Annotated in this window: 95 protein-coding genes and 1 pseudogene; 49 read left to right on the forward strand and 47 right to left on the reverse strand. The window is 62.1% G+C overall.

The features are described 5' to 3' along the window. Positions 1–379 precede the first annotated feature (379 nt). The 6 genes from IVA95_RS30665 to IVA95_RS30690 all read right to left on the reverse strand — a co-directional run bounded on the left by IVA95_RS30665 (position 380) and on the right by IVA95_RS30690 (position 4,015). Positions 380–952, reverse strand: a complete 573-nt coding sequence (locus IVA95_RS30665) for a hypothetical protein (RefSeq protein WP_247513894.1) — start codon at positions 950–952, stop codon at positions 380–382. Between the two features lie 128 nt (positions 953–1,080). Then, complete coding sequence (locus tag IVA95_RS30670; RefSeq protein WP_247513895.1) at positions 1,081–1,341, reverse strand: DUF1127 domain-containing protein; 261 nt, start codon at positions 1,339–1,341, stop codon at positions 1,081–1,083. Positions 1,342–1,464: 123 nt separating this feature from the next. Further along, positions 1,465–1,929 (reverse strand): chromate resistance protein ChrB domain-containing protein, encoded by a 465-nt coding sequence (locus IVA95_RS30675; RefSeq protein ID WP_247513896.1) that lies wholly within the window; start codon positions 1,927–1,929, stop codon positions 1,465–1,467. Positions 1,930–1,967: 38 nt separating this feature from the next. Continuing rightward, entirely contained in the window at positions 1,968–2,864 is an 897-nt protein-coding gene (locus IVA95_RS30680; protein WP_247513897.1) for a hypothetical protein, read from the reverse strand. A gap of 194 nt (positions 2,865–3,058) precedes the next feature. Further along, on the reverse strand, positions 3,059–3,748 hold the full coding sequence (locus IVA95_RS30685; protein WP_247513898.1) for a glutathione S-transferase family protein: 690 nt from the start codon (positions 3,746–3,748) through the stop codon (positions 3,059–3,061). Positions 3,749–3,772: 24 nt separating this feature from the next. Beyond that, positions 3,773–4,015 carry a hypothetical protein gene (locus IVA95_RS30690; protein WP_247513899.1) on the reverse strand — a complete coding sequence of 81 codons (243 nt, stop codon included), beginning with the start codon at positions 4,013–4,015 and terminating at the stop codon, positions 3,773–3,775. Positions 4,016–4,135: 120 nt separating this feature from the next. Here IVA95_RS30690 and IVA95_RS30695 point away from each other — a divergent pair, with 120 nt between their 5' ends. The 8 genes from IVA95_RS30695 (at position 4,136) to IVA95_RS30725 (ending at position 8,599) form a co-directional block, all read left to right on the forward strand. Beyond that, positions 4,136–5,065, forward strand: a complete 930-nt coding sequence (locus IVA95_RS30695; protein ID WP_249810519.1) for a transcriptional regulator GcvA — start codon at positions 4,136–4,138, stop codon at positions 5,063–5,065. Between the two features lie 181 nt (positions 5,066–5,246). Continuing rightward, complete coding sequence (locus tag IVA95_RS30700; protein ID WP_247513901.1) at positions 5,247–5,501, forward strand: hypothetical protein; 255 nt, start codon at positions 5,247–5,249, stop codon at positions 5,499–5,501. Beyond that, positions 5,502–6,389 (forward strand): DUF1259 domain-containing protein, encoded by an 888-nt coding sequence (locus IVA95_RS30705; protein WP_247513902.1) that lies wholly within the window; start codon positions 5,502–5,504, stop codon positions 6,387–6,389. It abuts the gene before it with no gap. 139 nt (positions 6,390–6,528) lie between these two features. Continuing rightward, complete coding sequence (locus IVA95_RS30710; protein WP_247513971.1) at positions 6,529–6,723, forward strand: PepSY domain-containing protein; 195 nt, start codon at positions 6,529–6,531, stop codon at positions 6,721–6,723. A 57-nt stretch (positions 6,724–6,780) separates the two neighbouring features. Next, positions 6,781–7,125, forward strand: coding sequence for an ATP-binding cassette domain-containing protein (locus IVA95_RS38690; protein WP_253075377.1), 345 nt, complete (start codon positions 6,781–6,783; stop codon positions 7,123–7,125). After that, positions 7,116–7,475 (forward strand): hypothetical protein, encoded by a 360-nt coding sequence (locus IVA95_RS38695; protein ID WP_346658080.1) that lies wholly within the window; start codon positions 7,116–7,118, stop codon positions 7,473–7,475. The genes IVA95_RS38690 and IVA95_RS38695 overlap by 10 nt, the downstream gene beginning before the upstream one ends. Continuing rightward, positions 7,456–7,917 (forward strand): hypothetical protein, encoded by a 462-nt coding sequence (locus tag IVA95_RS30720; protein ID WP_247513903.1) that lies wholly within the window; start codon positions 7,456–7,458, stop codon positions 7,915–7,917. The genes IVA95_RS38695 and IVA95_RS30720 overlap by 20 nt, the downstream gene beginning before the upstream one ends. Before the next feature lie 250 nt (positions 7,918–8,167). Then, positions 8,168–8,599, forward strand: a complete 432-nt coding sequence (locus IVA95_RS30725) for a cupin domain-containing protein (RefSeq protein ID WP_247513904.1) — start codon at positions 8,168–8,170, stop codon at positions 8,597–8,599. Positions 8,600–8,848: 249 nt separating this feature from the next. On the opposite strand, the gene IVA95_RS30730 is transcribed toward IVA95_RS30725, so the two are convergent. From IVA95_RS30730 to IVA95_RS30740, 3 genes are all read right to left on the reverse strand, one after another. Beyond that, on the reverse strand, positions 8,849–9,463 hold the full coding sequence (locus IVA95_RS30730; protein WP_247513905.1) for a DUF1254 domain-containing protein: 615 nt from the start codon (positions 9,461–9,463) through the stop codon (positions 8,849–8,851). After that, entirely contained in the window at positions 9,460–10,038 is a 579-nt protein-coding gene (locus tag IVA95_RS30735; protein ID WP_247513906.1) for a DUF1214 domain-containing protein, read from the reverse strand. The genes IVA95_RS30730 and IVA95_RS30735 overlap by 4 nt, the downstream gene beginning before the upstream one ends. Positions 10,039–10,190: 152 nt before the next feature. Further along, positions 10,191–12,476, reverse strand: coding sequence for a PBP1A family penicillin-binding protein (locus IVA95_RS30740; RefSeq protein WP_247513907.1), 2,286 nt, complete (start codon positions 12,474–12,476; stop codon positions 10,191–10,193). A gap of 275 nt (positions 12,477–12,751) precedes the next feature. Between IVA95_RS30740 and IVA95_RS30745 the strand changes: the two genes are divergently transcribed. Together IVA95_RS30745 and IVA95_RS30750 are read left to right on the forward strand one after the other, a co-directional pair. Then, positions 12,752–13,267 (forward strand): YcgN family cysteine cluster protein, encoded by a 516-nt coding sequence (locus tag IVA95_RS30745; RefSeq protein WP_213251766.1) that lies wholly within the window; start codon positions 12,752–12,754, stop codon positions 13,265–13,267. A 161-nt stretch (positions 13,268–13,428) separates the two neighbouring features. Beyond that, positions 13,429–15,003, forward strand: coding sequence for an MDR family MFS transporter (locus IVA95_RS30750; protein WP_247513972.1), 1,575 nt, complete (start codon positions 13,429–13,431; stop codon positions 15,001–15,003). A 12-nt stretch (positions 15,004–15,015) separates the two neighbouring features. On the opposite strand, the gene IVA95_RS30755 is transcribed toward IVA95_RS30750, so the two are convergent. Beyond that, entirely contained in the window at positions 15,016–16,650 is a 1,635-nt protein-coding gene (locus IVA95_RS30755; RefSeq protein ID WP_247513908.1) for a thiamine pyrophosphate-requiring protein, read from the reverse strand. A gap of 395 nt (positions 16,651–17,045) precedes the next feature. Between IVA95_RS30755 and IVA95_RS30760 the strand changes: the two genes are divergently transcribed. After that, on the forward strand, positions 17,046–18,629 hold the full coding sequence (locus tag IVA95_RS30760; RefSeq protein ID WP_247513909.1) for a porin: 1,584 nt from the start codon (positions 17,046–17,048) through the stop codon (positions 18,627–18,629). A gap of 37 nt (positions 18,630–18,666) precedes the next feature. On the opposite strand, the gene IVA95_RS30765 is transcribed toward IVA95_RS30760, so the two are convergent. Continuing rightward, on the reverse strand, positions 18,667–18,858 hold the full coding sequence (locus IVA95_RS30765; RefSeq protein WP_247513910.1) for a hypothetical protein: 192 nt from the start codon (positions 18,856–18,858) through the stop codon (positions 18,667–18,669). Between the two features lie 218 nt (positions 18,859–19,076). Between IVA95_RS30765 and IVA95_RS30770 the strand changes: the two genes are divergently transcribed. Continuing rightward, positions 19,077–19,241, forward strand: a complete 165-nt coding sequence (locus IVA95_RS30770; RefSeq protein WP_247513911.1) for a Flp family type IVb pilin — start codon at positions 19,077–19,079, stop codon at positions 19,239–19,241. A 232-nt stretch (positions 19,242–19,473) separates the two neighbouring features. Here the strand turns inward: IVA95_RS30770 and IVA95_RS30775 are convergent, their stop codons facing one another. Together IVA95_RS30775 and IVA95_RS30780 are read right to left on the reverse strand one after the other, a co-directional pair. Further along, positions 19,474–19,710, reverse strand: a complete 237-nt coding sequence (locus tag IVA95_RS30775; RefSeq protein WP_247513912.1) for a hypothetical protein — start codon at positions 19,708–19,710, stop codon at positions 19,474–19,476. 32 nt (positions 19,711–19,742) lie between these two features. Beyond that, positions 19,743–20,726, reverse strand: coding sequence for a Ku protein (locus tag IVA95_RS30780; protein WP_247513913.1), 984 nt, complete (start codon positions 20,724–20,726; stop codon positions 19,743–19,745). Positions 20,727–20,986: 260 nt separating this feature from the next. Here IVA95_RS30780 and IVA95_RS30785 point away from each other — a divergent pair, with 260 nt between their 5' ends. The 4 genes from IVA95_RS30785 (at position 20,987) to IVA95_RS30800 (ending at position 25,126) form a co-directional block, all read left to right on the forward strand. Then, a complete protein-coding gene (locus IVA95_RS30785; RefSeq protein ID WP_213251773.1) occupies positions 20,987–21,139 on the forward strand; it encodes a hypothetical protein in 153 nt (50 codons plus the stop codon). A 273-nt stretch (positions 21,140–21,412) separates the two neighbouring features. Continuing rightward, positions 21,413–22,084 (forward strand): response regulator transcription factor, encoded by a 672-nt coding sequence (locus tag IVA95_RS30790; protein ID WP_028348898.1) that lies wholly within the window; start codon positions 21,413–21,415, stop codon positions 22,082–22,084. A gap of 98 nt (positions 22,085–22,182) precedes the next feature. Next, positions 22,183–23,556 carry a sensor histidine kinase gene (locus IVA95_RS30795; protein WP_247513914.1) on the forward strand — a complete coding sequence of 458 codons (1,374 nt, stop codon included), beginning with the start codon at positions 22,183–22,185 and terminating at the stop codon, positions 23,554–23,556. Between the two features lie 163 nt (positions 23,557–23,719). Continuing rightward, entirely contained in the window at positions 23,720–25,126 is a 1,407-nt protein-coding gene (locus IVA95_RS30800) for a hypothetical protein (RefSeq protein WP_247513915.1), read from the forward strand. A 22-nt stretch (positions 25,127–25,148) separates the two neighbouring features. Here IVA95_RS30800 and mntR read toward each other — a convergent pair whose 3' ends face one another. Continuing rightward, positions 25,149–25,622, reverse strand: a complete 474-nt coding sequence (gene mntR, locus IVA95_RS30805) for a manganese-binding transcriptional regulator MntR (protein WP_346658083.1) — start codon at positions 25,620–25,622, stop codon at positions 25,149–25,151. 251 nt (positions 25,623–25,873) lie between these two features. Between mntR and IVA95_RS30810 the strand changes: the two genes are divergently transcribed. Beyond that, positions 25,874–29,020: a TonB-dependent receptor gene (locus IVA95_RS30810; RefSeq protein WP_247513916.1), complete on the forward strand. Its 3,147-nt coding sequence runs from the start codon at positions 25,874–25,876 to the stop codon at positions 29,018–29,020. A 51-nt stretch (positions 29,021–29,071) separates the two neighbouring features. Here IVA95_RS30810 and IVA95_RS30815 read toward each other — a convergent pair whose 3' ends face one another. Genes IVA95_RS30815 through exbB form a run of 3 tightly spaced genes read right to left on the reverse strand, consistent with a single transcriptional unit; the run spans position 29,072 to position 31,097 of the window. Then, the gene (locus IVA95_RS30815; protein ID WP_247513917.1) at positions 29,072–29,830 is read right to left on the reverse strand and encodes a TonB family protein; all 759 of its coding nucleotides are present in this window, start codon (positions 29,828–29,830) and stop codon (positions 29,072–29,074) included. After that, entirely contained in the window at positions 29,827–30,252 is a 426-nt protein-coding gene (exbD, locus tag IVA95_RS30820) for a TonB system transport protein ExbD (protein ID WP_247513918.1), read from the reverse strand. The genes IVA95_RS30815 and exbD overlap by 4 nt, the downstream gene beginning before the upstream one ends. 5 nt (positions 30,253–30,257) lie before the next feature. Further along, positions 30,258–31,097 (reverse strand): tonB-system energizer ExbB, encoded by an 840-nt coding sequence (gene exbB / locus IVA95_RS30825; protein ID WP_247513919.1) that lies wholly within the window; start codon positions 31,095–31,097, stop codon positions 30,258–30,260. Positions 31,098–31,402: 305 nt separating this feature from the next. Here exbB and ccmI point away from each other — a divergent pair, with 305 nt between their 5' ends. The 6 genes from ccmI (at position 31,403) to IVA95_RS38890 (ending at position 36,285) form a co-directional block, all read left to right on the forward strand. Next, entirely contained in the window at positions 31,403–32,506 is a 1,104-nt protein-coding gene (ccmI, locus tag IVA95_RS30830; protein ID WP_247513920.1) for a c-type cytochrome biogenesis protein CcmI, read from the forward strand. A 41-nt stretch (positions 32,507–32,547) separates the two neighbouring features. Continuing rightward, positions 32,548–33,039 (forward strand): cytochrome c maturation protein CcmE, encoded by a 492-nt coding sequence (gene ccmE, locus IVA95_RS30835; RefSeq protein WP_247513921.1) that lies wholly within the window; start codon positions 32,548–32,550, stop codon positions 33,037–33,039. Next, the gene (locus IVA95_RS30840; RefSeq protein ID WP_247513922.1) at positions 33,036–35,018 is read left to right on the forward strand and encodes a heme lyase CcmF/NrfE family subunit; all 1,983 of its coding nucleotides are present in this window, start codon (positions 33,036–33,038) and stop codon (positions 35,016–35,018) included. The genes ccmE and IVA95_RS30840 overlap by 4 nt, the downstream gene beginning before the upstream one ends. Before the next feature lie 4 nt (positions 35,019–35,022). Beyond that, positions 35,023–35,520 carry a cytochrome c-type biogenesis protein gene (locus tag IVA95_RS30845; RefSeq protein WP_247513923.1) on the forward strand — a complete coding sequence of 166 codons (498 nt, stop codon included), beginning with the start codon at positions 35,023–35,025 and terminating at the stop codon, positions 35,518–35,520. A 75-nt stretch (positions 35,521–35,595) separates the two neighbouring features. Further along, positions 35,596–36,117, forward strand: coding sequence for a DUF1993 domain-containing protein (locus IVA95_RS30850; protein ID WP_247513924.1), 522 nt, complete (start codon positions 35,596–35,598; stop codon positions 36,115–36,117). A gap of 33 nt (positions 36,118–36,150) precedes the next feature. After that, the gene (locus tag IVA95_RS38890; protein ID WP_256470320.1) at positions 36,151–36,285 is read left to right on the forward strand and encodes a hypothetical protein; all 135 of its coding nucleotides are present in this window, start codon (positions 36,151–36,153) and stop codon (positions 36,283–36,285) included. 112 nt (positions 36,286–36,397) lie between these two features. On the opposite strand, the gene IVA95_RS30855 is transcribed toward IVA95_RS38890, so the two are convergent. Continuing rightward, positions 36,398–37,054 carry a hypothetical protein gene (locus IVA95_RS30855; RefSeq protein WP_247513925.1) on the reverse strand — a complete coding sequence of 219 codons (657 nt, stop codon included), beginning with the start codon at positions 37,052–37,054 and terminating at the stop codon, positions 36,398–36,400. 393 nt (positions 37,055–37,447) lie between these two features. Between IVA95_RS30855 and IVA95_RS30860 the strand changes: the two genes are divergently transcribed. From IVA95_RS30860 to IVA95_RS30875, 4 genes are all read left to right on the forward strand, one after another. Continuing rightward, positions 37,448–39,043, forward strand: a complete 1,596-nt coding sequence (locus IVA95_RS30860) for a Do family serine endopeptidase (RefSeq protein WP_247513926.1) — start codon at positions 37,448–37,450, stop codon at positions 39,041–39,043. Between the two features lie 292 nt (positions 39,044–39,335). Further along, positions 39,336–40,016 carry a response regulator transcription factor gene (locus IVA95_RS30865; protein ID WP_247513974.1) on the forward strand — a complete coding sequence of 227 codons (681 nt, stop codon included), beginning with the start codon at positions 39,336–39,338 and terminating at the stop codon, positions 40,014–40,016. Continuing rightward, a complete protein-coding gene (locus tag IVA95_RS30870; RefSeq protein WP_247513927.1) occupies positions 40,000–41,466 on the forward strand; it encodes an ATP-binding protein in 1,467 nt (488 codons plus the stop codon). Before IVA95_RS30865 ends, IVA95_RS30870 begins: the two co-directional genes overlap by 17 nt. Next, complete coding sequence (locus IVA95_RS30875; protein ID WP_247513928.1) at positions 41,463–44,399, forward strand: bifunctional [glutamine synthetase] adenylyltransferase/[glutamine synthetase]-adenylyl-L-tyrosine phosphorylase; 2,937 nt, start codon at positions 41,463–41,465, stop codon at positions 44,397–44,399. Before IVA95_RS30870 ends, IVA95_RS30875 begins: the two co-directional genes overlap by 4 nt. Positions 44,400–44,429: 30 nt before the next feature. Here IVA95_RS30875 and IVA95_RS30880 read toward each other — a convergent pair whose 3' ends face one another. The 4 genes from IVA95_RS30880 to IVA95_RS30895 all read right to left on the reverse strand — a co-directional run bounded on the left by IVA95_RS30880 (position 44,430) and on the right by IVA95_RS30895 (position 52,035). After that, a complete protein-coding gene (locus IVA95_RS30880) occupies positions 44,430–44,846 on the reverse strand; it encodes a hypothetical protein (RefSeq protein ID WP_346658081.1) in 417 nt (138 codons plus the stop codon). Beyond that, positions 44,824–47,952 (reverse strand): efflux RND transporter permease subunit, encoded by a 3,129-nt coding sequence (locus IVA95_RS30885; RefSeq protein ID WP_247513929.1) that lies wholly within the window; start codon positions 47,950–47,952, stop codon positions 44,824–44,826. Before IVA95_RS30885 ends, IVA95_RS30880 begins: the two co-directional genes overlap by 23 nt. A gap of 12 nt (positions 47,953–47,964) precedes the next feature. Continuing rightward, positions 47,965–49,626: an HlyD family efflux transporter periplasmic adaptor subunit gene (locus IVA95_RS30890; protein ID WP_247513930.1), complete on the reverse strand. Its 1,662-nt coding sequence runs from the start codon at positions 49,624–49,626 to the stop codon at positions 47,965–47,967. 633 nt (positions 49,627–50,259) lie between these two features. Then, positions 50,260–52,035, reverse strand: a complete 1,776-nt coding sequence (locus tag IVA95_RS30895; protein ID WP_247513931.1) for a thiamine pyrophosphate-requiring protein — start codon at positions 52,033–52,035, stop codon at positions 50,260–50,262. A 237-nt stretch (positions 52,036–52,272) separates the two neighbouring features. Here IVA95_RS30895 and IVA95_RS30900 point away from each other — a divergent pair, with 237 nt between their 5' ends. Beyond that, on the forward strand, positions 52,273–52,467 hold the full coding sequence (locus IVA95_RS30900) for a hypothetical protein (RefSeq protein WP_247513932.1): 195 nt from the start codon (positions 52,273–52,275) through the stop codon (positions 52,465–52,467). 33 nt (positions 52,468–52,500) lie between these two features. Here IVA95_RS30900 and IVA95_RS30905 read toward each other — a convergent pair whose 3' ends face one another. Next, on the reverse strand, positions 52,501–52,722 hold the full coding sequence (locus IVA95_RS30905) for a hypothetical protein (protein ID WP_247513933.1): 222 nt from the start codon (positions 52,720–52,722) through the stop codon (positions 52,501–52,503). A gap of 312 nt (positions 52,723–53,034) precedes the next feature. On the opposite strand from IVA95_RS30905, the gene IVA95_RS30910 reads away from it, so the two are divergent. Together IVA95_RS30910 and IVA95_RS30915 are read left to right on the forward strand one after the other, a co-directional pair. Next, on the forward strand, positions 53,035–53,295 hold the full coding sequence (locus IVA95_RS30910) for a hypothetical protein (protein WP_247513934.1): 261 nt from the start codon (positions 53,035–53,037) through the stop codon (positions 53,293–53,295). Between the two features lie 249 nt (positions 53,296–53,544). Beyond that, on the forward strand, positions 53,545–54,435 hold the full coding sequence (locus tag IVA95_RS30915; protein WP_213251794.1) for a LysR family transcriptional regulator: 891 nt from the start codon (positions 53,545–53,547) through the stop codon (positions 54,433–54,435). Between the two features lie 13 nt (positions 54,436–54,448). Here the strand turns inward: IVA95_RS30915 and IVA95_RS30920 are convergent, their stop codons facing one another. Then, complete coding sequence (locus IVA95_RS30920; protein ID WP_247513935.1) at positions 54,449–55,396, reverse strand: LysR family transcriptional regulator; 948 nt, start codon at positions 55,394–55,396, stop codon at positions 54,449–54,451. Between the two features lie 251 nt (positions 55,397–55,647). Here IVA95_RS30920 and IVA95_RS30925 point away from each other — a divergent pair, with 251 nt between their 5' ends. From IVA95_RS30925 to IVA95_RS30950, 6 genes are all read left to right on the forward strand, one after another. Further along, positions 55,648–56,739, forward strand: a complete 1,092-nt coding sequence (locus IVA95_RS30925) for an ABC transporter ATP-binding protein (RefSeq protein ID WP_247513936.1) — start codon at positions 55,648–55,650, stop codon at positions 56,737–56,739. A 63-nt stretch (positions 56,740–56,802) separates the two neighbouring features. Then, positions 56,803–57,501, forward strand: a complete 699-nt coding sequence (locus tag IVA95_RS30930; RefSeq protein WP_247513937.1) for an HAD family hydrolase — start codon at positions 56,803–56,805, stop codon at positions 57,499–57,501. A 17-nt stretch (positions 57,502–57,518) separates the two neighbouring features. Continuing rightward, positions 57,519–58,826: an FAD-dependent oxidoreductase gene (locus IVA95_RS30935; RefSeq protein WP_247513938.1), complete on the forward strand. Its 1,308-nt coding sequence runs from the start codon at positions 57,519–57,521 to the stop codon at positions 58,824–58,826. Positions 58,827–58,865: 39 nt separating this feature from the next. Next, positions 58,866–59,909, forward strand: coding sequence for an ABC transporter substrate-binding protein (locus tag IVA95_RS30940; RefSeq protein ID WP_247513976.1), 1,044 nt, complete (start codon positions 58,866–58,868; stop codon positions 59,907–59,909). A gap of 56 nt (positions 59,910–59,965) precedes the next feature. Next, positions 59,966–60,835, forward strand: a complete 870-nt coding sequence (locus IVA95_RS30945; protein ID WP_247513939.1) for an ABC transporter permease — start codon at positions 59,966–59,968, stop codon at positions 60,833–60,835. Then, the gene (locus tag IVA95_RS30950; protein WP_247513940.1) at positions 60,832–61,617 is read left to right on the forward strand and encodes an ABC transporter permease; all 786 of its coding nucleotides are present in this window, start codon (positions 60,832–60,834) and stop codon (positions 61,615–61,617) included. Before IVA95_RS30945 ends, IVA95_RS30950 begins: the two co-directional genes overlap by 4 nt. Positions 61,618–61,625: 8 nt before the next feature. Here the strand turns inward: IVA95_RS30950 and IVA95_RS30955 are convergent, their stop codons facing one another. From IVA95_RS30955 to IVA95_RS30970, 4 genes are all read right to left on the reverse strand, one after another. Next, positions 61,626–63,929, reverse strand: a complete 2,304-nt coding sequence (locus IVA95_RS30955) for a PAS domain-containing sensor histidine kinase (protein ID WP_247513941.1) — start codon at positions 63,927–63,929, stop codon at positions 61,626–61,628. Positions 63,930–64,120: 191 nt separating this feature from the next. Next, positions 64,121–65,500 (reverse strand): cation-efflux pump, encoded by a 1,380-nt coding sequence (locus IVA95_RS30960; protein WP_247513942.1) that lies wholly within the window; start codon positions 65,498–65,500, stop codon positions 64,121–64,123. A 1,444-nt stretch (positions 65,501–66,944) separates the two neighbouring features. Further along, entirely contained in the window at positions 66,945–67,625 is a 681-nt protein-coding gene (locus IVA95_RS30965) for a hypothetical protein (protein ID WP_247513979.1), read from the reverse strand. Continuing rightward, positions 67,547–68,545, reverse strand: coding sequence for a winged helix-turn-helix domain-containing protein (locus IVA95_RS30970; protein WP_247513943.1), 999 nt, complete (start codon positions 68,543–68,545; stop codon positions 67,547–67,549). The genes IVA95_RS30965 and IVA95_RS30970 overlap by 79 nt, the downstream gene beginning before the upstream one ends. A 148-nt stretch (positions 68,546–68,693) precedes the next feature. On the opposite strand from IVA95_RS30970, the gene IVA95_RS30975 reads away from it, so the two are divergent. From IVA95_RS30975 to IVA95_RS31000, 6 genes are all read left to right on the forward strand, one after another. After that, positions 68,694–69,665, forward strand: coding sequence for an MBL fold metallo-hydrolase (locus IVA95_RS30975; RefSeq protein WP_247513944.1), 972 nt, complete (start codon positions 68,694–68,696; stop codon positions 69,663–69,665). A gap of 835 nt (positions 69,666–70,500) precedes the next feature. Continuing rightward, positions 70,501–73,821, forward strand: a complete 3,321-nt coding sequence (locus tag IVA95_RS30980) for an adenylate/guanylate cyclase domain-containing protein (RefSeq protein ID WP_247513945.1) — start codon at positions 70,501–70,503, stop codon at positions 73,819–73,821. A 140-nt stretch (positions 73,822–73,961) separates the two neighbouring features. Then, entirely contained in the window at positions 73,962–74,819 is an 858-nt protein-coding gene (locus IVA95_RS30985; RefSeq protein WP_247513946.1) for an amidohydrolase family protein, read from the forward strand. A gap of 282 nt (positions 74,820–75,101) precedes the next feature. Further along, the gene (locus IVA95_RS30990) at positions 75,102–76,100 is read left to right on the forward strand and encodes an aldo/keto reductase (RefSeq protein ID WP_247513947.1); all 999 of its coding nucleotides are present in this window, start codon (positions 75,102–75,104) and stop codon (positions 76,098–76,100) included. Positions 76,101–76,355: 255 nt separating this feature from the next. Beyond that, positions 76,356–78,248, forward strand: a complete 1,893-nt coding sequence (locus tag IVA95_RS30995; protein WP_256470322.1) for an adenylate/guanylate cyclase domain-containing protein — start codon at positions 76,356–76,358, stop codon at positions 78,246–78,248. 192 nt (positions 78,249–78,440) lie between these two features. Continuing rightward, a complete protein-coding gene (locus tag IVA95_RS31000) occupies positions 78,441–79,967 on the forward strand; it encodes an ABC transporter substrate-binding protein (protein WP_247513977.1) in 1,527 nt (508 codons plus the stop codon). 63 nt (positions 79,968–80,030) lie between these two features. On the opposite strand, the gene IVA95_RS31005 is transcribed toward IVA95_RS31000, so the two are convergent. Beyond that, positions 80,031–80,999 (reverse strand): zinc-binding dehydrogenase, encoded by a 969-nt coding sequence (locus tag IVA95_RS31005; protein WP_247513949.1) that lies wholly within the window; start codon positions 80,997–80,999, stop codon positions 80,031–80,033. A gap of 31 nt (positions 81,000–81,030) precedes the next feature. Beyond that, positions 81,031–82,026, reverse strand: coding sequence for a nitronate monooxygenase family protein (locus IVA95_RS31010; protein WP_247513950.1), 996 nt, complete (start codon positions 82,024–82,026; stop codon positions 81,031–81,033). 146 nt (positions 82,027–82,172) lie between these two features. On the opposite strand from IVA95_RS31010, the gene IVA95_RS31015 reads away from it, so the two are divergent. Further along, positions 82,173–83,561, forward strand: coding sequence for a cytochrome P450 (locus IVA95_RS31015; RefSeq protein WP_247513951.1), 1,389 nt, complete (start codon positions 82,173–82,175; stop codon positions 83,559–83,561). 95 nt (positions 83,562–83,656) lie between these two features. On the opposite strand, the gene IVA95_RS31020 is transcribed toward IVA95_RS31015, so the two are convergent. From IVA95_RS31020 to IVA95_RS31045, 6 genes are all read right to left on the reverse strand, one after another. Beyond that, positions 83,657–84,298, reverse strand: a complete 642-nt coding sequence (locus tag IVA95_RS31020; protein ID WP_247513952.1) for a class I SAM-dependent methyltransferase — start codon at positions 84,296–84,298, stop codon at positions 83,657–83,659. A gap of 119 nt (positions 84,299–84,417) precedes the next feature. Further along, complete coding sequence (locus tag IVA95_RS31025; protein WP_247513953.1) at positions 84,418–84,777, reverse strand: hypothetical protein; 360 nt, start codon at positions 84,775–84,777, stop codon at positions 84,418–84,420. Then, complete coding sequence (locus tag IVA95_RS31030; protein WP_247513954.1) at positions 84,774–84,962, reverse strand: hypothetical protein; 189 nt, start codon at positions 84,960–84,962, stop codon at positions 84,774–84,776. Before IVA95_RS31030 ends, IVA95_RS31025 begins: the two co-directional genes overlap by 4 nt. Before the next feature lie 242 nt (positions 84,963–85,204). Next, positions 85,205–86,389 carry a 6-phosphofructokinase gene (locus IVA95_RS31035; protein WP_247513955.1) on the reverse strand — a complete coding sequence of 395 codons (1,185 nt, stop codon included), beginning with the start codon at positions 86,387–86,389 and terminating at the stop codon, positions 85,205–85,207. Positions 86,390–86,410: 21 nt separating this feature from the next. Next, positions 86,411–87,556 (reverse strand): fructose-1,6-bisphosphatase, encoded by a 1,146-nt coding sequence (locus IVA95_RS31040; RefSeq protein WP_247513956.1) that lies wholly within the window; start codon positions 87,554–87,556, stop codon positions 86,411–86,413. Between the two features lie 302 nt (positions 87,557–87,858). Further along, positions 87,859–88,983: an adenylate cyclase gene (locus tag IVA95_RS31045; RefSeq protein WP_247513957.1), complete on the reverse strand. Its 1,125-nt coding sequence runs from the start codon at positions 88,981–88,983 to the stop codon at positions 87,859–87,861. A 620-nt stretch (positions 88,984–89,603) separates the two neighbouring features. Between IVA95_RS31045 and IVA95_RS31050 the strand changes: the two genes are divergently transcribed. After that, complete coding sequence (locus IVA95_RS31050; protein ID WP_247513958.1) at positions 89,604–90,800, forward strand: ABC transporter substrate-binding protein; 1,197 nt, start codon at positions 89,604–89,606, stop codon at positions 90,798–90,800. A gap of 51 nt (positions 90,801–90,851) precedes the next feature. Next, positions 90,852–92,009: an FAD-dependent monooxygenase gene (locus IVA95_RS31055; protein ID WP_247513959.1), complete on the forward strand. Its 1,158-nt coding sequence runs from the start codon at positions 90,852–90,854 to the stop codon at positions 92,007–92,009. A 223-nt stretch (positions 92,010–92,232) separates the two neighbouring features. On the opposite strand, the gene IVA95_RS31060 is transcribed toward IVA95_RS31055, so the two are convergent. The 10 genes from IVA95_RS31060 to IVA95_RS31105 all read right to left on the reverse strand — a co-directional run bounded on the left by IVA95_RS31060 (position 92,233) and on the right by IVA95_RS31105 (position 103,873). Further along, positions 92,233–93,288 carry a 2-dehydropantoate 2-reductase gene (locus IVA95_RS31060; protein WP_247513960.1) on the reverse strand — a complete coding sequence of 352 codons (1,056 nt, stop codon included), beginning with the start codon at positions 93,286–93,288 and terminating at the stop codon, positions 92,233–92,235. A gap of 158 nt (positions 93,289–93,446) precedes the next feature. Further along, positions 93,447–93,878 (reverse strand): CBS domain-containing protein, encoded by a 432-nt coding sequence (locus IVA95_RS31065; RefSeq protein WP_247513961.1) that lies wholly within the window; start codon positions 93,876–93,878, stop codon positions 93,447–93,449. Positions 93,879–94,399: 521 nt separating this feature from the next. Next, complete coding sequence (gene oxlT, locus IVA95_RS31070; protein ID WP_247513962.1) at positions 94,400–95,692, reverse strand: oxalate/formate MFS antiporter; 1,293 nt, start codon at positions 95,690–95,692, stop codon at positions 94,400–94,402. Positions 95,693–95,900: 208 nt separating this feature from the next. Continuing rightward, positions 95,901–97,403: a tripartite tricarboxylate transporter permease gene (locus IVA95_RS31075; RefSeq protein ID WP_213251820.1), complete on the reverse strand. Its 1,503-nt coding sequence runs from the start codon at positions 97,401–97,403 to the stop codon at positions 95,901–95,903. Between the two features lie 32 nt (positions 97,404–97,435). Then, the gene (locus tag IVA95_RS31080) at positions 97,436–97,933 is read right to left on the reverse strand and encodes a tripartite tricarboxylate transporter TctB family protein (protein ID WP_247513963.1); all 498 of its coding nucleotides are present in this window, start codon (positions 97,931–97,933) and stop codon (positions 97,436–97,438) included. Positions 97,934–98,013: 80 nt separating this feature from the next. Continuing rightward, positions 98,014–99,024, reverse strand: coding sequence for a tripartite tricarboxylate transporter substrate-binding protein (locus IVA95_RS31085; RefSeq protein ID WP_247513964.1), 1,011 nt, complete (start codon positions 99,022–99,024; stop codon positions 98,014–98,016). Positions 99,025–99,563: 539 nt separating this feature from the next. After that, the gene (locus IVA95_RS31090) at positions 99,564–99,701 is read right to left on the reverse strand and encodes a hypothetical protein (protein ID WP_247513965.1); all 138 of its coding nucleotides are present in this window, start codon (positions 99,699–99,701) and stop codon (positions 99,564–99,566) included. 209 nt (positions 99,702–99,910) lie between these two features. Then, positions 99,911–101,188 (reverse strand): formyl-CoA transferase, encoded by a 1,278-nt coding sequence (frc, locus tag IVA95_RS31095; RefSeq protein ID WP_247513966.1) that lies wholly within the window; start codon positions 101,186–101,188, stop codon positions 99,911–99,913. Between the two features lie 156 nt (positions 101,189–101,344). After that, on the reverse strand, positions 101,345–103,075 hold the full coding sequence (gene oxc, locus IVA95_RS31100) for an oxalyl-CoA decarboxylase (protein WP_065748613.1): 1,731 nt from the start codon (positions 103,073–103,075) through the stop codon (positions 101,345–101,347). Between the two features lie 66 nt (positions 103,076–103,141). Beyond that, positions 103,142–103,873, reverse strand: a complete 732-nt coding sequence (locus tag IVA95_RS31105) for a GntR family transcriptional regulator (RefSeq protein ID WP_247513967.1) — start codon at positions 103,871–103,873, stop codon at positions 103,142–103,144. A gap of 183 nt (positions 103,874–104,056) precedes the next feature. On the opposite strand from IVA95_RS31105, the gene IVA95_RS31110 reads away from it, so the two are divergent. From IVA95_RS31110 to IVA95_RS31120, 3 genes and pseudogenes are all read left to right on the forward strand, one after another. Next, a complete protein-coding gene (locus IVA95_RS31110; protein ID WP_247513968.1) occupies positions 104,057–106,222 on the forward strand; it encodes an acetate--CoA ligase family protein in 2,166 nt (721 codons plus the stop codon). 121 nt (positions 106,223–106,343) lie between these two features. Next, on the forward strand, positions 106,344–107,234 hold the full coding sequence (locus tag IVA95_RS31115; protein ID WP_247513969.1) for an IclR family transcriptional regulator C-terminal domain-containing protein: 891 nt from the start codon (positions 106,344–106,346) through the stop codon (positions 107,232–107,234). 100 nt (positions 107,235–107,334) lie between these two features. Then, positions 107,335–108,101: pseudogene (locus tag IVA95_RS31120) on the forward strand (NYN domain-containing protein). Between the two features lie 646 nt (positions 108,102–108,747). Here IVA95_RS31120 and IVA95_RS31125 read toward each other — a convergent pair. Next, complete coding sequence (locus IVA95_RS31125) at positions 108,748–108,978, reverse strand: ABC transporter substrate binding protein (RefSeq protein WP_346658082.1); 231 nt, start codon at positions 108,976–108,978, stop codon at positions 108,748–108,750. Between the two features lie 49 nt (positions 108,979–109,027). Here IVA95_RS31125 and IVA95_RS31130 point away from each other — a divergent pair. Continuing rightward, the coding region (locus tag IVA95_RS31130) for a hypothetical protein (protein WP_247513970.1) at positions 109,028–109,218 on the forward strand (191 nt) is incomplete at its 3' end.

Raw genomic sequence — 109,218 nt, forward strand, 5'->3', positions numbered from 1 at the left:
CGCCGTCGGCCAGCGGTCGCTGAGCCTGCCACTCGTCGGATCCTGTTGCCAGGGAGCCGTGCACTAACACCACGGGCACGCCCGCCCCCCATGATTCTATGAACAGGTCGCTCATTGTTGGACTCCTCCTTTGGCCAGCCGGTGGTTGAACTCAGCTCGCTTCTTGGCATCCGTTTACGATGGAACGCCCCACCGTTGTCCGCAATGGGGTCGGGTAGTGACCTTCTCTACGTCGAGAGCGGCTGTCAGGAGTTGGCACTTTTCGGACCTGACAGGCCGGACTGACGAAGTCTGTTTATAGGGGCAAAGCAGCCCTCGTCGATGCGGGCGTCGACTTCCGAAAATGGCCCAAAGCGGACGTTCGAACTTACGCCCAAGGCTACGGCAGCGGAGTGATCGCGATCCGGTCGAAACGGGTCACGCTGTCGGCCTTGGTCCAGAGCGCAACCCCGCCTGCTTCAGCAAAAGTGCGATCAGTTACGCTGAACAGCGCCTTGCCGTCATAGGATATAGAGAACCGGTCGCCCTCGGCGCGCAGACCGAGACTGTGCCATTCGTTCGCCGTGATCCGCAAATCGGCGCCCTTCAATTGCTCGCGCCTGCCTTGGACGACGCGATAGAAGCGGACATTGTCTTCCAATGCGTTGGCGCGGACGACATAGTAGTTGTCGGCGTCCTGGAGCCGCACCACGATGCCCCCGGCCTGATCGATCCTGCCGGCGACCGCCTTGAAGCGGAGTTCGACCGCCACATTGGCGGCGGAAAAGCTCTCGTGAATCGCGAGCGGGAAGCGGTAGTCCGTGCGATCGGTGCTAGTCTGCTCGATCGCCCGCCCTGCGGCCGCGGTCGGATCGGCGGTAACGGTCCATTCGCCTTCGGCTCCCCGTCCGGTCTGCGCGAAGGTGAATCCTGCAGGCCGTGACCCCAGCGTCAAGCGATCGATAGCGATCATGACGGCTCCTGTTTGTGCGAACGCGAACAGTCCCACGTCCGCGAGGAAACAAGCGGCGAGAAACGCGAGGAGAGCTGGTCTGATGGGACCAGCCCGATATCCGCGGATCCATGGAGAACATTGGATTGTCATTTGCTGTCGCGCCACGCACGCTCATACAAAGAAAACTTGCGTATTTCTTCGACGACCGTCTTGGACATGCCGATGTCGGCTAGCAGCCGGTCATCAAGTTCGAGAAGTTCCCTGTACTGCCACCGTCGTTCCCACCACAGTGCTACTCGGGCCAGCCACGCAAGCAGGATTTTCCAGGACCATCCAAGATCCGGAAAAACGGGTGAAGCTACGCCGAGAGTGTTAGTTGAATTACAGGTCGTGCTGCCGCAAGACATGTTTCACCTCCGTAATGGAGCGAAACAACGCTTGGCTGCGGGAGCTCATCGGGCGGTTGTCAATGGCCCGAGTGATTTCTGTATCATACCCACCCTTGGTGCTCAAGCGATAGTAAACGAGCATCAACTCATGAAGTCGCCGTGCGGCTTGCCGCGCCTTATCATCTCCTGGCAATACGCATAGAGCGCGTCGTAGACGATCCACTCCGCCGCATTTTGTGCGTGGTCATCCTTGAAGCCGAGATGCCGGAAGCCTTCGGCGACAGCTTCCAGGCCCGGTCCTTCCGGCTGATGGTACAACGTGTTGTCGGTGTCGGCGCCGTTAACGATCCGCCCCAGCAGCACCAGAGCGGGGTCGCCGGTGAGTTTGTACTTCTTCAGGATTGCTTCGAACGAGCATTCCTTGCCGTGATGGCCAAGCTCGACGTCTTTGACGTCGTAGGGAATGGCATCGAGGCGCTTAGTCTCCGTCATCACCTTCTCCGCAGGCACAAACACGAACTCGGCGTCCTTATCGACGAACTTCTTGATGAGCCACGGGCAGGCGACCCGATCTACCTTGACCTTTTCGCGGGTGATCCATTTCATGCTGAGTCTCCTTTGCAGTCTTTGTGTCCGCACGGACATCAGGCGTCCGAAAGGACAAGAATTCCGCCATGCGTGGGCGAGATCACGTACAACTGGTCCGGTGGCACCAGCACAGTCGTATGAGCGTCGGCGCCGGTAGCGGTCTGCATGCCGTGACCGGTGCGAGGATCGACGGTTTCGACAAGCCCGGGCTCCCCGATCGCGACGTGAACCACACCGGTTGCCGGGTTGAAGAACGTGACATCGGGCGGGCCGGCGATCGGCCAGACGTTGGTGATGTCACCCGAGCGGCTATCGACTTCGACCAGCGCGCCGTCGTCGCAGGCCGCGTAAAGGCGGCCGGCGGCATAGTCGATGTCCAAACCATGCGCGCCGCCCGAAGGCAGCCGCCATTGGGCGATCGGGCTCAGATCGGGCAGGCTCGCGACGAGAATCATCGAGGGTTCGCGGATGCAGAGGAACAGCCGTTCGGCCGCAGCATCGGTGACACACCAGCGCGGGCGGCCCGGCAAGTTCAGTGTTTTCCGGCTGCCGTCATGCAGGTGGAACGCTTGCAGGGTCGGCGGGTCGCGCTCATCCCCGATACAGGCAACGATGCCAAGCGACAGCCGTTTGACGATCGCCGCGCCGTTCGGTCTCGCGCCGGTCTCGATCACGGCTTTGGTTTGCAGCGTCGAGGCGTCCAGCCAGGCAAGCGACGCCGAGCCGCGATTGGTGACGAGGACTTCTCCATCGTCGGCAACGGCGCCGGCCGCGCCGGGAAATCCCGGCAGCGTCGCGATGTGACGCCCAGCGTCGTGATCGATCACTTCGATTGTGCTGCGCGCGGTGTGCGCAATGAAGACGCGGCGGCTCTTGGCATCGAAGACGCCGTGATCGAACGCGCTGCCGGTCGCGCCCGGTATTTCGATCACTCTCACGGGCTTCAGCGACACGATAACCTCATGTCACCGCGCAACGTTTGTCCAATGGCTGGCGAGTGTCCGTCCACGTGCAATCACCTCCAAAATGCGGAGCGTTGCACAGGGCTTGGACGGCGGGCCGTCTGGCGGGGAGCCTGTGTTTTCCCCGTATTCTGAAACCTAGCGACGACAATCCTCGACCGCAAGGTGTCTCGTTGTCGGCTCGCTCAGTATTTCGGGCGGTGCGAATTCGCCCATTCACGGGCGTGTTCGATCGGCAGGCGCGTGACGGCGGCGCGCACCTTTTGCGTCGCCGGCAGATTGTCCATCCGTTCCCGCCAGCGGCAGAATGCCGGGAACTTCGGATACATCGACTGCCCCTCGGCGGTCAGGCTGAACGCAAAGGTGGCCGGCAGCAGATAGAAGTCCGCGATGGTGAGTTCCGAGCCGAGCAGGAAGTTTTCGCCGTGCCCAAGCTGGCGCTCGGCGACCGCAAGCGCGTTTTCGACCTTGGGCAGCGCATGCGTGACGACCTTCTCGTCGGATGCAATGCCGAGCTCGGGAAAAACCAGGCGCTCATGGGTCACATGGTAGATCATGTAGGGGTAGAAATAGGAATTGACCGCGCTGATCCACTGGTTCATGCGCGCCCGCGCGCGGGCATCCGTTGGCGTCAGGCGCGCACCGTCGAAGGCTTCATCCACATAGGTGGCGATCGCGCTCGTCTCATAGACGGTGAGATCGCCGTGCCTGAGGATCGGAACGCGGTTGAACGGGTGCAGCGCCAGATGGTCAGGCTTGCCCATCACAGGCTCGAGGTCGTGAAAACTGTAGGCCACGTCCTTGTGCGTCAGGATCAGGCGGACGATGTTTACGAACGTGCTGCGCGGAAAACCGTAGACGATCGGATCGGACATCTCGTTTCTCCTGTGAATTGTTAGTCAGCGCCAGAATGGCTTGGCGGCTTCGTCCAGCGCCTGCTCGCGCGTCAGGCCGAGGTCGTCGAGAAAGTGCTTGTCATCGGCAAGCTCCCGCAGCGCGAGGCGCTGCCGGCGTCGTTCGGCCCAGTCAAGCCATCGATGAATGGCTGTTGCCAGTCCGGAATTTGATTGATGACTTCGGGCAGGTGGATCACCCGCCTGGAGCGCCGGGAATGCGTGGCGATCGGTCATGAAAGTTGACATCGACAAGCTCCAAGTCTCGTGAAATGCTGCGTTGGAGCCGCTCTAATAGTGTCGGCGGGGTTTTTCCCGCAAAGCATCCTTTCTCGTGCCTGCCCTAGTTTTCCTCATGAAGTCGGTACAATGCGCCCGCGCCTTCCACCATTGAACGCCCTGAAAAGCTTCGAAGCCGCGGCCCGGCATGAGAGTTTTACGCGCGCCGCGGAAGAGCTTTGCGTGACGCAAGGTGCGGTCAGTCACCAGGTCAAGGCGCTCGAAGCCGAGCTTGCCGTCAAGTTATTCAACCGGGAGCGTCAGCGCCTCATTATCACCGAGGCAGGCCGCGACTACCTCACCGTCGTGCGCGACGCGCTGGATCGCATCGCCATCGGTACAGAACGGCTGCTCGAGCGGCAGAACGCCGGCGTTCTCACAGTAAGCACGTCGCCGGATTTTGCCGCCAAATGGCTGGTGCATCGACTCGGTCACTTTGCCGAGGCGCATTCCGGCATCGATCTGCGGGTGTCTGCGACGCTGCATCACGTCGACTTCGCGCGCGAGGAAGTCGACCTGGCGGTTCGACATGGCGACGGCAATTGGCCCGGCCTCGATACGGTCAGGTTGAGTCCGGAAAAACTATTCGCCGTATGCAGTCCAAAGCTGCTGTCCGGGCGCCGTCGTCTGAGCAAGCCCGCCGACATCCTCAAGTTTCCGCTGATCCACATGGACAGTCGGGCCGACTGGAAAAACTGGCTGCAGGAGGCAGGCATCGACGATGCCGACGTTACGCACGGCCCGGTGTTGAACCGCGCCAGCATGGTGATCGACGCCGCCATCAATGGGCAGGGCATCGCGCTCGCGCGCACGACACTGGCGGCATGGGATCTCATTAATGGTCGGCTGGTACGGCCATTTCCGCAATCGCTGCCACTGTCCCGGACGTACTGGATCATCTGCCCGAAGGCGACCGCGGCGCTGCCAAAAATCGTGACCTTTCGCGACTGGTTGCTCGCAGAAGCCGCAAGCGATCTGCGCCAGCTCCAGAAGAAAGGGCGGGCGGCCCTCACGACGTAGTCCGAAAAGTTCCAGTCGTCGCTGGCAAAAAATGCGCACGGGCTTGTGATTTTCGCCGCAGCCGATTCCTTGCACGTGCGATGCGCTCCGCGGTAGAAGAGCCGCGGGGACATGCAGACTCCCCATCAGACGGTGATCGTCCAAGCTCTGCGCAGCACTCGCTTTGTCGAGGAGGTTGCGTATGGACGAACGAAGGCCACGCACATCGGTTGCGACGGCGAGCTCCGATACGGAACTTGCGAACATTTCCGTGCTGCCGTCCAGTCAACCCGGCCACCAGCCCGTCACTGTCGATTCGACCGTCGTCTATTGCGGCAACGCCGAAAGCGTTCGCGAAGGGTTCTCTCTGGCGCTGAGCTTGATGCAGACGAGCGGTAGCCTGCTCATGCCCGATGCTGCACAGCCTGTCGGCAATCTCATCCTGGAGGACAGATAGATGCGCATCCTCAAATATCTCGCCGCATTGCTCGTCGCGGTCTCACTCAGTGCGGCGGCAAGGTCGCAGGACATCGACTGGCAGAAGGTCGATGATGTCATGGGCAGAAAGGCGGCGGTGACTGGCGACGTGCACCGCTACGGATTCCCACGCACCGACCTCTCCGTCACGCTCGACGGCGTTGCGATCAAACCGGCGCTCGCGCTGGGCGGCTGGGTCGCGTTCAAGCCGGCCCATGGCGGAGTTATGGCAATGGGCGATCTCGTGCTGCTGGAGACCGAGATCAATCCGGTGATGCTCAAACTGATTGAAGGCGGGCTTGAGATCACCGCCGTGCACAATCATGTGCTGCGCGCCAGTCCCGCGACCTTCTACATGCATGTCGGCGGTCATGGTGACCCCGTCAAAATTGCGGCGGTCATTCGCGATGCGCTTTCAGCCAGCAAGACGCCGCTTACCGCGCCTGCGGCCGGCGCGCCGCCGCCGATCGATCTCGACACGGCGCAACTCGACCAGATCATCGGCGTCAAGGGCCAGAACAATGGCGGCGTCTACCAGTTCGCCGTGCCGCGCCGCGATCCGATCAGCGAAGGCGGCATGCAGCTCACGCCGGTCGGCCCAATGGGAGTCGCCGAGGCCATCGGCTTCCAGCCCACAGGCGGCGGCAAAGCGGCGATTACCGGCGACTTCGTTCTGACGGCCAACGAGGTCAATCCCGTCATCAGGGCCTTGCGAAGCAACGGGATCGAGGTAACCGCGCTGCACAGCCACATGCTGGACGAGCAGCCGCGGCTGTTCTTCTGCCATTTCTGGGCCAACGACGATGCCTTGAAGCTGGCGAAGGGCCTGCGCGCGGCGCTCGACAAGGCTGCGGTCGCATTGAACTAAGCGCCTGCATTGCCAGTTCTTGCATGAGATACAGGCATGCTGGCCGCGGGCCCCGTCACGGAGTTCTCCTGTTCGCAATCAAGAAGGAGTAGAGATCATGTCAGCACGAGCCTTCTCTCAAGCCGTCCTTTGCTGTCTTATGATGGTTGGCGCCTTCTCGCCCGCTCATGCCCTTACCCAAGAGGAGCTTGTGGCCAAGCTGCAATCGGCAGGCTATTCGCAAATCCGCGACATCAAATCCACCGCCGAAGGCACTTCCGTCAAGGCGACGAAAGACGGCAAGGATGTGTCCCTCGTCGTCGATAGCAGCGGCAAAGTCAAGGAGCAGCGCTAGGCGCCGCTCCAACGCTCTCCGCAGGATTGCCATCGGGCGAGAACTCTGTCACTGCCATTGCGCGTCATCGATCTGAGGAAATGGTACGGCGAGGAGCGTGCCATTGATGGCGTATCTTTTTCTGCGGGCGCGGGCGAGGTCGTCGGCATTATCGGACCGAATGGTGCCGGCAAGACCACGCTGCTGGAAACGCTCGTCGGCCTCCTTTCCGCTGAAGCAGGAGACGTTTTATGGCATGGCGAGCCGCTGCCTGCATCGGAACGCCGCAACGCACTCTTTTATCTGCCGGATGGCGTGCGTCCCTATCGCGATGAGGCGACTTTCCAGGTCGTCTCGTTTTTGCCGGTGTCTACCGGCAATCGAAGGCAGAAACCGCAGACACGGTCACGTCAGTGGGGCTAAGGCCCGTTCTCCACAAGCGCGTGCATGCGCTGTCGAAAGGGTACAACCGTCGACTGTTGCTGGCGCTGGCTCTGCTGGCGCCGCATCCTGTGTTGCTGATGGATGAGCCATTCGACGGCTTCGATCTGCGGCAAACGCGCGAGATCGCCGACGTGCTCCGCAACCATGCCGCTCACGGCCGAACATTCATTCTCGCCGTTCATCAGCTGGTCGATGCAGAGCGGGTCTGTGACCGGCTGATTCTGCTCGCCGACGGCCGAGTTCGCGGATCCGGCACACTGGACGAATTGCGCACACAAGCCTCGCTGCCTGCCGGTTCGCTGGAGGACATTGTTCTTGCACTCACCTAAGACATATGGTTGGCGCGCCGCGCCGCTGTGGCCGAAGGAGCTGCGGGAAATTACCAATGGTCGGGCGCTGTGGACGATATTGCTGCTGCTGTGCCCGCTGGTTGGCTACAGCTTTTTTCAGGCTGTTTCGCTTTGCGGCGAAGCAAGCACGGCGGCGCTGCAATCGCCGGTCTTGGCAAACAGCCTCTCGCCGCTGGACGGCATTCTGGTGCCCACGCTTGGCTCGTTCTACGTGGCGGTAACCCTGCTGTTTCCGTTCGTCTCGGTCCAATGGGGCTTGCTGTTGTCAGCTGCTTTCGCGGCCGGCATGACCCTCACGATTGCACTCTTCCACTGGCGGCGGTGTTCGCGCAGACATGGCTTCTGCCCCTCGTTGTGCGCACGGAGACGATCCGTATCCGTGCCGCATCGGCACTGGAAGCCCTCGCGGCTATCGCGGTGATCATGCTCGGAGCCTGGCCTTTAGTGTCGAACTGGTGAGTTTCGGCTCCGCATGAAGCGACTTGCGCGTCCACCCTTTCACGAGGGTGACCGCAGCCTCTATCGGGAATGCCAGATCATGCACATCGTCCAGAGCCTGCCTGGGGGAATCTGTTCCCGGAATTTCCGCCCGAGCATGGGGTTCATTCGGTATTCCTAGCGCAAATGCGAGACGAGGGACCGCAACCGCCGAGAAACCCGAGAGGCAGAAGATGAAAATGATCCGCCGTGAATTGCTTTACCTCGCTGGAGCGGCAGCAGCGCTGCCATATGTGCCAACGATCGCCCGGGCTCAGACGCAGACAGCGCCAAAGCTCACCCAGATACTCCGAAAAGATCTAGAAAGTCAGGGCGAAACCGTCCAGGAGACGATTGTCAGTGTCGTCGACTTCGCACCCGGCACGGCCGCTCCATGGCACAAGCATCCCGGTGCGCAGGAATTACTTCACGTGTTCGAAGGAAGCCTTGTCGTGGAAATCGAAGGAGCGGCCGTGACTCGGCTGAACGCCGGAGAAGCAGGAATCATCGCGGCTGATCTCGTCCATCTCGCCCGCAATGAAAGTACCAGCGCAAGCGTCAAGGCATTGGTCGTGCACAGCAGAGCCGCCAGGGACAAGCCGCTGGTTGTCGTCGTGAAGAACTGAAGTGATGCTGAGAAGGCGACAGGGTTAAGCGCACAATTCAACGTCCGCTTTAGAGGTCCGTCACGCTTCGAAACATGGCGAATGGGCTTTCGCTCTCTACTTTGCATGGGGTTGTTTTCGCGATTCTTAGTCTGGGCCCTGCGGTGTACCGCCGAAGAGTATCCGCACTGCGTCCGGGACACGAGATCGTTAGCTTCGCGCTAATGGCGAATCGATTTCGACTCCAACCCATCCCGATCGAGGCCGTGATCAGCGCTTGGACCGCGGCGCGGGGGCGGGGGCCGGCGCGGGTGGTTCGGGTTGCTTGGCCGGCGGCGGCTCGGTCTCCACCTTGCAACTCGACGCTGCGAGCGCGGCTTGCGCTTGCGGCATCAGCCCGGGCTCCGGCGCCAACGCCTTCAGCACGATCAGGCCTGTCGTGGTGGGAGAGTCGATGATCAGCCGGTCGGCGGCGGTGACTTCCTCATCCTCCGGCAATTCGGAATGCTGCGCTTCCGTCATCAGGTCGAGTTCGATCACTTTCCGGCCGGCCGAGCGGTCGTTGATGGCGTAATAGGCGACCTCGTTGCGCGTATAGAACGACACCGATGTGTAAGCCTGGCTGACCGGCACCGTGAGTTTCAGGGGGCCGTCCGTGAGGTCGTAGCGGCAGATCGCGACCGCAAAGGCGGGGTCCATGAACGGCATCGGCGCGTTGTTCGGTTCGGCGAGCGGCAGCGCCGTGACAGCGTTCTCTTTGGTCATCGGCGTCAGCCGCGAATAGGCGTCTTGCGTCGCGATGCGCGGCAGTGCCAGCACGCTGACGAGATGCACCACGCCGCCGAGCAGCACGCCTGCGATGATGGTGAACAGCAGCCGGATCATGGGCAGTTCACCGTGGAGATGGCGGGCATCGGCGCGTCGCGCTGCGTGCGCGTCGCAACGCCGACCGGCGTATCGTAAAGCCGCAGCATCAGCGCATAGCGCTCGATGCCGCCGGTCGGGAGCCAGTTGCCGGCCCGCGAGCGCGCCGCCACCCGGATCTCGAATCCGCCGTCGGAGCCGCGGACGATTTCCTGGCTGGTGAAGCCGTAGCGTTGCAGCGAATTGGCGACTAGATGCCCCTTGCGGTCGAACAGCGTCAGCGTCCAGAACCGGGCCGCCGGCGTCACCCCGCTGACGATGACGTCGCAGCGCCCGTCGAGCGGCTTCCCCTTGTCGTCGGTGGTGGCGGTAAAGGCGATGCCGTCGCCGGTGCCAACAGGCAGTTCACCGCTGCGGGCGATCGAGGCACGCGAATAGGGATCGATTTCGGAAGTGCCGGCCTTGGGCCGCGCGGTCCAGGCGCCGATGGTGAGCGTGCCGAGATCGGTGCCGCGCGTCGCCGTCAGGTAGGTCGAGCCAAGACCCACGGCCGTGGCAAGCGCCAATGCCAGCAAGGTGATGAAGATCAGTCGCACAGGGCAGTGCTCCGAACTCTCACGGCATCAAATTCCGCTTGAACCGGCTTCATCCGAAACCTGAAGCGCTTTTTCTAGCTTGAGCATGCCGACGCAGGCGCTTCGCGTCTGTTCCGAGGAGAGCCGGTTAAGATTCTGCCGGATCATGTTATTTAGTTCTTCCGCTCCGCTGGCGCAGCCTGCTCGCCGGCGGCTGCGACATAGTTCTCCGGAAATGCCAGCGCGCCTGATGTGACCGGCTTGGAGGGCTGCTTCTGGTCGTTGGACGAAGTCTTGCCCGCGGCCTTGCCGGCCTCGTCGAGCAGTTTCTCGACGCGCACCAGAATATCCGCGCCGCGCTTGGTCAATACCGGCGGCGGCCCCGGCTTGGTCTCCGGCACCCGTGCCGCGCCGTTGGCTGCGGCGCTGGCGGAAAGCGCGGGCTGCGGCAGCTTCGTGCCCATGCCGATGCCGGGGACTTCCTTCACCTCGACGCCCTGGTGCGCGACCACCATGACTTCGCGCCAGGTCTGCGCGGGCAGCGAACCGCCGGTCATGCGGTTGGTCGGCGAATAGTCGTCATTGCCGTACCAGACCGCGCAGGTGAAGTTGCCGGTGAAACCGACGAACCAGGCGTCGCGGTAAGCATTGGTGGTGCCGGTCTTGCCCGCAGTCGGAATGCCGTCGATCGCGGCGCGGCGGGCGGTGCCTTCGCTGACGACATGGCTCATCATTTCCGACATGTCGGCGGCGACGGAGGCGGGAATGGCTTGCACCGGCTTCTTGCCGTCGCGGTCGAAGCGCCAGACCAGGTCGCCGGCGCCGGTGCGCACTTCCAGCACCGCATGAGGTTTCACGGCCTTGCCCTTGTTGGGGAAGGTCGCATAGGCGACCGCGTGTTCGAGCACGGTGACCTCATCGGAGCCGATCGGCATCGACGGCGTATCCGGCAGGGGGGCGGTGAGGCCAAACCGGCGCGCCACCTCGGTAATCTTAGCGCGCCCGGCCTTGGCCGGGTTCGCCACCTTGCCGCCGAGCGCAATCGAGAGCTTCACCGGCACGACATTGATCGAACGGGTGATGGCCTGGGTCAGCGTCACCGAGCCGGAATAGGAGTGGCCATAGTTCTGCGGGCACCAGTTGCCGATGCAGACCGGGCCGTCGACAACGATCGAAGAGGGCTTGTAGCCGTTCAAAAGCGCCGTGGCATAGACATAGGGCTTGAATGATGAGCCCGGCTGCCGATAGGCATCTGTCGCGCGGTTGAACTGGCTCGAACCGTAGTCGCGACCGCCGACCATGGCGCGGACGCCGCCGTCGAGATCGGCAACCACGACGGATGCCTGCGTCGCGTGGTAGTCACGGCCGAACTGGCGGAGCTGGTTTTCAACCGTTTCCTCGGCGGCGCGCTGCACATTCATGTCGATCGCGGTGCGGACCACGAACACGCGCTCGGTATAGGATTTCGGGAAGGTATCGACCAGCCTGCGCATTTCCTCAAAGGCGTAGTCGAGATAGTAGTTCGGCGAGTTTTCGTCGCGGCGGTCGACGGCGAAGGCCGGGTTGCGCCGGGCGCCGAACACCTGGCCTTCGGTCATGAAGCCGGCATCGACGAGGTTGTCGAGCACGATGTTGGCGCGGGCGCGGGCGGCGGGCAGGTTGATGTGCGGGGCATATTTGGTCGGCGCCTTGAACAGCCCGGCCAGCATCGCTGATTCCGCCAGAGTGACGTCACGCGCCGACTTGTTGAAATAGAAATGCGCCGCGCCGTCGACGCCGAACGTGCCGCCGCCCATATAGGCGCGGTCCAGATATAGCTTCAGGATTTCGTTCTTGGTCAGCCGTGTCTCGAGCCAAATCGCAAGGAAAGCCTCCTTCACCTTGCGCTCGATGGTGCGCTCGTTGTTGAGGAACAGGTTCTTCGCCAATTGCTGCGTGATCGAAGAACCGCCCTGGCGCACGCCGCCGGCCTGCGCGTTGGTCACGAGCGCGCGCGTGGTACCGGGGATGTCGATGCCGAAATGGTCATAGAAGCGGCGGTCTTCGGTCGCGAGCGTCGCCTTGATCAGATTGTCGGGAAAATCTTCCAGCGGGATCGAGTCGTTGTGCTTGATGCCGCGATTGCCGATCGGGTTGCCGTAGCGGTCGAGGAACTGCACCGCGAGATCGGATTTCTTCAGCCAGTCGTCATCGGCGGTTTCGCGAAACGCAGGGACCGCCAGCGCCAACATCACGATCAGCCCGGCAAGGCCGATGGTGGCGGCTTCCGAAAACGGTTCGATGAAGACCCAGCGCTTCCAGCGGCCGACATAGAAGCGGTCCATGAAGGTGGAGTAGCGCTCGTACAGCTCGCGCAGGCCCTTGCCCGACGAGAACAGCGTCGAGTCGATACGCGCGTCGAGATCCAGAAAGAAGTTCCGGATCTTCTGCTTCAAGTCTGGAGGTACGATCTGGCGCACCGGAGCCCTTGATCTGTTCTAGTCGCGCCCGGCGGGGCCGGTCGGGACGTCTTGCTTGGACGTTGCGGCAAACCCAAGGCGCTTTTACGGCCTCGGGGACTCGCCATTGTTCTATCCGAGCGGGGGCTATAAACCAATGCTCTCGCTCACCATTTTGATGGTCAGCCCTAACGCTGCTGTAGGCTTTTGGCTCCGTAGTGAGCCCCGCTTGCGCCCCCGTCGGCGGACCTCCTAGAAGGGCCGCAACCGACCGACCCGAGAAAACGACTGATTGCATGACCGCGCCGCGCAAATCGCCTTCCGGCCAGGAGGGTTTCTTCTGGAAAACCAAGACGTTGGAGGAGATGTCCAGCGCCGAATGGGAAAGCCTGTGCGACGGTTGCGCGCGCTGCTGCCTGGAAAAGCTCGAAGACGAGGATACCGGGAAAATCTACTTTACCCATGTTTCCTGCAAGCTGCTCGATTCCGGCCTGTGCACCTGCAAGGACTACCAGAACCGTTCCGACAAGGTTCCGGATTGCGTCCGCCTGACACCCGAGAATGTCCGCAGCCTGACCTGGCTGCCGCCGAGCTGCGGCTACAAGCTGGTCGCCGAGGGACGCGATCTCTATTGGTGGCATCCGCTGATCTCGGGCGATCCCAACACCGTGCATGAGGCCGGCGTTTCGGTGCGCGGGCGGGTCCAGGGCACCGAGGACGAGATCCCCGATGAAGAGCTAGAGGACCACATCGTGCAATGGCCGGCCATGTTGCCGAAGCGGGCGAGGCTCAAGAAGCGGCCGAAGGTCTGAACGCAAGCCCTTTTCCGATCACGGAAACGCGACGACCTGCTTGCGGGATGCTCCTATGCGTGGAGGGTGCTGCCGCGAAGGGAAACGGCGCTCTATGGTGCCTCGCATATGGCGATTCCATCTCGGCGGCGTTGGCCGCGCAGAACAATATTGCGTTCGACATGAACCAGCACCAGCGGCACGGCCGTGAGCCTGCCGACCAGACGACATTGCCTGACGATATCGGCGGCGAACTCTCGCGCATCACGACAGAGGTCATCGAGATCAGCGATGCGCCGCCGATTGCGCCGCCCGCGCCGCTGACCCCGGACGAGGTCCGCACCATCCTGATGAGCCTGCTGCTGACGATGTTCCTGGCGGCGCTCGACCAGACCATCGTGGCGACGGCGTTGCCGACCATCGGCCGCCAGTTCAACGACGTCAGCAACCTGTCCTGGGTCATCACCGCCTATCTTCTGGCTTCGACCGCGGTCGCACCCGTGTTCGGCACGCTGAGTGACATCTACGGCCGCCGCGTCATGATCACGGTTTCGCTTGCCCTGTTCACGGTCGGCTCGATTCTTTGCGCGGTCGCGCCCAACATGCCGGTATTGATCGTTGCGCGCGGCCTGCAGGGACTTGGCGGCGGCGGCATCATGCCGGTCGTGCAGACCGTGATCTCCGACCTGGTCAGCCCACGCGAGCGCGGCAAGTATCAGGCCTATTTCAGCGGCGTCTGGATGGCGGCTGGGCTGATGGGCCCTGTGCTCGGCGGCGTGTTCGCCGAGCATCTGCACTGGTCGATGATCTTCTGGATCAACGTGCCGCTTGCGGTCGGCGCGCTGTTTCTGCTGCTGCCGAAGATGGGCAAGATCCCGGTGTTCCACCGCCGCCGCAAGGTCGACTGGCTCGGCGGCGTGCTGCTGATGGCGTCTGCCGTCGTGGTCATGCTGGTGCTCACCTGGGGCGGCAACCGTTACGCCTGGCTGTCGCCCGCGATCATGGCGATGATCGGCGCCTCGGTGGCGCTGGCGCTCGCCTTTGTCTGGCACGCGCGCAATGCCGAGGAGCCGTTCCTGCCGCTGCCGCTCCTTGGTGGGACAGTGGTGCCATACGCCATGGTGGCGGGTGCCTGCGCGCTTGGCGCGATCACCGGGCTGACCGTGCATCTGCCGCTGTATTACGAGGTCGTCTATCATCTGACCGCGAGCGAAGCGGGGCTGGCGCTGATTCCGCTCGCCGCGATCTCCACCTGTGGTGCCGCGATCGCCGGACGGACAATGGCGCGCGCCAAGCATTACAAGCGCGTGGCCATCGTAGGCACTTCGGCGGCGGCGATCTTCGGTGTGGTGCTGACCGTGACAGTGCTGCCGCTGTGGGGCTTACTGATCGTCCTGTCGCTGTTCGCGCTCGGGCTCGGCACGACGTTCCCGGTCAGCGTGGTCTCGCTGCAGAACTCGGTGGCGCGCCCGCAGATCGGCACCGTCACGGGCGCGATGAATTTCTTCCGCGCGCTGATGTCGTCGTTCACGGTCGCGGCATTCAGTGCGATCCTGTTGATGGCGCTGGGGGCGGGCATATCGCTCGGCGAACATCGCGGCCCAGCGAACGCGATCCCCGTCGCCGACATGATCACCGCATTCCGCTATGTGTTCGGCGCCGCCGCCGCGCTCTTGGCCTGCGCCGCACTTTGCATCATCGCGATGGAGGAGCGGCCGCTGGCCGGCCCCTCGACACCGGCGGAGATGGCAGAATAAGGGGGGGATCCCTCAGGTCCCCGGCCTTGAAACCTCGGTCTCCTTGCTGGTGATGAATTCCAACAGCACCGGGACGCCTTCATGCGTCTTCTGGATACCGCGCTTGATGGCGGGGATGATGTCTTCCGGTTTCGTCACCCGCTCGCCATAGCCGCCGAAGGCGCGCGCCATGGCAGCGTAGTCGCCGGAAATGTCGGTGGAACGGTATTTCTCGGTCGAGATCGGCATCACCTTCAGTTCGATCGCCATGGAAAAATTGTTCAGCAGGATCGACATGATCGGGATGCGTTCGCGCACTGCGGTCTCGAAATCCATGCCGGTGAAGCCGATCGCGGCATCGCCCCAGACATTAATGCAGAGCTTGTCAGGTTTTGCCAGCTTGGCGCCCATCGCAAGGCCAAGGCCGTAGCCGAGCTGTGTGGTCTTGCCCCAGCCGATATAGGACAAAGGCTCGACCGATTTCCAGAACGGCGAGAGCTGGTCGCGCGGGCTGCCGGCGTCGTGAGTGATGATGGTGTTGTTGATGTCGACGGTGTGCTGCAGGTCCCACAATACGCGATAGGGGTTCAGCGGCGCGTCGTTATGCGTCAGCTTCGGCATCCATTTCGCCAGCCATTCCTTGTGCGAGGCGGCGATCTCGGCGGCGACCGACGTCGCGTCGCGATCCGCGGTGACGCTCTTGCCGATCTCGTCCAGCAAGGCATCGAGAACCAGGGCGGCATCGCCGACCAGACCGACCTTGGCTTCGACATCCTTGTTGAGATGGTTCGGGTCGAGCGTCGAATGAATGATGGTCTTGCCCTTCGGCATGGCGATGCCGAACGAGGTCTCGGTGAACGAGCAGCCGATCCCGAAGATCACGTCGGCGTCGCCCAAAAATTTCGGCACCGCGCGCGGCACGGCAAGACCGCCCGAACCCAGCGATAGCGGATGCGTCTCCGGAAACGAGGACTTGCCGCCAAGGCTGGTCGTGACGGGAATGGCGAGGCGCTCGGCCAGCCGTCTGAGCTGCGGCCAGGCCTTTGCGTAATGCACGCCCTGGCCGGCATAGATTACCGGACGCTTCGCTGCGACGAGGAGGGCCGCGGCTTCCTTTACATGCACGGGATCCGCACCGTAGCGGGTGCGCAGCACCGGTGTGTAGTTCAAAGGTTCCGGCACTTCCTCGTTCCACATATCGGCGGGGATTTCGACGATCACCGGTCCGCCGCGGCCGTTCTTCAATTTGGTAAAGGCTCTGCGGAAAACGTTGCAGACTTCCGCCGCGATGTTGATCGGCTCGGACGATTTCGAGAACGCCTTCATTGCCTGGCTGGAATTGAAGTTCGGATCGATATTGGCGAGTCGTCGCGCGTAGCCCATCGGCAGCACCAGCACGGGGACGGATTCGCCGTAACATTGCGCCACGCCGCCCATCGCGTTCTCGGCGCCGGGCCCGTGCTGCATGCAGAACGCGCCGATCGAACGGCCCGAGGTGACGCGCGAAATGGCGTCCGCCATATGCACGCCGATGCGTTCCTGCCGCACCATCACCGGGCGGATATCGGCATTGGCGGCATATTCGATGAGATGGTTGACCGGATAGCCGCAGAGGATTTCGATTCCCTCCCGCTTCATGATTTCCGCAATGGCGGCGCCGAGCTTCATGACCGTCTTCTCCCCTCGATACAGGCCGGTTTGGTCCAGCCGATTTGCGACAGTTGGACAGGATTTTCCGGCTCGGTAAAGCGCGGATGGCGCGTACGTTGGGAAGTGCTGATATGCGTTTTTCCGCTCAAGCCAAAAGATGAGGCAAGCGGGGAGAATATTCTTGCTGTGAGCGCCCGAGCTTGAGCGAAAGTGGATCGTTTTGACTCGGCTTCGACGCTGCTGCGTTGCGCAAAAATCACAGCCGCCGGCCAACCGAAGCGGCTTCACGGTCTTGTCATTCTCACTGGAGATTTTTGCACTAGGTGTGTGCGCATGCATTTGCATGAAACGCGGGGCATCGCGGGACACAACTTGCAGAAGTCGCGGGGCATCGCGAACAGGAGACTGTAATAATGAAAACGGCGCGGACTTTAATTCTCAGCTCGGCGGCAGGGCTGATCGCCTTGGGTGGGGCACAGGCGGCTGACCTTCCGGTCAAGGCCAAGGCGGTCGAGTATGTCAGGATCTGCTCGCTTTACGGCGCGGGCTTCTTCTACATCCCGGGCACCGACACCTGCATCAAGATCGGCGGTTATCTGCGTGCGGACGTCACTTTCAACGGCGGGGCGCACGGCACCCCGGCCTGGAACGGCGACCTCGGCCAGCAAAACCGCTATCGCGATTCCTTTGTGGCCCGATCCCGTATGGCGCTGACGATCGATACCCGTACCGCGACCGAGTACGGTGTGGTCCGCACCTTCGGTCAGGGTGACTTCCAGTTCAACAATGTCGGCGGCGGCAGCGTCAATCCGACTCTGCCATTCAGTGCAAATTCGCTGTCGACCGCCGGCGGCGGCTATGTCGCGGTCGAATATGTCTTCATTCAGTTCGCCGGTTTCACCTTCGGTAAGTCCGCCTCGGCCTATGCCACGCCGTGGCAGGGTTTCCCGGGCAATATCAACTCCAACTTGCTCGGCGGCCAAAATACCGACACCGGTGTCAACAACATTCAGTATACTGCCGAGTTCGGAAACGGCGTGTCGGCCTCGATCGGTCTCGACGATCCGACCGTGTGGGATCGCACCGCTGTCTACAACCTGAGCATCCCTTCGGCGATCGGTGCCAACGGAACCGGATCGAACGCCTATGCCGGCGTGCACGCGCCCGACATCGTCGGCAGAATCCGGGTGGATCAGGCCTGGGGTCTGTTCCAGCTTTCGGCTGCCGCGCATGAAGTGAGCGGGTCGTACAACACGCTTGGCGCGGGTGCCGTCCCGACGGGGCTCTCCGAAATCAGCGGCCACCCCGAGAGCAAGTGGGGCGGCGCGGTGATGGCGGCGTTGCAGATCAAGAACATTCCGACCGGTGCGGGCGACGACATCAAGATCGACGCATCCTACGCCAAGGGCGCCACCAAGTACGTTATCGCCACCAGCGGCGCCTCGCCCAACTTCGCGATGTTCGGCGACAGCGGCTTCGGCTATCAGAGCGTTGGCTTCGGCGCGACCACCGATGGCGTCTACTTTCCGGGCGCGGCCGGCACCGGCGGTATCGCTTTGACGACGGCCTGGGGCGTCCGCGGAGCATTCAATCACAACTGGAATCCGTACTGGTCGACCAGCCTGTTCGGCAGCTATTCTGCCGTCAGGTATGACGGCGGAGCCGACGACAACCTGGTGGGTGCGGGGACCACGACGGCCAAGGGCGCTTATTGCAACGCCTTTGCGGCCAGCCATCCGGGTCAGACCGGTGTTGCCTCCGCGGCTGGCACCTACAGCTGCAACCCCGACTTCAACGTCTCGCAGCTCGGTGTCGTGACCCGCTGGACCCCGGTCAAGAACCTGACATTCTCGGGCGAAGTCCAATGGTTCCATCTCGACCAGAAGATGTCGGGCTCGTCGGTGTTCACGGCAACCGCTCCGAAGCCGAACGCGCTTTACGAGTTCAAGGATCAGGATACTGTCCTGCTCCAGTTCCGCGCGCAGCGTAACTTCTGAGAACATCCTCGGACCGGGCTATTGCCCGGTCCCTTGTTCAACGCCGCGGCGGGTGGGGTAACCACCTCGCTTCGCTGCGGCGGCTGAACATCGCCGCAATCAGGTCGAGTATCTGCTCCAAGATAGGGTAGTTCGCGGCCGCCGAGATGTCGGCGACGCGCTGCTCCTCGGTCTCGTCGTGCAAGAGACCGATGTAATTCCTTCCTGCTTCGCGCTTCTGCGCAATCATGTGCGCTCACTCCGCAAGACGCCGATCAGGGCGAGGGTGGCCGGTCGGCACACAATCGATGGTAAATTTTCCGTACCGTAGGATTCCGGGGCGGGATTCCTCGTCAGCCTTAATCAATCGTTCATTCTGTTCGGCAAGGCCTCTTCAACCGTTCCGACCTAGAGTTTAAGCAGTATGGCGCGGGAGAATTTCGGGGGAGCGTCGACAGGAGTTTGTCCATGCGTCGATTACTGGAACGATTTGTCGACGATGAATGCGGTGCTACCGCCATCGAATATTGCCTGATTGCGGCCGGCATCAGCATCGTGATCGTTACCGCCGTCAACGGCGTCGGCAGCATGCTCAGCACCAAATTCACCGACGTCAGCACCTCGCTCAAATAGCGGCAAGGCCGCACAGACATCATGCTGGAGCTGTTGTTTGGGCCGCTGTTGGTGACTGGGGGCCGCCAATCCTGACTTACGTCCAGCAAAATCCATGGCGCGTGTTCTCCGTCATATTGATCGCAGCCCTGCTGATCGATTGGATGGTCAACGACCGGTCGTCTGGCAATTGCGATGGCGGGTTGAACTTTGGCAGTGGGGACGGTGATGGCGGCGGGGATTGAAACCGGCGCTATTTGCCTTTCCCGTCCGCATTGAGAGCCCGCATCATCGCGATCCGCGCGAACATCAGCCAGCCGCCGCCGGTCTCCGCCGCGTTGATCAGATTCTCGACCGCGATCTGCCAGTGCGCCTCGTGCTGCACATCTTCCGGCAATGCCATGACATGGTCGGCGGCCTGCTGCAGCGTCACGAGCCTACCTCCGCCGCGAAGCGTTATCGGATCGTCGAACGGCGTCGACCACGGCATCGCGGCTGGATGCTATCGCGCTCCTTGCCCGATCATCCGGCCTTCTTGGTGCGGGCGGCGGTGCGCACCGGCTTCTCCGCCTTTTTCGGAGCTTCCTTCGGCGCTTCCTTGGCGGCGCGCTTGCCGTTGCCGCTGATTGGCAACAGCATTTCGCGCTGGCCAGCAGCAGCCTTGCGCGGCTTCTTGCCTCTGGATTTCTCTTGGGCCTTCTCCTGCGCCCTGGCAGGGGCGGCTTCCTTTTCGCTGGCGAGGCTGCGCTTGAGCGCGTCCATCAGGTTGATGACGTTGCCGGTGGTTTTCGGCGCCGCCTTGGTCTTTGTTGTCAGGCCGTTGCGCTTCTGGTTGATCAGGTCGATCAGCGCCTGCTCGTAGCGGTCCTCGAACTGTTCGGGCTCGAATGAGGCGGACTTCTGCTCGACAATATGCTTTGCCAGATCAAGCATATCCTTGGTGATCTTCACGTCCTGGATGTCTTCGAAATAGTCCTTCTCGCTACGGACCTCGTAAGGGTAGCGCAGCAGCGTTCCCATCAATCCCTTGTCAAGCGGCTCCAGCGCGATGATGTGTTCGCGGTTGGTCAGCACCACGCGGCCGATCGCGACCTTGTCCATGCTGCGGATGGTTTCGCGGATCACCGCAAACGCATCGTGGCCGACCTTGCCGTCCGGCACCAGATAATAGGGACGGATCAGATAGCGGCCGTCGATATCGGATTTCGGAACGAATTCGTCGATCTCAATGGTGCGGGTCGATTCCAGCGCGATGTCGTCAAGCTCGTCCTTCGACACTTCGATGTAGGTATCAGTGTCGATCTTGTAGCCCTTCATAATGTCTTCGTTGGCGACTTCCTCGCCGGTCTCGGCGTCGACCTTGGCGTATTTGATGCGGTGGCCGGTCTTGCGGTTGATCTGGTTGAACGAGACCTTCTCGGTGTCCGAGGTCGCCGGATAGAGGGCGACAGGACAGGTCACGAGCGACAGGCGCAGAAAACCCTTCCAATTGGCGCGGGGGGCCATGGGGATACTCCGAAAACGCAACAGACGGCCGGCAAGAATACCATCGGATGTCCCTGTCTCAAACATGCCGGGATACGGAATCTCGGAACGGCGTTAACCGTCGAGCGGGCGCCTTCTGCGGCGGGCCTGCGACCTTTTGAACACGGCGGCCGCGCGACATGGCCCAAACGCCCGGAACATCACTTTCGATCATGCGTTGCTTTCACAGGCGGTGTCGGAGCATTCGCTGACATTACAGGCACTTACTCGAAGAGGTCCCCATGGCAACGAAACGACATGGCCAGATCGTCGAAACCCCGACCGAGGCGCGCCAAGCTGAACCCGGTCCGTCCGTGCTTGCACTCCTGACGGTATCGACTGGGCTCGCAATTCTGATCCTTGGTATCGTCTGGTTCGTATTCTTCCGCACGTAAGGGACTGACCGAGGCTGCGCGGTGTTTATCCGCGCGGCTGGGAAGTGGGCCGCGCCCGTCGGGAGCCGTTGCCGTAAGGACCTGCAGGCCCCCCTTGGGGCATCCGATCGGGCATGTTAGGCGTTGGGCCTGCGGTTTGCGGGCGCGCCCGGCCCGCGGAAAGCGTCATGACGAAAAAGTCACACTGCCTGGTGTGCCTCGTTCATGGCCCGTTCACCCCGCTGAGCCTCATCATGAGAACTGATATTGTAGGGCTCACCATTGGAGGCCAGCTTGCGCCTGCTCGTTGTTGAGGACGATCCGGATCTCAACCGTCAGCTTACGACCGCCCTGACGGATGCCGGTTATGTGGTCGATCGCGCGTTCGACGGCGAGGAGGGGCACTATCTGGGCGACAGCGAGCCCTATGACGCCGTCGTGCTCGACATCGGGCTGCCGAAGATGGACGGCATCTCGGTCCTGGAGGCGTGGCGCCGCAACGGCCGCGCCATGCCGGTCCTGATCCTCACCGCGCGCGACCGCTGGAGCGACAAAGTGCAGGGTTTTGATGCCGGCGCAGACGACTATGTCGCAAAGCCGTTTCACCTCGAAGAAGTGCTGGCGCGCATTCGCGCGCTGCTGCGCCGCTCCACCGGGCATGCCCAGTCGGAACTGACCTGCGGCCCGGTCTCGCTGGATACCCGCACCGGGCGGGTCAGCGTCTCAGGCAATCCGGTCAAGATGACCTCGCACGAATACCGGCTGCTGGCCTATCTGATGCATCACACCGGGCGCGTGGTGTCGCGCACTGAACTGGTCGAGCATCTCTACGACCAGGACTTCGACCGCGACTCCAATACCATCGAGGTGTTCGTCGGCCGCATCCGCAAGAAACTCGATGTCGATATCATCCAGACTGTGCGTGGGCTCGGCTATCTCTTGACGCCGCCGTCACCGGGCGCCTGATGAGCCTTGCTCTTTTATTCGAGCATGATCTTATCCGAAGGCCGGTCTCCATCCGCAGGATTGGAGCCTGGGGATACGCTTTTCGGGATCTTGTTCTGATGCGCGGAAGTTCGCTCGCCACGCGGTTGTTCCTGTCGGCGACCGCGTGGGTGGTCGTGATCCTGGTCATCACCGGCGTGATCCTGTCATCGGTCTACCGGAACGCGACCGAGCGCGCCTTCGACCGCCGTCTCAACCTCTACCTCCGCACCCTGATCGCCGAAGTCGCAACGCCGGACGAGCCGCCTGAGCACCAGTTCCAGTCGCTCGGCGAACCGCTGTTCGAACTGCCCTTGTCCGGCTGGTATTGGCAGATCGTCCGGACCGACGAGAAGGCCGAAACAAAGGCCTCACGTTCGCTGTGGGACAAGAAGCTGCCGAAACTCGAGGATATCGGCGCGGAGTTGACCCCGGCCGGAATCCGTCTCGGCTACGTCGACGGTCCGGAGGGCCAGGATCTGAGGGTGGTCGAGCGGCCGGTCGACCTCGGCGCCGACGGCAAGTTTCTGGTCAGCGTGGCCGGCGACGCATCCGAGATTTTCGACGAAATCCGCGCCTTTGATTACTACCTCGGCGGCACTTTCGCAGCGCTCGGGATCGTGCTGCTCCTGACCACGATCTTCCAGGTCCGCTTCGGGCTGGCTCCGCTCAAGCGCATTTCAGAATCGATCGCCGATATCCGCTCCGGACGCGCCGAACGGCTTGAGGGCCAATTTCCGGTCGAGATCGCGCCGCTGGCGCGCGAGACCAACGCCCTGATCGACGCCAATCGCGAGATCGTCGAGCGCGCCCGCACCCATGTCGGCAACCTTGCCCATGCCATCAAGACGCCGCTGTCCGTGATCGTCAACGAGGCCTCCGCCCACACGGTGGATCCCTTTGCGAGCAAGGTTTTGGAGCAGGCTTTTGTGATGCGGGATCAGGTAGCGCATCACCTCGAACGCGCTCGTATCGCCGCGCGCGTCACCATCGTCGGCACCGTCACCGAGGTTGCGCCCGCCATCGAGGCGCTGCGGCGGACCATGGAAAAGATCCACCGGGATCGCGGCGTCTCGATCGTGGTCAAGGCGGACCCGCGGGCAAAGTTCCGCGGCGAGCGCCAAGATCTTGAGGAGATGGCCGGCAATCTGGTCGACAATGCCTGCAAATGGGCGGCCTCGCAGGTATTCATCGAGGTGCGGGCGGAATCGTCGGCGGTATCAGGCACCGGGCCGCGGTTGCGGATCATCGTCGATGACGATGGCCGCGGATTGTCCGCTGCCGAGCGCGCGCAGGTGTCCCGGCGCGGCCAGCGCCTTGACGAATCCAAGCCGGGCTCCGGGCTCGGGCTTTCGATCGTGGTCGATCTCGCCGCCCTCTATGGCGGTAGCCTCGTCCTGGGCGATGCCCCGATCGGCGGGCTGCGGGCAGAGCTGGTGTTGCCGGGGATATGAACGCCTTATCGGGCTGAATTACCTGGGATTGAAGCGGTGCTATCCGGCACTGCCCCGGGGCGATTTCGTTATTCCTAAACGGCTTCTTAACGCGCGCACTTCTAAAATCGGCGGTGGACGCGCTTTGCCGTCCGCGTGACACAAACATATCCACACCAGGCGAATGAGCCAGACATCGACAGAGCGGCTGAGGGACTATCTCGCCCAGCTCCCGCCCCAATCGCAGGCGCTGCTGATGCGGGAGTTCGAGCGCGCCATCGAGCGCGGGGAAGACCTCGCCGTCGCCAATTTCGTGCTCGAGCAGTTGCGCAAGGTCGTGCGCGGGACCGAAGAAGACGACGAGGCGCGTCCGCGAACGGACGATCCGGCGCGGCTGTTGTACGGTCCGCTCGAGCCGTTTCTCATTGAGGGCAATTTTCCGGTGCGCGCCGGGCAGATCCGACGCGCGTCGCTGCTGCCGGTCTGGCAATGGCTGGGCCGCGACGGCGCGCCCGAAGCCGTGCGCGCATTCGAAACGACACTCAATGAGATCAGGCTGAGCGGCTCCACCGCAGGTCTCGAAGCCGCGACCCGCAAATTCCAACTCGCCGCAGCCGAGGCGATCGTCAAGAGCGCCACTCCGGTGCAGGGCGAGGACAGGCATCGTGCGCTCTCGCGCATTGGCTCGCCGAATGTCGTCGAGGATTTATTGTCGATCGGCGCGGTGCTGCGGGCCCGTGAGGCGATGGAGACGCTCGGCAGCCGGCTTCCCGGCCAGATTCGGGCGCTGACGCCCTCCCAGCTCGACACCGTGACGTCGGCGCTCAACGTGCCCTCGTTGCAGACGCCGCAATTGCTGCCGTTCGCGCTGGCGCTGATCATGCAGCGATTGGCGGCGCCGTGGCAGATCATCCGTCTCGCGGTCAAGATGGCGGCCTCCGACGACGAGATTCGCGTGGCGGCCACGCCCTACGGCATCGCCGTCACGATCGCGCTGCACGATCTCTCGTTTCTTACGGCCTGCCTGCGCACGGACATCAGGCGCGGCCATTTCGATAATGTCGGCGACCAACTGAAAATCCTGCACGATGGCGTGCGCGGGTTGCGCACTGAGCTCGATCTGCGCAACGATTCCGCGTGGGGCCGCCAGCTTACGTCGATCCGGGCCGATATTTCCAATTCGCTGCAGTCGGAGATCGAGAGCGTGCCCGGTCGGGTCCGCCGCATTCTGCGTCAGCGTGCCGACAAGGATATCGCTTCGGCGCCGAAGATCGACGCCGCGGAGGTCGAAGAGATCGCCGCCCTGATCGATTTCGTGGCGGTGTGCCGCACCTATGCCAGCGAACTCGCCATCAACGAAGTCACCCTGCGGACCTATTCCGACCTGCAGCATTACGTCGAGCATTCCACCGAGAGCCTGGTGCAGGCGCTGCGCGGCGCCGACACCAGGGCGCGCGCCTACCGGCAAATGCAGGCCAAGGCGGCGATCCGCTTCTGCGAAATCCTGTTCGGCCATGACTATGCGTCGCTGATGAGTAGAGCCGCCGAAAATGCCGTGACCGGCGAGCGTAAATCGACTAGGGCAGGCTAGCGCCGGTCTCGATTCTATCGCGTCATGCCTTGCGTCGATCCTTGGCATTGCGAAGAAATTCGGCGAAGGCCTTCAGCGTCACATCGGAAACATGATGTTCGATGCCCTCGGCATCAGCCTCCGCCGCTTCCTGCGGGACGCCCAGCGCCAGCAAGACGTCGACCACCAGACGGTGACGGGCGCGGACGCGCTTGGCGAGGGTCTCACCCTTTTCGGTCAGGAACACCCCGCGATAGGGGCGGGCCGTAACCAGGTCTTCGCGCTTCAACCGCGCAATGGTGTCGATCGCTGTCGGATGCGACACGCCCAGCCTGCGCGCGATGTCGGTCGGGCGCGCCTCGCCGGTCGTTCCGAGCAGATCAGAGATCAGTTCGACATAGTCTTCCAGAACCGCGGTCGATCGCGCCGATCGTGCCTTTCCGAAGCGGCGCGCCTGCGTTTGTTCCGCGGGCAGCGGCTGCATCGGCTTGGCCCGATTTGTCGAGGGCTTGCGCACCACTGCACCTTCCAGGCGAATCCATCCAGACGAGGCGCGACCATGGCGTGCTGCCGACCACATTGCAAGTTGGCGGCTTGTCGCCGATCTGCAACAGGCGGAGCGTCTGGCATTTGCGAGTCATTCGCAGCATCTTGACAGATAACGGTCCAGCATTAACATGTAGCCTTACCTACGTTTTGGTGTTGCGGCTTATCAAATAGCTGTTGCTGAAGCGCGATCGGCTGGGGATGAATATGCGCGCGACGCGAATGGCCCTTGTGGGTACATCGGCACTGGCCGTGGTTTGGTTGAGCCACGCCGCGGCGCCCGCGCAAACCGCAGCGCCCGCGCCATCGGCGCCCCAGGCCGCGCCGCCTGCCGAACCAGCCGCTCCGGCACCGCCGGCAGCGGGGCAAGCTGCGGCGGAGCCGGCTCCGTCGCAGAGCGCGCCGGCCGGACCGCAAGCCACGCCGGGCGCGCCGGCGGAAATCGACATGCCGCAAGTGACCGTCGAGGGGCGTCAGCCTAAACCTGCGCGGCGGGCTGCGCGCGGCGAGCCCGGTCGGCGTTCGACGACCGTGGCGGCACCGCCGCCGGGCCGAACGCCCACCACCACCCCGACCTCGCCCTTCAATCCGCCCTTCGCGCCGCTGTCGACGATCGGAAGCAACCAGATCCAGACCGGCAGCAGCAACGGCGGGTTCGGCAGCCTGTTCACCAATATGCCCGGCGCAACTTCGGCGGGGCTTGCCACGGAATCGTCGCGCCCGATCTTGCGTGGCCTGTCGGACGCAAAGGTCCGCATTCAGGAGAACGGCGTCGGTGCGGTCGATGTGTCTGATATCGCGCAGGATCACGCGGTGCCGATCGATCCTCTCGCCATCCAGAAGGTCGACGTCATTCGCGGACCGGGTGCGCTCCGCTTCGGGTCGCAGGCCGTCGGCGGCGTCGTCGACGTCAACAACAACCGGATTCCGACCGCTGCGCCGCTCGGGGGAGTGGCTGCAGAGCTGAGATCGGGCGTGACAAGCATCAACAGGGGATGGGAGAGCGGCCTGTTGCTGGATGCCGGCGGCCGCAACGCCGCCGTTCATGCCGACATCTACGGGCGCTCCTCCGGCGATTACAGCGTCCCGAGTTACCCGTATCTGGTCCCGCCGATCCCTGCGCCTGCCTTCAACGGCAAGCAGCCGAACTCCGCTTCGCAAAGCGCAGGCGCGGCGGTCGGCGGCTCCTGGCTTTTCGACGGCGGTTATGCCGGCATCGCCGTCTCGCGCTTCACCAGCGACTATCACGTCCCCGGCATTGCGACCGCGGATGCCCGTCAGCACAACGACCTCGAACAGACCAAGATCAGCTCAAAGGGCGAGTATCGCCCGGACGCGAGCGTGCTGGCGGCGATCAGATACTGGACCGGATACTCGGAGTACCGGCACGACGAGACGGTGCTCGCCACCACCGGCTTCCAGGAGATTACCGCCACTTTCAAGAACCGGCAGACCGAGGGCAAGCTCGAGTTCGAACTTGCGCCGTTCGCCACGCCGGTCGGTCCGCTGACCAGCATTTTCGGCGCGCAAGGCGCCTACCAGCAACTCGACACGGCAGGGCAGGCGATCTTGCTTCCGGCGCAGACCAGAACGGCGGCGGCGTACTTCCTCAATGAAGTCAGGCACACGGACACGCTGCGCACGCAATTGGCGGGTCGCATTGAGGGAGTTGGTGTTGAAGGAACGGCATTCACTTTCCCGCCGAATTTGCTGCCACCACCGGATGAGCCGGGCAGGGCAGCCGCCAAGCTCGACTTCATACCGAAGAGCGTCAGCTTCGGCATCATCAAGGATCTTCCATCCTCGCTGGTCGCCAGCCTGACGCTGCAACGGATCGAACGTGCGCCGCGCGCGCTCGAACTGTTCGCCCAGGGTCCCGACGGCTCGGAGAAGACGTTCAAGATCGGCAACCCGAACCTCGGAATCGAAACCGCGCAGACCGCGGAAATCGGCTTGAAACGCACGGATGGCGATTTCAGGTTCGCTGCAAATGCCTACTACACGTCGTACGACAAATTCATTTTCTCGCGCGCCACCGGCATCTTCTGTCAGGAAACGTTTGCGTCATGCGGAGCCGGCACCGATTACATCCAGGTCAACTATGATCAGCGTGACGCGACCTTCCGCGGCGGCGAACTGGCGTTGCAGTGGGACGCCGCACAACTTGCCAATGGCACCCTTGGTTTCGACGGCCAATATGATGTTGTGCGGGCGACGTTCACTGACGGCAGCAACGTGCCGCGCATTCCTCCGATGCGCCTCGGCGGCGGCGTTTACTGGCGCAACGACAATTGGTTCGCGCGCGTCGGCGTGTTGCACGCGTTTGCGCAGAATGACATTTCGCAATTCGATACGCCGACCGCCGGATACGATTTGGTGAAAGTGCAGCTCGAGCACCGGAAGTTCTGGAAGGATTCGCCGTGGGGCGCGGTTGAGGTCGCGACCGGGATAGTTGGCGACAATCTGCTCAACGCCAACATTCGCAACTCCGTTCAATTTCACAAGGACGAGATTCTGCAACCGGGTCGCGGCTTCAAGCTGTTTCTCAACGTCAAATACGGTGTCGACCGGCCAAGCGGCCCGCCCGGCACCTGGATCGGCACGGCGAGACGGCCGGACGGCAACGGTTATTACAAGAGCCCCGCGTACGAAGCGGCGGCCTGGAACTGGGTCGGCATCTATGCCGGCGGCAATGTCGGATATTTGCGGGGTGCGGGCGTTACCAGCGCTGCGTTCAACGATGCTGCAACCGGTGCCTCGCTTGCCGGAGCCCGCCTGTCGTCCACGCACGACACCGCCAGTATTGGCGGACAGGCCGGCTATAACTGGACGTCGGGCCGGATGCTGGCAGGCATTGAAGGCGATTTTGAATACCGCAACCAGCGCGGAAGCAGCGCCACCGCTTGCCCCGGCAACATCTGCAACCCGGCGCTCGCTCCGCTCGATGCCACCGTGACGGCGAGCCTGGACTATCGTCTGGGTTGGGCGGCTTCGGTTCGCGGGCGCGTCGGAACGCTTGTGACGCCGGACCTGCTTGCCTATGCCACCGCGGGCGTTCCGTTCGGCAAGATAACGACGTCAACGGCTGTTGCAGGTTTCGATAATGCGGGTGTCGCGACGACGGCGTCTCTGGATCGGCACTTGTATCGCTTCGGCTGGGCTGTCGGCGCCGGTTTCGAGACGCGGCTGACCGGCAACTGGACGGCAAAGCTCGAATATCTTCACATGGATTTCGGCTCGGTGCGTTCGACACCGCCTGTGGCGGTCAACACCGCGGTTGCGTTCGACGCCAACGCGCGGGTGACCAGTGATGGGGTCAGGCTCGGCGTCAACTACAGCTTTGGCAGCGGCGAGATCGTGGTGGATTAACGCATCGAACTGATGCCCCTAACTCGACGACCAGTCAGCCTTTCGCACGCTCTATTTGACGGTGAAGCGGATCGGCTGCCTGACGACAACTAATTCGCCGGGAAACGTTGCAGGCGGGGCTGGGAAGGGCTGCGCGCGCTTGAGGAGCGCGAGCGCTTCTTCATCAAGGGCGCCGGATCCCGAACTTTGAATTACCCGCGCGCTGACAACCATTCCCTTGCGATCCAGCGTAAACGATACCTGCGCCGTCCCTTGCTCGCGCCGCGACCGCGCGGTTTCCGGGTATCGCTTGTTCTTTTCGACCAAAGCGAGGACCTGGGTTCGCCATGTCACCACGGCCTCCGAATTTTTGTCATTCGGCACACCCTGGGTCGGCGCAACGGCGACCGGTGCGATCCGCTCGTTAATCGCGGGCGGTGCTGATGTCGTGGCGGCCGCTGCCTGCTGCTGCTGCGGCGTCACGTCAGGCTGCGGCCTGGTTTGCAGCGCCACGGCGGCGTCCGGATTGGGCGCGGGCGGCAGCTCAGGCGTTTCATCGGGCGGCGTCTCCCCGGGCTTCGCCACCGGCTGCGCCTCCGATATCACCTGCTCTGGACCGGGCGCAATGTCGGTCGGCGTCGTCGCTGGTGCGGCGGCCAACGGTGCCAGGTCGATCACGATCGCGCCCGAAGGTTCGGCAGCCACGCTGTCGTCCACGTCGCGCCAGGTGGCGAGCGTGGCGGTCAATCCGGCGTAGACGCACAGCACCGCGAGGCTGCTGAACATCCATCGTCGAAGGTCGGAACGATCTTCGGCCGCAAGCTGCATCATGGCGATGAAGCTTGCTCCATTCCGACCAGGGCGACCTTGAGGTAGCCGGCGGCCCGCAACATGTTCATGACCTGCATCACCTCGCCATAGGGGACGAGCTTGTCGGCGCGCAGGAAAATGCGGGTATCCTTCTGGCCGCCGGTGCTCGCATCGAGCGCGCCGGGCAGCGCGCCGCGGCCCACGGTTTCGTTCCCGACGGAAAGCGACAGGTCCGGCTTCACGGTCAGATAGACCGGCTTGTCGGGCCGCGGCTGCGGTTGGGCGTTCGACGCCGGAAGATCGACGGCGATATCGACGGTCGCAAGCGGTGCGGCAACCATAAAGATGATGAGCAGGACGAGAATGACGTCGATGAAAGGCGTCACGTTGATCTCATGGACCTCGGAGAGATCGCCGGTGCCTTGGTTCAGACTGGCGGCCATGGCTGCTACTCAGCCGCTGCGAGGTGCCGCCGCACCAGCATGGTGCCGCTATCAAGGTCGCGGCCGACCAGTCGCGTGATCTCTGCGGATCCGTCGCCGAGTAGCGCCCGGTATGAGGCGATCTGGCGTGCAAAGAGATTGTAGATCATGACCGCGGGAATCGCCGCCACCAGCCCGAGTGCCGTTGCCAGCAGCGCCTCGGCGATGCCAGGCGCGACCACGGCGAGGTTGGTGGTTTGCGACTTCGAGATTCCGATAAAGCTGTTCATGATTCCCCAGACCGTGCCGAACAGTCCGACGAAGGGGCCGGTCGATCCGATGGTCGCAAGCACGCCCGTGCCTAGTCCGATGCGCCTGCTTGCCGCCGCCTCGATCTGCTGCAGCCGGGAGGCGATCCGTGCCTTGATCCCCTCCTTGTCCATCCGATCGGTACTCAATCGGAGTTCTGCCAGGGCGCCCTCGAGCAACTGGGCAACCGCGCCCTCGGGGACCTGCCGCACGGCGTCTTCCACGTTCCGGACATTGGCGAGTTCGCGCAAGGCGTGTCGGGCATTCCGTCGCGCCTTGATCAGCTCGATCGTCTTTGCGAGCCACACCGTCCAGGTGACCGCGGTCGCAAACACCAGGCCAATCATCACTGCTTTGACCACGGCGTCCGCTTGCATGAACATGCCCCAGGGGCTGAGATCGCGGGGCAGCACTGCAGCCGCGATCGCTGCCCTTTCCGTTGCGTCCTGGGCGGCGGCCGGAAATGACAGCAACAGCAGCGGAGGTGACAGAAGCGGTACGCTGCGACAGAGGTTGGACGGAACAGCGCCACGTCGAAATGCTTTCCAGGGTCGCATCGATCTGCCTCTGCACGCAATTAATGCCTCAGCCCCATTGTGTAGCATCGCCTACGTCTTGGTGCAAACCTATAGCCGGAGGCGCGAGGGTCCCGCGCTCGTGCATGCTGGTTGATGGATTTGCGAGCCGCGATCCGGCAGGGGAAACCCAGGCGAACTGCGCCGAGGAATTCCGGATCGCTGGCGGCGGTAGGCTCGCTTCCCGGTTTTCTGCCGCAATTGTCAATTGCCGGGCTTGCCGCCGGTGGTGTAAAGCGGCGCATCGGCGCTTGCCTGAAAGCGTCGTTCCGCCCGGGAACTGCTTGATGACGCTGTGGTTTGTGTTCGCGCTGATGACGGTCGCGGCGATTTTTGCCGTGCTCTGGCCGTTGAGCCGCAGCTCTTCTGCACAACCCGGCGGCAGCGAGGCGGTCGTCTACAAGGATCAACTCGCCGAGATCGACCGCGATGTCGCAGCCGGGCTGATCGGCTTGTCCGAAGCCGAAGCCGCGCGTGTCGAAATCGGCCGCCGCCTGCTTGCAGCCGCAGACGCGGAGCGCAACCTGCCGGCGCGGGCCAACCTTGGCCTGCGGCGTGCCTCGGCCGTCGTCGCGCTGGTGGGGTTGCCGATCGCGGCAGTGACGTTCTATCTCGCGCTTGGATCGCCGCGTCTTGGTGATTTCCCGCTCGCCTCTCGCACCCGCACGGCCGACGCCAGCCAGCCGCTCGAAAACATGGTGGCGCAGGTCGAAGCGCATCTGGAGAAAAATCCGACCGATGGTCGCGGCTGGACCGTGCTGGCGCCCGTGCTGGCGCGGCTCGGTCGCTTCGACGACGCGGTCCGGGCCTACCGCAACGCGATTCAACACGCTGGCGACAGCGCCGATCGCCGCTCCGATCTCGGTGAAGCGCTGGTTGGCAGCGCGGGCGGCGTCGTCACGGCGGAGGCCAAGGTCGAATTCGAGCGCGCGGTCGCGCAAAACCCCGACGATCCCAGGGCCAGCTATTTCCTCGGGCTCGCTGCCGAACAGGACGGCCGGAAGGCCGATGCCGCCGCGATCTGGCAGGCGATGCTGTCAAAAGCGTCGGCGGACGCGCCGTGGCGGCCGCTGGTCGAGGCGGCGCTGACCCGGGTCGGCGCCCCCGTCGCGCCGGCGCTCTCCAACGATGCAATGGCCGCCGCCAGGGACATGAGCGAGGCCGATCGCGGGACGATGGTGCGTGGCATGGTCGATCGGCTGGCGGCGCGGCTGAAGCAGGACGGCAGCGATGTCGAGGGTTGGTTGCGGCTGGTGCGGGCCTATATGGTGATGGGCGAACGCGACAAGGCGACGAGTGCGCGCACCGAAGCGCGCCAGGCGGTCGCGGGCGATGCCGAACGCTTGCGCCAGCTCAATGAAGGCCTGAAAAATCTCGGGCTTGATGGGTAGAGCCGGATGGCGGAACCCAAAGACGAAGGCAGGGGATATTGATGACGCGCAAGCAGCGGCGTTTGACCATGATCGGCGGTTCGCTCGCGGTGCTTGCGGTTGCGGCGGCGCTGGTGCTGAACGCGATGCGCGACTCCATCGTGTTCTTTTCCACGCCGACCATGGCGGCGGAAAAGCAGATCCCGCCGGGCAAGCGGTTCCGCCTCGGCGGCCTGGTGCAGCCGGGCTCGCTGGTGCGCGGCGACAACCTTGCCGTAAACTTCAGCATCGCCGACGGCAGCGCCACGCTGCCCGTCGCCTACAAGGGATTGTTGCCGGACCTGTTCCGCGAAGGGCAGGGCGTGGTCGCCGAAGGCGCGCTCGACGCGTCCGGCGTGTTCAAGGCCGATACCGTGCTGGCCAAGCATGACGAGACCTATATGCCGAAGGACGTCGCCGACGCGCTGAAGAAGCAGGGGCACTGGAAGGACGATTACGGCGCCAAGCCGGGCGCTGCGACGGCATCTGCGCCGGCTCAGGGGACCTCCAAGTGATCGCGGAAGCCGGGCACTACGCGCTGGTGCTGGCGCTCGCACTTGCGCTGATCCAGTCCACAGTTCCGATGCTGGGCGCGCGCTGGGGCGATCACGCGCTGATGAACGTCGCGCGCTCCACGGCGCTGGCGCAATTGCTGTTCGTGGCGGCCTCGTTCACGGCCCTGGTGATGCTGCACGTCAGCTCGGATTTCTCCGTCGTCAACGTGTTCGAGAATTCGCACTCGATGAAGCCGCTGCTCTACAAGATCACCGGCGTGTGGGGCAATCACGAAGGATCGATGCTGCTGTGGGTGGGGATCCTGGCGCTGTTCGGTGGCCTGGTCGCCGCCTTCGGCAACAATCTGCCGCTGTCGCTGCGCGCCCATGTGCTGGCGGTGCAGGGCTGGATCGCGGCTGCGTTCTATCTGTTCATTCTGGTCACGTCGAACCCGTTTCTGCGCATCGCGAGCCCGCCGATCGAAGGCCGCGACCTCAATCCGGTGCTGCAGGACATCGGGCTCGCCGTGCATCCGCCGATGCTCTATCTCGGCTATGTCGGGTTTTCGATCTCGTTCTCGTTCGCGATCGCCGCTTTGATCGAAGGCCGGATCGACGCGGCCTGGGCGCGCTGGGTGCGGCCGTGGACGCTTGTGGCGTGGATATTCCTCACGCTCGGCATCGCAATGGGTTCGTACTGGGCCTATTACGAGCTCGGCTGGGGCGGCTGGTGGTTCTGGGATCCGGTCGAGAATGCTTCGCTGATGCCCTGGCTTGCCGGCACCGCGCTGTTGCATTCCGCCGTCGTGATGGAAAAGCGCAATGCGCTGAAGGTCTGGACCATCCTGCTCTCGATCCTGACGTTTTCGCTGTCGCTGCTCGGCACCTTCCTGGTGCGCTCGGGCGTCTTGACCTCGGTGCACGCGTTCGCCACCGATCCCTCGCGCGGCGTGTTCATCTTGCTGATCTTGTGCCTGTTCATCGGCGGCAGTCTTTCGCTGTACGCCTGGCGCGCCTCGGCACTGAAGCAGGGCGGGCTATTCGCGCCGGTCTCGCGCGAGGGCGCGCTGGTGCTCAACAACCTCTTTCTCACCTCGGCCTGCGCCACCGTGTTCATCGGAACGCTGTATCCGCTGGCGCTGGAAGTGCTGACCGGCGACAAGATTTCGGTCGGCGCACCGTTCTTCAACTTGACCTTTGGGCCCCTGTTCGTACCGCTCCTGGTCGCCATGCCGTTTGCGCCGCTGCTGGCATGGAAGCGCGGCGATCTCCTCGGCGCGGCGCAGCGGCTGACAGCGGCCGGCATCGCGGCGCTGGTCACAATTGCAGTGCTGTTTGCATGGACCCATGGCGGAGCCACGCTCGCCCCGCTGGCGATCGGGCTTGCGATATTCGTGATTGGCGGCGCCTTGAGTGATCTCGTCGAACGTACGGGATTGTTCCGCGTTCCCTTGGCCACCGCGATGGCCCGTGCGCGTGGGCTACCGCGCGCGACCTGGGGCACGGCGTTCGCGCATGCCGGCATTGGCGTTGCGCTGATCGGCATCGTCTGCGAGACCACCTGGAACAGCGAGTATATCGGCACGATGAAGCCGCGCGATGTCGCGAGCGTCGCCGGCTATCAGTTGAAGCTCGACGAGATCACGCAACGGCAGGGACCGAACTTCCGTGAGATGATCGCGCAGTTCACGGTTACGCTCGACGGCAAAGCGCTCCAGGTGATGACGCCGTCGAAGCGCAATTTCACCACACGGGCCTCGTCAACGACCGAGGCCGCGCTGCTGACCCGCGGCGCCAGCCAGCTCTACATTTCGCTCGGCGACACCAATGCGGAGGGCGCCATCGCGGTGCGCATCTATCACAAGCCGCTGGTGCTCCTGATCTGGTGGGGACCTGTCCTGATGGCGTTCGGCGGCCTGCTGTCGCTCTCGGATCGACGCCTGCGCGTCGGCGCGCCGAAGCCGGCCAAGGCCGCCCGCGCGCTGCAGCCGGCGGAGTAATGCTTTGAAGCGCCTCATCGCAGCATGTGTGCTTGTTGTCGCCGCGACGCTGGGCGGGCCGGCTCACGCCGTGCAGCCCGACGAGATCATGGCCGATCCGGCGAAGGAAGCCCGCGCCCGCGACCTGTCGCGCGAGTTGCGCTGCATGGTTTGCCAGAACCAGTCGATCGACGATTCCGACGCGCCGCTGGCGCGCGACCTGCGGCTACTCGTGCGGGAGCGGATCGCCTCCGGCGACAGCGACAGCCAGGTGATCGACTTTCTGGTCGCGCGTTATGGCGAGTTCGTGCTGCTGAAGCCGCGCTTCACGCCGCATACGCTGCTGCTGTGGCTGCTACCGCCGCTCGCGTTGGCCGGAGGCGGGCTGGCACTCTGGTTCTACAACCGCCGCCGTTCGGATACCGGCAGCGCGACCGATCCTTCGCTGTTGCATCTGACGGAGGAGGAAGAGGCGAGGCTGGAGCGCTTGCTCGCAGCCGATGCGCCGGATAAGAAGGCTTAAGCCCGCCATTGCAAGCGGGCAGGCTTCAGCTATGACTCCCCTGTCAAAATAAACATAAACCAGGGGGAACCGGACATGGCCTTTTCACTCTACGACGCCAGTGTGGCGAACTATCTGCAGACACTTGGCGCCGTCAGCGGCTTCCTCGAGCGCGGCCTCATTCATTTCCGCGACAAGAACATCGATCCCGATACCATGGTCGAGGCGCGCCTTGCGCCCGACATGCTGCCGTTGCGCTTCCAGATCATCTCCGTCGCCCAGCATTCGCGCGGCGCTATCGAGGGCGTGCAAAGCGGAGAGTTTCGTCCGCCCGCGTCCAAGACGCCATATAGTTATGCGGGATTGCAAGAATTGGTCGCGCAAACCCGCGAGACTCTGGAGGGCTGGACGCCGGAGGCGGTCAACGCGCTCGGCGGCCGCGACGTCGTCTTTCATCTCGGCGATCACAAGCTGCCCTTCACCGCGGAGGGCTTTCTGATGTCGTTCTCGCTGCCCAATTTCTATTTCCACGCCACCACCGCCTACGACATCCTGCGCACCAACGGCGTGCCGCTCGGCAAGCGGGACTTCATGGGCCGGCTCAAATTGAAGAGCTGAGGCGGGTTTGCGGGGCGAGTCGGGACGCGATCGTTGCGCGCCCGCATCGATGCGCTCGACACCAACTTCGAGAACTTCGTCGATGTGGTCAGTTTCTTCGACCCAGCCAACACGGATACTCTTGAATTCATGTTCGACATCAACGGCAACGGTATCCAGATCAGCTAAAGCTGCAGGACACAACAGCGGCGCAGGATGAAACTTCCTGCGCTGTTCTCTGAGATCTGATGCCGTTATGTTGTGGTTTCGACGCGGGTTTCCTGAGCGAGAAATGCGTGGGTTAGACGACTAGAGACATGTCGACACCGCCATAATCCCGCAGGTAGTCAGTCAGCGACCGTATGTCGTTTGCCATGATCGCTAGGACGTCCTGCTTTTGCTCTTCCGACGTCGGCACGCCGGCATCGTTCGCCCAAGCTGTTCCGTCCTTCTTGAACGTATACTGCTTTCCGTCCAAGGCGAAGATATAGGTGTCCGCATCGCCAATCTTGGATGGATCGATGCCAAGCGGCGCGGCCTTCTTCAAGACGTCGGCGATTTCCGCGGCTGTGAGCTGCACGGCTGGAACTGGAGTGGTGTTCTGCCACTTGACGTAAGATTCCTGCGTGCGCTTCAGCCAACCGGCGACATTCTCCTGCATTTGATCGTTCGTTGCCGCGAAGGACCTTTGCATCTCTGCGCGGGCCACCGCCATGTCTGCCTTAGCCGCAGCAAAACGATCAGCGAAACGATCCTCCGCCGCTTGCGACCAAGCATCCAAGGCTTGCTGCGCCGCGTCCGGGCCTTCCTTGAAGGCGGCTGTCAGACGATCCAGCGCGTCCCGCGACAGCGACACCTGCGTGGCCGGGCCGCGGTCGCTGTCGTTCCGTGTCGCGTTCGATGCGGGCTGTTTGGCGTTGTCGTCCCCGTCGAGAGCCGTATAGGCGAGGGGATTCAATGTGGCGGCTTAGCTGGAAACGGCGCTGACCATTTTCTTCCTGATCTTTGTCGTTGACGGCGATGAACTAGGGTTCGCCTTCGGCGACCCGCAACCACGCTCTCACTGTTCGTGCAGAGGTTGTGGCATCGGTTGGTTTAACGTAAGATTACGAGAGCTGCGACGGCTGGCTGCTTGCCCGGCCCGGCGCGAGCGCCCTGTCCTCTGAAAGTTGTTTTTCGGCCAGCGCTAACCCATTGATTGCTTGCGCTATTCTGCCGCATCCATAAGCCGCCGCATTACAAAAGTTTAATTCCCCAGCCAGCGCGCGGTAAGGCGGCAAGCCCCATCTTCCGTCCTGTCAGGTGCCCAGCCCCGCACCGTCGAAATTCACGCTTCGGAGATTTTAGAAACATGACAGAACGTCCCGTCGATCTTTCCTCGCTACCGTCGTACGGCGCAGCTCGCCGCTCGCTGTTCTCCGCGCGCAAGTTCGCGCTGATGGCTTCCGTGGTCGCCGGCCTCGGCGCCGCCGTGTATGGCTTCTCGCCGCAGCAGGGCCCGGCCGATGTCTTCAGCAGCGCGGCGCACGCGCAGGTCAACAACGAGGTCCGCAAGGTCGAGCGTCCCATCGGTTTCGCCGACATTGTCGAGCGCGTGAAGCCGTCGGTGATCTCGGTGAAGATCAACATCGCCGACAAGAGTTCCAAGGACGACAGCGCTAACAAGGACGATGACTCGCCGTTCCCGCCGGGCTCGCCGATGGAGCGCTTCTTCCGCCGCTTCGGCGGTCCGGATGGCTTGCCGCCCGGCCTGCGCGGCGGACCGCGTGGCGGCCGCGGCCCGGTCACAGGCCAGGGTTCCGGCTTCTTCATCTCGCCTGACGGCTATGCCGTGACCAACAACCACGTGGTCGACGGCGCCGACAAGGTCGAAGTCACCATGGATGATGGCAAGACCTACACCGCGAAGGTGATCGGCACCGATCAGCGCACTGATCTGGCGCTGATCAAGGTCGAGGGCCGCAAGGATTTCCCATTCGCCAAGCTGTCCGATAGCAAACCTCGGATCGGCGACTGGGTGCTCGCGGTCGGCAACCCGTTCGGCCTCGGCGGCACCGTAACCGCCGGCATCGTCTCGGCCTCCGGCCGCGACATCGGCAACGGTCCGTATGACGATTTCATCCAGATCGATGCGCCCGTGAACAAGGGTAACTCCGGCGGTCCGGCGTTTGACACCAATGGCGAAGTGATGGGCGTCAACACCGCGATCTATTCGCCGTCCGGCGGCAGCGTCGGCATCGCGTTCTCGATTCCTGCCTCGACGGTCAATAACGTGATCGCCCAGCTCAAGGACAAGGGTTCGGTCAGCCGCGGGTGGATCGGCGTCCAGATCCAGCCGGTGACTTCCGACATCGCCGATAGTCTCGGCATGAAGAAGGCGGAAGGCGCGTTGGTGGCGGAGCCGCAGGCCAATGGTCCAGCGGCCAAGGCCGGCATCCAGTCCGGTGACGTCATCACCGCCGTCAATGGCGAGCCGGTCAAGGATGCCAGGGAACTCGCCCGCACCATCGGCGGTCTCGCACCCGGCACCGCGGTCAAGCTCAACGTGCTGCAAAAGGGCCAGGAAAAGGTCGTCAACCTCACGCTCGGCCAGTTGCCGAATACGGTCGAGGCTAAGGCCAACACCGATCGCGAAGACAAGGGCGGCGCGACCAAGGGAACCGACGTGCCGAAGCTCGGCCTGACGGTCGCCCCCGCCAACACCGTGGCCGGTGCCGGCAGGGAAGGTGTCGTCGTCACCGAGGTGGACCCGAAGAGCGCGGCGGCCGAACGCGGCTTCAAGGAAGGCGACGTCATTCTTGAGGTCGCCGGCAAGCCCGTCGGCACCCCAAGCGAAGTCCGTGAGGTAATCGACGCTGCGCGGACCGAGAACAAGAACAGCGTTCTGATGCGCGTGAAGAGCGGCGGTTCGTCGCGCTTCGTCGCGGTGCCGCTGGCGAAGGGCTAAACGAGGACTAGATACCAGATGGAGGGTTACGCCGGCATTCGTCGCCCCCGCCGACGTCTCCTTCCGGGGAGCGGGTCCAAAACTCGCTCCCTCTGGCAACCTTCCTTCGGAATACGCCCCCCTCCGTCGGAAGGGCCTAAGGGCGGTGAGGTCCCCCAGCCTCATCGCCCGCTCTTTTCACTTGATCGCGATACTGCGCGGTCGCCTTGCATGTGCAGGGCGGCCGCGCCATGGTGAAGAGGAACCAAATCCTGTGAGCGCCCCCGCAGCAATCCCCACACCCGTCAACCAGATGCGCCTGTTGATCATCGAAGACGACCGCGAGTCCGCCGACTATCTGGTCAAGGCGTTCCGTGAAGTCGGCTATGTCGCCGATCTCGCCAGCGATGGCGAGGAGGGGCTGTCGATGGCCGAGAGCGGCGACTACGACGTGCTGGTGGTCGACCGCATGCTGCCCAAGCGCGACGGCCTCTCCGTGATCGGCGCGTTGCGCGAGAAGGGCGATCGCACGCCGGTTCTGATTCTTTCTGCGCTCGGCCAGGTCGACGATCGCATCAAGGGGCTGCGCGCCGGCGGCGACGACTATCTACCAAAGCCCTATTCATTCGCCGAATTGCAGGCGCGCGTCGAAGTGCTGTCGCGCCGCAATGTCGGTCCGGCCGAAGAGACCACCTACCGCGTCGGCGATCTCGAGCTCGACCGTCTCTCGCATCGGGTCGCGCGCGGCAAGGACGAGTTGACGCTGCAGCCGCGCGAGTTTCGCCTGCTCGAATATTTGATGAAGCATGCAGGCCAGGTGGTGACCCGCACCATGCTGCTCGAAAACGTCTGGGATTATCATTTCGATCCGCAGACCAACGTCATCGATGTGCATATTTCACGGCTGCGTTCCAAGATCGACAAGGGCTTTGACCGGCCCTTGCTGCACACGATCCGGGGCGCCGGATACATGATCCGTGACGGCCTTCGGTAAACTGATCCGCACCACGGCGTTCCGGCTGACGCTGGTCTATCTGTTTTTGTTTGCGCTGTTTGCGGCGTCGCTGGTCGGCTATTTCGCCTGGAATACGCGAAGGCTGATCAACGAACAGATCACCACCACGGTGAACGCCGAAACCGCCGAGATCAACGACATCTACACGCGCCGCGGTTTGCACGGCGTTGCCCGCACAGTCGCCAACCGCGCGCTGCGGCCGGGTGCCAACCTCTATCTCGTCACGACGCCGGAAGGGGTGGCGGTCGGCGGCAATGTCGGCGCGCTGGCGCCGGGCGTGATGGCCTCGACCGGCTGGTCGGAGACCGGCTATCGCCGGCTCGACGAGCAGGACACGGCCGATCACCGCGCGCTGGTGCGCGTCACCGAACTCACCAACGGTTTCCGCCTTCTGGTCGGCCGCGACCTCGAAGAGCGCCGCCGGTTGTTCGGCATCGTCGCCAACGCCGCGCAATGGTCGCTGCTGGTCGTCATCGTGCTCGGCATCGGCGGCGGCATCTTCGTGGCGCGGCGGGTGCTGCAACGGATCGACGCCATGACCGGTACCACAAGGCGCATCATGGCCGGCGACCTTTCCGGGCGTCTGCCGGTTGGACGCAGCGGCGACGAGCTCGATCGCCTCGCGGAAAACCTCAACGCCATGCTGGAGCGCATCGAGGCGCTGATGATGGGGCTGAAGGAAGTCTCCGACAACATTGCCCACGATCTGAAAACGCCGCTGACGCGCCTGCGCAACCGCGCCGAGGAGGCGCTGGCGAGCTCCGGCAGCGAGGCCGAATACCGCGCCGCGCTGGAGCGTATCATCGAGGAATCCGACGGCCTGATCCGCACCTTCAACGCGCTGTTGATGATCGCACGCGCCGAGTCCGGGCAGGCGCGCGGCAACATGGATGATTTCGATGCGGCCGACGTCGCCAAGGGCATCCACGAATTGTACGAGCCACTAGCCGAAGACGACGGTATGACCCTGCGCGTCAAGACCGGCACTGCGCGGCTGCACGGCAACCGCGAACTGATCAGCCAGGCACTTGCCAATCTGGTCGAGAACGCCATCAAGTACGGCAAGCCTTCGCCAGTGGTGCAGCCGCTGGACCCTGCCGCCGCGGCGCGCACTCGGGAGATCCTGATCGAGGCGCGGCGCGAAGGCGACCACGTGCTACTCAGCGTCACCGATCATGGACCCGGCATTCCCGAAGGCGATCGCAAGCACGCGGTCGAGCGATTCGTGCGGCTTGAGGCGAGCCGCACGCTGCCGGGTTCCGGCCTCGGGCTCAGCCTGGCCTCCGCGGTGGCGACCTTGCATGGCGGCGAACTCAGGCTCGCCGATTCCCGTCCCGGCCTGACCGCAACGCTGGTCGTCCCGGCGCTATCTGCCGCGGGCGACAGGCTTGCGGCTCAAACGCAGGATGTGCCACAGAAGGTGGCATGAATTCCTCCGCCTTGGCTGCGCGGTTCGTCAGCGGGCCGCATATCGCAGCCAATAGCAACGCCGAACAACGCCTCAGAGACTGGCTCGCCGAACTGGAGCCGGCGCAGGCGGCCGAGATCGGCCTGTGGCTGGATCGTCCGCTTGCCAGGGCTATCCTGCTCGGCATCGTCGAGTTCTCGCCATACCTGTTCGACCTGATCCGCGCCGACGCCGCGCGGCTGATCCGCCTGTTGGCATGCGATCCGGAACAGCATCTCGCCGCACTGATCGAGAAGACATCGCGCGACGTGCTCGCTGCCGCCAGCGAAGCCGAGGTGATGCATCTGCTTCGCCGCTTGAAGTCGGAGGCCGCACTATTGATCGCACTATGCGATATCGGCGGCGTCTGGCCGGTGATGCGGGTGACGGCGGAGCTGACTGATCTGGCGACGGTCTCGGTGCAGACGGCGCTGCGCTTCCTGCTGCGCCAGGAGGCCGCGCGCGGTCGCATGACCGCCGCCAATCATGACCGGCCGGAGGAGGGCAGTGGATTGATCGTGCTCGCGATGGGCAAGATGGGCGCCGGCGAATTGAACTACTCCAGCGACATCGACCTGATCGTGTTTTTCGATCCCGCCCGCACCTCGCTGGCAGCAGACATCGAGCCGGCGCCGTTCTTCGTGCGGGTGACGCAGACGCTCGCCCGTCTGCTGCAGCAACGCTCCGGCGAGGGCTACGTGTTCCGCGTCGATCTGCGCCTGCGGCCCGATCCGGCCTCAACGCAGGTGGCGATCTCGACGGAAGCGGCGCTACACTATTACGAGCGGGAAGGGCGGACCTGGGAACGCGCCGCGATGATCAAGGCGCGCGTTTGCGCCGGCGACGCCAAAGCGGGCGAGGCGCTGATCGCGGAACTGTCGCCGTTCGTCTGGCGCAAGCATCTGGATTTTGCCGCGCTCACCGACGTCCACGAAATGAAGCGGCAGATGCAGACCTATCGCGGCCAGAGCGAGATCGCGGTCGAAGGTCATAACGTCAAGGTTGGCCGCGGCGGCATCCGCGAGATCGAGTTTTTCGCGCAGACGCAACAGCTCATTGCCGGCGGCCGCCATCCGGAACTGCGGGTGCGGTCCACGCTGCATGCGCTGCAGGTGCTGGCGACCAGCAACTGGATCAGCTTTCAGGCCTGCGACGAATTGACGGCGGCTTATGAATTTCTGCGCCGCGTCGAGCACCGGCTGCAGATGATGTGCGACGAGCAGACCCACACGTTGCCGGAAGACGCCGAGGCCGTGGAGCGTTTTGCGAACTTCTTCGGCTATGAGAGCCGGGCGGCCTTTGCGAAGGACTTGCTCGGCCATCTCGATGTCGTGCAGGGGCATTACGGCAAGCTGTTCGAGGGCGATCCGACCGGCACGGTGAAGCTGCCGCAGCTCAATTATGCCGGCGGGCCTGAGGATGCGCGCCTGCTCGATCACCTGACGATGCTTGGCTTCAAGAAGCCGGTCGCGGTGGCTGGCACCCTGCAGCACTGGATGCAGGGCAACTATCGCGCGCTCCGCAACGAGGCGACCAAGGCTGCCTTCATCGAATTCGTGCCCGGCCTGATCCACGGTCTCGCGCATGCCGAAGATCCCGACGACGCCGTGACCACGTTCGATCGCTTTCTCGGCGCATTGCAGCGCGGCGGCCGGCTGATTTCACTGTTGAGCCAGAACCGCGATCTGGTCGCCCTTGTGGCCTTGATCCTCGGCGCCGCGCCGCGGCTCGGCGACATGCTGGCGCGCCAGCCGCAGATCATGGACGGCTTGATCGATCCCCGTTTCTTCGGCGCGATGCCGGACCGGAAGGAATTGTCGGCGCGGCTGGCGGCGACGCTGAAGGACGCGGACTCTTACGAAGACTTCCTCGATCGCCTGCGGCTGTTCGGGCAGGAGAGCCTGTTCTTGATCGGCACGCGGATCCTGTCCGGCACGGTTTCCGCCCAGCACGCTGGCGTCGCCTTTGCCGACGTCGCCGAGGGCATCGTGCACACCGTGCACGGCCTGGTGACAGATCAGTTCGCGACCCAGTACGGCCGCATCAAGGGACAGGAGACCGCGATCCTCGCGATGGGCCGGCTCGGCAGCCGCGAGATGACGGCATCTTCCGATCTCGACCTGATCCTGCTGTATAATTTCGACGCGGACAATCCCGATTCCGACGGCGAACGATCGCTGCACGGCGCACAATATTTTACGCGGCTGACCCAGCGGCTGATCTCGGCATTTACGACGCGGACCAATTACGGCGTACTCTACGACGTCGACATGCGGCTGCGGCCGTCGGGCCGCGCCGGGCCGCTGGCGTCGCGGATCGATTCCTTTTCCGATTATCAGGAACGCGAAGCCTGGACCTGGGAGCATATGGCGCTGACGCGGGCGCGGGTGATCTCGGCTTCACCGGCGTTTCGGAAAGCGATCGAGGACGCGATCCGCGGCGTGCTGACGCGGCCGCGCGATGCGGCCTCTACCGCCGGCGACGTCGCAGACATGCGCCGGGCGATTGCGCTGGAGAAGGGCGAGGACGAGATCTGGGACCTCAAGCTCGCCGCCGGCGGCCTGGTCGACATCGATTTCATCGCGCAGTATTTGCAGCTCGTTCACGCCTCGGAGAAACCCGAGATCCTCAGCGTCTCCACGCTGCAGGTGCTCGACAACGCCGCACGCCTCGGCGTGCTGCCGCCATCCGACGCCGAGATTTTGCGTTCGGCGGCACGGCTCTATCACGACCTGACGCAGATATTGCGGCTTTGCGTCACCGGCAAATTCAAGCCGGAGACGTCGGGCGAGAACCTGTTGCGCGTGATGGCGCGCGCCGGCGACACGCCGGATTTCTCGACGCTGGAAGCGCGCCTGCGCGAGACGCAAGGCGAGGTGAGGCGGGTTTTCCAGGCACTGGTCGGTCGGGAATAGGCATTGGCCGCCGATGGTGTGTCGGGCGCGTCAGTCAAACCGCGCGGTTGCAGTTTTGCCGTCGGGTGCGGTGAACTGAATCGCTCCCTTGGGATGAGCCGGCAGGGCCGTAGCCGCGGTCCCGCTCAACACGTTCTTCTCCGAAGGAGCGAGCGTTATGCGCTCTGCCTTTCCTCCCAGATTGAAAATGGCAACGCCCTTAAATCCCTTCGGATCAACCGGTTTGTCGTCTTCGCCTGTGAGGAAGATCTCAACCGTCTTGTCTCTCACAACGAGTTCCGCATGATAGGCGCCGGCATCGCCGACGCGCCCTCCATGTGAACCGTTCGGCTCGTGCGCGTACGCCGGCAGCCCGGCCAGCAGGGCGGCGCCCAGAGTGAGGTATCTGAACTTCATGCGCGGTCTCCTTTCAAGGCGTGAGCGATCAATACGAATGTGAAGCAGCATGTTTCCCGAGAGACTCGTCGGACTGCCGTTGCATCAGCCGAATCAGCGGCTTTCTGCCGAACATGAGAAACAGCACGGGCGTGATCAGCGCATCGAGCAGTGTCGCGCTGACAAGCCCGCCGAAGATCGTCACGGCGACCGGATGCAGTATCTCCTTGCCCGGCTCGTCTGCCGCGATCAGCAGCGGCAGCAGCGCAAACCCCGCGGACAGCGCCGTCATCAGCACAGGTGTCATGCGCTCGAGGCTTCCGCGGATCACAAGCTCCGGCCCGAACTCCATGCCCTCGTGAAAGGCGAGATTGATGTAGTGGCTTATCTTGAGAATGCCGTTGCGTGTCGCGATCCCCGTGAGGGTGATGAAGCCGATCATACTGGCGACAGATAGCGGCTGGTCCGTCAGCGCCAGCGCCGCGACCGAACCGATCAGCGCGAGCGGCACCCCGCCCATGATGATCAAGGCCAGCACGGCGGAGCGGTAGCGGCTGTAGAGGATTGCGAAGATCAGCGCGAGAGAGATGGCCGAGAGTATGCCGATGGTGCGGCTTGCCTCTTCCTGAGCCTGGAATGTACCTTCAAGGCTTGCGGTGACCCCCTGCGGCAGCCTGGTCGCCTGAAGCTCCGAGCGGATGCGGCGGACGATTTCGGCCATGTCGGTCTGTCCGTCGGAGTTGGCCAGCACGACGATGCGTCTTCGGCCGTTTTCTCTCAGGATCTGGTTTGGACCATCGGTCTCCTTCACATCTGCGATCTGACGTGCCGGTATCCACCCCGACGGAGTTTTGATCAGGAGGTCGCCGAGCTTCTCGGTGGTGCGAAGCCGGTCGGGCAGCCGCATGACAACGTCGTAGCGCTTATAGCCATCGACCACGCGCGAGATAACGCGCCCGCTCGACAGGCGCGATAACTGATCGGTCACGGCTCCCGGCTGTACGCCGTACAAAGCGGCTCGCGTATAATCGACGCGGATTTCGAGTTGCGGGATACGTACCTGCTTTTCGACCTGCAGGTCCTGGATGCCTTCAATCTTCGAGAGCCGCAGACGGAGTTCTTCCGCGCTATTTCGGAGCGTGTCGAGCTCGTCGCCGAACAGTTTCAGGGCAAGTTCGGCGCGAATGCCCGAAAGCATATGATCGAGCCGGTGCGAGATCGGCTGTCCGACATTGATCGAGAGCGGCAGCACCGAAAGCCGCGAGCGTATGTCCGCGACGATCTCGGTTTTCGGCCGCTGCGAGGGCTTGAGATCGACTTCGAGGTCGGACGAATGGACGCCTTCCGCGTGCTCGTCCAGTTCCGCGCGCCCCGTACGCCGCCCGACGCTGATCACCTCAGGCACATCAAGCAGCAAGCGTTCCGCGATTGATCCAACCCGGGCAGATTCGGAAAGCGAAACGCCAGGGGTGAATGCAATATTGATCGTGAAAGTGCCTTCGTTGAAAGCCGGAAGGAACGCGCGTTTCAAGGCGAACGCGCCGGCACCGGCGCCCAGCACCGCCAGCGCCGTCACGCCGAGCAGCAATCCCTTGTGGGCGAAAGCGAACCCGAGCGCCGCGCGGTTGGCCGATTTGAGCTTGCGGACCAGCCAGCTTTCCCGCTGCGCGAGGCGTCTCATCCCCGGCAGCAGGTAATAGGCCATCACGGGCGTGAGCGTGATCGAAACCAGCAGGCTGGCGAGGATCGAGATAATGTAGGCGTGGCCGAGCGGCGCGAATAGCCGTCCTTCGATGCCCGAGAGCGCGAACAGCGGCACGAATACCAGGACGATAATCATCGTGGCGTAAACGATGCCCGAGCGCACTTCATTGGACGCCGAAACGACAACCTCGAACACGGATCGGGGACTACCTTGCTCGCTGTTCTCGCGCAGCCGGCGGAAGATATTCTCGACATCGACGACGGCGTCATCGACCAGCTCCCCGATGGCGATCGCAAGGCCGCCCAGGGTCATCGTATTGATCGAGAGACCGAGTAGCTGGAAAATGATCGCCGTGGTCAGGATCGAGACCGGGATCGCGGTGAGCGAAATTGCCGTCGTGCGCCAGCTGAGAAGAAACGCGAACAGGATGACGGCTACCACGAGCGCGGCTTCAAGGAGCACCCGTTGCACGTTGTGGATCGAGTTTTCAATGAAGCTCGCCTGCCTGAAAATGATCTCGTCCGTCTTCACGCCGGACGGCAAGCTCGGCTGCAGCTCCGCGAGCGCCTGTGTGATCTGCTGCGTCAGCCGCACCGTATCGACTTTGGGCTGCTTCTCAACCGAGATGATGACGGCGGGTTGGCTCATATAACCCGCATCGCCGCGCTTGATCTTGGGCGCAAAGTCGACGCTTGCTACTTGCCGCAGCAGAATCGGGCGCCCTTCAATGGAGGTGACGACGATGTTGCGCAGGTCTTCAAGGCTCGTCGTGCGGCCGATATTGCGGATGAGATATTCGCGGGCGTGCTGGTCCGTGAAGCCGCCGCCGGTGTTGGTGCCGAACTGCGCGAGCGCCTGCTCCACCTGCTCATAACTCACCCCGAGCGCCCGTAGCGCAGAAGGCAGCGGCGCGATCCGGTACTGCCGGACCTCGCCGCCGATCGGGATCACCTGCGCAACGCCGGGGATCGCAAGCAGCCGGGGCCTGATTGTGAAATCCGCAATCTCGCGCACCTCCATCGGTGATGCTGTCTTGGAGGTCACGGCGATCAGGAGAATTTGGCCCATGATCGAACTGATGGGGCCCATCTGCGGGGTGACATTTAGGGGGAGCTGGCTCTGCACTTGCGCGAGACGCTCCGCGACGAGCTGCCGGTTGCGGTAGATATCCGTTCCCCAATCGAACTCTACGTACACAATCGAAAGCCCGACGCCCGAGACCGAACGCACGCGGCTGACGCCCGGCACGCCGTTCATCCGGGTTTCGATCGGGAACGTGACAAGCTGCTCGACTTCCGGCGGCGCGTAACCTTCCGATTCCGTCAGGATGGTAACGGTCGGACGATTGAGGTCCGGAAACACGTCGACGGGCAACTGGCGGGCGGTATAGCCGCCCAGAACAACGAGAATGCCCGCCATCGCAAGAACGAGGAGGCGGTTGCGAAGCGAGACGCTGACCAGGAATGTGAACATGGATGTGTTCCTTCAGCGCACGTGATCGAGCAGGTCGGCGCCTTGCGACACCACCCGCTTGCCCGGAGCGAAACCGGACACGATCAGCACCCGGTCGCCGTCGAGGGGCTCGGTGCGCACGCTCCTTGGCACGAACCGCTCGGGCGCGATGTGCTCGTATACGAAATCCTGGCCGTTCGACCCGCGCACGACGCTGCTGCGCGGCACCGCAAGGCCTTCCTTTGTTTCGTCGGTGGCGACCAGCACGGTTAGGAACTGGCCGGCCCTGAGCCCCGCCGTGTCGCCCGTTACGGCGAAATGTACCGGCACCGACTGGCTGCGATCCGCGAAGCCGGTACCGCGATAGATCAGGTCGTAATTCCTGCCGGTATACGTCGACGCCCGCGCGCCTTGCGATGGTTCGACGCTCTCGAAGCTCAGCGCTTCGACCCACAGCCGCGCGGGGTCGATGATGTTGAAGACGACGGAGCTTGGCTGGACGATTTGGCCGGCCACGGCACTGCCTTCAGCGATGACGCCTGCGACCGGGGCAATCAACGGTTCGGGTTCGCGGCGCGATTTGTCAATCGATGCGCGCCGCTCGCGAAGCCCTTCCAGCTCCAGCCGCGTGTCCTCGAGTTGAGTCCGGGAAATGGCGCCCGACGGTGCGAGTTGTTCGTAACGTGCGAACCTGCGTTCCACGATCGAGATCTGCTGGTCGAGCTCGCCCTGGCGCTGCCGCATGTCGGAAACGTCGATCGCCTGAATGGGCGGCGTGACATAGCCCAGGATGTCGCCTTGTTTGACCCGTGTGCCCAGTCGAGGAAAACCCTCCGGCGGCGCGGAAAGCCGGCCGCCCACGGCGGATTGCACATACCCGCTGGCATTGGGATCGGGAATGATCCTGCCTGGAAGTTCGGTGACCTTCCTGTGCTTTGCCTGTTCGGCGACCAGCGTCCGCAGCGCAAATATCCGCTGCACCGACTTGGGCACGAACACCGCCCCATCCGGCAGGCGCTGGGCGCGTTCTCCTGAAACGACGCTGATCGCGACTTGCGCCTTGTCTTCTTCATGGCCGTGGCCTTCATGCGCCTTCGTCTCACGGACGCCCGCGACTAACGCAGCAAGGATGGCGACAATTGCCGCCGCTCGTCTCCCGCGAAGCGCAATGGCCGTTAGCAGTGCCCCCGTCAGCAGGCCGCCCAGAACGAGGAGAACCGAAGTTGTGCCGATGTGTTCGCCGTGAGCCGCGTCCCCTTGTACGGGACTTTGCGCCGCCTCACGCGCCGTCTGAATCGTCATCGGCAAAATGTCGGTGGCCTCTCCCGCTGTAACGGTGAAGATGAGGTCAGTGCGTCCGTTCTTTGCCAGCCACGGCGCCGGTAGCCGGTACGTACCGTCGGTGTGCTCCGTAGCCTTTACTGAGCCGCCTGGCGTTTCAACTTCAAGTATTGCGCCCGTCACCGGCTCGTTCGTGGCGAACCGGTCGAGATGGATCTCGAGATTGTCGCCGCGCGCGACGGCAACGATTTCGAACGTGTCGGAATCGGCCTCGCCACGTGGCAACGCACCTGTCGAGACGGCAGGTTGTTCGCCGTGGTCATGACCTTCATGGGCGGAAGCGGGAGCGATCGCAGCGCACAGAGCTGCGACTGCCGCGAGAGCGCGCAGACTGCACCCGAAATCGGAAAACATACCAAAATCCTTCAGTCTGAATGGCCGTCAGTTGCGGGCCGTAGCGCCGGCCGCGCAAATTCACTGATCGTTTGCGTTCAGATGAAGTATTTAGGAGGACGCCTGAGGGACTCAGGTGCGCGATCTGGCCCTATCTGGGACAGAACAAACGCAACACGCGTTGCCGATCTGGACAGTGGGACAAGTTGCACGAAATTCGGCAACCCGGCCGCACAGCAAGCGGCGCATGCGGCTGTGCAGCAGGCGCCGACGCAATTCCGGTCCGAAGAGGCGGGCGTCTCGCCTTGCTCCCGCGGAGCCTGTTGCAACACTGCGCGCGCTGCCGACCGTTCGGATTGATCAAAGGCGGCTTGATCAAAAGCGGTATCACTATGCCCGCCATGGTTGTGAGCGGCAGCATGGTGCTGGTGGCCGGCATGGGCTTGGGCAACAGACGGCGCGAATGAAAGCACGATCAGAACGATCGCGGCTCCAAGTGCGCACATAATCCGTTGCTTCAGCATGACGATCCAATTGTAGCACAAGTTCGCACTAGATACCGCCAGGGAACCGGGAATTCAAGGCCGGAACGCGGCGGTGCCAGCATGGTTATCGCCGCGTTATTGTGACAGATGCCCGTCCGCGGCCCGCTTCTCAGTCTCTTTTGCCAAAGAGGCCATCAAAGACTTGTCTGGCCGTTTCGCCGATCATATGCCCGGTTGCCTCGTCTCCCTTGATCATCGACGACATGAAGCCGCGGGCCTGCTGCAGCGTTACGTGGGGCGGAAGCGGCGCGACTTCCGGGTCGGCCTTGACTTCGAGCACCACCGGCCGATCGCTCGTGAGAGCCTCCTGCCAGGCCGAGCTCAGCCGATCCGAGGAATCGACGAAGATGCCCTTGAAGCCGAGCATCTCTCCGAACCTCGAATATGGAAAATCGGGAATGTCTTGGGAGGCTTCGAATTTGGGGTTGCCTTCCATTACGCGCTGCTCCCACGTCACTTCGTTGAGGTCCTGATTGTTGAAGACGCAGACGATCCAGCGGGGATCCGTCCATTGCTTCCAGTATTTCTGAACGGTGATCAATTCCGCCATGTTGTTCATCTGCATGGCGCCGTCACCCACGAGTGCTATCACGGGGCGATCGGGATGCGCGAACTTGGCGCCGATGGCATAAGGCACCGCCGCACCCATCGACGCGAGGCCGCCGGAGAGTGAGGCCAGTTGACCGGTTTGCACACGGTAGTCGCGCGCAAACCAGTTGGCGCACGAGCCGCTGTCGCTGGTGACGATGGCGTTCGCCGGCAACAGCGGCGACATCTCCCAGATCACGCGCTGCGGATTCACCGGCTCCGCATCCGCCATGGCGCGGCCCTCGAGTTTCTTCCACCAGGAGGCGATGTTGGTTTCGATGCTCTTCGACCAGTCCCGATCCTCCTTGCGCTTGAGCAGGGGCAGCAGCGCGTTCAAGGTGGTCGCGGCGTCGCCGTGCAGGTTGACCTCGGCGGGATAGCGCAACGAAAGCATCGAGGGTTCGATGTCGATCTGGACGGCTCGGGCGCTGCCGTCCTTGGGCAGGAATTCCGACCAGGGAAAGCCGGTTCCAACCATCAATAGCGTGTCGCAGCCCTGCATGAGGTCCCAACTCGGTTCGGTGCCGAGCAATCCGATCGCACCGGTGACGAAGGGCAAATCGTCGGGCAGCACGTCCTTGCCGAGCAGCGCCTTTGCAACGCCTGCGCCGAGACGGTCCGCCAGCTCGATCAATTGAGGGGCCGTGCCACGCGCGCCTGCGCCGATCAATATCGCAACCTTGGTCCCGGCATTGAGGATTTCCGCGGCCCGGGCGAGTTCGGCATCGTCAGGCATGATCTTCGGCCGGCGATATCCGACGCCGGAGCGTGTGAAGCCGTGTGCAACCGCAGGCTCTTCATAATCCTGATCCTGGATATCTTTCGGAAAAATCAGAACCGACGGACAATTTCCGGCCTTCGCCACACGGATGCTGCGGTCAATCAGATGCCGTACCTGAGCAGGCGACGAGGCTTCCTGTACGAAGCCGGCGACGTCGGCGAACATGCGATCGAGATTCAGTTCCTGCTGGTAGCTGGCGCCGCGCACGGTCGCCTCGGCCTGGCCGCAGATCGCCAGCACGGGCACGTGGTCGAGCTTGGCGTCATACAGACCGGTGATCATGTGGGTGGCGCCGGGACCGCCGGTCGAGAAGCAGACTCCGAGTTCGCCGGTGAACTTGGCGTGCGCCACCGCCATGAAGGCCGCCATTTCCTCGTGCCGGGCCTGAATGAATTCGATGTTGCCTGCGCGCTGCAACGCGCCAGTCACGCCGTTGATGCCGTCGCCCGGATATCCATAAATTCGGCGGACGCCCCACGCGTGGAGCCGCTCAACAACAAAATCGCCGACTTTCATGCGGGCACTCCGATCGAAACAAAGAGCAGGCGGGCAATGAGCCCTTCCGTTTCAACGGTCGTTCGGCGGCGGCGTTCCTGTTGGCTGTCCATCGGATAACTCACGGCTCCGTTCGGTTTGCGTTGCGATGGCATCTCTGCCCAAGGGGGTTGAAGCCGTTCGAGGTCGCTCCCAAGTGCAGAGGAACGATCATCGCTCCGCCGGGATCGCTCGGAACCACCGTCATTCGGAGGCTGCATGCATACCGAGATCAACATTTTCGACAAACCCATCGAGCGCATCAGAAAAACCTGCGAGCTGATGGGCCTTGGCGCTGATTTCGACCGCAAGCTGCCGGAACTCGAAACCCACCTTGAAAGGCTGGTGGCCGAAGGTGAAACCAGCGAGGAACGGCTGACCGTGAGCGGTCTGACCTTCGTCAAGCAGGCATAACAGGGGCGTGCGTGAGGCGCTGACAAAGCAGCGTCAGGAAATTTCGTCCGGAAGCCTCCAGCCCGGATCCGGCGCGCAATACTCTTCCCTGATTTCCTTCACGTGATAGCGGGCCGGTACAAACAGGCCGCCTGCTTCATCGGCAACGGGAAGATCGGAGATCAGGGACGCGTCCAGGGCTTGCTTCCAGACCTCTGCCTCGGACGGCAGGCCAGGGCCGATCTGCCGGTCGTCAGCGAACAGCGCAAAGGGCACGGGCCTCCTCCCAATCAAAACCCCGCCAGCTATCTTAGATAACTGACGGGGCTTTTGAGCTGATAATTCCGGTGGATTTCTCCTTCCTGAACTACCTGCTCGCTCGTGCAACGCGGGACGATGGATATCGTTCCCATTTTTTTCAGCTGCGGATGAAGAAATGGCGCCGCCCGGGCGATCGACAGCCCTTCCTGATTTTTTGATGGGAGCGGTGCGCCAATGGCGGCTTTCGAAGCCTGCCTCAATCGCGTGGAACTATTGCCGCTTTTTCCTGCTTGAGGATGGCGTCTTCAACCCTGGAGCGGACCGCCCATGCGCAAACTACTGTTCGGAATCGCACTTACACTGCCAGTCGCTTTCATGTCCCCGGCAACGGCGATGCCCCGCGGCTACCCGTTGATCCACGACTCTCTGGTCAAGGGCGATCTGATCGAAGTAAAGCGCGGGCACGGCCGCGGGCATGGTTGGGGCCGCGGGCACGGTTATCGTCCGTTTGGTTGGAGCCGCGGCCGGAAAGTCGGCTGGCGCGGCCGCGGCTGCCCGCCTGGTCACTGGAAGAAGGGCTGGTGCTGAACCGGCTGACGATGCCGCATTGAGACGGTGATAGGCTCGTTTCGCTCTCCGCAACCTGTACCCTTCGTTCGCAACCAGTCTGCTGCTGCAGACTGGTGGGACGAGCCGATCCGCCGGAAGCCGCCTGACCCATTACCGGCGGATCCGGCGTTCCAGACGCTGCTTTTGAAGTTTTGACCGCCCGGAGGCCGTGCTATTTCTGGCCACCGGGCGAACTGCCCTCAGCACCAAACTCCGGGGGCCATCCTTTTGATCGACAAGCTTGAACTTCTGCTGGCGCTCGCGAAGGAGCGGCATTTTGGGCGGGCGGCGGAAGCCTGCGGCGTCACCCAGCCGACCATGTCGACCAGCCTCAAGCAACTCGAGGAAATTCTCGGCGTCATGCTGGTGCAGCGCGGCTCCCGCTTTCAGGGCTTTACGCCGGAGGGGGAGCGCACGCTCGACTGGGCGCGGCGTATCGTCGGCGACGCCCGCGCGATGCGGCAGGAGATCAACAGCCTCAAGGACAAGCTCTCCGGCGAGATCCGGATCGCCGCGATCCCGACCGTGCTCGGCATGGTGGCGCAGCTCACGACGCCGTACCGCGCGCGCTATCCCGACGTGCGCTTTCGTATCCAGTCCTGCACCTCGGCCGACGTGCTGGGCCTTCTTGAAAATCTCGAGGTCGATGCCGGGCTGACCTATATCGAGAACGAGCCGATCGGCAAGGTTCGCACCATTCCGCTCTACAACGAGAGCTATCGCCTGCTGACGGCGCCCGACGCCATGTTCGGCGATCGCAAGCAGGTCACCTGGAAGGAGGTCGGGCAGGTGCCGCTGTGCCTGTTGACGCCGGATATGCAGAACCGCCGCATCATCGATCGCGCGCTGGCCTCCGTTGGGGCCGAGGCCACGCCGACGCTGACCTCGAACTCGCTGTTGGTGCTCTACACGCACGTGAAGACCGGGCGTTGGGCGAGCGTGATGCCAGCCAAGCTGGCGGAGACGCTGGGGTTGGCCGACTCCGTCCGCAGCATTCCGATCGTCGATCCCGTCGTCGACTACAGCATCGGCATGGTGATCCCGCAGCGCGACCCGATGACGCCGCTGATCGCGGCGCTGGTGCAGGTCGCCCGCGAGGTAGCGCCGACGCTGGAATAGATGGCGCCGGTGCCTAATAGCTTGAAGCCATCAGCCGTAAACGCGGGTAGAGCCGGTCGATGGCGGCCATGTCGCTGCGCATCTGATCGATGATCCAGCCCCTGATCTCGCCAACGACCGGCCGGATCGATCGGTCATGCGGGTGCACCAGTTCGCAAAGCCGCGGTGTCGTGGTGAGCATTTCCGAGGCCGGGACCAGAGCGCCGGTCAGCAGCCAATGCGATGCGACCGTAAGCCAGCCGAGCGCGATGCCTTGACCGAGCAGCGCGGCCTGCACCACCACCGCATAGTCGGAAAAACTCAGCGACTTGGCGGGCCCGGATCGTTTGGTGAGAAAGGTTGGGTATTCTGCAGCCCAATCGCCCGGCGTATCCGCGAGCCGGATGATGGTGTTGGCCTCGATCGGTCCATCCGCGCTGTCTGCGTCTCGATAGGCCGGGCTGCAGATCGGCAGCATGACTTCCTTCATGACCAGCGCGCCGTTCCGCTCGGGATCATATCGATCGCGAAACCGCATGCCGAGATCGACATTGTCGACCGGCCCACGCAGCGGACCGGAGATAAGCTGGAAACGGAGATCGACGGTCGGAAACTGGCGCTGCAGTTTGTCGATTCGGGGCATCAGCCAGTGGGTGGTGAACGCCGAGGAGACCGAAAGCGTGACCGTCTCGGTGCCCTTGCGGCGTCGGTCGATCTCGATCAGGCCGCCTTCGATGCTGCGGAATCCATCGGATACGTGGCGATAGAGGATCTCGCCTTCTTCCGTCAGAGCCGCGCGGCCATTGGTCCGGTCGAACAGACGAACGCCGAGATAGTCCTCGAACTGTCCGAGCATTCGGCTTACCGCGGGCTGGGTGACGTTCAGTTCGGCGGCCGCCGCTGTGAAGCTGCCATTGCGCGCGGCGGCGTCAAAGACGAACAGCGCGTGGCTCGAGGGCAGCTTCCGCCGGAGGTCAGGCATAACCTCATGTTATGCCGACGGTGAGAATTTGGCAATTGCCCCTGCCGGCCAACTCTGGTTGGCTTGCGCGATAGCCTGCCAGCACGGGCAAGAGTGAAAAACTGGCGGGTGGGGACAGCCTTGGGAGCCGCCCTCAAGTGCCCGGTCTATAAGACGAGATCATGCCGGTTTCAACCGTCGCTTGCGATATCGCAGGTGACGTCGATGGCGCGCATCGGTGCACGCCCTCGGTAACGCAACGGGGTCGATCATTGGACCAGGGCGGAGAGAGCGTCGACATCAGGGCTGCGAGCAAGAACTATGACGCGGTCCGGGCGTTGGACAACGTCACCCTCAACGTCGCGCCGCGCGAGTTCGTCTCCCTGCTCGGGCCGTCCGGATCCGGCAAAACCACGCTGCTCGGCATCCTCGGCGGCTTCATTCAACCCTCGTCGGGCTCGATCCATTTCGGCGACCGCGACGTGACGTTCCTGCCGCCGCACAAACGCGACATTGGCGTGGTGTTCCAGAACTACGCGCTGTTCCCGCACATGAGCGTCGGCGAGAACGTGGCCTTCCCGCTGCGCGCGCGGCGGATTCCAAAGGCGGACTGGGCTGCGAGAGTGCGCGCCGCACTCGCGATGGTCGGGCTGTCGGGTTACGAGGCGCGCGGCATCGCCCAGCTCTCTGGCGGCCAGCGCCAGCGCGTCGCGTTGGCACGTGCCATGATCTTCGAGCCGCGCCTCATCCTGATGGACGAGCCGCTGTCGGCACTCGACAAGCAGTTGCGGGAAGCGATGCAGATCGAACTGCGCGAGCTGCACAAGCGGATCGGCGCCACGATCATCTACGTCACCCACGACCAGCGCGAGGCGCTGACGATGAGCGACCGCGTGGCGATCCTCAAGGACGGCCGGCTGGTCCAGATCGATCGCCCCGAGCGGCTGCACGATTACCCTGCCGACTCCTTCGTGGCGAGTTTCATCGGCGAGGCGAGCCTGCTGCCGGTCCGGCGCATCGACGCCTGCAGCGTCGCGCTCGGGCAGGCGGTCCTGAAAAGCGCGCGCGCAATTCCGAACGGCGAGGCGTTGATGCTCGCGGTGCACAGCGAGAAGCTCCTGATTGCGGATGGCGTGGCGGATGCCGCGCTCAACCGCCTGACCGGCAAGGTCACCGACATCGTCTATCAGGGCGAAAGCCTGCGCGTGTTCCTGCAACTGGCCGATGGCACCCGTTTGAGCTTGCGTCAGCCGAGCCATTACCAGGCCTCGCGCCTGTTACCTCCTGTTGGCGGCGATTTCACGGTCACTCTCCATCCCGAAGACACCATCGTCGTGCCCAAGGCGAAGGAGAAGGCGCATTGAAGGCAACGGGAAGGAGTGCCGATCGTCAAACCCGAGTGCAACTAACCAGAACAAGAGATGAAAATGTCCTATGATAGCTTCAAGGTTCTCACCTTCGACGTCGTCGGTACCTTGATCGATTTCGAAACCGGCGTGCTCGATGCCGTGCGCAAGATCTCCGGCCGGAGGGCGGTCGAGCTCAGCGACGATCAGATCTTTGGTTCCTATAAGCGCGGCCGCGATGCTCATCCGGAGCGGTCGAGCGAAGTGATGTTCCATGTCTACAGGTATCTCGCCAAGGAACTGGGACTGCCGACCGACGATGCCGCCTGTGACGCCTTCCAGCTCGCCGTGCTGCGCTGGCAGCCGTTTTCGGATTCGGTCGAGGCGCTGAAGCGGTTGCGCACCAGGTTCCGATTGGTCGCAATGACCAATGCCGATCGTGTCGCGCTGTCATGCTATGCTCATGCGCTCGACAATCCCTTCCACGATACTATCTGCGCCGACGACACCGGGGTTGCGAAACCCAATCCGGAATTCTTCGCCTACAACAAGGGCCGGCAGTCCGCGTTCGGCTACAAGCAGTCCGAGATCCTGCATGTCGCCCAGAGCCAGCATCACGACATCGGTATCGCCCGCAAGCTCGGCTACAAGGTCTGCTGGATCGAGCGGCGCCAGGGCATGAAAGGTTTTGGCGGCACGCCTGAGGTGCCGGAGCTCACAAAGCCCGATTTCCATTTTGCCACGATGAAGGCGTTCGCCGACGCGGCGCTTGGAAGCTGAAGGGCAGGGCGGCTGATATGGCAAAGGTTTGGACCCCAATGGCACCGGCCGCCTCGCTCTGGGCGGATACGGCGGAATCGTTGCCTGCCTTTCCGAAGCTTGCCGGCGAAGTAAAGGCCGATGTCGTCATCATCGGCGCTGGCTATACGGGGCTATCGGCCGCCCATCATATCGCGAAGAGCGGCCTCTCGCCGGTCGTGCTCGAAGCCAATCATCCCGGCTGGGGCGCGAGCGGCCGCAATGGCGGCGTCATCACCGCCAAATTCCGGCTCTCGTTTCGCGACATCGACGCCACCCACGGCCGCGCCATGGCGCGGCGAATGTACGAGATCGCGCATGAGTCCGTTGAGATGGTTGACGAGCTCGTCTCCGAACTCGGCATCACCGGCGCACGGCTGACACGCACGGGGCAGGTAAAGGCTGCACATAACGAAGCGACGCTGCGGGCCGCGATCGACGAAGCCGCCTGGATGACGCGCGAGATGCACGACACCGAGGTCAGGATCCTCGACCCGCACCAGATGCGCGACGAGACGGGCTCGCAGGTCTTTGTCGGCGGGATTCTCAATCCGGGCTCCGGCGGCATCCATCCGCTGAACTATCTGCGGGGTCTCGCCAGGGGCGTGGCGCAACGCGGCGTGCCGGTCTTTCAGGAAAGCCCGGTGCTCGCGCTGCGTCGCGACGGCGACGGTGTCGTGGCAGAAACGCCCGGCGGTATCGTGCGGGCGCGCCAGGCGATCATCGCCACCAACAGCTATTCCGATTTGACGTCGGCCACCGCGCGTGTGCAGCGGACGCTGGTGCCGTTCCGCAGCGCTCTCATCGCTACCGAAAAATTGTCGCCGAACCTCGCCGGCAGCCTGATGCCGACGGGGCGCACTTACACCGAGACCAAGCGCATGATGCGCTGGTTCCGCAAGGTTGACGACCGCGTCATCTTCGGCGGACGCGGCGCCTTCGGCAAGCAGGATTCCGAAAGCGCCTTCGATGCGCTGCGCAAGGCAATGGTCGGCATCTTCCCGGAGCTTGCTGATATTCCGCTCGCGTTCAAATGGTCGGGCCTTGTCGCGATGACGCTCGATTCGGTGCCGCATGTCGGCCGGCTCGATGATCGCACCCTTTATTCGGTCGGCTACAACGGCGCTGGCGTCGCCATGTCGAGCCTGATGGGTCGCTACCTCGCGGCCCTCGTGCACGGGGAGAAGGTCGATCTCGCGCTACTCGATGCTGGCCGTCTCAAGACTATTCCATTCTATCCGTTCCGCGAACCGGCCGTCCGCATAGTGGCCGGCTGGTACCAATTTCTGGATGCGGCCGGGCGGTAAGCGTTGCCGCCCCGGCCATAACAAGAGGGATTGAACATGATGATTGCATCTTTGTGCCGGCGAACACTGCTTGGCGTCTCCCTTGCGTTGGCTAGTCTTTCGGCCCGTGCCGACCAGATCACCTTCGTGTCCCAGGGCGGCGCCTACCAGAAAGCGCAAACCATCGCGATCCTCGATCCATCAGCCAAGAAGCTTGGCATCACCATCAACCAGGACAGCATCCCCGACGCCTGGCCCGCGATCAAATCGCAGGTCGCGAGCGGCAAGCCGACCTGGGACGTGGTCGACGTGCCGACCGGTTATTGCCTACGTGGCGGCGAGCAAGGGCTGCTCGAGAAGCTCGATTTCTCGAAATTGCCAAACGGCGCCGCGATGCCCGAGGCCTATCGTTCTCCATATTCGGTGGCCTACGAGTTCTATTCGAGCGTGCTCGCCTACAGCCAGAAGAAATTCGCGGCGGGAGTGGCGCCCAATAGCTGGGCCGATTTCTGGGATGTGAAGAAGTTCCCGGGCCGCCGCGCGCTGCGCAATCACCCGAGCGCCACGCTCGAGGCGGCGCTAATGGCCGATGGTGTCGCGCCCGACAAGCTCTATCCGCTCGACGTCGATCGCGCCTTTAAGAAGCTCGAGGAGATCAAGCCCAATATCACGGTGTGGTGGACTTCGGGCGCGCAATCGGCGCAGCTCCTCAATGACGGAGAAGTCGACATGGTGATGGCCTGGAACGGCCGCGTCACCGCGCTGGTCAAGGAGGGCGCCAAAGTCGACTTCACCTACAATCAGGGCATCCTGCAGAGCACCTCGCTCTGCATTCTCAAGGGTGCGCCCAATCTCGCAACCGCGGTCCGCTTCCTCAACGAGGCGGTCGACCCTGTCCACCAGGCCAACCTGCCGCTGCATATCGACTACGGCCCGGCCAACCCGAAGGCCTTCGATACCGGAGTCATCAAGCCGGAGCGGGCCGCGCAATTGCCGAGTGCGCCGGAGAACGCGGCTAAGCAGGCGTTGATGTCCTACGCCTGGTGGTCGTCGCCGGCCGGCGAGGCCGCGGAGAAGCGCTGGGTCGGCTTCATGCAGAAATAGTTTTGCGGCAACCCGGCGCGGCGCTCGTCAGCGTGCCGCGCCATCGCAGGATCACAATGAGCAGCCCCGTGCAGGACCTCTCGGCACTCCACCAACGTCGCGAACAGCGCCTGATGCTGGCGCTGGCGCTGCCGGCGCTGCTCGTGATCCTGCTGCTGGTCGTGCTGCCGGTCGGCTGGCTCGCCTGGCAGTCGGTCTATCACAACGGCTTTACGCTTGAGAATTACCGCCGGATCTGGAGCGAGGACATCTACTGGCGCAGCTTTGTCCTCACTTTCGAGATCAGCCTGCTGGTGACGCTGCTGGCGCTGCTGCTCGGCTATCCCATCGCCTATGCGGCGAGTATCGCGCCAAGGAGGTGGGGCATCATCATCCTGGCGCTGGTGGTGCTGCCGTTCTGGACCAGTGTGCTGGTCCGTGCCTATGCCTGGCTCGCGCTATTGCAACGGACCGGGGTCATCAACCAACTGCTGCGCCAGATCGGCGTGATCGACGAGCCGCTGGCGCTCGTCCACAACAGTTTCGGCACAATCGTAGCGACCCTGCACATCCTGCTGCCATTCATGGTGCTGCCGCTCTACGCCACGATGCAGCAGATCCCGCGCGATCTGATGCAGGCCGGCGCCAGTCTCGGCGCCGGTCCGATGCTCACCTTCTGGCGGATATTTCTGCCGCTCTCGCTGCCCGGGGTGCTCGCGGGCAGTACGCTGGTGTTCGTGCTCACCCTCGGGTTTTACATCACGCCGGAGTTGCTCGGGGGCGGCCGCACCATCATGATATCGATGCTGGTGAGCCGCAACGTCGAACTCTATGATCAGTGGGGTGCCGCCAGCGCCGTCGGCGTGGTGCTGCTGGTCGCGGTCGGCCTGATCTTCTTCGCGGTCAGCCGCTTCATTCCGCTCGATCGGGTGTTGGGGCATAAATGACGATGTCCCGCCCATTCCGCATTGCCCTGGTCGTGACCTGCGCACTGGTGCTGCTCTATCTCATCCTGCCGATCCTGATCATCGCGCCGATGTCGTTCTCGGCCGCGCGGTTCCTGACCTTTCCGCCGCCGTCGCTGTCGCTGCGCTGGTATCAGGAGTATGTCGGCAATCCGGCATGGATGCAGGCGACCCGCGTGACGCTGACGGTTGCGGTGCTCACCGTGGTTATAGCAACCCCGCTAGGCGTTGCTGCGGCATACGCGATCAGCCAGTCGAAATGGCGCATTATGCGGCTGATCCACATGACCTTGCTGCTGCCGCTGGTGGTGCCGATCATCATCACTGCGGTCGGCATCTTCTTCGTCTTTGCCAAGCTCGGCCTGGTCTCGACCATGGCCGGCCTCGTGCTCGCCAATGTCATGCTGGGCCTGCCCTATGTCGTCATCTCGGTCGCGGCCGGGTTGCAGAGCTTCGATGCCACGCAGGAGATGGTGGCGCGCAGCCTCGGCATGAACCGGCTGCGCAGCTTCTTCGTGGTGACACTGCCGCAGATCAAGGCCAGCGTGATCGCAGGCGGCATCTTCGCCTTCATCTCCGCGATGGACGAGACCATCGTCGCCCTGTTCATTTCCGGCGGTCAGTATCAGCCGCTGACCAAGCGGATGTTCACCGCGCTCCGCGACGAGATCGATCCAACGATTGCGGCCATCAGCACGCTGATGACCGCGGTCTCGTTCATGCTGGTCCTGGTTGCAACGACCCGGTCAAAGAAGGGCGCGTGAACGGGAAGTCAGGCTGCGACCTGATCCTCTGCCTCGGTTGAACGCGCCTCGCGCGGCAGCACGATGCGGACGACGGTGCCGGTGCCGAGCTTGGAGCGCAGCCGCATCGTGCCGCCATGCAGGCTGGTCAGTGATCTTGCGATCGCAAGCCCAAGGCCCGAGCCCTGGTAGGTCTTGGTGAGCTGGCTCTCGACCTGCTCGAACGGCTTGCCCAGCCGCCGCAGCGAAGCCGGCGCGATGCCGATGCCGGTATCGGCGATCATCAGCACGATCGAGTTGGACAGCACGTGGCTGCGCACGGTGACCTTGCCGTCGTCGGGGGTGAACTTTACGGCATTGGACAACAGGTTGACGAAGATCTGCTTGACCGCGCGGCGGTCGGCCAACACGGAAATCGTGCTTTCGATGTCCGCGTCCAGCGTCAGGTTCTTGTCCTCGGCACGCCCGGACACCACGCGCAGCGATTCCGCCAGGATTTTCGATAGATCGAGCTGCTCCATGTCGAGCTTCATGCGGCCGGCCTCGATCTTCGACATGTCGAGGATGTCGTTGATGACTTCGAGCAGGTATTTGCCGCTGGTCAGGATGTCGTGGCAGTACTCCTGATACTTGTCGGAGCCGAGCACGCCGAACATGCCGCTGCCCATGATCTCGGAGAAGCCGATGATGGCGTTCAGCGGGGTGCGCAGCTCGTGGCTCATATTGGCGAGGAACTTCGATTTCGCCTGGTTGGCTTCCTCGGCGCGGTTCTTCTCCTGCGAATATTTTTCCGCGAGGTCGGCGAGTTCGGCCTGCGAGCGCTTCAGGTCGAGCACGTTGGCGCGCAGGCGGGAGTCATTTTCGATCAGCTTCTGCTCGTGCTCCTTGATCCGGGTGATGTCGGTGCCGACCGAGACGTAGCCGCCGTCCTTGGTGCGGCGCTCGCTGATATGCAGCCAGCTTCCGTCGTCGAGCTGCGCCTCGAATGTGCGGGCTCCCGGCGCTTGCGCGCCGGTCTCCTGCAGTCTGGTGCGAACCTCCGGCATGCTGCCGACCTCGATCACGGTCTCGTACGACGTGCCGGGGGTCACCGCCGTATCGGGCAATTTGTGCAGGCGCTGGAAATGCGAGTTGCAGAGCACGAGGCGATCTTCCGCGTCCCACAGCACGAAGGCTTCCGGAATGGTTTCGATCGCGTCGCGCAGCCTGAGGTCGGCTTCCACGGTCTTCTCGGCGAGGCTCTTCTGCTCGGTGATGTCGACCGCGATGCCGATCAGGTGCAGCCCGCCATCGGCCGAGGTGTGGCTGAGCTCGCAGCGCACCCGCAGCCAGATCCAGTGGCCGCCGGTGTGCTGCATACGGAAGCTCTGGTCGATGTGGGTGATCTTGCCGGCGATCATCTGGTCGGCGATCGCGAACAGGTCGATGTCGTCGGATTTCACCAGCGCGTTGACTTCGCCGAAGGTGAGGAGGTCGTTGCGGGAATCAAGCCCGAGCATCGTGAACATCGATGCCGACCAGAAGATCCGGCCGCGCGAGAGATCCCAGTCCCACAATCCACAGCGGCCGCGGTTGAGCGCGGTATCGATCCGGCCGCGCACCGCGTCGTTGATCAAATCGCCCTCGCGGGCGCGGGTCGATTGCCAGTGGAAAGCGAAGCCGAGGATCAGCACGACGAAGCCCGTGGTAGCCGACAGCGTCACCGACAGGGCGGCATCCGAACCCCACAGCGGCTCGTTCCGTTCCTGGATGACGATGACCATGCCCGGCAGCGACTTGACCAGCCGCGAGATCGCCATGGCGCCGTTGCCGTTCGGCAGCGTCATGTCGTTGACGACGCCCTGCTGGCCGGGCGTGGCGAGCAGTTGTGCCGTGCTGATGACGTCGAGGACGCGATCGCTGGCGCCAAGGCTGCTTTCGACGGGAACACGGGCCAGGATCCGGTGATCGGCGCCGGTGATGATGACGTGGCGGCCGCTCGCAACGCCCCAGGCCGGGATCAGGTCGGGCAGCAGGCCCTGCAAGCGTTCGATGTTGGCGACGCGGTCCTGCCGCACCGAGGCAATGCGGTCGAGGCGTTCGGCCAAGAGCTCGGTAAGCGCGGAGAGGTCGCGCTTCATGGCGGCGCGCTTCTGCCGGCTCTGGTCGATCACCTGCACGAAGGCGCCGAGGCAGATAGTGATGAGGAAGGCGATGATGAGCGTGGGCACGGCGCGGCGCAGCGCCGGCTCTGCGGTGAGCAGCCGGTGGTAGGCAGGTTTTGCGATCGATTGCGCCAATCCTTTGATCGAGTCGGATTGGACACACGCGTTCGCCGCATGCGCGCGCGCCATGCTTTAGACCCCCGCCGAAGGCTCTTTTGCACAATGTCCGGAAGCACCCCGTAGCTTCCGAATCATGCCGATTTGAATCCACTTTTTTCGGGCTGTCGAGAGTCAACGATTCGTTAATTCGAAATAAATCTTGTCCAACGCGAATTAAGGCACGCTCGATGCGAGTCCGAAACGGGAACGCGCCCGCAAAGCTACGCGCGCGGCGGTTCGGCATGGCTGATGACGCGCTTGATCGAAGGGAACGCGCGGCGCAGCGCGCGCTCGATCTCGTCGACGTTCTCATGCACCTTGATCACGCTCATCGATGGCGCCGCGCGGCAATGGAAGTTAACGATCTCGCCGGCCTCGGTGTCGCGCACGCGAACATTATGGATATCGTGGATGGCGCCGTTGCCGCCGGCAAAACGCGACAGCGCGGCCTTGATGGTTTCGACGCGCTCGGGCGCAGCATCGGTGCCAACAGGCAGCTCCGGCTCGAGCGGCTCGATGTGGGTGTCGACCTCGACGTCCTCGCCAAATTCCTCGCGGATGCTGCGCTCCAGGTCGTGGGCAATGTCGTGCGCGGCGATGAGTTCCATGTCGCCGTCGACTTCGAGGTCGATGCTGACCGTCAGCCTACCGCCGAGATCGTGCACGGTGACATGGTGGACGGCGAGGCCAGAATTGCGGGCGATCACCATGATGCGCTCGCGCACGCTCTCATTGTCGCGCGCGACCGGCACCGCGGTGAAGGTGAGGTCGGCGTCGCCGAGCGCTTGCGTGACCGCAGCCTGCGCGGTGTTCTTGATCGCCTCGACGCGGTCGATCGGGTAGGTGCGCGGCACTTTTGCGATGGCGTCGATGAAATGCGTCGGCCCGACCATGCGCACGCGCACGCGTTCGACGCCGACGACGCCGGGCACCGCGCGGATGGCGGCGGTCGCTTTTTCGGACGCGCCTACGGGTGCGCGGTCGAGTAGGGTCTCAATGGTGGAGCGCCCGAGCCGTAGGCCGAGGATCGATATCATCACGGCAACGGCGATGGCGGCAACCGAGTCGCCCCAAGCATAACCGAGCCCGGTGAGCACGAGGCCGGCGATGACGGCGATCGAGCCGAGCACGTCGGAAGCAAAATGCAACGCGTCCGCCGCCAGCGCCTGGCTCCGCGTCTGCCGCGCCGTGCGATGCAGCGCCCGCGCGCGCCAGAAATTGACCGCGATATCGATTACCAGAACGACGAAGGGGACAGCCGATATCGTCGGCGGCGGCGCACCTTCGCGCAGCCGGCTCCAGGATTCGACCAGGATGCCGCCGGCGAGCACATAGAGCAGCGCGATGACGAAGAGCGCCGACAGGCTTTCGAACTTGCCGTGGCCATAGTGATGTTCCTCGTCAGCGGGCTGGTCGGACACCCGCACCACGAGCCAGGTGATCACGGTCGCGATCACGTCGACGGAGGAATGCAGCGCCTCCGAGATCAGCGCGAGCGAGCCGATCGCGATACCGACCGCGAACTTCGCCGCAGCCATGCCGGCGCTGGCGAAGATCGAGATCGCTGCGACGTTGGTCTTCAGGGTGGGGATGGGACTCATGAGCGGCGGTTTAGCAGGGCGTCATGCAAGATTAAAGCGGACGTCGAACACGCAATCGCCACTCACTTGCAGGAGCGATTTGTTGCGAATTGTTCCGAATTGAGGAGATCGTCATTGCGAGCCAACGGGTCGCGCGAATGCCCGCCCGATGACAGGCTCCGCGAAGCAATCCGTCCTCCGCCCGCGAGGTGACAATGGATTGCTTCGCTTCGCTCGCAATGACGTGGAGACAGCGCCGCAACACACGATCGTCATCCCCCGCGCATGCGGGGGATCCAGTACGCCGCGATCTATCGGTTCAATCACAACTGCCTCTGGGATACTGGGTCGCCCGGTCAAGCCGGGCGATGACAATTCGGTGTGTGTCCGCGTTCTCGCGGCGCGATCCGCCCGAGCTTTTCAAATTCGTTCGCCCTAGAGGAAGAGGGCGCAGGGAATGCCGGGTGCTTGCTGCACCCGCGGTCTCGTGTGCAACTAGCGCGAAGAAATGCGCACACGAGCATACAGGTACAGCCGAGGCACTCCGGCATTCCCTGCGCAATGGTTTTACGGCTTATGCCGAGCTCTCCCTGGAGACGAATTCCTTTTGTCTCCATCGCTGCCGGCTTGATGGCGCTCCGATCCGGTTGGATCACGTTCGCCACCGGCAGCTTGGCACCAGCCACGGGTGTCAGGACCACACGGTTTTGCCGTACGCTTCAGCGCCGTACGTCCTGCGCGCCATGTTCACTCACGGCCGAAGCCGCCCTGCGACCACTCTGCGCGCCGACGCTGCCGCGTCCACCGCATCCCGCCCCACGTTCGTGACGATGGCCAACGCCCCTCTTGTCGGGACGGGACGGCGGGATTTGTAGGCGTGATTTGGGTCTGCGGCGAAGCGGAATATTTTTGATGCGACGACTGGACGGGGCAAATCACGTTGAAGATGTTAGGGAAAATCGATCTTTGAAGAAAAATCGATTTTTTCGCACTGCTATTTACCGATAATAAGGCCGATGTCGCGGCTGACTTTGCCCCTGTTTGTGCACCATGAGCAGGGGCGTGGCGAACTGCCCAAGGACGACCGCGAGGCCGTTCGTCTCTACGAGATCGCTGCGGACCAAGGGCCCTACAGCGCAATCCTACCTCGGACCCTTCTAAGACGCTGCATGCGTCGCTAGTTGGCCATAGCGGACATGGCATTTGGGTTTGGCCAATTCAGCTTTTGACCGATTGTGTTGCAAAAGTTTTTTTGGGGTGGCGAACGAAAATTCTTAGAGCCGCTGATCCGTTTTACGCGCGGCGACGTGAGGGGCCAAGTCGCTTCATCCAAAATTGATCACGGACCTCCGTAGTGGCGCTGAAAAGCGACGCAGCAGCAGAGAAGTCAAAAAATCAACTTTCGCGAGATTTTTGGTGCTGTTCGATTTTCGACTTTTGCAACACAATCGACCCGGAGCGGAAATTATCCCTCTGGTATCCCGGCCGTGCGCATGCCCTCATATAATCGCTCAAGACTGGCTATCCATTCTGGGTTGTCGAACCGGAAGACATTGATGCGGTATCTACGGATGGTGAAGCTGCGATCAAGCGCCAATCCGGTCTCGGCCGTAGATCGTGCCTCCTTCAGGTCTCCCATCATCGCCAGTGCACCAGCGAAGTGAAAATGAGAAAGCGCGTGATTGGGATTGGCTTCAATGCTCCGGCGAAGCCAGTTGAGTGCCTCAAGGTCGGTTTTGGCCATCAACTTGGCCATCCCGACAAACATGAACCAAAGAAAGGCGCGCGTATCGCGCGGGGACAGTCGCAGCGCATCTTGAATGTGCCCCTCTACGTCCTCGCCACGCTCCAGTACATACTTTCCAAGTCCGATGAACCCATGTGCATCGGCTAGATTGCGATCCAGCGCCAATGCCTGATGACATTCGGCGATACCTTTGGCCGCGCGGCCTGTTCGAATTTGAACTGCGCCGAGGAGCATGCGGGCTCTGGGATGGTTTGGGGCGCGTAACAGCACGCTGTTCAACGCTTTCTCCGCGGTCCTGAAATGCACTGATCCGTCATCGGTCATAAAGGATGAACCCACCGATACATCGACCTGAGCCGCGGCAACTGCCGCTTCAATGTTGTCGGGTTCAAGCGCCAAGACACGCAGGAAGAAGTCCTTTGCCCCGCCATAAACGCAGATGTCACCCCCTTGTTCAGGAACGCCCTACCTTGAAAGTATAAATCCATAGCGTCCGGGCGAAGCGATCGTTCTGCGCGCCGCGCCTCGACTTTGATGAGTTCGAAGTTCAACGTATTGGCCAGTCGCGATACGATCTCATCTTGCATATCTAACAAGTCAGCAGCCGGCTTGTCGAAGCGCTCGGCCCACACATGAGTTCTGGTTTGAGTGTCGGTTAGCTGGACGTTCAGGCGGAAGCGGTTCCCACCGCGTTGTACCGACCCCTCCAGCACGTAACGTACATTCAGCTCGCGGCCGATCTCCCTCACGTCTACCGCTTTCCTCTTGAAGGTGAACGCGGTGTTGCGGCTGATGACGAACGCGCCGGTGATGCGCGACAAGTCCGTTGTAAGACTGTCCGTCACACCATCGACGAAGTGCTCTTGTTCAGGATCACCGCCGAGGTTTGCGAACGGCAGAACAACGATGGACAGACGAGGCATTGCAGATGGATTCGACGGCTCTCCAAGGTCAGGGCGATCTGGTGTCGCGGCGATCGAAAGATCGGGGCGGGCAATCGGGTTTCCGCTGATGGCCAACATGTAGCCGCGGCGCGGCAGGGTCCTCAACGCTAATCGATCGGCATGTCCCAACGCACGCCTGACGTCGCCAATCGCGTGGACTAGAGAGTCTTCCGTGACCTCACAGTCCGGCCAGACTTCATCCATGATTTCGTCTTTGCGCACCAAATGGCCGGCTCGTGTCGCAAGAAGCCGAAGCAACAACCAGGCCCGAGGGCGCAGCGGCACTATGTCGCCGCGTCCATCGATCAACAGCTCGCGGCCAAGGTCAATGGTCCGGTCGCCGAGAACGATTGAATGCTGCGAAGAATTAAGCAAAGGCCGCCTCTTCCAGGTCTCTTTCCGAAAATTTCGCCAAACTTTCGGGACGCAAGGTCAATTGTACAGCATCATGGCGCGGCTTGGGATAGCGACAGCTTCCGGGCAGCCGATTCCTAAGGATGCAACGAGCAAGAGGCGCGCGTCCATGATCCGCCCAATCTTCTTCGCCCCGCTAAGCCGTTCAGTTTTCAGCTTTTTGGGTATCACACTACTCGCCTCCGCCATTTTTCCGGTGGCCGCGCAAGGGCAAGAAATCAGAGTTACCCTCTTGGGCACAGGATGCCCTCCTGCCGTGATGAACCGGTTCGGGCCGAGCACCCTCGTCGAAGCGGGTGGGCAGAAGTTCATTTTCGACGCAGGCCGGGGCGCCCTTCAGCGGCTCAACCAGGTCAAGGTGCCCTGGCAGCGAATAGACGCCGTCCTTCTCACTCACCTGCACTCGGACCATGTGGTCGGCTTCCCGGATCTGTGGCTGACCGGTTGGCTTGTGGGGCGGCCAGGGCGGGATCGACCATTGAAGGTGCAGGGGCCAACAGGGACCAAGCGCATGATGTCGTTCCTCGAGCAGGCATTCGAGTTCGATATACGGATGCGATTAGACGATGACCGAGCACCACCAGACGGCGTGGTCATCCTCGCCGAGGACATCACTGAGGGCATCATATATGAGAACAGCGGCGTGAAGATCACCGCGTTCGAAGTGGACCACGCACCGGTGAAGCCTGCTTTCGGCTATCGGATCGATCATTCCGGCAGGTCTGTTGTGCTTTCCGGAGACACTCGCGTTTCTGAAAATCTCATTCGGCACGCGCAGAATGTTGATCTGTTGGTTCACAACGTTGTCTCGCCAGAGACATTCCAACGTATTGGAGTTCCGCCGGCGCAGACAGCAAACATCATCGCCCACCACACCACGCCAGAGCAAGCGGGCGATGTGTTCGCTCGGACGAAGCCTAAGCTAGCGGTGTATTCACACATCGTGTTGCCAAACGCGACCGAGCAGGATCTGATTCCACCAACGCGGAAGATTTACTCAGGTCCATTGGAGCTCGGTGAAGATCTGATGGTCATCGAGGTCGGTGAGAAGGTTGAGGTCCGAAGACCCGCTAAACCTTGATCCCAGTGTGAGTCCAGCGACAACGCGATCGAATAGGCTCGGGCCAATTTGTCGCGCCGCATGAGTCCGGATTTGGTCCATTGCAGACCCTTGAGCTAAGTTATCACGACGCCCGCTTTTGACCGAAGCGGACTCACGGCGCCCGGTGTGGATCAACAGCATCACTTCCAGCGCGCACCGCGACGAACCAGTAAGTGCTGCCTGTAACAAGGCCGGCCAACGCGAATGGCCAGAGTGTGGTGTCGGGCCACGGCGTGATCAGGTGTTGGCACAGCCAGCCGATCGCCACGCCGCTTATTGCGAATACCGCAGCAGACTGGACTCGCAGAGCTTTTGTCACCCAAATAACGGCAGCGGCTGGAATGGCTGACATCAGGATAAGGATCGGTTACCGCCCGACTGATCTAACTGCTTCACACCAAGGCTAGCAGTGTGCGCGTATGTCCGCTCTTGGCCTAAGCGGACCTCTACCGCTCGCGCAGCAATTCGGCTCAGTTCGTAGGATGGGTGGAGCGAAGCGATACCCATCAATGCTACCGTTCACACCGGCGATGGGTTTCGCTGCGCTTTACCCATCCTACGAAAGCACGCGTCCGCAATCTCGCGGCGAGATGCCTGGGCCTTGCAAATCATTCGCCCACCGAGGATGAGGGCGCAGGCAGACCCTGGAACACCACCCGCGTTTCAGAGGTCGATCTGGCATGGTCAACTCCAAACGTTGGATTCCGCTTTGGAATCCATAGAGAGGGAACACCCGGAGTTGTGACGGAGATCATATTGTTCCCTCGACTTCCGGAGCATTGTGCCGCCGCTACTGATATCCGTTGAGGTCCGGATGCAATGCACTAATTGCGCGGCCGAAGTCTCGGAGCAAAGCAAATTTTGTGGGCAGTGTGGAGCGGCGGTCGTGCGGCGCTGTCTGGCCTGCGGTGCGGCAAACCCAGCCCTAAACAAGTTCTGCCGCGACTGCGGGACCAAACTGCGCGAGGATTCTCCCGCGGTGGTACCGATGGCCCGGGACTCGCGCCCGATCGAGCGCCGGCAGCTTACCGTACTGTTTTGTGACCTGGTCGGATCGACTGAGCTCTCCGCAAGGCTCGATCCCGAAGACTTCAGCGCAATCATCGCCGACTACCGGCGTTGCATTACTGAAACCGTTGCCCGCTTCGACGGCTTTGTCGCGCGACATCATGGGGACGGCGCGATCGTATGCTTTGGCTATCCTCAGGCGCACGAAGACGACGCGGAGCGTGCCGTTCAAGCCAGCCTTTCACTGGTGCAGGCGATCGCCGCCTTGCCCGCGAAAGAGAAGTTGAGCGCGCGCGTCGGTGTTGCAACGGGCGTAGCGATTGTTGGCGATATGTCGGATAGCGCGATTTCCGAGGAGCATGGCATCCTCGGCGACACCCCGAACCTTGCCGCCCGACTGCAATCGCTCGCACAGCCCGGTGGCGTTGTTATCTCGGGGCGCACGAAGACGATCGCGGGACCGCAATTCGAGTATATCGATCTCGGTAAGATCGAGATCAAGGGATTCGCAAAACCAGTCGCTGCCTGGCAAGTTGCCGGCAAGACAACCGTGACCAGCCGATCGCACGCTCTCCAGAGCTGCGATGTACTGCCGCTGATCGGTCGTGACAAAGAACTGGAGCACCTTCTGCGCCGATGGGAGCGGGCCAAGAGCGGCGAAGGTCAGGTGGTGCTGCTCTCTGGTGAAGCGGGGATCGGCAAATCACGACTCACCGTCGCGCTTCTGGAGCAGCTTGCTCGCGAGCCGCACATTCGCCTGCAATACTTCTGCTCGCCGCAGCATACCGACAGCACGCTCTATCCAGTGATCGGCGAGATGTGGCGCGCCACCGGCTCCGCTCACGATGACAGCCAGCAAGCGAAAGCGGACAAGCTTGACGCGCTGCTGGCGCAAAGCTCGACGCCTTCAGAGGATGCAGCGCTATTTGCCGAAATGCTGTCACTACCCAACGATGGACGCTATCCTACGGTTGAAGTTGAACCACAGCTCCGCCGTCAGAAAACGCTGAAAGCTCTTGGTTCGCACGTCGAGGCGCTGGCGCGGATCAATCCCGTGCTGATGATTTTCGAAGATGCGCATTGGACCGATCCAACCAGCCTCGAATTCTTCGCCCGGGCGGTGGACCTGGCCGTGAGCCACCGGCTCTTGATACTTGTTACTTTCAGGCCGGAATTCAGTCCGCCCTGGATCGGACGGCCGCATGTGACTGGGCTTACGCTCAATCGGCTGGCGCCGTGCGACATCCATTCCCTCATCGAGGGCGTCGTCGGCAACCGATCGTTGCCGGCGGATATCCGTCAGGACATCATCGAGCGCACGGACGGCATTCCACTGTTCGCCGAGGAGATGACAAAGGCGGTGCTGGACGCAGAGGGTGAGAGTGATGTGCAGCGGGCCTGCGCAGCGGCACCGACGCCTGTCGTAGCGGTTCCGGCTAGCCTGCAGGCTTCGCTGATGTCGCGGCTCGACCGGCTCGGCCCAGCGAAACACGTCGCGCAGGTCGGCGCGGCGATCGGCCGGGAATTTCCTCACATGTTGCTGGCGGCGGTCGCGCGAAAGCCGGAAGCGGAATTGGATGACGACCTCCACCGGCTTATTGCGGCGGGTCTGTTGTTTCGAGAGGGTGTCCCGCCGCATGCGAGCTACATGTTCAAGCATGCCCTTGTGCAGGACGCAGCCTACAGTACGCTGCTGCGAGAGCCGAGGCGCGCGCTGAATGCGCGTATCGCCGAAATCCTTGAAAGTCAGTTCCCGGAAATAGCCGAGAGCCAACCCGAGCTGCTGGCGCGTCACTACACAAAGGCCGACCTGATCGCGAAGTCAGCGCATCTGTGGGGCAACGCGGGACTGCGGTCACAGGAGCGCTCGGCGCTGGTCGAAGCAGCAGAACAGCTTGGTCAGGCCTTAGCGCAACTAACAACCTTGCCCAGCGCGCCCGACCTGCGGCGCGAACAGATCATCCTGCAAGTCGCGCTCGTGAACACGCTCATGCATGTCAAGGGATATGGCGCTCCCGAAACCAAGATGGCCGTGGCACAGGCGAGGGCGTTTATCGAACAAGCGGAACAGCTTGGAGAGTCTCCGGATGACCCTTCGTTGCTCCTCTCAGCCCTCTTTGGCCAGTGGATCGTCAATTTCATAAACTTCGATGGTGACGCTGCGCGCGAGCTCGCAAGCCGGTTTTTGCAGCTTGGCGAGCAGGAGGGAGCGGCGGTCCCGCTCCTGATCGGGCACCGTACCATGGCCAGTACGCTGGCGTTGAGGGGGGATCTCGTTGAAGCCAAGGCGCACTACGATGAAGCTCTCTCCCTCTATCGCCCCGCCGAGCACCGGCGATTGATGACGCGATTTGGCCAGGACCTCCGGGTAACGTGCCTGGCCTTTCGTTCAATGGCCTCGTGGTTGCTCGGTTATCCCCAAGCTGCGCTGAATGACGCAGAGTGCGCGCTAATGGAAGCGCGCCAGATTGAGCATGCTGCCACTTTGATGTTTACGCTGAATTTCCCGATTCTTGTGAACACCTACTGCGGGAATTACCACGCCGCAAATGAGCATCTCAAAGACCTTGTTGCGCTGGCGGAGGAGAAAGGCGCCCCGTTCCGGAAAGCGGAAGGCGTGTTACGGCGGGGCTATATCCTAACCCTCACGGGATCCGCGAAAGCCGTCGAGATCGTCACGACTGGCATTGATTTATGGCGGTCGGCCGGGTCGACGATATTTACACCGGAGCAGGAGTTCATGTTGGCAATTGCGCACGCGGATTCGGGCCAGTTCGATGATGCCTGGCGCTGCATCGGCAACGCAATGGCAGCGATGCAAGCAACCAAGGAAAGATGGTGCGAGGCCGAGGTTCATCGCGTTGCCGGCGAAATCGCGCTCAAGTCGCCGCAGCGGGATGAGGCGAAGGCGCAAGCGTATTTCGAGCATTCCCTGGCCATTGCGCGAGCGCAGCATGCAAAGTCGTGGGAATTGCGTGCGGCCACCAGCTCGGCGCGGCTCTTGAACCGTCAGGGCAAGCGGAAAATGGCACGTGACCTTCTTGCGCCCGTCTACGACTGGTTCACCGAAGGACTTAACACAAGCGATCTGCGAAAGGCCAAGGCCTTGCTCAGTGAGCTTCGTTGATAGCGCCTGCCCGCCTAAGATGCGGCGGATGGGGCGCTGATCCAGCGCACCGCTAAACGCATTGCAGCGCCGCGTCCTCGCCGTCTGGACACGGTCCGTCCGCATCGTCCAAAATCGCTGGCAAAAAAGTGGAGGCACACATGATCATTGTCGATTCCCAGGTTCATGCCTACGAGGCGAACAGTCCGAAGCGGCCCTGGCACAGTGTGCCGAACTGGCCCGATCACGTCACGGGTGACGAGATGGTAGCGGCGATGGATAGGGTTGGCGTCGACGGGGCGATCTTTATCTCGGCCTTTTCGCTGTACCGCTACGATGCCAGCTATGCGGTGGAAGTGCAGCAGGCCCATCCCGGCCGGTTCGCGATCGTCAAGCCGGTCGATCCCGATGATCCTGATGTGGCCGACGTCGTCGCGGAGTGGAAGAGGACACCGGGCGCGGTCGGAATCCGCATCATGCTGACGAAGGAGGCGAAGCGCGCGCCTGATGATCCAGGCCTCGACCGGATTGCGCGCGCGGCGGTCCGCCATGATTTTCCGGTCAACCTCCACTGCTGGGATAATTTGGATGCGGGCAGGGCGCTGATCGATCGCCATCCTGACACGCGCTTCATCATCGACCATCTCGGCATCCTGCAGCCACGCGTGCCGCCGGCGCCGCCCGAGCCTTTCGAGCCTTGGGCCGAGCTTCCGAAGGTGCTGGATCTCGCTGGGCGAGCGAACGCCGTGATCAAGGTCAGCGGCGCCTGCACGCTGTCGCGCGAGCCGTATCCATTCCCTGATATCTGGGACCCGCTCGCCCGCGTGTTCGATGCCTGGGGTTTTGAGCGCTGCCTGTGGGGCACGGACTGGACGCGGGCGTTCGCGGTCGTCAATTACGAGCAGGCCGTCGAGCCGTTCCTCAGGACCAGCCGCCTGAGCGAAACCGAGCGGGCCATGCTGATGGGCGGTGCCTGCATCAAGGCCTATGGCTGGTCGCCGAAGAAGGGTAGGGCGTAGGGCGGATTGGTTCTGCTGCGCCATAAGCCCCTGATGGTGAGGAGCGCCAACGGGTCCGCGCGTCGCGCGGCCCGATGACAGGCTCCGCGTGTCTCTAACCATGAGGCCCCGTCTGTGGCCTACATCCTTCGAGACGCCCGCTCAGCGGGCTCCTCAGGATGAGGGAGACCGACTGTGACGTAGTAGAAATAATTCGGCTACGATCTAATATCGACAAGCATCAACATTGAGCAACTGCCATTCGACATCGGATAATCTCCATCCACTCGGGAGGGAACGGCGATGGAATTTCGAACCTTTGGCCGCACGGGCATGCAGCTCTCGTTACTCGGCTTCGGCTGTGGCGCCGTCGGCGGTCTCATGGTGCGGGGCGATGCTGCCGATCAGGAGCGCGCCATCGCGCGGGCGATCGCCACGGGCGTCAATTATTTCGACACGGCGGTGCAGTATGGCGATGGCGAGTCGGAAAAGAATCTTGGCCGCGTCCTGCAGAATCTGAAATCGGCTGGCGTGGTCGTCGGGACCAAGGTTCGGTTGCCACCCGGCGATCGTGGCCGGATTGATGAGGCGGTGCGGGTATCGCTCGAAGGCAGTCTGGCGCGGCTGCGGCTCGAGCGGGTGGACATTTTTCATCTGCACAATCCGATTACCGAGCAAGGCGGCGGGCCGGCGCTGAGCGTGCGGCAGGTGCTCGATGAGGTGGTGCCCGCGTTCGAGCGCCTGCGTGAGCAGGGCAAGATTCGTTTCCTCGGGATCACGGCGCTCGGCGACACGGCGGCGCTGCATCAGGTGATCGATGCCCGCGTGTTCGACAGCGCGCAGGTCGTCTACAACATGCTCAATCCATCTGCGGCCGGCGAATTGCCGCCGCGCTATCCGGCGCAGGATTATGGGCGGCTGTTCGATCATACCCAGGCGGCTGGCGTCGGCGTCGTCGGTATCCGCGTGCTGGCCGGTGGCGCGCTGTCGGGCTCGGCCGAGCGTCATCCGATTGCGGGTGCCGCGCCGGAACCGATCGGCTCTGCCATGAGCTACGATGCCGATGTCGCTCGCGCGCGCCGCCTGATGCCGCTGGTCGAGGAGGGATTTGCCGCCAGCCTGACGGAAGCCGCCACGCGGTTTGCGATCTCGCATCCGGCGATGGGCACGATCCTGGTCGGCATGGCGACGCCGGGGCAGTTCGAGGATGCGCTCGCGGCGGTGGAAAAAGGCCCGCTGCCGCAGGCGGCGCTCGACCGGCTGTCAGAGTTGCGGGAGGGATTTTCTGGTGAGGCGCGATGATTGCGAGTTGCGGCACAATTCCGGATGTCGCTTCGCTCATCGTTCTACTTCCCGTACTGAAGTGTCAGGTGGCAGACGACTAAATCATCGCGATGGCCTGCATGGGGTGCCTTGGAACCTTGAGGGGCGCTCCTATGGCGATACCCGAGGTATGGTGGACCCAGGCCGGACCGCGGAACGTGACAACAGCCGCCTGCTCTTGTAAAAACATTTGGCCCGGATGCCGCGGGAAGGAGGTGCCCTGTGAAACGCAGGATGACAGCCGTCCTACTAGCGGATGTCGTTGGCTACAGTCGGCTCATGTCGACCGACGAGGAAGCCACACACGTAATGCTGGCCGAATATTTCGGCGCCTCGATCCAACCTAAAATTTCCGAACATAGCGGTCGTCTTATCCGATCCAGCGGCGATGGATTGCTTGTCGAATTCGACAGCGCGCTGGATGCCGTACGTTGCGGTATCGAAATTCAGCAGGAATTGGACAAGCGCAATGCCGGTGTTGCCCCGGAGCGTCGCTTCCAGATGCGTATCGGCGTAAATGCCGGTGACATCATTTTTGACGAGCGCGACATCTATGGAAACAGCATCAATATCGCAGCACGCCTGGAGACTCTCGCTGAGCCAGGCGAACTATTTGTTACTAATACTGTTCGGGATCACCTCCTAGGTCATCCGGACCTCGCATTTGAGGACAGGGGACGTCACCGGCTCAAGAACATTGACCCTCCGATTCAAGTCTTTCGGGTCAAATTGGCTCAGCAGCAAAAAGATTCTCTCTTGCGGCGACTGCGTCTTGCTGCGCGCCGATCCATCGCGCTTCTTGCAATACGTCGTCCGATCGTCACCGTATTGGCCGCTATATTGGCCATGGCGGCGGTTGTTGCTACGCTGCCGCTCTGGCGTGACCAAAACGCGCAGTCTGCTCAAGCTTCCATTATGGTCTTGCCGTTTCGCAGCATGAGCAATGATCCGCAGGAGGGCTATTTCGCGGACGCCGTCACCGATGATCTAACCACCCACCTTTCGCGCTTGGCTGATACTGTGGTCATTGCGCGTGCGACAGCTTTCACTTACAAAGGGAAAGCCGTCGATCCCAGACAGATCGGACAGGACTGCGATGTTCGATACCTCCTCGAAGGCAGCATCCTGAAAGTCGGTACCAGGGTGCAAGCTAACACGCATCTGGTAGATGCGCGTTCCGCCAGAGCTATTTGGGCGGATCAGTTTGATAGTGATGTTACAGACCTCTTCGAGTTGCAGGAAGCCGTAACGGGTCGAATCGCCTCGTCACTCGGTCTTCAACTGGTCAAGGCTGAGAGCCGTCGACGCGATCGATCGAAAGATTCGACTGCGATTGACATGAGGTTACGCGCCATGGCTATTCTCATTGACTCGGTTACGCCGCAGCACAATCTTATCGCACGCAAGTATCTGCAGGAAGCGCTGCAGCTCAGCCCGGACTCAGCCATCGCCTGGAGCCAACTGGCTGACGTCTTGATGCGTGATTATTTAAATCGCTGGAACGAGGCTGCTAAAAATGATGACCTTGCACGCAAGGATCTGCTGAACCAGGCGGAGTCTGCGCTGCAGCAGGCGTTCAGCCTTGACCCGACTATTGCGCTGAACCACATGGATGATGGCTTTATTCGTCGCGCAAAGGGAGACCATCAAGGGGCCCTGGAAGCTTTTGAGCGAGCGCTCTCTCTCAATCCCAATCTTGCCCTCGCGTACGCTCAGAAAGCCAATCAACTCGTCCTGACGGGACGCCCTCAAGAAGCACCCCCGCTGGTGTTGAAGGCGATGAGACTCAGTCCTCGTGATCCTGCCAGGAGTGTATTTTCTTGGGTTCTGGGGCGCGCGTATTTCGCAATGGGAAACTACGACGACGCAATTATCTGGCTTCGAAGATCGGTTGAAGAGAGAGGCACGGCTTGGTTCTCTCGAGCGCATTTATTAGCCGCCTACGAGCTTGCCGGAAAGCACGCTGAAGCAGTCGCTGCTTTGGATGATTTTAATAAGGCGCTGCCAGGTTACACTCTGGGGCGTATACAGTACATCTATCAACAGGAAATTCCAAACCAGAACCAGGCGTTTCAAAATACCCTGAATGAACTCTACAAGGGGTTGCAGCAGGCCGGGATGAAATAATTAGCCGGAGTTGATCGAGAAAGTCAGCGCGTGAATTTTATTCCGCTCGCGGCGCTGCGTCCGTCGGACGGCCGAAGGATGATTGCCGTGACCATTCATATCACGAGACATCCAATGCTTCAGTCGCGTCGGAAACTCTGCACTGTAGTGTCCGTTATCACCTTGTCGGGATTTTTCGCGGCTGCGCAACTAATGTCTTCGCCGATGCATGCGAAGACCCTTACTGCGGTGATGCACTCCGATTTGCGTATCCTCGATCCGGGTTTCACCGGCGCGTATATCACGCGCAATCACGGCTACATGATCTATGACACTTTGCTTGCCACCGACTCCAACTTCAAGATCCAGCCGCAGATGGCGAATTGGAAAGTCTCCGACGACAAGCTCATCTACACCTTTACGCTTCGCGACGGATTGAAGTGGCATGACGGTATCCCAGTCACGGCGGAGGATTGCGTCGCGTCGCTAAAGCGCTGGAGCAAGAACGAGACTATGGGCCAGACGCTCATGGACTTCACCAACAGCATCGAGGCCACTGACGACAGAACTATCACGCTGAGGCTGAAAGAGCCCTATGGGTTAGTGCTGGAATCGATTGGAAAGCCTTCATCGATTGTTCCGTTCATGATGCCCAAGCGCCTGGCCGAAACGCCGCCGGGCCAGCAAATAAAGGAGCAGGTCGGCTCCGGTCCCTTCAAGTTCGTTGAGTCTGAATTCCAGCCCGGCGTAAAGGCCGTTTATGAGAGGAACACGGATTACGTGCCGCGCAAGGAGCCGCCGAGCTGGACGTCGGGCGGCAAAGTGGTGAAGGTCGATCGCGTTGAATGGATTCGGATGCCAGATGCACAGACCGCCGTGAACGCGCTTCAATCCGGCGACATAGATTTCGTGGAAAGTATCCCCTTCGATCTCGTGACGATGTTGGCCGCCAACAAGGACTTGAAGCTTGAAACCCTGGATAAGCATGGTTTCCAGATCGTCGGACGCATGAATTTCCTTTATCCGCCCTTCGATAACGTCAAGGTGCGTCGCGCGGCGCTGCTTGCGCTGAACCAGAAAGATGTGCTGGACGCGCTCGTTGGAAATTCAGAATACTACCAACTATGCGGCGCGATTTTCGGTTGCGATACGCCGTTGGCCACCGACATTGGCTCGGAATCGCTGGTGAAAGGCAACGGTATCGCAGAAGCGAAGAAGCTGCTCGCCGAATCCGGTTACGACGGCACGCCCGTCGTGATCATGGCGCCTGGTGATGTCTTGGTATTCAAAGCGCAGCCGATCGTCGCGGCGCAGCTCCTGCGTAGGGCTGGTTTCAACGTAGACCTGCAGGCGACCGATTGGCAAACGGTGGTTTCGCGTCGCGCTAACCAGAAGCCGCCGAAAGAGGGCGGTTGGAACATGTTTTTCACCAACTTCATCATTGCCGATGTGGTGGACCCCGTCGTCAACATATTGGTCAACGGTAGAGGCAGGAAAGGCGGTTGGTTCGGCTGGCCGGAATCGAGCCAGCTCGAAGTGCTGAAAGACCATTTCGTGCGTGCATCCACGCCGGCCGAGCAGAAGAAGATCGCCTCAGATATCCAGACGGTCGTCTATGACCAAGTGATCTATGTTCCACTCGGGCAATGGCGCGGGGTCAGCGGGTGGCGGAAATCGCTTTCAGGCGTGCTCGACGGACCTGCTACGCCGATCTTCTGGAACATCGATAAGTCTGAGTGAGGCACGAATCTTGACGATGCTTCGCATCGCCGGGGAACGCTGCACCGCGTCCGGGAGACGCATCTACAGCACCACCACGATCTTGCCGAGGTGCTTGTTGGCTTCCATGTGCTCGAATGCTTTGCCGATCTCGGCGAAGGGGTAGACCTTGTCGATCGGCAGTTGCAGTTTTCGCGATTCCACGGCGCCCCAGATGTCTTTGCGGACCTCGTCAAAGATCTCGCGGATTTCCTCGATGCTGCGGGTGCGGAAGGTGACGCCGATATAGTGGATGCGGCGGGCGGCGTGGAGGTCGAAATTGAAATCGGCGTGGGTGCCGCCGAGCCGGCCGACATTGACGATGCGGCCCTTGATCTTGGTGGCGGCGAGATTCTGGTTGGCAACCTTGCCGGAGACCTGGTCGACGATCAGGTCGACGCCTTCGCCATCAGTCGCCTTCAGCACCTGATCGACCCAGCCGGAATCGCTGGAATCGATCGCGAGATCGGCGCCGAATTCCTTCAGGCGACCGCGGCGCATCGCGTCCGTCGAGGAGCCGATCACGAGTTTGGCGCCCTTCAGCTTGGCGATCTGCATCGCCATCAGGCCGACGCCGGAGCTGGCGCCCTGGATCAAGACGCTCTGGCCCGGCTGCAGCGCGCCGTTAGTCACCACAGCATTGTGCATGGTGGTGATCGCGACGGGCAGGGTGGCGGCTTCCTCGAAATTCATGTTCGAGGGTGCGCGGAACAGCCGGCCGTGGTCGGCCAGCGTATATTCGGCAAACGCGGCGCCGCCCGAGCCCATGATCTTGTCGCCGACCTCTACGCCTTTGGCATCAGGCCCGAGCTCGGCTACTTCCCCCGCCCATTCCATGCCGAGCACCGTGCCGACGCCGCCGGCTGCGCCATGGACGTGGCCCTTGGTCATGCCGAGATCGGCGCGGTTGAGGCCGCAGGCATGGACCTTGACCAACACCTGCGTGCCTTTTGGGGAAGGCTTTGCGACCTCGGTGATTTCGGCGCCGTTGGCGCCGTAGACATAGGCTTTCATGGGCTCTTCTCGTTGTTGGCGGAGACCGCTTTTATTCTGCGGCCTGCCGCTGGGCGCCCGACAACATGCCTTCGAACCGGCTGCGGATGATTGCTTCCGCCTCGCGCATGATGCGCGACACCAGTTCGGCGCAGGTCGGAATGTCGTGGATCAGGCCCTGCACCTGGCCGGCCGACCAGATGCCCTCGTCGGCGTCGCCTGACGCGTAGACCATCTTGCCGCGGGCACCGGCGACGAGTTCGCGGACGTCCTCGAATTTCGCGCCTTCCTTCTCCATCTGCACGACCTTGGTCGAGATCGCATTCTTGGCGACGCGCGAGGTGTTGCGCATGGTGCGGAAGATCAATTCGGTCTCGCGCTCGTCATTGGCGACGATGCGCTCCTTCACGAGCTGATGGATCGGGCTTTCCTTGGTGCACATGAAGCGTGTGCCCATGTTGATGCCTTCGGCGCCGAGCGCCAGCGCGGCGACCAGGCCGCGGCCGTCGCCGAAACCGCCGGAGGCGATCATCGGAATTTTCACCTTGTCGGCGGCGGCGGGGATCAGGATCAGGCCAGGCGTGTCGTCCTCGCCGGGATGGCCGGCGCACTCAAAACCGTCGATCGAGATCGCATCGACGCCCATACGTTCCGCCGACAGCGCGTGGCGGACGCTGGTGCATTTGTGGATGATCTTGATGCCGTGCTTCTTGAACTCAGCGACGTGCTCCTGCGGCTTGTTGCCGGCGGTCTCGACGATCTTGATGCCGGCCTCGATGATGGCCTGGCGGTATTCCGCGTAAGGCGGCGGCTTGATGGCGGGGAGGATGGTGAGGTTGACGCCGAACGGCTTGTCGGTCATGCCGCGGCAGCGCGCGATTTCCTTTGTCAGGTCCTCCGGCGTCGGCTGCGTCAGCGCGGTGATCAGCCCGAGCGCACCGGCATTGGCGACGGCGGCGACCAGCTCGGCGCGGCCGACCCATTGCATGCCGCCCTGGACGATCGGGTGCTCGACGCCAACGAGCTCGGTGAATCGCGTCTTGATCATATCTGCCCTCTGTGTTTCCCCGGCATAGCCACGAAGGCCCGCACGTCATGTTGTGAGATTTCGATGGGCAGGATGCCGTCACCCCCTGCAAAAGTCTACCGCGGCGGGCGATGCTCAGGGCAAAGCCATCATGCAAAAGTTGGGGCTTGTTCCGCAGTGCGGATTATTCCGTAGAGGGCCGGTATTTCCGGGGATCACCTGCTAACCGGACGTGTTGCGGACATGCCAAGATCGTTGCTTTTGACCCGTACCGTCGTTGGACTAAACGGACATTGCGACGCAACACATTGCTGCTGTGGTTTTCATCCGAGGTGCTATCCATGAATGATCCCCGCAAGGTCGACATCTACTCAGCCGAACACAAGCGTGATCCGTTTCCGTTCTATGCCTTTCTTCGCAGCGAGGCGCCGGTCTTCGAGGTTGGCGTACCGGTCCTGAAGCGGGCGTGGCTGATTACGCGCTACGATGACGTGGTCCTGTGTCTCCAGGACAGCGACAGGTTCGTCAAAAACGCGAGCAATGCCGGCTTGCGCTCGCCCAAGTCCATGCCGTGGTGGACACCAGCGAGCCTCAGGACACTTTCGGAGAACATGTTGGACCTGGACGATCCCGCACATCGAAGGCTGCGGGCCCTCATCAACAAGGCGTTTAGTCGTGCACGCATCGAGCAGTTACGAAATCGCACCGAAGTCCTGGCTGAGGATCTCGTCGACCGGATGCGCGCAAAGTCGAAGCCCGACCTTATCGAGGATTTCGCCCTTCCGCTTCCGTTGACCGTGATCTCGGAGTTGCTGGGCCTGCCCGAAGAGGCCCGGCCGCGCTTTCGGAAGTGGACCAATGTTTTTCTCGGAGCGCGGTCGGAATTTCGCATGGCGCTCTCGCTGCCCTCGATCTTTGCATTAATGCGATATTTGCGACGTCTCGTTGCCACGCGCCGGCGCACCCCGAAGGATGATCTCATCTCCGCGCTAATCGCCGTGGAAGAGGGGGGCGACCGGCTGAGCGAGAACGAGCTCATCGCCATGCTGGTACTCCTGATCATCGCCGGCCACGAGACGACCGTGAATCTCATTGGTTCGGGAATGCTGGCGCTGATGGAGAATCCGCGCGAGAAAGAGCGCCTGCTCGGAGATTTTTCGCTGCTTGGGCCTGCGGTCGAGGAGTTGTTGCGCTTCACGGCACCCGTTGAGACCGCAACGGAGCGATATGCGGCCCAGGACATCGACCTGCACGGCAGTACGATCAGGCGCGGCGATGTCATTTTCCCCGTCATTGCCTCCGCCAACCGGGATGCGCAGAAATTCGCGGAGCCCGATCGGCTGGACGTAGCCCGCAAGCCCAATCCGCACCTTGCGTTTGGAGATGGCGTTCACTTTTGCGCCGGCTCGCATCTGGCTAAGATGGAGGCCCAGATTGCGTTCGGTTGCCTGCTGAGGCGCCTGCCCAAGTTGAGCCTCGCCAAGCCTGCCCACGAACTGCAGTGGCGCGCGGCGCCGGTCGTTCGTGGCCTTAAGTCGTTGCCGGTCGTCGCGTAGTCGTTGTTGCATCGGAAGACCCGCCGGGCTTTCACCGCTAAGAACCGGCACGGTTGCTCAAACAGCGGACAAAATTCGAACTGGCGATATCGGAGTCAGCCGCGTTTGGGTGCTCGAAGTGCGTACAGTCTTTGGTAGATCATCGACTCCGGTATCCAATCAAGCAAGGTGTGTCCAAGTGGCAGCTTGATCAGGCCAGCGATAATTCTGGATGAGGGCGGATACCAATAAACCGACAGGTTATAAAATTTGAGGGGAGTGAACCCCAAAGTCGTAAACTCGTACATCAATCGCTTATGACTGAAGTGTCTTCTGTAGTCCACAATTGGACCCGAAAGCAAAAGTATCTTGCCAGGGTGTTCTTTGGCAACTTTCTCAAAAAACGCTCCCCGCTCTTCAAAGGACAGATAGTAGACGCATTCGAGGGCCGCGATCACGTCGTAACCTTCGAATGATGCTTGTAAGAAATCAGCGCTTTCGAATCTGGCATTTGGCAGGTTCAGAGATTTAGCGCGGGCAATGGCTACATCGCTTATGTCGATACCCATCACCGATCGTGCTTTGCTGAAAATTGCGCTCGTCAGGTGGCCTTCGCCACAACCGAGTTCAAGAACGGATTTGTTCCGGATGAATGGCTTCAGGCGTCGGCGCAAGACCTTATCCCTGAATCGCGCGTGGGAAATGTGCCAGGGGTCAGGAGTTGCGTAATAGAGATTGAAATCTGCGGCCGTTCGCATTGCAGGTTTCCGCATTGCGCCTGGTTGGAAAACAAGAGTTCTTCGCGATCTCCCAAAATTGATGGTCTGTGCCGCACAGGAGCGATGCTGGCGCTTCGAGACTTTCCTTTGGGCAACGCCTATTGCATTTTCACCCTTTCGAGCCATCGCGCTTCGAAAGTATCAGAGTCTTTCAATGCCCGGGCTTGCGCGTCTAATGGATCGCCAGGCTTCTCTCTGACAACGCTTTGAACTTCTTCTCTGTTGGAAACGGGTTGCGCGAATGCCCCCTTGGGCCATTCCAACAACGATTTCGAAAGCATGGGCTTGCCTTCGTACCAGCACTTTCTTCCGTCGATAAGGCGATAGGACCACCAACGCCCGTGCGGATTTGATGGCGCTGCGGCGCTGCATTGTTGTTTGGCCTGCGCATTTGACGTCCCAACTGGTAAGAGCGTGGCAATCCACGCGGCCAAGACGATTGATGGAAGTTTGCTCATTTGCGCACGGAGAGATTGCTCTGTTGCTGCAAGCGGCTCACAGCAACTACCAGATCGGGGCGTTCGAGAATTTCCACCAGCTTGTCGAGGATATCTTCATTGTTCTGCGGCCGGGGCCGAAGGTATTCTTCCAGTATGAGTTGCGCTTCGTTAATTGCCTGAAGAGCCAATTGTTGATCAGTCATCTCTTCTTTCCCCATCAAAGAAATGCCGTCCAGCGGGGAAAAAGAAGCAAGAAATCAAGCCGCCTTTTAGGAGATATCCCCGCTTTTTTGGGTTATCCGATCAATTTTTGTTTCAATACGGAGGCCCCCAGCGCCCGATCGCGACGCCTCCCGGTTCCACACCGCTTCCGAGCCCATTGGCACATTCGGCGGCTGCGCGCCTGAACCGGCTTGGGGGGCGGCTGCAACAGGCAGCCCCCGACTCACGCGCGGTTGAGAAAGATCGGCAGCCCTCGCTTATTGCCGTAGATGGGGCGGTAGCGCTCCGTGTTGTACGTGCTGGCGACGTCCAATTTGCGCGGCCCGAGCTTGGCGTCAGGGATGGGCACGAGGTCGTAGCGCCCCTCCACCAGCGCTGACATGAGGCCGGTCTTGCCTTCCAGGATGGCATCGTAGGCCATGTTACCGAAAGTCAGGGCCACGAGCTTGTCCATGAAGTCCGGATTGCCAGATCGCAGATCGTAGGTGAGGTCAGATGTGATCGTCTCCTCGCCGGCTCGCCGCTTGATCTCGTCGGCGAACGATTCCGCCACGCTTGCCTTCTTGCGATGGCCGTAGGCATCGGGCTCGCCGTATTCCTGCACCTCGTAGCCTTCCCACGCGGCGCCCTCGCTGAGCACGACGAGGGCGTAGTTGCTCGGGTTGGCGCGCTTCTCCTCGACGAGCAACTGGATCAGCTTGTCGAGATCGAACTTGTACTCCGGTATGACGCACCGTATCGAGGTGGCGTACGCGGTGTAGAGCGCGGTAAATCCGGCATCGCGGCCAAAGACGCGGAAGATGCCGATTCGCTCGTGCGAACCGACAGTGGTGCGCTGCCGCTGGATGGCGTCGCTGGCACGGGTGATCGCGGTCGAGAAGCCGATGCAGTACTCGGTGTTGCGGACGTCGTTGTCCATGGTCTTCGGGATGGCGATGATCTTGACGCCGAGGTCATTGAGCTTGGCTGCGTAACTGAGGGTGTCGTCGCCGCCGATGGCGATCAGGTGCTCGATGCCGAGCCCCGAGAGATTAGCCAGCACCTGGCCGGTGACGTCCCACGTCCTGGTTGCGATGCCGCCCTTTGTGCTGAGCGAGACCGGAAAATCGTTGCCGACGAGGTGAGCCGGCAGCTTCTTCATCTTGGATGGATTGGTGCGGCTTGAGTGCAGCACGGTGCCGCCGCTCCGGTCTATGGTGCGCGTGTTGTCACGGTTCAGCGGGATGATGTAGTGGGACCTGCTGGCCGGGTCGTCGAGGTTCACGTGCGTGAGCGCCTCCCAACCACGGCGGAGGCCGACGACCTCGATGTCGTTCTCGCTGCCGCGGTAGGTCACGCTCTTGATGACGGCGTTAAGACCGGGAACGTCGCCGCCGCCCGTGAGGATGCCGATGCGCCTTTTTGCCATACCCACCTCGCAGGCGGTCCCTTACTCGGCCGCTTCCGGCTTGCGCTCCTTGCGCACCTGAAAGCGCTTCAGCAGTGAGGACACGGTGTCGCGGAAGCCACCATACTCCAGCTCGGAATAGGGCAGCATCGCGGCGCCGGACCAACCCTGGCTGCGCATCTCGATGGCCTTGCGCTGGGCGCGTCGGCGGACCTCGTCCCACGCCGGATTGTCGAAGAAATCGGTAAAGGACTCCGAAAAGCGGCCGTCCTTGTCGATCGAGAAGCCGGTGCAGGAAATGATCGGCAGGCAGTACATGCCTGTCACCGGTGTGTTAATTGGCACAGGCATAAGCGGCATCACGTGCGAGCCGCGCGCATCGCCGCCCACGAAATGCGCCTTCGCGAACGGCGAGACGATTTCTTCAGGCGCCGGGAAAATCCCCTGGTTCCTGACGATCGCGACCGGATCGTCCTTGCCGGTGTACTTGCCTGCGATCGCGTGAAGACGCTGCGCCGAAACGGCGACGGCGACCTCGCCATGGGTCCGGGAAACGATGCGATCAATGCCAAAGCGCTCGTTGTCGCGGAGCAGCGCGGCAATGTGGTAGCCATCCGCGGGCGCGTCGAGTTCGATCACGCTGTCGCCGGCCGTGTTGTCCATGTCGATGACATGGAAACGGAATCCCTTGATCATCGGGGGCAGCATCAGCCCGGCGCAATACATGGGATCGGCAAAGGCGAGGTAGAGCGGCAGGTTGTAGGCGCCGGGGCCGCATTTGTCGGCGGCGAACACCATGAAGGACTCCGCAGGTCTTGAGCCCGAGAGGCTGTGGTCGAAGCTGAGCTCGGCGACGCCCGGGCCGGCGCCACGAACGTTTCCGGACGGTGCGTCGACGAGAAGATCCTGGCCGGCGCCATAAAGCCCGGAGGTTTTCGCGACCGAGGTGGCCGCGAGGAACGCCTTCCAGGCAAGTTGATGCACCTCGGAGCTCCCTTCGCCCCGTGTGTGCGTCATGATGATCGCAATGTCGTCGCCGGTGTGGCAGACGAAAGCGTCGATCAGCAGGCCATCGCAGATCGCCTTCGCGACCTCGCCCTCGACAGCCGCCATCATGCGTGTAGACGGTTTCGTGTGGCCGCCAACGGAGCCTATGTCAGCCTTGATAACCGAAAGGGTGAGTCTCATGAGCTTTCCTCCGACCAGCGCGGCGCAGCGCCTCGGCGTCTGCGCTTGCTGCGCCGGGGCGACGGCGCTGCTCATTTCCGCGAAACAGAACGTCTAATGTTCCGTTAGGTTCCACAAAGGCCGTTCTCGAAAAGCTCGGGCTCATCCGGCAGCCGGATCATCGATCACCGTAAAGATCATGCCAGAAAGCGATGGGATACCAGATCATGCGACGACATTTGCTGCGGTGCACGAGTCCGACGTTGGGCCATAGCGGATATTTGGCTATCCACGGCGCATCCTTTCATATCCCGAGGCTGACATTACCCCTCCGGCAGGCCGGCCAAACGCATTCCCTCGTAGAAGCATTCGCGTTTGGCGAGATAGGCCGGGTTGTCGCCTTTGGCGTTGATGCGGTAGCGGCGGATCGTGAAGCTGGGATCGAGCGCGAGTCCGGCCGCGGCGACAGATCGCGCCTCTTTCAGGTCTCCCACCAGCGCCAACGCGGCTGCGAATTGAAAATGTGAGAGCGCGTGATTCCGGTTGGCCTGGAGGCTCCGGCGAAACCAGTCGATTGCCTCGTGCTCCGCGTTGCTGGTCAGCTTGCCCATCCCGACAAACATGAACCACAGGTAGGTGCGCGTATCACGCGGAGAAAGCCGAAGCGCCTCCTGGATATGTCCCTCGACTTCCTCGCCGTGACCCAATTGATATTTGCCAAGCCCGATGAATCCATGGGCATCGGCCAGATTCCTATCCAGCATCAGCGACTGCTGACATTCGGTGATACCTTGAGCCGTGCGGTTCGTCTGCAGCAGAACCGCACCAAGCAGCATGTGGGCCCTGGGATGATTGGGCGCAATGAATAGCGCGCTTTTCAACGCACTCTCTGCGGCATCAAAGTGTACGGATGCGTCATCGCTCAGGAAGGCTGAGCCCATGGACACGTCGATCTGGGCCGCGGCGACCGCGGCTTCGACATTGCCGGGATCAAGAGCAAGGGCACGCACGAAGAAGTCTCGCGCTTGCGCCATGAACGCCGGCGTAACGCCCTTGTTGATGAAAGCTCTGCCCTGAAAGTACAAATCCATCGCGTCCGGGCGTGGCGACCGTTCCGCGCGTCGCGCTTCGGCCTTGATGAGCTCCGCATTCAGGGTATTGGCGAGCCGGGATACGATCTCATCCTGCATGTCCAACAGGTCAGCGGCCGGTTTGTCGAAGCGCTCGGCCCAGACATGACTTCCGGTCTCGGTTTCGGTCAACTGAGCATTCAAGCGAAAACGATTGTCGCCGCGCTGCACCGACCCTTCCAGCACATAGCGTACATTAAGCTCGCGGCCGATCTGCCTGACGTCGATGGCTTTTCCCTTGAACGTGAACGCGGTGTTGCGCGCGATGACAAAGGAGCCGGCGATGCGCGAGAGGTCCGTAGTGAGGCTTTCGGTCACGCCATCGACGAAATAGTCCTGCGCGGGATCGCCGCCGAGACTCGTGAACGGCAGAACGACGATGGACAGATGCGGCATCGCGGATGAAGCTGATACGTCTCCGACGTCGGAGGGTGTCGAGGGCGCAACGGCCGATAGCAGCGTGCTGTCGACTGGCTCTCCATCCACGGCGAGCATGTAGCCGCGGCGGGGCAGGGTTCTCAGGGCTACTCGCCCCGCCATTCCCAGGGCGCGCCTGATGTCGCCAATGGCCTGGACGAGGGAGTCTTCCGTCACCTCACAGTCCGACCAGACCGCATCCAGGATCTCGTCCTTGCTGACCAGCCGTCCGGCCTGTGCGGCAAGCAGCTGGAGCACCAGCCAGGCGCGAGGACGGAGCGGGACAACGTTGCCGTCTCTGTCGAGCAACAGTTCACGCGCCAAGTCCACCGTCCGGTCGCCGACAACAATCGAATGCTGTGATGACTTGAGCAAGGACACCTCGTGATGCTCGCGTTCGGAAAATTTCGGGGAAGTTTCGGGACGCAGCGCCGATTGTACAGCATCATCCTGCGATGCGGGATAGCGAAACGGTCGCAACGAGCGAACCGGCAAAAGCGAACCAAGAGGAGGCAGTCTCCATGATCCGTCCGGCGATCCTTGCTGCGCTAAGTCTCTCGGTCATCACCCTTTCGCCGGTTGCCGGGGCTGACAAGAGATACGGTCCTGGCGTCACCGATGCCGAGATCAGGATTGGCCAGACAGTTCCCTATAGCGGGCCGATCTCGTCGCTGAGCCGTTTCGGCCGGATCGAAGCCGCCTATCTCAGAATGATCAACGCGGCCGGCGGCATCAATGGCCGCCAAGTGAAGCTCATTTCGCTCGACGACGCCTTTGCGCCGCCGAAGACGGTGGAGCAGACGCGCAAGCTGGTGGAAGGCGAGGGCGTGCTTGCGATCGTTGGATCGGTCGGCACTCCGACCAATCTTGCCGTAGCGAAGTATCTCAACAGCAAGCAGGTTCCGCAGATCCTGCTGCTTGCCAGCACCCCGAAGCTCGACGACCCCGACAATCTGCCATGGACGACCACGTTCATGATGCCACAGCCCGTCGAGACCCGGATCTATACGGAGTATCTGCTGCGAAACAAGCCCGACGCGAAGATCGCGGTCATCTATCAGAATGACGACCTCGGAAAGGGCAATTTGGCGGGCTTCAAGGCGGCGCTCGGATCACGCGCTGCGATGGTCGTAAGTGAGGCTGCCTACGACATCACGGACCCGACGATCGATTCACAAATTGTGGCGCTCAAGGCCTCCGGCGCCGACACGCTGTTTCATGCCTCCAACGCGCGGTTCGCCGCACAGGCCATCCGCAAGGCGCACGAGCTCGGCTGGAAAGTCCAGCATGTCCTGCTGTCCGGCGTCAGCGGAATTTCGGCGGTCCTCGCGCCGGCGGGGCTTGCGGCCTCGACCGGCGCGGTCACGGCGGTCTGGCTGAAGTCGCCTGAAGATTCCATGTGGGACGCCGATGAAGGCATGAAGGCGTATCGCGCCTTCATGAAGGAGTGGGCGCCGAACGAACCGCTCGACGACGCCGTCTTCCCGTATGCGACCGCGCAGATCATCGTCGAGATCTTGAAGGAATGCGGCGACGATCTTTCCCGCGAAAATCTGATCAGACAGGCCACCAACGTCCGCGACTTGCAGCTGTCGATGTTCCTGCCGGGCGTGACGATCAACATCACCCCCGCGCAGCGGATTGGATGGCGAAAGGCCAGGATGGCTCGCTTCGACGGGACCAGATGGGTGTTGCTCGATGAGGTCATCGGCGACTGACATCTCCCTGATCCAAACAGACGATGACGTTCGATGGTCGGACCATTGGCAATGAACGACAGGCTGGATGTTGCGATCGTTGGCGCGGGAATTGGTGGCCTGGCCGCTGCAATCGCATTGCGCGCGCGGGGCATGAACGTTTCGGTCTTCGAAGAGGCGGAGTCCCCGCGTGAGGCCGGCGCCGGCATATCCATTCCCCCGAATGCGGCGACCTTGCTGAAACGCACCGGACTTTGCGACGCGCTCGGGAAGATTACCACAAGGAGCCAGGGACTGACGCTGCGAACGTCACGGGGAAGGCCCGTTCCGAGGCCGCCCGCGGCGCCCGCGATGCAGAGCTATCAGATTCACCGTGTCGAGCTTCTCGACATGCTGCTGGGTGTGGTGAAAGGGACGGTCAGATTTGGGTACCGGTGCATTGCCGTCGATGACACGGAAACCGGCGCGCGACTGACTTTTGCCAATGGTGCCGTTTGCGTAGCGGATCTGGTCATAGGGGCTGATGGCATTCATTCGATGGTCCAGCGCGAAATAGGCCTGACGGCGCGCCCGACCAGCGAAGGCATCGTGGCCTATAGAGGCCTCGTGCAGTCGCAGAAACTCTCATGGGCCGCAGAATTGCGTGGCCTGAACATGTGGATGGGACACGGTCGCAGCTTCATCTGCTTCCCGGTGTCGCAGGGACGCCTGATTAACGTCGTCGCGTTCGTTCCGAGCACGCGCGACATGGAGGAAACCTGGTTCGCGACGGGCGATATCAAAGCGCTCGCTGGCGCGTATGAGGGCTGGGATGCGCCCGTCCAAGGTATGATCGCTGCGCTCGACCAGACGTTTCGCTGGGGCATCTATGATCGGCCGCCATTGCCATACTGGTCGCGCGGGTGCGTCACCCTTCTCGGTGATGCCGCTCATCCAATGGTGCCGCATTTCGGCCAAGGCGCCGGACAAGCCATCGAGGACGGCTTCGCGCTGGCTGTTTTGCTCGAGCACGCAAAACGAGACGAGATCCCGGCGCGATTGAAGGCTTACCAGGATCTGAGATTGGAGCGGACCAGCCGCGTGCAAGCCGCCTCGCGCCTGGCCGGCCGGTTCTACCGATCCGCAGACGACGATCCATCGAAGCAGGCCGAAAGGATACGAGGCTGGATGTCGGCGGCGGCATGGATCTTTCCATACGATGCCGAGGAGGCAGCGGCGTCATTGCTGTAGTCCGACAGGGTCACAACGTCGCCTCCTTTTGGGCCGTAGCGGAGCTAAGACAGCTTTCGGTACGTCCGCTCGTGGCACTCTTCGGAAGCGGGGCGGTTTCCGGCTTGGGTCCGGAATGCGCGCCAAGCGCACATCGGCCGATCAGTCCGAATTAATGGTTCACGCCATAGGTTTCAGGTGACGTTCGGTCACGGCGCCCGGCGCCAGGACACTGGTGGTGGCTTTAAGGAAATACGGCGGCGATGCTCTCATTCAGTTTCTGATTGACGATCTGGACCGTGCGGTCGATTTCGGCATTGGGTACGCCAAGCTGATGCGAAATCAGTTTCACCAGCAGGTCGACGCGCTCGATGGAAGGCGAGCCACCAGCGACCGCCCGGGCCGCCGACGAGGGCTTGAGAAGGCTTTCCGCCGCTTTGGCGTATTTCTTGAAAGGGACCTGATCCGTGGGATCGGCGCCCAGACGCTGGGCGATGGCATCGACATGGTCATAGATCGACTGCGAGAGATCGATATCGCCGTGCACCGCATCGCGGATCGATTGCGGCTCCTGCGGCGTGATGCAGCGGTAATTCCCCGTCAACAGCATCGACCATTTGGCCAGAGGGACGAACATCGAATCGAACACTTTGAGCTTCACCGGAACGTCCTGGCCGTCCAGCTTCACCGCATCGATGTCGGCTTCGAGTTCCCGAAGCAGCAAGTTATGTTTCTCATCGGCAAATGACGCAGCCTTGAAGTTAGTGGGCAGGCCGACATGAAGCACGTTCGCGGCCTCTTCCGGCGGGCGGAAGGCCTGCGGATCGGGCGAGCAGAGCGTCACCAGCCCCGGCTGGAAGCGCTCCCACACCACTGCGTTGGTATAGGCCTCCTCCAATTCCATTTTCGCAAGCGCCGGGATCCGTTTGAGGTAGGGCAAGGGCGGCATGTTCATGATCGAAAGACAAGGCAGCTTCGCCTCGGCGATTTTGATCATCAGAGCCTGGACCGCAGGGTTAGTATATTGCGGTTCCTGCATGGCAAGACCAACCAGATCGTAACAGGAAGGATCGACGTCGGCGGGCTCGACCGCGTCCAGGATCCCAGGCAGGTCGCGCGAGAAGATCGGCCGGTGGGCCGCCTCGTCGCGCAGCTTGATGCGAACTTCAGTGCCGTCGCGATTGATGAGTTCTGCCGTCTGGTTTCGGCAAACCAGGGTCACGTTGTGACCCGCCATCAAAAGCTTTGTCGCCAGCAATGAGCCATACGAGGCTCCAAGGATCAGAATGTCACGCGCCATGCGCCCTCCCACAGATGTTGCTTTCCGGCGCGCCACCACTCCGGCGCAAATTTGCGAGCGCCTGTTCTTGCGACAGGAGTTAAAGCCGAGTTTTGCGGTGCGATACCGTCTTCCCTGGGAGTGCCCCAAAGAATGCCGGCGGGGTTCGAAGCGACCTGTCAGGCCGACGCGGCCAACTTGAAGGGCGTCGCTTCGTCGTCGAACGCGGTGGTGATGTCGCGAATGCTGATGACGCCGATCAGGCTGTAATTGTCGATCACCGGCACGTGGCGGATGTGGTGCTTGCTCATGAGGTGACGGACATGCTCGAGCGTATCCGTCGAGGTGCAGGAGACGAGCTGCTGCACCGAAATGAACTGCGAAACGCGCATGTTCACGCCGGCTGCACCGTGTTCAGCAATCGCGCGAACCACGTCGCGCTCGGTGAACATGCCGACCGGCGTGTTGCCTTCGGTGCGGACGACATCCTTGACGACCAGCGCGCTGATATTGCCCGAGCGCATCAGTTGCGCGGCAATGGCGACGGTCTCGTTCATGCGGACCGTTGCGACACGGGCGGCTTTCTTGCGCAGGATATCTCCGACTTGCATGGCAACCTCCTTGGGTGAATTATTGGCGTCAAGTCTGGTATACATAATGCCAATTGTCAACACGCGTAACGTGGAATTCTCGCGCCCGAGATCGAGATAAATAGGCAGTATTATTGACGTTTCTGGAGCGTGCCGTGACATTCCAGGAAGAGGGGCGCTCGGATTTATCGGTATCAGGTGGTGTCAGGCATGCCAGAGCTTCCTGATCGCCACCTAAAAGCATGATGAAATTGAGTTTGATTGCGACCACGAAGAAGGTGCGCTCCCTCTCCCGCTTGCGGGGGAGGGTTGGGGTGGGGGTGTCTCCGCGGCGACACTGCCCGAGTGGAGAGAGCCCCCACCCGGCGCTTCGCGCCGACCTAAGAGCGAGCTTCGCTCGTCTCGACCCCCGCAAGCGGGAGAGGTGAAGCGCGTCTGCGGCCAAGTCGATCTAACCAAAAATCATCATGCTCTAGTCGACAAAAGAAAACGCGCCCACCCGTAGGGTGAGCGCGCCTTGTTCGTGCGGTGGAGCAGTGAGGTCAGGCCGCAATCTGCGATTTGGCGACCACCGACTTGCGCCAGGGTTTTAGCACCGCGATCGCCAGCAGCGAGGCCAGGATGTTCGCGCCGGCCGCGACGATGAACACGGTGTCCCAGGTGCCCGACGACTGCTGCATGTAGTTCGCCACCGGCACCAAAAGCGCCGCGGTGCCCTTTGCCGTGTAGAGCAGGCCGGCATTGGTCGCGGCGAACTTCGAGCCGAACGTGTCGGTGCAGGTCGACGGGAAGAGGGAATAGATCTCGCCCCAGGCAAAGAACACGAAGCCCGACAGCAGCACGAACCAGACCGGGTCGTGGCCCAGCATGTAGAGGCCCCAGATGCCGATGCCCTCCATGCCGAAGGCGATGAACATGGTGTTCTCGCGGCCGATCATGTCGGAGATCCAGCCGAAGAACGGACGGGTCAGGCCGTTGAGGACGCGATCGATGGTGGCTGCGAACGTCACCGCCGTCATCGTCACCGCCATCAGCGTCACCGGCACGCTGTCGACCTTCCAGTCGACGGCGATCGGCTTGAGGTTGGCGGTCACCATCAATCCGCCGGCGCCGACGATCACGAACATGAAATACATCAGCCAGAAGATCGGCTGACGGATCACTTCGGTGGGTTGATAGTTGCGCCGGGTCTGGATCACGTTGCTGTTCTGCACCGTCGGCACCTGTCCCGCTTTCGGCGAGAACATCAGGAAGGCGAGAATGACGATGATGATGCCTTGGCCGAGACCGAAATAGAGGAAGGTGGTTTGGAAGCCGGAGTCCTTGATCATGGCCTGGATCGGCGCAACGGTCAGCGCCGAGCCTGCGCCGAATCCGGCGGCGGTGATGCCGGCCGCAAGGCCGCGCTTATCGGGAAACCATTTCAGCGCGTTGCCGACGCAGGTGCCGTACACGCCACCCGCGCCGATGCCTGCGATGATCATGCCTAGATAGAAGCCGTTGAGCGTGGTCGCGTGGGCGTTGATCGCCCATCCGATGGCGCAGAGGATGCCGCCGATCAGGACGACGAGGCGCGGGCCGTATTTATCGACGAACCATCCTTCGACCGGCACCAGCCAGGTCTCGAACAGCACGAACAGCGTAAATGCCCATTGGATCGAGGCGCGGTCCCATCCGAATTTCTGCTGGATGTCGGGGACGAAGAACGTCCAACCATATTGGTAGTTCGCGATCATCACCATTGCGGCGACGCCGATCGCCAATTGAGTCCAGCGATAGGCATCGCTCACTCGAGCCTCCGCGACGGGGGCTGCTCCGTGCACTGTATCCGTCATTTTTCCTCCAAAGCGTTGCTGCTCTATCGTTGCCCGACAGCTCGGCCGCGACTGTGGTATATGTTATGCCAGTAGACAAGAGAAAATTGCGCGTGTTCTAAGAATTCCCCGCGTCGGTGAAAAGCTGCACAACAAAACAAAAGGGCCGCGCAGTTGCGCGGCCCTTTCGTCGAGAGTGATCTAAGCTATTGCTTCGCTTACAGCTTAATCATGCGGTCGCCGCAGATCGCAGGCGGCTATATCCTTCCTGAATGAGCGACCAGAACAGCGCGATCAATCCCAGGATCATGATCGTGCTGACCAGCGGATTGGAAAGGAACACCCCAAACGATCCCTGGGATCCCAGAAGCGATTGGCGGAAGGCCTCTTCGGCCTTGTCGCCGAGCACGATTGCCAGCACCAGCGGGGCGAGGGGATAGTTGCACTTCTTGAGCAGATAGCCGATCACGCCGAACACCAGCATCAGCATGACGTCGAACGTGCTGCTGTGCACGGAATAGGCGCCGATCGCGCAGAGCACTAGGATAAGCGGTGCAATGATGCTGAAGGGCACGCGCAGGATTGCCGCGAAGATCGGCACGCAGGTCAGCACCACAATCAGGCCGACGATATTGCCGAGATACATCGAGGCGATCAGGCCCCAGACGAACTCCTTCTGTTCGACAAACAGCATCGGCCCGGGTTGCAGGCCCCAGATCAACAGGCCGCCGAGCAACACCGCGGCCGTCGGCGAACCGGGCACGCCAAGCGAGAGCATCGGCAGCAGGGCGGAGGTGCCCGCGGCGTGGGCCGCGGTTTCCGGCGCGACCACGCCTTCGATCTCGCCCTTGCCGAAGTTCTTGCCGTTCTTCGCCATGCGCTTGGCGATGCCGTAGCTCATGAACGAGGCCGGAGTAGCGCCCGCCGGCGTAACGCCCATCCAGCAGCCGATGAAGCAGGAGCGCAACGAGGTCATCCAGTATTTGGGCAATTCCTTCCAGGTCTGCAGCACGACCCGCAGATTGATCTTGGCTTTTCCACCGCGGAAGGCGAGCCCTTCTTCCATCGTCAGCAGGATTTCGCCGATACCGAACAGTCCAATCACCGCGATGAGGAAGTCGAACCCGTTCAGCAATGGGGTGAAGCCGAATGTCAGCCGCAGCTGGCCGGTGATGGAATCGAGTCCAACAGCGGCAAGCGCAAAGCCGATCATCATGGCCGCGATGGTCTTGAACGGTGGCTCCTTACTGAGGCCGACGAAGCTGCAGAACGCCAGGAAATAGACCGCGAATTTCTCCGCAGGCCCGAATTGCAGTGCAAAACCTGCGACCAGCGGCGCGACCAGCGTGATCATGACGACTGCGAACAGCGCGCCGACGAAGGAGGAGGTGAAGGCGGCCGTCAGTGCTTCGCCGGCCTTGCCCTGCTGCGCCATCGGATAGCCGTCGAACGTGGTGGCTACCGACCATGGTTCGCCCGGTATGTTGAAGAGAATCGAGGTGATGGCTCCGCCGAACAACGCGCCCCAGTAAATGCAGGACAGCATGATGATGGCCGAGGTCGGCGGCATCGAGAATGTCAGCGGCAACAGGATGGCAACGCCGTTGGCGCCGCCCAGTCCCGGGAGCACGCCGATGATGACGCCGAGCACGATGCCGAGGACCATCACCATGATATTGAACGGCTGCAGCGCGACTGCAAAGCCGTGAAAAAGATTGACGAGTTCTTCCATCCCGATAATCCAATCCTGACTGAGCGTCGAAGTTACAGATCGAGCCACTCTTCAACCGGCCCCTTGGGAAGCGGGACCATGAACCAGCGTTCGAAAATGAAGTAGGTGACAATGGGCATGCCGAACGCCACCGCCAGCACGGTAAGCCAGCGGTATTTGCCCAGCCATCGCATGAACCATGCGATGAAGATGATCGAAGCGACGTAGAGCCCAGTGAATGGCATAGCCCCGACATAGATGGCTGTCGGAATGACGACACTCAGCACTTGGCGAAGCTGTCCCCACTCCGCGAACAGGGCGTCATTGTCTTCGCGCAGCCCGTGCCACAGATTTATCGCGCTGGAAGCGACGATGAAAAGCCCGATATAGAATGGGAAGAACCCGGCGCGGGGGCCCTCAGCGCCCCAATTGATCCCCGCCTTGAGGCTGCCGGCGATCACGATCACTCCGAACAGGGCGATCAGTAGGGTGACGCCTGCTTCCACGAGCTTGTGGGTCGGGCCGGTGTTGCTCGAACTGCCTGTTGTCATCGAAACTCCATGCGCAATCGAGCCCGCGGAAACCGAGCCCGCCGTCTGCGTTGCTACCCCAATCGATCAGTGCTTCTCGGTCAGTTGCTCGGAGCGAGGAAACCGGCCTCTTTCATCAGAACTTGATGACGCTTGTCCTCGGCCTCGACCCATTTGGCGTATTCTGCGCCGGTCAGGAAGGTCGTGTTGAAGGCGCCGCTCTTCATGAAGTCCTGCCACTCAGGAGTGGCGCGAATTTTCTTGAACAGATCGACATAATACTCGACCTGGTCCTTGGTGGCCCTGGGCGCCATGAAGATGCCGCGCAGCATCAGATATTCCATGTCCAGACCTGCCGACTTGCAGGTCGGAATGTCCTTCCAGGCTTTGCCGTCCGCGATCGGCTCGTCATAGGCCATCGGCTTTGCGTCAAAAACGCAGAGGGGGCGCAGCTTGCCGCCGCGCCATTGCGCGACTGCCTCGATCGGATTGTTGACGGTCGAATCGACGTGGTTGCCGACGAGTTGAACGGCGACTTCGCCGCCGCCCTTGTAGGGAATGTAGGTGAACTTGGTGCCGACGGCTTTTTCCACGGCGACAGTGATGATCTGATCTTCCTGCTTCGAGCCGGTGCCGCCCATCTTGATAGAGCCGGCGGGAGCGGCCTTCACGGCGTCGATGTACTCCTTCGCCGTCTTGTACGGCTTGTCGGCGTTCACCCACAGCACGAATTCATCCAATGCCAGCATCGCGACCGGCGTGAGATCTTTCCAGCTAAACGGAATTCCGGTGGCAAGCGGCGTGGTGAAGAGGTTGGACAGCGTGATGATGATCTTGTGCGGATTTCCGCCCGATCCCTTGACGTCGAGGAAACCTTCGCCGCCGGCGCCGCCGGACTTGTTGATGACGACCAGCGGCTGCTTCATCAGATTGTGCTTGGTGACAATGCCCTGGATCGTGCGCGCCATCTGGTCGGCGCCGCCGCCTGTGCCGGCGGGAACGATAAATTCGACAGGCCGCACCGGTTCCCACGCCGCAATTGCAGGAGCCGTGGCGCTGCTTGCGCACAGCGCTGCAATCGTTCCTAACGCAAGTTGTGTAGAACGCCTCATTTGCTTCACTCCCGTCGAACTGTGGTTACGCCGTTCTTTGCCGGCTTACTAAGTTCATTCCCGATCAAAAGATCGGGTCTTCATGCACCCATGATCGTCGCGCCGCAATGGTTGCCTCAACGCGACTCCCGCAGGTTCGAATTGTACGAGGGGCCTGATCGGGCGGCATCCGCTCCTTTCGGCCAATTGTGAATCTGAGAAGCGCAAGAAGAGGGGAGGGCACGCTCGCGCTGCCTGTTCCTTGCGATATCGCCTTCGCTGTCCCTTGCGGACTGCACGGCCTAGCTCCCCCCTGATATGCGCCCTTGTTCTGGTATGAGCGTTTTGAGCATTGTTGTATATGATATGCCACCATGCAAATGGTTTTTGGTTTCGTTAGAAGATAGGGCCGATTTGTCGCAGGTGGCGTCCAAACAGGCAATCAGCGAGCGGAAAACAAAAGCGGCCCCGGAAACCGGGGCCGTTGATCGAAAATGCAACCGTAGATCGCTGTGGGGTTTCGCGAGGTGCCGCGCAAAAAAGCCCTTACTGTAGAAGCATCAGAGGCCGAAAGGGGGGAGGTCGCCGTTGCGAACCGCAATGCGGCTGCTCGCAATCAGAAGGCGGTCGATGGAAGCCATCAGGCGGCCGGACAGGGTGCTGGAGGGCAGGAGGCCGATGGATGCAGTCTTGGACATGGATGTCCCCTTTCTGAAGTGGCGGAGAATCTCCGCTTTCGTGATACGGGGACATTTTATGTATACCAGATACCACCAGAAACGACTTTGTTTGCATAGCAGCAATCGGACATTTGCATTGCAGCAATGAGTCGAGGGCAGTGGTACTCCAGAATGAAAAAAGGCCACCGGAAACCGGCGGCCTTTGTATTCCAGAAATCCCAGGTTGCTTATTCGGCCGCCTGCTTGCGCGGCGGGTCGAGCGCGCCGGAGTCGTGGATTTCGGCGACCTGGTGATCAGAGAAGCCGAGCACCTGGCGCAGGATTTCGTCGGTGTGTTCGCCGAGCAGCGGAGAGCGGGTCACTTCGCTCGGTGAGTCCGACAGCTTGATCGGATTGCCGACCGACAGATACTTGCCGCGGGTCGGATGATCGACTTCAACCACCGTGCCGGTGGCACGCAGCGACTGGTCTTCCGCCAGTTCCTTCATCGACAGGATCGGGCCACAGGGGATGTCGTCCTTGTTGAGGATCTCCATCGCCTCGAATTTGGTCTTGGTCATCGTCCACTGTTCGATGCGGGCGAAGATCTCGTTCAGCCGGGGCAGGCGGGCCGGGGGCTTGGCGTAGTTCGGATCGGTCTTCCAGCCGGGTTCGCCGATCACGTCGCAGATCTTCTCCCAGACCGGAGCCTGGGTGATGAAATAGATGTAGGCGTTCGGATCGGTCTCCCAGCCCTTGCACTTCAGGATGCGGCCGGGCTGACCACCGCCGGAATCGTTGCCGGCCCGCGGCACGGCATCGCCGAACGGAATGCCTTCGCCATACTGGCTGTATTCCTTCAGCGGGCCATGGGCGAGGCGCTGCTGGTCGCGCAGTTTTACGCGTGCAAGATTCAAGACGCCGTCCTGCATCGCCGCAGTGACGCGCTGGCCCTTGCCCGAGTGGGTGCGCTGATAGAGCGCGGTCACGATGCCGAGCGCCAGATGCAACCCGGTGCCGCTGTCGCCGATCTGCGCGCCGGTGACGAGCGGCAGTCCGTCGCGGAAGCCGGTGGTCGAGGCGGCGCCGCCGGTGCACTGCGCGACGTTCTCATACACCTTGCAGTCTTCGTACGGGCCGGGGCCAAAGCCCTTGATCGAGGCCACGATCATCTTCGGGTTGATGCTGTGGATCTTCTCCCAGGGAAAACCCATGCGGTCGAGCACGCCGGGGCCGAAGTTTTCCACCAGCACGTCGCAGCTCTTGATCAGCGCGGTGAGAACTTCCTTGCCCTTCGGGTTCTTGGTGTCGAGCGTGATCGAACGCTTGTTGTGGTTCAGCATAGTGAAATACAGGCTGTCCACGTTCGGAATGTCCTGCAACTGACCGCGCGTGATGTCGCCGACGCCGGGGCGCTCGACCTTGATCACGTCGGCGCCGAACCACGCCAGCAATTGCGTGCAGGTCGGGCCCGACTGGACGTGGGTGAAATCGAGAATGCGAACGCCCGTGAGCGCCTTAGACATATGTTCTCTCCTCTTACTATCTGTTGCCGTCATGCCCGCAGAGGCGGGCATCCAGTAGTCACCGTCGGTTCAGTCGGACACACCTTCGTCACACGATGGTTCGGCAGTTACTGGATCCCCGCCTGCGCGGGGAATGACGCCGATGGGTTGATCAATTCACTTCTTTTTCAGAACGCTCTGCGGGTTGAGGTTGCCGATGCGGCCGCTCTCCGAGCCGGCCGCCGGATCGATCACGGCGTTGATCAGCGTCGGCTTGCCGGAATCCATCGCCGCGTTGACGGCGCGCTTCAATTCGTCGGGCGAAGTGGCGTTGATGCCGACGCCGCCGAAGGCTTCCATCATCTTGTCGTAGCGCGAGCCCTTGACGAACACCGTCGTCGCCGGATCCGAACCGCCCGTATTGACGTCGGTGCCGCGGTAGATGCCGTCATTGTTGAAGATGACGATGCAGACCGGAAGCTGGTAGCGGCAGATGGTCTCGATCTCCATGCCGGAGAAGCCGAACGCCGAGTCGCCTTCGACCGCGAGCACCGGCTTGCCGGTTTCGACCGCGGCCGCAATCGAATAGCCCATGCCGATGCCCATCACGCCCCAGGTGCCGACGTCGAGCCGCTTGCGCGGCTTGTACATATCGATGACGCCGCGGGCGAGGTCGAGCGTGTTGGCGCCTTCGTTGACAAGGATGGCGTCCGGCCGCTCCTTGATGATGGTGCGCAGTGCGCCGAGCGCGCCGTGATAATCCATCGGGGAAGCGTTGCTCATCAGCTTCGGCGCCATCTTGGCGACGTTGTCGTCACGCTTCTTGTTGACGGTCGAGACCCAGTCGGCTGGCGCAGCCGGCCAGTTGCCGCCCATGCCCTCGAGCAGAGCGGACACGCAGGAGCCGATATCGCCGACCACGGGGGCCGCGATCTCGACATTGGAATCCATCTCCTTCGGCTCGATGTCGACCTGAATGAATTTCTTCGGTGCATCGCCCCAGGTCTTGCCCTTGCCGTGCGACAGCAGCCAGTTGAGGCGGGCGCCGATCAGCATCACGACATCGGCGTCCTTCAGCACGGTCGAGCGCGCCGCACCGGCCGACTGCGCGTGCGTATCGGGCAGCAGGCCCTTGGCCATGCTCATCTGCAGGAACGGTGCGCCGGTCTTTTCGACGAAGGCGCGGATCTCGTTGTCGGCCTGCGCGTAAGCCGCGCCCTTGCCGAGAATAATGAGGGGGCGCTTGGCGCCCTTGAACACGTCGAGCGCGCGCTTGACGGCCGACGGGGCAGGGATCTGGGCGGGGGCTGCGTCGATCACCTTCACCAGCGACTTCGCGCCGGCGCCGGCGTCCATCACCTGGCCGAAAAGCTTCGCCGGCAGGTCGAGATAGACGCCGCCCGGACGTCCCGACACCGCGGCGCGGATCGCGCGGGCAAGACCGATACCGATGTCGGCGGCATGCAGCACGCGGAACGCTGCCTTGCAGAGCGGCTTGGCGATCGCAAGCTGGTCCATCTCTTCATAGTCGCCCTGCTGCAGGTCGACGATCTCGCGCTCGGAGGAACCCGAGATCAGGATCATCGGGAAGCAGTTGGTGGTGGCGTGGGCCAGCGCAGTGAGGCCGTTGAGGAAGCCGGGCGCCGAGACCGTGAGGCAGACGCCCGGTTTTTTGGTGAGAAAGCCGGCGATCGAGGCCGCGTAGCCGGCGTTCTGCTCGTGACGGAACGACAATACGCGCATGCCCGCGGCCTGCATCATGCGTCCGAGGTCGGTGATCGGGATGCCCGGCACACCATAGATAGTGTTGATGCCGTTGAGCTTGAGCGCGTCGATAACGAGATGAAAGCCATCCGTCAGTTCTTGCTCGGTGCCCGGTGCTTCGGACTTGGTCGCGGTATTCAGCATGGGCTTCATCTCCCTGATCGTTTTGGTTCGGACGATTTTTCGTCGTCTTCTGGTGCGAAGGTTCGTCTAGTTAAAAAGTTCCTGCCCGTGCGCTTCGACGTAGGCGGCAAGGCCCAGCGTGTGGTCGCGCGCGCGCTTCTCGGCGAGTTCGGTGTCGCGTGCTTCCAGCGCTTCGATGATGCCAAGATGTTCGGGCAGCGAGGTCGCGGTGCGGTCCTTCCGTCCGATGGTCAATTGCCGGTAGCCGCGCACATGCAGCAGGAGATCGTTGGTCAGATCGACCAGCACCGGCGATTCCGAAAGCGAGATCAGCGCCTGATGGAACGCGATATTGGCCTTGGAGTATTCCTCGACATGATCCTGCGGCAGCCGGTCCTTGCCAAAGTCCTTAAAGAAATCGCGCAGCGCGGTGATGTCCTTCTTGCGCGCGGTGGTCGTGATCAGGCGCGCCGCCATGCTCTCGAGTGCGGCCCAGGCGCGGATCATGTCGACGATCTCGGTCTTGGTGCGGCGGACCACGACGATGCCGCGACGCGGCACGGTTTTGACGAAGCCATCCTGTTCCAGCATCGCGATGGCTTCGCGAATAGGGGTGCGGCTTACGCCGAGGCGTTCGGACAGCGCGCGCTCGTCGAGCATCACTTGCTCGGGAGTCGCATAGATATCCATCTTGAGAATAGCTTCCTTCAAGGCCTCGTAGGCCTTGTTCTTGAAGCTCGTCTCAGGCGCAATCCGGACGATTGCGATATCTGCCTCAGCCATGACAGGCGGCGCCTTGGTTTGTTTACGTGCGGGCACGACTCGTCTCCTCCCTGTTTTGGAGACGTCTTCTTAGCAGAAGAAACACCTGAAGATTTTTGGCATACCAAATACCAGGATGTCAAGATGCCCGTGTTTTCGCTGATTCTGCGCGATAGTTTGTCTTGACAACCTAATCTCTGGCATACCAAATGCCATAAAACTAGCCCCAGGAGGAAGCCAATGTCAAATTCTGCAGATGCGGCCCGCAAGATCGCCGAGCCCAGCGCCCAACAGGCTGTCCGCCGGGTGCTCGATACGGTGAAAGCCGAGAAGCGCACCAGCCTCACTGCGCCGGAAGGCAAGGTGGTGTGCGATGCCTATGGCATCCCGGTTCCCAAAGAGGGCGTGGCCAAATCTGCCGCTGATGCATCCAAGATCGCATCCAGCATGGGCTTCCCGGTGGTGATGAAGATCGTCTCGCCGGACATTCTCCACAAGACCGAAGCCGGCGGCGTCATGGTCGGGGTCAAGACCGCGGCCGATGCCGAGAAGGCCTACGACACCATTCTGGCCAATGCGAAGAAGTATAAGGCCGATGCCAAGATCGACGGCATCCAGGTCCAGCAGATGCTGGCCGGTGGCACCGAGGTCATCGTCGGCTCGATTACCGACGGCTCGTTCGGCAAGCTGGTGGCGTTCGGCCTCGGCGGCGTGCTGGTCGAGGTCTTGAAGGACATCACCTTCCGCCTCGCGCCCGCGACCAAGGACGATGCCTTGTCGATGCTCGACGGCATCCAGGCCCACGACATGCTGAAGGGCGTGCGCGGTGGCGATCCGGTCAGCCGCGATGCGCTGGCTGACGTCATCGTCAAGGTCTCGCAGCTCGTCAGCGACTTCCCCGAAATCGTCGAACTCGATCTCAACCCGGTATTCGCCACCAAGAAGGACGCAATTGCCGCCGACGTGCGCATCGTCGTCGATTTCGACTACAAGCCGCGCCCGGCGCCGCGCCCGACCGAAGAAATCGTAGCGGCCATGAACCGCATCATGCAGCCGAAGGGCGTTGCCGTGATCGGCGCCTCCGCCGAGGACGGCAAGATCGGCAACTCCGTGATGAAGAACCTGATCAACGGCGGCTACAAGGGCGAGATTTACCCGATCCATCCGAAGGCGGCCGATATTCTCGGTTACAAGGCCTACAAGAGCGTCAAGGACGTGCCCGGCGTGATTGACACGGCGGTGTTTGCGATTCCCGCAAAATTCGTCGCCGGTGCGCTCGCCGAATGCGGCGAGAAGAAAATTCCCGGCGCCGTTCTGATTCCGTCGGGCTTTGCCGAAGCCGGCGCGCCGGAATTGCAGGCCGAAATCGTCGAGGTCGGCAAGAAGTACAACGTTCGCCTGATGGGGCCGAACATCTACGGCTTCTATTATACCTGGTCGAACCTCTGCGCCACGTTCTGCACCGCCTACGACGTCAAGGGCCATGCGGCTTTGTCGTCGCAATCCGGCGGCATCGGGATGGCGATCATCGGTTTTTCGCGCTCGGCGAAAATGGGCGTGTCGGCGATCGTCGGTCTCGGCAACAAGTCTGACATCGACGAGGACGATTTGCTGGCGTTCTTCGAGCAGGACCCCAATACCAACCTGATCGCCCAGCACTGCGAAGACTTGAAAGACGGCCGTGCTTTTGCGGAGGCGGCCAAGCGCGTCTCCAAGAAAAAGCCGGTGGTGGTGCTGAAGGCGGGCCGCACCTCGGCCGGCGCCAAGGCGGCCTCGTCGCATACCGGCGCGCTCGCCGGCAACGACAAGGTATATGAGGACGTCTTCAAGCAGTCGGGCGTGATCCGCGCCCGCAGCTTGCGGCAATTGCTCGAATTCGCGCGCGGCATGCCGGTGCTGCCGACGCCGAAAGGCGAAAACGTGCTGATCATCACAGGTGCCGGTGGCTCGGGCGTGCTGCTGTCGGACTCCTGCGTCGACAACGGCCTGTCGCTGATGCAGATGCCGCCGGATCTCGACGCCGCGTTCCGCAAGTTTATCCCGCCGTTCGGCGCGGCCGGAAATCCTGTGGATATCACCGGCGGCGAGCCGCCGATCACCTATGTCAACACCGTGAAGCTCGGCCTGTCGGATGAGCGCATCCATTCGCTGATCCTCGGTTACTGGCACACGATTGTCACCCCGCCGATGGTGTTCGCCCGCAACATGGTCGAGGTGAAGAAGGAGATGGAGGCCAAGGGTTTTGTGAAGCCGATCGTCGCCTCGCTTGCCGGCGACGTCGAGGTCGAGGAAGCCGCCGAATATCTCTACCAGAACGGCATCCCGGCCTATGCCTATTCGACCGAACTGCCGGTCGAGGTGCTCGGCGCCAAGTACAAATGGGCACGCGGCGCCGGCTTGCTCTGAGTTAGACCATCGATGCCGCTTCGGTTCGCCGAAGCGGCATTTTCTTTTGACGCTCGACAAGAAGCGAAATTGCCAGGAATTCAGCGGCTCACGGTCTGATACCCGATAGAGGCAGGTCGCGATGAAGCGAAACGTGATCCGGCGCAAACCGGTCGAGCCGAAATCCGGCGCCGACAATGATTCCGATCCCAGGGATGGCGGCGTTCAGTCGGTCGACCGCGCGCTCTCCATCATCGAAGTGCTGGCCGAAGACGACGAGGGCTATCGGCTGACCGATCTCGCGGTTCGCACGGGGTTGTCGACCTCGACCGTGCATCGCCTGCTGGCGACGCTGGAGAAGCGCCGCTTCGTTCAGTTCGACCGCACCGAATCGAAATGGCATGTCGGCGCGCAGAGCTTTGCGGTGGGCGCGACCTTCACCCGTCGCCGCAACTTCACGGCGCAGGCGATGCCGTATTTGCGCAAGCTGCGGGATCTTACCCGCGAAACCGCCAATCTCGCCGTGGTCGATGATGAATCCATCATCGTGCTGACGCGCATGGAAAGCCGCGAGATCATGCGCTCGCTGACCAAGGTCGGCGGCCGCGTCGCCATGGTCGCTTCCGGCGTCGGCAAGGCGGTGCTCGCCACCTATTCCGATGCGGACGTTAACGCGATCATTTGCCGCCAGGGCATGCCGAGGTTGACGGAAAAGTCGATCGTGCGGCCGGGCGAGCTGTTCCGGGAGCTAGAGGCGATCCGGCGCCAGGGCTATGCGGTCGACGATGAGGAGGCGCGCATGGGGCTGCGCTGCGTTGCCGCCGTCGTCTACAGCGACTGCAGCGAGCCGCTGGCGGCGATTTCCGTCTCCGGCATGACCTCGCGCGTCACAGAAGAGCGTGTGCCCGAGCTCGGAAAAATCGTGCGCGACGTCGCGGCGGAGCTGACGGTTGCGCTTGGGGGCGTGATGCCGGGGGGCGAAATCGGCCTGAGCCCGGTTCGCTGTCCGTCATGGCGCGCGAAAGGAAATTAGCTCTGGCGGCGAGAGCCCCGACATCGCTATATCCATGGATCGCTGTCCATGGCGCGGCTTCGAGGGACGGTGTCCTTCGATTCAGCGATTGGGGAAATTCATGCCTTCCGAAACCCGCTCGCCCCGTCTCGCGGTTCTGATCGATGCCGACAATGCATCCGCAAAGATTGCGGATGGTCTGTTCGAGGAGATCGCCAAGATCGGCGAGGCTAGCGTTCGCCGCATCTACGGCGACTTCTCCAATGCCCGATCCAAGGCCTGGGCCGATATTCTGTCGAAGCACGCCATCATACCGCAGCAGCAGTTCGCCTATACGACTGGAAAGAATGCGTCCGACATAACCCTGGTCATCGACGCCATGGACCTGCTTCACAGCGGTCGGTTCGACGGATTCTGCCTGGTATCATCGGACAGCGATTTTACGCGACTTGCCGCCCGCATCCGGGAGCACGGCGTCGATGTGTTCGGGTTCGGCGCGCAAAAGACGCCGGAAAGCTTCAGGCAGGCCTGCCGAAGATTCTTCTATACCGAGAACCTGCTTGGCGGCACGGCGAACACTCAGGATGCCGCCTCGAGGTCGCAGCCGCTCCAATCCCCTGATGAAGCCACCTCTATCATCAAGAAGGTCATCGCCCAGATGGAAAGCGAAGACGGGTGGGTCGATCTTGGGGAAGTCGGAAAACGCACTACCAACCTGGCCCCCGATTTCGATTCGAGGACCTTCGGCTCCCGCAAGCTGAGCGACCTCGTGCGAAAGACAAACTCTTTCGAGATCGATCAGCCCAAGGGGGATCCATGCGAATTCGGGTCAAGTCCACCGCCGAATCACCTGCGAAGACGCGAACCGCTCGAAAACCTGCGGGGTGAGTAACCGAAGGCTGCTTGAGACCCGACCGCAACGAGCGCAACCACAAGCCATCCATGATTAGCGGCATGGCACGGGTCCGCTTTTGGCAGATTTCGTTGTAAAAGTCTTTTTGGGGTGACGAACGAAAATTTTCAGGGGCGCTGACGCGTGTTGCACGTGGCGACGTGAGGGACCACGTCGTTCCTCGGAAAAACGACCACGGACCTGCGTAGCGGCGTGATGTGGCTTCGCAACGTTACAGCTCTCTGAAAATCACCTTCGCGAGATTTTCGGGATCGTTCGATTTTCGACTTTTGCAACAAAATCGGCACAAAGCGGACATTAGGCGAGCTGGCCATGTCGGCTGTGTGTCGATTGTGTTGCAAAAGTCGATTTTCGCCGATGACCAAAATTCTGCGGGCCGTGGGCGCGACTTTCGTGTACAAGATGTGAGGGACCTCACGGCCTCGCGCAAAATTCACAGGCGACTTTCGTAGCGCGATTGAGGTCATACGAATCAACGCTCGCTCGCTGCTTAGTGTTTTCGCGAAAAATCTTGAGCCCTGCAACTTTCGACTTTTGCAACACAATCTGCCAGGAACGGACTCGTGCACCGCAGCAGTTATTGTCGCTATTCGATCACCTCGCCGGCGCCGGCGAGCAGTGTCATTGGAATGTCGAGGCCGAGAGCCTAGCGGTCTTGAGGTTGATATTCAGGGTAACGTCCGTCGCTTGCTGGACGGGAAGCTCCGCCGGACGCGCCCCTTTGAGGATGCGATCAACGTAGTCCGCGGCGCGTTGCCATCGTTTGAAAAGGTTAGCCGAGTACGACATCAGTCCTCCTCTCCGAACCGAGTTCCGAAGAAGCGTCAGTGGCTTCGCAACGTTGAGGAACATTCATCCGGTTTGATCCTTTACTAAGGGGCGGAGAAAGTTCAGGTGACATTTGAACGTTGGTGAGAAGACCATCGAACGAGACGACTCATTCAGCCCAGCACGGGCCGTTTATCGTACACTGGTGCACTTCTTCTCCTACCGCTTCATTCTTACCCGTAAACAGTCAACCACGACCCACGTCGAAGGACTTGATCTCGCGGTGCTGCCATCGGTCTTCCATCCGAAGATCTTCCTGACCAG

This window comes from Bradyrhizobium sp. 157 (assembly GCF_023073815.1).
Taxonomy (GTDB): domain Bacteria; phylum Pseudomonadota; class Alphaproteobacteria; order Rhizobiales; family Xanthobacteraceae; genus Bradyrhizobium.

Excerpts from the sequence above, each read along its gene's own strand:
- IVA95_RS30665 (WP_247513894.1), bottom strand. The coding sequence starts at position 952 with ATGATCGCTATCGATCGCTTGACGCTGGGGTCACGGCCTGCAGGATTC.
- IVA95_RS30670 (WP_247513895.1), bottom strand. The coding sequence starts at position 1,341 with ATGTCTTGCGGCAGCACGACCTGTAATTCAACTAACACTCTCGGCGTA.
- IVA95_RS30675 (WP_247513896.1), bottom strand. The coding sequence starts at position 1,929 with ATGAAATGGATCACCCGCGAAAAGGTCAAGGTAGATCGGGTCGCCTGC.
- IVA95_RS30685 (WP_247513898.1), bottom strand. The coding sequence starts at position 3,748 with ATGTCCGATCCGATCGTCTACGGTTTTCCGCGCAGCACGTTCGTAAAC.
- IVA95_RS30690 (WP_247513899.1), bottom strand. The coding sequence starts at position 4,015 with ATGTCAACTTTCATGACCGATCGCCACGCATTCCCGGCGCTCCAGGCG.
- IVA95_RS30695 (WP_249810519.1), top strand. The coding sequence starts at position 4,136 with ATGCGCCCGCGCCTTCCACCATTGAACGCCCTGAAAAGCTTCGAAGCC.
- IVA95_RS30700 (WP_247513901.1), top strand. The coding sequence starts at position 5,247 with ATGGACGAACGAAGGCCACGCACATCGGTTGCGACGGCGAGCTCCGAT.
- IVA95_RS30705 (WP_247513902.1), top strand. The coding sequence starts at position 5,502 with ATGCGCATCCTCAAATATCTCGCCGCATTGCTCGTCGCGGTCTCACTC.
- IVA95_RS30710 (WP_247513971.1), top strand. The coding sequence starts at position 6,529 with ATGATGGTTGGCGCCTTCTCGCCCGCTCATGCCCTTACCCAAGAGGAG.
- IVA95_RS30725 (WP_247513904.1), top strand. The coding sequence starts at position 8,168 with ATGAAAATGATCCGCCGTGAATTGCTTTACCTCGCTGGAGCGGCAGCA.
- IVA95_RS30730 (WP_247513905.1), bottom strand. The coding sequence starts at position 9,463 with ATGATCCGGCTGCTGTTCACCATCATCGCAGGCGTGCTGCTCGGCGGC.
- IVA95_RS30745 (WP_213251766.1), top strand. The coding sequence starts at position 12,752 with ATGACCGCGCCGCGCAAATCGCCTTCCGGCCAGGAGGGTTTCTTCTGG.
- IVA95_RS30750 (WP_247513972.1), top strand. The coding sequence starts at position 13,429 with ATGAACCAGCACCAGCGGCACGGCCGTGAGCCTGCCGACCAGACGACA.
- IVA95_RS30755 (WP_247513908.1), bottom strand. The coding sequence starts at position 16,650 with ATGAAGCTCGGCGCCGCCATTGCGGAAATCATGAAGCGGGAGGGAATC.
- IVA95_RS30760 (WP_247513909.1), top strand. The coding sequence starts at position 17,046 with ATGAAAACGGCGCGGACTTTAATTCTCAGCTCGGCGGCAGGGCTGATC.
- IVA95_RS30765 (WP_247513910.1), bottom strand. The coding sequence starts at position 18,858 with ATGATTGCGCAGAAGCGCGAAGCAGGAAGGAATTACATCGGTCTCTTG.
- IVA95_RS30770 (WP_247513911.1), top strand. The coding sequence starts at position 19,077 with ATGCGTCGATTACTGGAACGATTTGTCGACGATGAATGCGGTGCTACC.
- IVA95_RS30775 (WP_247513912.1), bottom strand. The coding sequence starts at position 19,710 with ATGCCGTGGTCGACGCCGTTCGACGATCCGATAACGCTTCGCGGCGGA.
- IVA95_RS30780 (WP_247513913.1), bottom strand. The coding sequence starts at position 20,726 with ATGGCCCCCCGCGCCAATTGGAAGGGTTTTCTGCGCCTGTCGCTCGTG.
- IVA95_RS30785 (WP_213251773.1), top strand. The coding sequence starts at position 20,987 with ATGGCAACGAAACGACATGGCCAGATCGTCGAAACCCCGACCGAGGCG.
- IVA95_RS30795 (WP_247513914.1), top strand. The coding sequence starts at position 22,183 with ATGCGCGGAAGTTCGCTCGCCACGCGGTTGTTCCTGTCGGCGACCGCG.
- IVA95_RS30800 (WP_247513915.1), top strand. The coding sequence starts at position 23,720 with ATGAGCCAGACATCGACAGAGCGGCTGAGGGACTATCTCGCCCAGCTC.
- IVA95_RS30810 (WP_247513916.1), top strand. The coding sequence starts at position 25,874 with ATGGCCCTTGTGGGTACATCGGCACTGGCCGTGGTTTGGTTGAGCCAC.
- IVA95_RS30815 (WP_247513917.1), bottom strand. The coding sequence starts at position 29,830 with ATGATGCAGCTTGCGGCCGAAGATCGTTCCGACCTTCGACGATGGATG.
- exbD (WP_247513918.1), bottom strand. The coding sequence starts at position 30,252 with ATGGCCGCCAGTCTGAACCAAGGCACCGGCGATCTCTCCGAGGTCCAT.
- exbB (WP_247513919.1), bottom strand. The coding sequence starts at position 31,097 with ATGCGACCCTGGAAAGCATTTCGACGTGGCGCTGTTCCGTCCAACCTC.
- ccmI (WP_247513920.1), top strand. The coding sequence starts at position 31,403 with ATGACGCTGTGGTTTGTGTTCGCGCTGATGACGGTCGCGGCGATTTTT.
- ccmE (WP_247513921.1), top strand. The coding sequence starts at position 32,548 with ATGACGCGCAAGCAGCGGCGTTTGACCATGATCGGCGGTTCGCTCGCG.
- IVA95_RS30850 (WP_247513924.1), top strand. The coding sequence starts at position 35,596 with ATGGCCTTTTCACTCTACGACGCCAGTGTGGCGAACTATCTGCAGACA.
- IVA95_RS30860 (WP_247513926.1), top strand. The coding sequence starts at position 37,448 with ATGACAGAACGTCCCGTCGATCTTTCCTCGCTACCGTCGTACGGCGCA.
- IVA95_RS30865 (WP_247513974.1), top strand. The coding sequence starts at position 39,336 with ATGCGCCTGTTGATCATCGAAGACGACCGCGAGTCCGCCGACTATCTG.
- IVA95_RS30875 (WP_247513928.1), top strand. The coding sequence starts at position 41,463 with ATGAATTCCTCCGCCTTGGCTGCGCGGTTCGTCAGCGGGCCGCATATC.
- IVA95_RS30880 (WP_346658081.1), bottom strand. The coding sequence starts at position 44,846 with ATGCTGCTTCACATTCGTATTGATCGCTCACGCCTTGAAAGGAGACCG.
- IVA95_RS30885 (WP_247513929.1), bottom strand. The coding sequence starts at position 47,952 with ATGTTCACATTCCTGGTCAGCGTCTCGCTTCGCAACCGCCTCCTCGTT.
- IVA95_RS30890 (WP_247513930.1), bottom strand. The coding sequence starts at position 49,626 with ATGTTTTCCGATTTCGGGTGCAGTCTGCGCGCTCTCGCGGCAGTCGCA.
- IVA95_RS30895 (WP_247513931.1), bottom strand. The coding sequence starts at position 52,035 with ATGAAAGTCGGCGATTTTGTTGTTGAGCGGCTCCACGCGTGGGGCGTC.
- IVA95_RS30900 (WP_247513932.1), top strand. The coding sequence starts at position 52,273 with ATGCATACCGAGATCAACATTTTCGACAAACCCATCGAGCGCATCAGA.
- IVA95_RS30910 (WP_247513934.1), top strand. The coding sequence starts at position 53,035 with ATGCGCAAACTACTGTTCGGAATCGCACTTACACTGCCAGTCGCTTTC.
- IVA95_RS30920 (WP_247513935.1), bottom strand. The coding sequence starts at position 55,396 with ATGCCTGACCTCCGGCGGAAGCTGCCCTCGAGCCACGCGCTGTTCGTC.
- IVA95_RS30930 (WP_247513937.1), top strand. The coding sequence starts at position 56,803 with ATGTCCTATGATAGCTTCAAGGTTCTCACCTTCGACGTCGTCGGTACC.
- IVA95_RS30935 (WP_247513938.1), top strand. The coding sequence starts at position 57,519 with ATGGCAAAGGTTTGGACCCCAATGGCACCGGCCGCCTCGCTCTGGGCG.
- IVA95_RS30940 (WP_247513976.1), top strand. The coding sequence starts at position 58,866 with ATGATTGCATCTTTGTGCCGGCGAACACTGCTTGGCGTCTCCCTTGCG.
- IVA95_RS30945 (WP_247513939.1), top strand. The coding sequence starts at position 59,966 with ATGAGCAGCCCCGTGCAGGACCTCTCGGCACTCCACCAACGTCGCGAA.
- IVA95_RS30950 (WP_247513940.1), top strand. The coding sequence starts at position 60,832 with ATGACGATGTCCCGCCCATTCCGCATTGCCCTGGTCGTGACCTGCGCA.
- IVA95_RS30955 (WP_247513941.1), bottom strand. The coding sequence starts at position 63,929 with ATGGCGCGCGCGCATGCGGCGAACGCGTGTGTCCAATCCGACTCGATC.
- IVA95_RS30960 (WP_247513942.1), bottom strand. The coding sequence starts at position 65,500 with ATGAGTCCCATCCCCACCCTGAAGACCAACGTCGCAGCGATCTCGATC.
- IVA95_RS30975 (WP_247513944.1), top strand. The coding sequence starts at position 68,694 with ATGATCCGCCCAATCTTCTTCGCCCCGCTAAGCCGTTCAGTTTTCAGC.
- IVA95_RS30980 (WP_247513945.1), top strand. The coding sequence starts at position 70,501 with ATGCAATGCACTAATTGCGCGGCCGAAGTCTCGGAGCAAAGCAAATTT.
- IVA95_RS30985 (WP_247513946.1), top strand. The coding sequence starts at position 73,962 with ATGATCATTGTCGATTCCCAGGTTCATGCCTACGAGGCGAACAGTCCG.
- IVA95_RS30990 (WP_247513947.1), top strand. The coding sequence starts at position 75,102 with ATGGAATTTCGAACCTTTGGCCGCACGGGCATGCAGCTCTCGTTACTC.
- IVA95_RS30995 (WP_256470322.1), top strand. The coding sequence starts at position 76,356 with ATGACAGCCGTCCTACTAGCGGATGTCGTTGGCTACAGTCGGCTCATG.
- IVA95_RS31000 (WP_247513977.1), top strand. The coding sequence starts at position 78,441 with ATGTCTTCGCCGATGCATGCGAAGACCCTTACTGCGGTGATGCACTCC.
- IVA95_RS31005 (WP_247513949.1), bottom strand. The coding sequence starts at position 80,999 with ATGAAAGCCTATGTCTACGGCGCCAACGGCGCCGAAATCACCGAGGTC.
- IVA95_RS31010 (WP_247513950.1), bottom strand. The coding sequence starts at position 82,026 with ATGATCAAGACGCGATTCACCGAGCTCGTTGGCGTCGAGCACCCGATC.
- IVA95_RS31020 (WP_247513952.1), bottom strand. The coding sequence starts at position 84,298 with ATGCGAACGGCCGCAGATTTCAATCTCTATTACGCAACTCCTGACCCC.
- IVA95_RS31025 (WP_247513953.1), bottom strand. The coding sequence starts at position 84,777 with ATGAGCAAACTTCCATCAATCGTCTTGGCCGCGTGGATTGCCACGCTC.
- IVA95_RS31030 (WP_247513954.1), bottom strand. The coding sequence starts at position 84,962 with ATGACTGATCAACAATTGGCTCTTCAGGCAATTAACGAAGCGCAACTC.
- IVA95_RS31035 (WP_247513955.1), bottom strand. The coding sequence starts at position 86,389 with ATGGCAAAAAGGCGCATCGGCATCCTCACGGGCGGCGGCGACGTTCCC.
- IVA95_RS31040 (WP_247513956.1), bottom strand. The coding sequence starts at position 87,556 with ATGAGACTCACCCTTTCGGTTATCAAGGCTGACATAGGCTCCGTTGGC.
- IVA95_RS31050 (WP_247513958.1), top strand. The coding sequence starts at position 89,604 with ATGATCCGTCCGGCGATCCTTGCTGCGCTAAGTCTCTCGGTCATCACC.
- IVA95_RS31055 (WP_247513959.1), top strand. The coding sequence starts at position 90,852 with ATGAACGACAGGCTGGATGTTGCGATCGTTGGCGCGGGAATTGGTGGC.
- IVA95_RS31060 (WP_247513960.1), bottom strand. The coding sequence starts at position 93,288 with ATGGCGCGTGACATTCTGATCCTTGGAGCCTCGTATGGCTCATTGCTG.
- IVA95_RS31065 (WP_247513961.1), bottom strand. The coding sequence starts at position 93,878 with ATGCAAGTCGGAGATATCCTGCGCAAGAAAGCCGCCCGTGTCGCAACG.
- oxlT (WP_247513962.1), bottom strand. The coding sequence starts at position 95,692 with ATGACGGATACAGTGCACGGAGCAGCCCCCGTCGCGGAGGCTCGAGTG.
- IVA95_RS31075 (WP_213251820.1), bottom strand. The coding sequence starts at position 97,403 with ATGGAAGAACTCGTCAATCTTTTTCACGGCTTTGCAGTCGCGCTGCAG.
- IVA95_RS31080 (WP_247513963.1), bottom strand. The coding sequence starts at position 97,933 with ATGACAACAGGCAGTTCGAGCAACACCGGCCCGACCCACAAGCTCGTG.
- IVA95_RS31085 (WP_247513964.1), bottom strand. The coding sequence starts at position 99,024 with ATGAGGCGTTCTACACAACTTGCGTTAGGAACGATTGCAGCGCTGTGC.
- IVA95_RS31090 (WP_247513965.1), bottom strand. The coding sequence starts at position 99,701 with ATGTCCAAGACTGCATCCATCGGCCTCCTGCCCTCCAGCACCCTGTCC.
- frc (WP_247513966.1), bottom strand. The coding sequence starts at position 101,188 with ATGTCTAAGGCGCTCACGGGCGTTCGCATTCTCGATTTCACCCACGTC.
- oxc (WP_065748613.1), bottom strand. The coding sequence starts at position 103,075 with ATGCTGAATACCGCGACCAAGTCCGAAGCACCGGGCACCGAGCAAGAA.
- IVA95_RS31110 (WP_247513968.1), top strand. The coding sequence starts at position 104,057 with ATGTCAAATTCTGCAGATGCGGCCCGCAAGATCGCCGAGCCCAGCGCC.
- IVA95_RS31115 (WP_247513969.1), top strand. The coding sequence starts at position 106,344 with ATGAAGCGAAACGTGATCCGGCGCAAACCGGTCGAGCCGAAATCCGGC.
- IVA95_RS31125 (WP_346658082.1), bottom strand. The coding sequence starts at position 108,978 with ATGTTCCTCAACGTTGCGAAGCCACTGACGCTTCTTCGGAACTCGGTT.